At 47.2% G+C, this 115,343-nt stretch carries 93 protein-coding genes, 3 tRNA genes and 3 pseudogenes (1 of these 99 running past the window's edge); 39 read left to right on the forward strand and 60 right to left on the reverse strand.

Features of this window, described 5'->3' with window-relative positions; translation table 11 throughout:
• Nucleotides 1-107: 107 nt before the first annotated feature.
• Complete coding sequence (locus tag EYR25_RS14980) at nt 108-308, forward strand: CPXCG motif-containing cysteine-rich protein (RefSeq protein ID WP_133181113.1); 201 nt, start codon at nt 108-110, stop codon at nt 306-308.
• Between the two features lie 9 nt (nt 309-317).
• Here EYR25_RS14980 and EYR25_RS14985 read toward each other — a convergent pair whose 3' ends face one another.
• Nucleotides 318-938 (reverse strand): riboflavin synthase subunit alpha, encoded by a 621-nt coding sequence (locus EYR25_RS14985; protein ID WP_133181115.1) that lies wholly within the window; start codon nt 936-938, stop codon nt 318-320.
• A gap of 33 nt (nt 939-971) precedes the next feature.
• Between EYR25_RS14985 and EYR25_RS14990 the strand changes: the two genes are divergently transcribed.
• The 4 genes from EYR25_RS14990 to EYR25_RS15005 all read left to right on the forward strand — a co-directional run bounded on the left by EYR25_RS14990 (nt 972) and on the right by EYR25_RS15005 (nt 5,067).
• Entirely contained in the window at nt 972-2,351 is a 1,380-nt protein-coding gene (locus EYR25_RS14990) for an MATE family efflux transporter (protein WP_133181117.1), read from the forward strand.
• A gap of 251 nt (nt 2,352-2,602) precedes the next feature.
• Nucleotides 2,603-2,679: transfer RNA gene (locus EYR25_RS14995), tRNA-Val, on the forward strand.
• Between the two features lie 38 nt (nt 2,680-2,717).
• Nucleotides 2,718-2,794 (forward strand) — tRNA-Val (locus EYR25_RS15000).
• 641 nt (nt 2,795-3,435) lie between these two features.
• Nucleotides 3,436-5,067 carry a methyl-accepting chemotaxis protein gene (locus EYR25_RS15005; protein ID WP_133181119.1) on the forward strand — a complete coding sequence of 544 codons (1,632 nt, stop codon included), beginning with the start codon at nt 3,436-3,438 and terminating at the stop codon, nt 5,065-5,067.
• Between the two features lie 546 nt (nt 5,068-5,613).
• On the opposite strand, the pseudogene EYR25_RS15010 reads toward EYR25_RS15005, so the two are convergent.
• Both EYR25_RS15010 and trhO read right to left on the reverse strand, forming a co-directional pair.
• Nucleotides 5,614-6,087 (reverse strand): annotated as a pseudogene (locus tag EYR25_RS15010) (hypothetical protein).
• Nucleotides 6,088-6,288: 201 nt separating this feature from the next.
• Nucleotides 6,289-7,281, reverse strand: coding sequence for an oxygen-dependent tRNA uridine(34) hydroxylase TrhO (gene trhO / locus EYR25_RS15015; protein WP_133181121.1), 993 nt, complete (start codon nt 7,279-7,281; stop codon nt 6,289-6,291).
• A 268-nt stretch (nt 7,282-7,549) separates the two neighbouring features.
• Here trhO and EYR25_RS15020 point away from each other — a divergent pair.
• Nucleotides 7,550-8,221 (forward strand): annotated as a pseudogene (locus EYR25_RS15020) (glutathione S-transferase).
• A gap of 117 nt (nt 8,222-8,338) precedes the next feature.
• Complete coding sequence (locus EYR25_RS21395; protein WP_039977222.1) at nt 8,339-8,566, forward strand: hypothetical protein; 228 nt, start codon at nt 8,339-8,341, stop codon at nt 8,564-8,566.
• 58 nt (nt 8,567-8,624) lie between these two features.
• On the opposite strand, the gene EYR25_RS15030 is transcribed toward EYR25_RS21395, so the two are convergent.
• Entirely contained in the window at nt 8,625-10,382 is a 1,758-nt protein-coding gene (locus EYR25_RS15030; protein ID WP_039977220.1) for a SulP family inorganic anion transporter, read from the reverse strand.
• A 223-nt stretch (nt 10,383-10,605) separates the two neighbouring features.
• Nucleotides 10,606-11,232, reverse strand: a complete 627-nt coding sequence (locus EYR25_RS15035; RefSeq protein WP_133181123.1) for a LysE family translocator — start codon at nt 11,230-11,232, stop codon at nt 10,606-10,608.
• 92 nt (nt 11,233-11,324) lie between these two features.
• On the opposite strand from EYR25_RS15035, the gene EYR25_RS15040 reads away from it, so the two are divergent.
• Nucleotides 11,325-12,683, forward strand: coding sequence for an aminotransferase-like domain-containing protein (locus EYR25_RS15040; RefSeq protein ID WP_133181125.1), 1,359 nt, complete (start codon nt 11,325-11,327; stop codon nt 12,681-12,683).
• A gap of 133 nt (nt 12,684-12,816) precedes the next feature.
• On the opposite strand, the gene EYR25_RS15045 is transcribed toward EYR25_RS15040, so the two are convergent.
• Nucleotides 12,817-14,691: a choice-of-anchor I family protein gene (locus tag EYR25_RS15045; protein ID WP_133181127.1), complete on the reverse strand. Its 1,875-nt coding sequence runs from the start codon at nt 14,689-14,691 to the stop codon at nt 12,817-12,819.
• A gap of 480 nt (nt 14,692-15,171) precedes the next feature.
• On the opposite strand from EYR25_RS15045, the gene EYR25_RS15050 reads away from it, so the two are divergent.
• The 3 genes from EYR25_RS15050 (at nt 15,172) to ilvN (ending at nt 19,076) form a co-directional block, all read left to right on the forward strand.
• Complete coding sequence (locus tag EYR25_RS15050; RefSeq protein ID WP_133181129.1) at nt 15,172-16,395, forward strand: multidrug effflux MFS transporter; 1,224 nt, start codon at nt 15,172-15,174, stop codon at nt 16,393-16,395.
• Nucleotides 16,396-16,863: 468 nt separating this feature from the next.
• Nucleotides 16,864-18,582 carry an acetolactate synthase 3 large subunit gene (locus EYR25_RS15055; protein ID WP_133181132.1) on the forward strand — a complete coding sequence of 573 codons (1,719 nt, stop codon included), beginning with the start codon at nt 16,864-16,866 and terminating at the stop codon, nt 18,580-18,582.
• Complete coding sequence (ilvN, locus tag EYR25_RS15060; RefSeq protein ID WP_011622520.1) at nt 18,582-19,076, forward strand: acetolactate synthase small subunit; 495 nt, start codon at nt 18,582-18,584, stop codon at nt 19,074-19,076. The genes EYR25_RS15055 and ilvN overlap by 1 nt, the downstream gene beginning before the upstream one ends.
• A gap of 134 nt (nt 19,077-19,210) precedes the next feature.
• On the opposite strand, the gene EYR25_RS15065 is transcribed toward ilvN, so the two are convergent.
• From EYR25_RS15065 to trmJ, 19 genes and pseudogenes are all read right to left on the reverse strand, one after another.
• Nucleotides 19,211-19,654: an Hsp20 family protein gene (locus tag EYR25_RS15065; RefSeq protein WP_011622519.1), complete on the reverse strand. Its 444-nt coding sequence runs from the start codon at nt 19,652-19,654 to the stop codon at nt 19,211-19,213.
• Between the two features lie 297 nt (nt 19,655-19,951).
• A pseudogene (locus tag EYR25_RS15070) lies at nt 19,952-20,127 on the reverse strand (transposase); the annotation flags it as partial.
• 170 nt (nt 20,128-20,297) lie between these two features.
• A complete protein-coding gene (locus EYR25_RS15075) occupies nt 20,298-20,579 on the reverse strand; it encodes a YeaC family protein (RefSeq protein ID WP_011716957.1) in 282 nt (93 codons plus the stop codon).
• Nucleotides 20,576-20,893, reverse strand: a complete 318-nt coding sequence (locus tag EYR25_RS15080) for a hypothetical protein (protein ID WP_039977219.1) — start codon at nt 20,891-20,893, stop codon at nt 20,576-20,578. The genes EYR25_RS15075 and EYR25_RS15080 overlap by 4 nt, the downstream gene beginning before the upstream one ends.
• 8 nt (nt 20,894-20,901) lie before the next feature.
• Nucleotides 20,902-22,029 carry a M14 family metallopeptidase gene (locus EYR25_RS15085; protein ID WP_011716955.1) on the reverse strand — a complete coding sequence of 376 codons (1,128 nt, stop codon included), beginning with the start codon at nt 22,027-22,029 and terminating at the stop codon, nt 20,902-20,904.
• Nucleotides 22,030-22,208: 179 nt separating this feature from the next.
• Nucleotides 22,209-22,889: a response regulator transcription factor SsoR gene (locus tag EYR25_RS15090; protein ID WP_133181134.1), complete on the reverse strand. Its 681-nt coding sequence runs from the start codon at nt 22,887-22,889 to the stop codon at nt 22,209-22,211.
• A gap of 492 nt (nt 22,890-23,381) precedes the next feature.
• Nucleotides 23,382-23,813 carry a nucleoside-diphosphate kinase gene (gene ndk, locus EYR25_RS15095; protein ID WP_011072285.1) on the reverse strand — a complete coding sequence of 144 codons (432 nt, stop codon included), beginning with the start codon at nt 23,811-23,813 and terminating at the stop codon, nt 23,382-23,384.
• Nucleotides 23,814-24,037: 224 nt separating this feature from the next.
• Nucleotides 24,038-24,205 carry a hypothetical protein gene (locus EYR25_RS15100; RefSeq protein WP_039977210.1) on the reverse strand — a complete coding sequence of 56 codons (168 nt, stop codon included), beginning with the start codon at nt 24,203-24,205 and terminating at the stop codon, nt 24,038-24,040.
• A gap of 205 nt (nt 24,206-24,410) precedes the next feature.
• A complete protein-coding gene (gene iscX, locus EYR25_RS15105) occupies nt 24,411-24,608 on the reverse strand; it encodes a Fe-S cluster assembly protein IscX (protein WP_011622517.1) in 198 nt (65 codons plus the stop codon).
• A 67-nt stretch (nt 24,609-24,675) separates the two neighbouring features.
• Nucleotides 24,676-25,575 carry a 30S ribosomal protein S6--L-glutamate ligase gene (rimK, locus tag EYR25_RS15110; protein ID WP_011622516.1) on the reverse strand — a complete coding sequence of 300 codons (900 nt, stop codon included), beginning with the start codon at nt 25,573-25,575 and terminating at the stop codon, nt 24,676-24,678.
• A 155-nt stretch (nt 25,576-25,730) separates the two neighbouring features.
• Nucleotides 25,731-26,066: an ISC system 2Fe-2S type ferredoxin gene (fdx, locus tag EYR25_RS15115; RefSeq protein ID WP_011622515.1), complete on the reverse strand. Its 336-nt coding sequence runs from the start codon at nt 26,064-26,066 to the stop codon at nt 25,731-25,733.
• A gap of 8 nt (nt 26,067-26,074) precedes the next feature.
• Nucleotides 26,075-27,937, reverse strand: a complete 1,863-nt coding sequence (gene hscA / locus EYR25_RS15120) for a Fe-S protein assembly chaperone HscA (RefSeq protein WP_133181136.1) — start codon at nt 27,935-27,937, stop codon at nt 26,075-26,077.
• Between the two features lie 67 nt (nt 27,938-28,004).
• On the reverse strand, nt 28,005-28,529 hold the full coding sequence (gene hscB / locus EYR25_RS15125) for a co-chaperone HscB (RefSeq protein ID WP_023265642.1): 525 nt from the start codon (nt 28,527-28,529) through the stop codon (nt 28,005-28,007).
• Between the two features lie 15 nt (nt 28,530-28,544).
• Nucleotides 28,545-28,868, reverse strand: coding sequence for an iron-sulfur cluster assembly protein IscA (gene iscA, locus EYR25_RS15130; RefSeq protein ID WP_011072278.1), 324 nt, complete (start codon nt 28,866-28,868; stop codon nt 28,545-28,547).
• 14 nt (nt 28,869-28,882) lie between these two features.
• Nucleotides 28,883-29,266 carry a Fe-S cluster assembly scaffold IscU gene (gene iscU / locus EYR25_RS15135; RefSeq protein ID WP_011072277.1) on the reverse strand — a complete coding sequence of 128 codons (384 nt, stop codon included), beginning with the start codon at nt 29,264-29,266 and terminating at the stop codon, nt 28,883-28,885.
• Between the two features lie 37 nt (nt 29,267-29,303).
• The gene (locus EYR25_RS15140; RefSeq protein WP_133181138.1) at nt 29,304-30,518 is read right to left on the reverse strand and encodes an IscS subfamily cysteine desulfurase; all 1,215 of its coding nucleotides are present in this window, start codon (nt 30,516-30,518) and stop codon (nt 29,304-29,306) included.
• A gap of 78 nt (nt 30,519-30,596) precedes the next feature.
• The gene (iscR, locus tag EYR25_RS15145) at nt 30,597-31,058 is read right to left on the reverse strand and encodes a Fe-S cluster assembly transcriptional regulator IscR (RefSeq protein WP_006081858.1); all 462 of its coding nucleotides are present in this window, start codon (nt 31,056-31,058) and stop codon (nt 30,597-30,599) included.
• A gap of 351 nt (nt 31,059-31,409) precedes the next feature.
• Entirely contained in the window at nt 31,410-32,231 is an 822-nt protein-coding gene (gene cysE / locus EYR25_RS15150) for a serine O-acetyltransferase (protein ID WP_011626050.1), read from the reverse strand.
• Nucleotides 32,232-32,276: 45 nt separating this feature from the next.
• Entirely contained in the window at nt 32,277-33,002 is a 726-nt protein-coding gene (gene trmJ, locus EYR25_RS15155; protein ID WP_133181140.1) for a tRNA (cytosine(32)/uridine(32)-2'-O)-methyltransferase TrmJ, read from the reverse strand.
• A 154-nt stretch (nt 33,003-33,156) separates the two neighbouring features.
• On the opposite strand from trmJ, the gene suhB reads away from it, so the two are divergent.
• A complete protein-coding gene (gene suhB / locus EYR25_RS15160) occupies nt 33,157-33,960 on the forward strand; it encodes an inositol-1-monophosphatase (RefSeq protein WP_023265639.1) in 804 nt (267 codons plus the stop codon).
• Nucleotides 33,961-34,075: 115 nt separating this feature from the next.
• On the opposite strand, the gene lolE is transcribed toward suhB, so the two are convergent.
• From lolE to EYR25_RS15175, 3 genes are all read right to left on the reverse strand, one after another.
• On the reverse strand, nt 34,076-35,326 hold the full coding sequence (gene lolE, locus EYR25_RS15165) for a lipoprotein-releasing ABC transporter permease subunit LolE (protein WP_133181142.1): 1,251 nt from the start codon (nt 35,324-35,326) through the stop codon (nt 34,076-34,078).
• Nucleotides 35,323-36,018 (reverse strand): lipoprotein-releasing ABC transporter ATP-binding protein LolD, encoded by a 696-nt coding sequence (gene lolD, locus EYR25_RS15170; protein ID WP_133181144.1) that lies wholly within the window; start codon nt 36,016-36,018, stop codon nt 35,323-35,325. Before lolD ends, lolE begins: the two co-directional genes overlap by 4 nt.
• Nucleotides 36,019-36,114: 96 nt before the next feature.
• Nucleotides 36,115-37,347 carry a lipoprotein-releasing ABC transporter permease subunit gene (locus EYR25_RS15175; RefSeq protein ID WP_011622506.1) on the reverse strand — a complete coding sequence of 411 codons (1,233 nt, stop codon included), beginning with the start codon at nt 37,345-37,347 and terminating at the stop codon, nt 36,115-36,117.
• A 94-nt stretch (nt 37,348-37,441) separates the two neighbouring features.
• On the opposite strand from EYR25_RS15175, the gene EYR25_RS15180 reads away from it, so the two are divergent.
• From EYR25_RS15180 to EYR25_RS15190, 3 genes are all read left to right on the forward strand, one after another.
• Nucleotides 37,442-38,062, forward strand: coding sequence for a hypothetical protein (locus EYR25_RS15180; protein ID WP_023265516.1), 621 nt, complete (start codon nt 37,442-37,444; stop codon nt 38,060-38,062).
• An 86-nt stretch (nt 38,063-38,148) separates the two neighbouring features.
• Nucleotides 38,149-41,631 (forward strand): transcription-repair coupling factor, encoded by a 3,483-nt coding sequence (gene mfd, locus EYR25_RS15185; RefSeq protein ID WP_023265517.1) that lies wholly within the window; start codon nt 38,149-38,151, stop codon nt 41,629-41,631.
• Nucleotides 41,631-42,656 (forward strand): peptidoglycan binding protein CsiV, encoded by a 1,026-nt coding sequence (locus EYR25_RS15190; protein ID WP_133181146.1) that lies wholly within the window; start codon nt 41,631-41,633, stop codon nt 42,654-42,656. The genes mfd and EYR25_RS15190 overlap by 1 nt, the downstream gene beginning before the upstream one ends.
• Before the next feature lie 106 nt (nt 42,657-42,762).
• On the opposite strand, the gene EYR25_RS15195 is transcribed toward EYR25_RS15190, so the two are convergent.
• The 3 genes from EYR25_RS15195 to nagZ form a co-directional block, all read right to left on the reverse strand.
• A complete protein-coding gene (locus tag EYR25_RS15195; protein WP_133181152.1) occupies nt 42,763-43,035 on the reverse strand; it encodes an acylphosphatase in 273 nt (90 codons plus the stop codon).
• A 742-nt stretch (nt 43,036-43,777) separates the two neighbouring features.
• On the reverse strand, nt 43,778-44,317 hold the full coding sequence (gene ycfP, locus EYR25_RS15200) for an alpha/beta hydrolase YcfP (RefSeq protein ID WP_126513190.1): 540 nt from the start codon (nt 44,315-44,317) through the stop codon (nt 43,778-43,780).
• Between the two features lie 81 nt (nt 44,318-44,398).
• Nucleotides 44,399-45,427 (reverse strand): beta-N-acetylhexosaminidase, encoded by a 1,029-nt coding sequence (gene nagZ, locus EYR25_RS15205; protein ID WP_133181154.1) that lies wholly within the window; start codon nt 45,425-45,427, stop codon nt 44,399-44,401.
• A 383-nt stretch (nt 45,428-45,810) separates the two neighbouring features.
• Here nagZ and EYR25_RS15210 point away from each other — a divergent pair, with 383 nt between their 5' ends.
• Nucleotides 45,811-47,187 carry an L-serine ammonia-lyase gene (locus tag EYR25_RS15210; protein ID WP_133181156.1) on the forward strand — a complete coding sequence of 459 codons (1,377 nt, stop codon included), beginning with the start codon at nt 45,811-45,813 and terminating at the stop codon, nt 47,185-47,187.
• A 111-nt stretch (nt 47,188-47,298) separates the two neighbouring features.
• Here EYR25_RS15210 and EYR25_RS15215 read toward each other — a convergent pair whose 3' ends face one another.
• The 3 genes from EYR25_RS15215 to EYR25_RS15230 all read right to left on the reverse strand — a co-directional run bounded on the left by EYR25_RS15215 (nt 47,299) and on the right by EYR25_RS15230 (nt 50,758).
• Nucleotides 47,299-48,084: a S1 family peptidase gene (locus EYR25_RS15215; RefSeq protein ID WP_133181158.1), complete on the reverse strand. Its 786-nt coding sequence runs from the start codon at nt 48,082-48,084 to the stop codon at nt 47,299-47,301.
• Nucleotides 48,085-48,651: 567 nt separating this feature from the next.
• A complete protein-coding gene (fghA, locus tag EYR25_RS15225) occupies nt 48,652-49,491 on the reverse strand; it encodes an S-formylglutathione hydrolase (protein WP_133181160.1) in 840 nt (279 codons plus the stop codon).
• Nucleotides 49,492-49,618: 127 nt separating this feature from the next.
• On the reverse strand, nt 49,619-50,758 hold the full coding sequence (locus tag EYR25_RS15230) for an S-(hydroxymethyl)glutathione dehydrogenase/class III alcohol dehydrogenase (protein WP_133181163.1): 1,140 nt from the start codon (nt 50,756-50,758) through the stop codon (nt 49,619-49,621).
• Between the two features lie 196 nt (nt 50,759-50,954).
• On the opposite strand from EYR25_RS15230, the gene EYR25_RS15235 reads away from it, so the two are divergent.
• The gene (locus EYR25_RS15235) at nt 50,955-51,830 is read left to right on the forward strand and encodes a LysR substrate-binding domain-containing protein (protein ID WP_023265527.1); all 876 of its coding nucleotides are present in this window, start codon (nt 50,955-50,957) and stop codon (nt 51,828-51,830) included.
• A gap of 62 nt (nt 51,831-51,892) precedes the next feature.
• Here EYR25_RS15235 and EYR25_RS15240 read toward each other — a convergent pair whose 3' ends face one another.
• Nucleotides 51,893-53,182, reverse strand: a complete 1,290-nt coding sequence (locus EYR25_RS15240) for an NAD(P)/FAD-dependent oxidoreductase (RefSeq protein WP_133181165.1) — start codon at nt 53,180-53,182, stop codon at nt 51,893-51,895.
• A 270-nt stretch (nt 53,183-53,452) separates the two neighbouring features.
• Between EYR25_RS15240 and EYR25_RS15245 the strand changes: the two genes are divergently transcribed.
• On the forward strand, nt 53,453-54,094 hold the full coding sequence (locus EYR25_RS15245) for a DUF938 domain-containing protein (protein ID WP_133181167.1): 642 nt from the start codon (nt 53,453-53,455) through the stop codon (nt 54,092-54,094).
• Nucleotides 54,095-54,209: 115 nt separating this feature from the next.
• Here the strand turns inward: EYR25_RS15245 and EYR25_RS15250 are convergent, their stop codons facing one another.
• The 5 genes from EYR25_RS15250 to EYR25_RS15270 form a co-directional block, all read right to left on the reverse strand.
• Nucleotides 54,210-55,238 carry a GGDEF domain-containing protein gene (locus EYR25_RS15250; protein WP_023265530.1) on the reverse strand — a complete coding sequence of 343 codons (1,029 nt, stop codon included), beginning with the start codon at nt 55,236-55,238 and terminating at the stop codon, nt 54,210-54,212.
• A 160-nt stretch (nt 55,239-55,398) separates the two neighbouring features.
• Nucleotides 55,399-57,024, reverse strand: a complete 1,626-nt coding sequence (locus EYR25_RS15255) for a phosphoethanolamine transferase (protein ID WP_133181169.1) — start codon at nt 57,022-57,024, stop codon at nt 55,399-55,401.
• A 258-nt stretch (nt 57,025-57,282) separates the two neighbouring features.
• Nucleotides 57,283-59,379: a prolyl oligopeptidase family serine peptidase gene (locus tag EYR25_RS15260; protein ID WP_133181171.1), complete on the reverse strand. Its 2,097-nt coding sequence runs from the start codon at nt 59,377-59,379 to the stop codon at nt 57,283-57,285.
• A 220-nt stretch (nt 59,380-59,599) separates the two neighbouring features.
• Nucleotides 59,600-60,061, reverse strand: coding sequence for a MarR family winged helix-turn-helix transcriptional regulator (locus EYR25_RS15265; protein ID WP_109286119.1), 462 nt, complete (start codon nt 60,059-60,061; stop codon nt 59,600-59,602).
• A complete protein-coding gene (locus EYR25_RS15270) occupies nt 60,061-61,269 on the reverse strand; it encodes a cation diffusion facilitator family transporter (RefSeq protein WP_133181173.1) in 1,209 nt (402 codons plus the stop codon). The genes EYR25_RS15265 and EYR25_RS15270 overlap by 1 nt, the downstream gene beginning before the upstream one ends.
• 695 nt (nt 61,270-61,964) lie before the next feature.
• On the opposite strand from EYR25_RS15270, the gene gloA reads away from it, so the two are divergent.
• Nucleotides 61,965-62,375, forward strand: coding sequence for a lactoylglutathione lyase (gloA, locus tag EYR25_RS15275; RefSeq protein WP_011717181.1), 411 nt, complete (start codon nt 61,965-61,967; stop codon nt 62,373-62,375).
• A gap of 94 nt (nt 62,376-62,469) precedes the next feature.
• Here gloA and msrQ read toward each other — a convergent pair whose 3' ends face one another.
• Both msrQ and msrP read right to left on the reverse strand, forming a co-directional pair.
• On the reverse strand, nt 62,470-63,117 hold the full coding sequence (gene msrQ / locus EYR25_RS15280) for a protein-methionine-sulfoxide reductase heme-binding subunit MsrQ (protein WP_133181175.1): 648 nt from the start codon (nt 63,115-63,117) through the stop codon (nt 62,470-62,472).
• Between the two features lie 111 nt (nt 63,118-63,228).
• Nucleotides 63,229-64,263, reverse strand: a complete 1,035-nt coding sequence (msrP, locus tag EYR25_RS15285) for a protein-methionine-sulfoxide reductase catalytic subunit MsrP (RefSeq protein WP_133181177.1) — start codon at nt 64,261-64,263, stop codon at nt 63,229-63,231.
• A gap of 274 nt (nt 64,264-64,537) precedes the next feature.
• On the opposite strand from msrP, the gene rmuC reads away from it, so the two are divergent.
• The 13 genes from rmuC (at nt 64,538) to EYR25_RS15355 (ending at nt 86,450) form a co-directional block, all read left to right on the forward strand.
• Nucleotides 64,538-66,109, forward strand: coding sequence for a DNA recombination protein RmuC (gene rmuC, locus EYR25_RS15290; protein ID WP_133181179.1), 1,572 nt, complete (start codon nt 64,538-64,540; stop codon nt 66,107-66,109).
• A gap of 87 nt (nt 66,110-66,196) precedes the next feature.
• Entirely contained in the window at nt 66,197-68,122 is a 1,926-nt protein-coding gene (locus EYR25_RS15295) for a transglycosylase SLT domain-containing protein (RefSeq protein WP_133181181.1), read from the forward strand.
• A gap of 212 nt (nt 68,123-68,334) precedes the next feature.
• Nucleotides 68,335-69,033 (forward strand): EAL domain-containing protein, encoded by a 699-nt coding sequence (locus EYR25_RS15300; protein ID WP_133181183.1) that lies wholly within the window; start codon nt 68,335-68,337, stop codon nt 69,031-69,033.
• A gap of 844 nt (nt 69,034-69,877) precedes the next feature.
• Nucleotides 69,878-70,909: a DUF4062 domain-containing protein gene (locus EYR25_RS15305; protein ID WP_133181185.1), complete on the forward strand. Its 1,032-nt coding sequence runs from the start codon at nt 69,878-69,880 to the stop codon at nt 70,907-70,909.
• Between the two features lie 137 nt (nt 70,910-71,046).
• A complete protein-coding gene (locus EYR25_RS15315) occupies nt 71,047-71,574 on the forward strand; it encodes a hypothetical protein (protein WP_133181187.1) in 528 nt (175 codons plus the stop codon).
• Nucleotides 71,575-71,745: 171 nt separating this feature from the next.
• On the forward strand, nt 71,746-71,949 hold the full coding sequence (locus EYR25_RS15320; protein WP_133181189.1) for a hypothetical protein: 204 nt from the start codon (nt 71,746-71,748) through the stop codon (nt 71,947-71,949).
• Between the two features lie 110 nt (nt 71,950-72,059).
• A complete protein-coding gene (locus EYR25_RS15325; RefSeq protein WP_133181191.1) occupies nt 72,060-72,971 on the forward strand; it encodes an AAA family ATPase in 912 nt (303 codons plus the stop codon).
• Between the two features lie 50 nt (nt 72,972-73,021).
• A complete protein-coding gene (locus EYR25_RS15330) occupies nt 73,022-74,107 on the forward strand; it encodes a DUF58 domain-containing protein (RefSeq protein WP_133181193.1) in 1,086 nt (361 codons plus the stop codon).
• Nucleotides 74,104-76,248, forward strand: a complete 2,145-nt coding sequence (locus tag EYR25_RS15335; RefSeq protein WP_133181195.1) for a transglutaminase TgpA family protein — start codon at nt 74,104-74,106, stop codon at nt 76,246-76,248. The genes EYR25_RS15330 and EYR25_RS15335 overlap by 4 nt, the downstream gene beginning before the upstream one ends.
• A 129-nt stretch (nt 76,249-76,377) precedes the next feature.
• Nucleotides 76,378-80,094, forward strand: a complete 3,717-nt coding sequence (gene recC, locus EYR25_RS15340) for an exodeoxyribonuclease V subunit gamma (protein ID WP_133181197.1) — start codon at nt 76,378-76,380, stop codon at nt 80,092-80,094.
• Nucleotides 80,094-83,885, forward strand: coding sequence for an exodeoxyribonuclease V subunit beta (gene recB / locus EYR25_RS15345; RefSeq protein WP_133181199.1), 3,792 nt, complete (start codon nt 80,094-80,096; stop codon nt 83,883-83,885). Before recC ends, recB begins: the two co-directional genes overlap by 1 nt.
• Entirely contained in the window at nt 83,882-86,005 is a 2,124-nt protein-coding gene (gene recD, locus EYR25_RS15350) for an exodeoxyribonuclease V subunit alpha (RefSeq protein ID WP_133181201.1), read from the forward strand. The genes recB and recD overlap by 4 nt, the downstream gene beginning before the upstream one ends.
• A 64-nt stretch (nt 86,006-86,069) precedes the next feature.
• Nucleotides 86,070-86,450, forward strand: coding sequence for a hypothetical protein (locus EYR25_RS15355; RefSeq protein ID WP_133181203.1), 381 nt, complete (start codon nt 86,070-86,072; stop codon nt 86,448-86,450).
• 241 nt (nt 86,451-86,691) lie between these two features.
• Here the strand turns inward: EYR25_RS15355 and EYR25_RS15360 are convergent, their stop codons facing one another.
• Complete coding sequence (locus EYR25_RS15360; protein WP_133181205.1) at nt 86,692-87,618, reverse strand: sensor histidine kinase; 927 nt, start codon at nt 87,616-87,618, stop codon at nt 86,692-86,694.
• Entirely contained in the window at nt 87,611-88,156 is a 546-nt protein-coding gene (locus EYR25_RS15365) for a heme NO-binding domain-containing protein (RefSeq protein WP_023268050.1), read from the reverse strand. Before EYR25_RS15365 ends, EYR25_RS15360 begins: the two co-directional genes overlap by 8 nt.
• A 338-nt stretch (nt 88,157-88,494) precedes the next feature.
• On the opposite strand from EYR25_RS15365, the gene EYR25_RS15370 reads away from it, so the two are divergent.
• Nucleotides 88,495-89,133 carry a 3'-5' exonuclease gene (locus EYR25_RS15370; RefSeq protein ID WP_133181208.1) on the forward strand — a complete coding sequence of 213 codons (639 nt, stop codon included), beginning with the start codon at nt 88,495-88,497 and terminating at the stop codon, nt 89,131-89,133.
• Nucleotides 89,134-89,239: 106 nt separating this feature from the next.
• Here the strand turns inward: EYR25_RS15370 and EYR25_RS15375 are convergent, their stop codons facing one another.
• Nucleotides 89,240-90,280, reverse strand: coding sequence for a LacI family DNA-binding transcriptional regulator (locus EYR25_RS15375; RefSeq protein ID WP_133181210.1), 1,041 nt, complete (start codon nt 90,278-90,280; stop codon nt 89,240-89,242).
• A gap of 315 nt (nt 90,281-90,595) precedes the next feature.
• Complete coding sequence (locus EYR25_RS15380) at nt 90,596-91,324, reverse strand: DUF3334 family protein (RefSeq protein WP_023268046.1); 729 nt, start codon at nt 91,322-91,324, stop codon at nt 90,596-90,598.
• Between the two features lie 345 nt (nt 91,325-91,669).
• Here EYR25_RS15380 and EYR25_RS15385 point away from each other — a divergent pair, with 345 nt between their 5' ends.
• The 5 genes from EYR25_RS15385 (at nt 91,670) to crr (ending at nt 96,465) form a co-directional block, all read left to right on the forward strand.
• Nucleotides 91,670-93,307, forward strand: coding sequence for a methyl-accepting chemotaxis protein (locus EYR25_RS15385; protein ID WP_133181212.1), 1,638 nt, complete (start codon nt 91,670-91,672; stop codon nt 93,305-93,307).
• A 167-nt stretch (nt 93,308-93,474) separates the two neighbouring features.
• Nucleotides 93,475-93,870 carry an ACT domain-containing protein gene (locus EYR25_RS15390; protein ID WP_039978536.1) on the forward strand — a complete coding sequence of 132 codons (396 nt, stop codon included), beginning with the start codon at nt 93,475-93,477 and terminating at the stop codon, nt 93,868-93,870.
• Nucleotides 93,871-93,893: 23 nt separating this feature from the next.
• Complete coding sequence (locus tag EYR25_RS15395) at nt 93,894-94,151, forward strand: HPr family phosphocarrier protein (protein WP_023268043.1); 258 nt, start codon at nt 93,894-93,896, stop codon at nt 94,149-94,151.
• Nucleotides 94,152-94,180: 29 nt separating this feature from the next.
• Nucleotides 94,181-95,884 carry a phosphoenolpyruvate--protein phosphotransferase gene (gene ptsP, locus EYR25_RS15400; protein WP_133181214.1) on the forward strand — a complete coding sequence of 568 codons (1,704 nt, stop codon included), beginning with the start codon at nt 94,181-94,183 and terminating at the stop codon, nt 95,882-95,884.
• Nucleotides 95,885-95,955: 71 nt separating this feature from the next.
• Complete coding sequence (gene crr / locus EYR25_RS15405) at nt 95,956-96,465, forward strand: PTS glucose transporter subunit IIA (RefSeq protein ID WP_023268041.1); 510 nt, start codon at nt 95,956-95,958, stop codon at nt 96,463-96,465.
• A 112-nt stretch (nt 96,466-96,577) separates the two neighbouring features.
• Here crr and EYR25_RS15410 read toward each other — a convergent pair whose 3' ends face one another.
• From EYR25_RS15410 to EYR25_RS15460, 11 genes are all read right to left on the reverse strand, one after another.
• Entirely contained in the window at nt 96,578-96,889 is a 312-nt protein-coding gene (locus EYR25_RS15410; protein WP_243729899.1) for a hypothetical protein, read from the reverse strand.
• Between the two features lie 141 nt (nt 96,890-97,030).
• Nucleotides 97,031-97,618 carry a cytochrome c3 family protein gene (locus EYR25_RS15415; protein WP_023268039.1) on the reverse strand — a complete coding sequence of 196 codons (588 nt, stop codon included), beginning with the start codon at nt 97,616-97,618 and terminating at the stop codon, nt 97,031-97,033.
• 8 nt (nt 97,619-97,626) lie between these two features.
• Entirely contained in the window at nt 97,627-98,112 is a 486-nt protein-coding gene (locus tag EYR25_RS15420; protein WP_133181219.1) for a nitrate reductase cytochrome c-type subunit, read from the reverse strand.
• Nucleotides 98,113-98,122: 10 nt separating this feature from the next.
• Nucleotides 98,123-100,612: a nitrate reductase catalytic subunit NapA gene (napA, locus tag EYR25_RS15425; protein ID WP_037431222.1), complete on the reverse strand. Its 2,490-nt coding sequence runs from the start codon at nt 100,610-100,612 to the stop codon at nt 98,123-98,125.
• 2 nt (nt 100,613-100,614) lie between these two features.
• Entirely contained in the window at nt 100,615-100,872 is a 258-nt protein-coding gene (locus EYR25_RS15430) for a chaperone NapD (protein WP_133181221.1), read from the reverse strand.
• A 41-nt stretch (nt 100,873-100,913) separates the two neighbouring features.
• The gene (locus EYR25_RS15435) at nt 100,914-101,072 is read right to left on the reverse strand and encodes a periplasmic nitrate reductase, NapE protein (RefSeq protein ID WP_011716898.1); all 159 of its coding nucleotides are present in this window, start codon (nt 101,070-101,072) and stop codon (nt 100,914-100,916) included.
• A 740-nt stretch (nt 101,073-101,812) separates the two neighbouring features.
• Nucleotides 101,813-105,694: an ATP-dependent RNA helicase HrpA gene (gene hrpA / locus EYR25_RS15440; RefSeq protein ID WP_133181223.1), complete on the reverse strand. Its 3,882-nt coding sequence runs from the start codon at nt 105,692-105,694 to the stop codon at nt 101,813-101,815.
• A gap of 128 nt (nt 105,695-105,822) precedes the next feature.
• A complete protein-coding gene (locus tag EYR25_RS15445) occupies nt 105,823-106,239 on the reverse strand; it encodes a CBS domain-containing protein (protein ID WP_133181226.1) in 417 nt (138 codons plus the stop codon).
• Nucleotides 106,240-106,519: 280 nt separating this feature from the next.
• A tRNA-Ser gene (locus tag EYR25_RS15450) sits at nt 106,520-106,607 on the reverse strand.
• 202 nt (nt 106,608-106,809) lie between these two features.
• The gene (locus EYR25_RS15455) at nt 106,810-108,804 is read right to left on the reverse strand and encodes a methyl-accepting chemotaxis protein (protein WP_133181228.1); all 1,995 of its coding nucleotides are present in this window, start codon (nt 108,802-108,804) and stop codon (nt 106,810-106,812) included.
• 229 nt (nt 108,805-109,033) lie between these two features.
• Nucleotides 109,034-109,666 carry a YchE family NAAT transporter gene (locus EYR25_RS15460; protein WP_133181230.1) on the reverse strand — a complete coding sequence of 211 codons (633 nt, stop codon included), beginning with the start codon at nt 109,664-109,666 and terminating at the stop codon, nt 109,034-109,036.
• 317 nt (nt 109,667-109,983) lie between these two features.
• On the opposite strand from EYR25_RS15460, the gene adhE reads away from it, so the two are divergent.
• Nucleotides 109,984-112,584, forward strand: coding sequence for a bifunctional acetaldehyde-CoA/alcohol dehydrogenase (gene adhE, locus EYR25_RS15465; RefSeq protein WP_133181232.1), 2,601 nt, complete (start codon nt 109,984-109,986; stop codon nt 112,582-112,584).
• A 162-nt stretch (nt 112,585-112,746) separates the two neighbouring features.
• Here adhE and EYR25_RS15470 read toward each other — a convergent pair whose 3' ends face one another.
• The 3 genes from EYR25_RS15470 to EYR25_RS15480 all read right to left on the reverse strand — a co-directional run.
• Nucleotides 112,747-113,682 carry a M14 family metallopeptidase gene (locus tag EYR25_RS15470; RefSeq protein WP_133181234.1) on the reverse strand — a complete coding sequence of 312 codons (936 nt, stop codon included), beginning with the start codon at nt 113,680-113,682 and terminating at the stop codon, nt 112,747-112,749.
• Nucleotides 113,683-113,737: 55 nt separating this feature from the next.
• Nucleotides 113,738-114,196, reverse strand: a complete 459-nt coding sequence (locus tag EYR25_RS15475) for a GNAT family N-acetyltransferase (RefSeq protein WP_133181236.1) — start codon at nt 114,194-114,196, stop codon at nt 113,738-113,740.
• 136 nt (nt 114,197-114,332) lie between these two features.
• Nucleotides 114,333-115,343, reverse strand: the end of a protein-coding gene (locus EYR25_RS15480; protein ID WP_165953508.1) for a dipeptidyl-peptidase 5. It continues 1,041 nt past the right edge of the window; 1,011 of the gene's 2,052 nt are visible here — the last part of the coding sequence; the start codon falls outside the window, past its right edge; its stop codon occupies nt 114,333-114,335.

Below are 115,343 nucleotides of genomic sequence, written 5' to 3' on the forward strand. Positions count from 1 at the left end.
GACTTTATCTAAGTTGCCACGGCACATTCTTGTATACTCAACTAAAGCCAGTGTGAAGGCTTAGCGACAAGTGTAATCCCTAGCATTCGTTAGAGAGGAGTTGCGCCATGAGGATCATGAATAAAGTGATTGCGTGCCCCCACTGCGGACACCATCAACATATAAGTATTGATGCCAGCAGCGGCGATCAGGATTATTACGATGACTGCCGAATTTGTTGTAATCCCATCCACCTGCGTTTACATGTGGATGATGCCCGCCGAACCGTAGAGTTATATATTGACTCGGACGACGAGCAAATTTACTAGGCATGTAGCTTAAGATTGGCCGCTAAAACGTTTGGCCAGCACACGCTCGACGGTGTCGACGATGGCTTGGGTTTGGCTGTCAATTTCGATATTTAACTCATCTCCAACCTGACACAGGCCTAAATTGGTCAATTTGAGGGTTTCTGGGATCAAGTGCAGCATAAAACTGCTTTCGGTCACCTCGCCTACCGTTAAGCTGCAACCGTTTACCCCGACAAAGCCTTTATAAAGGATATAGTTCATCCATTTGGGCTCGACACTTAAGGTCAGGTCATAATGCTGCTCGGTGTGACTAATGTGGCTCACTTTCGCCTTGGTATGAATGTGTCCCGAGAGGAGATGGCCGCCGATTTCACTACCGAACGTCAAAGAACGCTCAATGTTCACCCGCTGACCAACGGTCAAATTGGCAAGGTTTGTCAACCTTAAGGTCTCTTCCACTACATCGAAAAATACCCTATCATCAACGACCTGAGTCACCGTCAGACATACCCCGTTATTTGCCACACTTGCGCCAATCGCAAGTCCCTCATGCAAATCAGGTTTAAACGCGACCTCAAGGGTATTGAGGCCATCTTTCTTATGTATTGCAACCACCTCACAGGTGGCTTGAACTATACCAGTAAACATTTTTTGCTCGCTTATTCGTTAAAGGCTGTATTTATGAATCATTCAGGCTTTCAGGCCAAACGCTTAATTCAACTCGCACTCCCAGTGTTGATCGCCCAAGTGACCCAAACCATGATGGGGTTTATCGATACTGTCATGGCGGGCCGCGTCAGTGCTGTCGATATGGCTGCCGTGGCCGTAGGAACCAGTCTTTGGTTACCCGCCATCTTATTCGTCCAAGGGCTGCTGATGGCGTTTACGCCGTTATTTGCCCATCATAATGGTGCAAATAATCAAAAAGCCATTCAACCGTTGGCGTTTCAAGGCGCTTATCTGGCCTTAATTGGTGGCCTTGGCGTGATGGTGTTTCTTGCATCCGCCCCACTCGTGCTCAGCCATATGAATTTAGAGCCCCAATTGTACAACTTAACCATAGGATATATCGACGGTATTTTATGGGGCGCGCCCGCATTTGTGCTCTATCAGGTATTACGTGGTTGCAGCGAAGGGATTTCTTACACTTTGCCGACCATGATCATCGGATTCATTGGGCTAGCGGTGAATATTCCGGCGAACTATATCTTTATCTATGGCCATTTCGGCGTGCCAGCCATGGGCGGCGCCGGTTGTGGTGTCGCGACAGCTCTAGTGTTTTGGGCCATGTTGATTGCTATGACGATTTATATGCAGCTACATAAAAAGTTTGCCGCATTGGCGCCCTTTAGCCAGTTCCATCGCCCTGATTTTGCCACCATGAAAAAGATGACTAAGCTTGGAATGCCGATTGCGATGGCGCTTTTCTTTGAGGTGAGCCTATTTGCAATTATCGCCCTGCTGTTGGCGCCATTAGGCGCGACTGTGGTGGCCAGCCATCAGATTGCGCTGAACTTTTCCGCCATAGTATTTATGTTGCCACTCTCGATTGGTATTGCCGTCTCGATTCGTATTGGCTACTACCTTGGCCGCGATCGCGCGGATATTTCTGCCGTGGTGGCAAAGGTTGGATTGTGGTTGGCGCTTTCATTGGCCTTGTCGACGGCAATCTTAACGGTGTTATTCCGCTTCCAAATCGCTGAGTTGTATAACAGCGATCCAGAAGTGGTGGTACTTGCGGGCAGTTTGATGTTGATGGCCGCGCTGTATCAATTATCTGACTCCGTCCAAGTGGTCGCTGCCGGCGCCTTGCGTGGATATAAAGATACCCGCAGTGCGTTTTATATTACGCTGTTTTCCTACTGGGGCATTGGCATGACATTAGGTTATACCTTGGCGTATACCGACTTTATCGTACCCGCCATGGGCGCCCATGGTTTTTGGACCGGATTAATTGCTGGTCTCACCTCGGCGGCGCTGCTGTTTTTCATCCGCCTTCGTTATATTCAAAAGCATGGTGTGCATTTAAGTTTGATTGAAGGCGACAGCGTGCATCATTAAGCAGATTGAAAGATAAAACGGCGAGCATTTGGCTCGCCGTTTTATTTCGTGCGGGGTGATGTTGGACTGTAGCACAGTCTAACTTGCCGTTTTATCAACAACTTTGCTGAAACACTGGACAAGTTGCACAGCAATTCACCATTTGACAATAAAATTCATTTTTTTGCTTGCCAGCCTTTCGCTATCCCCCTAATATAGCGCTCGTTCAAAAGCACAACGAAAGGTTGTGTTGAGGTAACGATTAAAACAATGCACCCGTAGCTCAGTTGGTTAGAGCACTACCTTGACATGGTAGGGGTCGGTGGTTCGAGTCCACTCGGGTGTACCACTCTCTTCACAGAGTCTAAAAAGTGAAATTCAAACAGTGCACCCGTAGCTCAGTTGGTTAGAGCACTACCTTGACATGGTAGGGGTCGGTGGTTCGAGTCCACTCGGGTGTACCATTTCTTGCTTTAACTCCCCGTAAAACCTCAATTTAATATAATCATCCATAAATATGGTTAATTCTTATTTGTGTCTAAGATAAAATCTTCAAGCCTGTTCTAGGTTTTTCTACAAACATTCAAACATGCCCCACCCTTCGGCTCTGCCTGATTTTGCCTCTATTGCTTGAGGCGCATTTACCGCGGTTCCCCCAAAATTCGACGTTTTTCTAAATTTGCGCCCATTTCGTACCAAATCTGTTGGCACAAGATGCTTTTGACGATTTTTTGTTGACTACTACTACCCTAGTTAGCATAGCAGGTTCGTTTGTTCTTAATCTATGCTCAAATTCAGGCAACCTAACAAAGAAATCGATAGGACCTTGATTGAGCGATAACCACAACACTGGCTGTGATAACTGTTATGGGTTTGCTTAAAGAATGGCTATAGGCATTAATATTTCAAAATGTAATTGGTCTACATTCATTTTTGTCCTGCATTATGGTGGCATGAGCAAACGAGCAAGTACCAGTGCAATTTAAATTTTCATTGCGTGAATAGCGAAAGTTCTATTGCTAGCTTATATATTTAGTGAGGGTATCAGCCAGATTGGGCCTCACTTAAGTTAGTTCGTGTCAATATCATCACTATTGGGGTTTAAATGCGTAATCTAAAGATAAATCATCTTTTACTTGGAGCTTTTGCAATTCCCATGATCGCGATTCTTGGGTTAACCATGCTAGCGATAGGTAAAATGCAAGTCATAAATGAGCAATCCACCGTCATTTCGAACGACTGGCTACCTTCTGTACGCGTTATAGAACGACTGAATGGCCAAACGGCAGATCTTAGGGTGTTAGAATCCCGTCATATTCTCTCATTGGACGATGCTCAAATGCGAGATACTGAACGCGAATTGGATAAAACCAAAGCGAAAATTGACGAATCTATACGTACCTACCAACAACTGATCAGCGAAAACGAAGAAAAAGTCATATTCAATGATTTTAATCGCTTATATAAGGAGTACCTAGGAATTCAGCAGAAGCTTCTCACTCTCTCAAGAGCAAACAAGAATGAAGACGCCAAACAACTGCTGTTAACCGAATCTCTAAATGCTTATAACGAATACTCGGATTTATTACTCAAATTATCTGATTTAAATAGCAAAGGAGCACAAACTGCGAGCAATTATGGTGATGAGATTTACGATGAATCGATTAAAATAATGCTATTTATCTTAGTCATTGTTTCGCTATTGGTATTAGCAACATCGATTATCATATCGAGATTTATTGTAACTTCGATTAAGACAGTTCAGGCTTTTATTTATAAATTAGCAAATGGCGATCTTACGGATCGTATTAACGATATTGGTAATAACGAATTAGGTCTATTGGCAAAAGGCTGTAATGATACTGCTGATAAAATTTCTGAAATGACCGAGCAGTTGATTAACGTTGCCGATAATACCGCGACTTCTGCGGAAGTATTAGCCTCCACTATGAATCAGGTTGAAAATAACTCTAAGCAAATGCTGGTTCAGGTAGAACAAATCGCGACTGCACTCAATGAAATGTCCAGTACAGCTCTAGAAGTCAGTAAAAATGCCACTGAGGCTGAAACCAGCGCAAGGGAGGCAATGGATAATGTCACTGTGGGTAATAAATCCCTCGGTGAATCTGATGTCATTTCTGAAAAAATCGGCGCTGCTATTCGTGATTCAGGAGCCATAGTGAATCAACTAAAAGATTATTCGATTGAAATTGGCTCTGTTATTGACGTTATTACCAGTATTTCCGAACAAACTAATTTACTGGCATTAAATGCAGCAATTGAAGCAGCACGGGCCGGAGAAGCAGGACGCGGCTTTGCAGTAGTGGCAGATGAAGTACGCTCACTGGCCGCTAAGACACAACAATCGACTATTGATATTCAAGGGATCATTTCCAAGCTACAGTCTCAAGCAGAAAAAGCAGATCATTACATGAAAGCAAATACAAGTTTGTTAGATGAATCTCAAATGGTTTCGGAAAAGGTACGTAACGCTTTTCATGGTATTTCCACGTCGGTCAATACAATATCTAATGTCAATACTGTCGTTGCAACGGCTTCTAGCGAACAATCAAGTGTGACTGAAGATATCTCCCAAAACATTTCCTCTACAGTTGAAATAGTCGACCAAAACGTAATGGGTGTTGGCAGTGCTAGCAAGGCCTGTCACGATGTATTGGCTGAAGCCGGTAAACAAAAACAACTACTTGCCTTTTTCAAAACAAAACGTCGATATTGAGTGAATAAGTCGACACAGTGGACAGAACAGATTGATTAAGCAAACCATCTTGAATCCGCTGTGTTGATTAAAGCAATGCCAAGCAATACTGTGTAGATATTGATAATTAGGGCGTGTTGACGTTTCGAGATTAAATTTTTTCGTTCTGGCGAGCACAAACTAGCCGGAACGAACCAAATGCAGTTTAGAAACAACGGACACTTAAATAAAGCTGAACTCAATTCACGATGATACTTAACAAGCACATTTGCCATACACTTGGAGAGTGCGTTTTTAAATCCGTGAATGCACCGAGGTTGTAAATGCATCACAGTATTTCTCGCAAAAAGAGTTCTTAAATCGACAATGCTAATCCTGTAATTAGCTTTTACATAAAGTTAAAAATCAGAGTCTCAAGTTATTGTTTTAACTATACTGTCTTTCAAAAAGACTACCTAAATTTAAAAAAAACACTTATGTTACCGCGATAAGATTAGTTAGCATGTTTCAGTATAATGATTCACTACGATTCATAACCCAATAAAAGAAGGGAAATGTGTAAACAGGTTAATCCCGCGTATGACGGACAGACTTTTGATCTAATGGCCGATTTTCTAGATGGGCAACCAAAAATACTAGAAATCGGAACAGCGACTTGATTTTAAGATCATAATTTCCATCCGGTTGAGCTAAGGCTAGTTTCTATAACGACTTGATTTTGGAGTATGCATTCTCCACCAGCTCGCAATTCTCTTTACCGACATATTTAGCAAACTCAGCAAATTCACCGATAAATTTCAATGTTACTGTACGCCGATTGAGACTACTCAATGATAAGCCTTCTTTAATTTTAGCCTCAAAGAGTGAACACTCAAGTCCTTGAATTATTGCCTGTTGGGGCAAACCACTGCTCAAGGCATCAGCAAGAAAACCTAAATTAGCCTTTAACTCGAAGCTGATTGCCTGCTTACCCGCCGACGATTGCTGCCAGCGGCTACGCTCTTTATCAAAAATGTCGTATAACTCTTTCCAAATACTCATACCCTGTCCCTGCCGCGAGATGTCTGGCACAGCTGACTTTGCCAAGACACTATTTTATTTAGGCAAATTTATCATAGGGTTAAACATGCTAACACTGTTACTGAGACATTTAGTTAAAAATGGCCCGAACATGTCGGGCCATAATGGTCATAGTCGAGAACGCACGCGCTCAAGAGAGAGGTAAAAACCTTATTTCTTACCTTATTGTTTAGCCTTGTTCTTTTCAGCGGATTGTTTCCGAAGCGCTTCTTTCTTTTGACGGCGGGCTTCAATCACTTGATTCACATCACTACCAATATGTGCTTCGTTACGTGATTTCGCTAAGTTTACTTGGCGCTCACGTTCAACGAAACGCTTACGTTGCTCGTCTGAAATCTTATCAATACAATGTGGGCAGCTAACGCCTTGCACATAGGCAGGGCTTAATTTTTCGGCTTCAGTGATCGGCATACGACATGCGTTACATTGATCGTATCGACCTTTTTTCAAATCATGGTCAACGGCCACGCGGTTATCGAAGACGAAACATTCGCCTTCCCACAGGCTTTCTTCCTGTTTCACTTCTTCGAGGTACTTAAGGATACCACCTTCAAGATGGTATACTTCTTCAAAACCTTGCTCTTTTAAATAAGCGGTCGATTTTTCACAGCGGATACCGCCAGTACAGAACATCGCGACTTTCTTATGCTTGGCAGGGTCGAGATTCTGCTTCACATACTCAGGGAATTCTCTGAAGGTTTCGGTCACTGGGTTAATGGCATTTTTAAAGGTGCCAATTTGCACTTCATAGTCGTTACGGGTATCTACCAAGATAACTTCAGGATCAGAAATCAGCGCATTCCAGTCCTGCGGTTTAACATAGGTGCCAACCACTTTAAGCGGATCAATACCTTCAACACCCATGGTGACGATTTCTTTTTTCAGCTTTACCTTAGTGCGGTAGAAAGGCATTTCATCGTCAAATGATAACTTGTAAACGATGTTTTCGAGGCCATTTTGGTTATTCAGCCAAGCCAGCAGTGCATCGATAGCGGCTTGAGAGCCAGCCACAGTGCCATTAATCCCTTCATTTGCCAGCAATAATGTGCCTTTAATCTCGGCCTGTTCCATCATGGACAGGAGTGGCTCACGCAGCGACTCAAAATGCGGTAATGAAACAAACTTATATAAAGCACAAACAACAACGTTAGACATAACACCCTCAACTGCTGGCTGGAACTTAATTTCCAGTGCATTAACTAATAACCAGCCTAAGCTGGGTCGCAAAAATCGGCCGAAATTCTACCTGAGTCACAGTCGGATAAACACAGACAAAAACCAAGGTCATTGTTTATTTACAAGCCAAACGGCGGAAAAATCAGTAATAAACGCAGTATTTCGGTTTTAAAGCCACTACTATTGCCGACTTTTAAGCCGCAGCAGTGGCGAAATCGCTTTTATGATTGCTTCAAGGAACACGACTATGCCCTTACCCATACTCTACAGTTTTCGCCGTTGTCCTTATGCCATGCGCGCTCGCCTTGGCCTATTGCTCGGACAATGCCAGGTAGAGGTACGGGAAATCACCCTTAAAGCAAAACCCACAGAAATGTTAACCATCTCCCCCAAGGGCACTGTGCCGGTATTACAGCTCCCTACGGGTGAAGTGATAGCCGAAAGCTTAGAGATTATGCGCTGGGCACTGACAAATACGCATTCACAAGCCGCACAGCAGTTACTCGGAGAAACCCCGTCAGCACAAAACTTGATTGCTGAGCTTATCGCGCAGAATGATGTTGAATTTAAACCTTGGCTGGATAAGTACTAATATGCCGACCGTTATCTTGAATACACCCAGGCGGATTATTTTGCCAAGGCCAGCACTTTTCTTGAGCGACTCGAAGCACAGCTTCAGCAACATCCCTATCTAATCGGCCCCGTGTTAAGCCTTGCAGATTACGCGATTGTGCCTTTTATCCGCCAATTTACGGCGGTGGATGCCAAACGGGATTTGAGTGTGGCGTTTCCACACCTTATTAACTGGTTAACGAGGCTAACCAGTAGCGAAATATTTCTGCATGCAATGGAAAAATATGTGATCTGGCAAGCTGGAAACACACCAATTTACTTGTTAGGAAAGTCTATAAGTAAATAAGAATTAACGTTTATTTTTGATATACCCAATGGCAATCGGTAAAATGTTCGAGTAAAGTAGCATGCACTTAGATAAAGTGAGTTAATTGTTTCTGACATTTAATGCCAAATCATCACGATGACAGACAGGGATCGAAACTTGGAAAATACGGATATTAAAATCATTGCGATGCTTATAGGATTACTCCTACTACATTGCCTTTTTGCGCGTAGAGTATTTAAGAGTCAAGCCAACCTCAGCACCAATAAGAAATGGCTCTGGTGTCTACTGAGTTTGTGTTTAGGACCTATTGGTTACTATGCTTACCACGGCTTTATCCCTCTAGACAAATTTCAAAAAGACTAAATGCAAGTCATGAAAGATGTTCACAGCGCGGGCTAGCCGCGCTTTTGGGTTACTTAACTCACAAATGACTATGTAGTAACACATCATCCTCAGGCGCTTTTTTGATTACTGGCGCTTGGCCTTCAGCTAACGCTTGTTTGTAGCTTTGGTTCATTTTCAATGCCAAATATAAATCGGGTCGGATTAATATACCGCCCTCACCCGACTGCATACCTGCTTGTTCAAACCAGCCGAGCATCTGTCGTTTACGCCCGGCTAACACTAAGCGTATACCGCGCTTCTTCAATAGTTGATGCAAATCCGCAAGCATGGCCATCACACTCAAATCTAAATGGGTAAAACACGGCACGGCATCAATGATAATGCAATCAACGGGCTCAGGCTCGCGGATAAACTTCTCCAGTAAGCGGCGTTTAAAGTAAGTGGCGTTAAAGTAGGTTAATGGTGAATTGAAACGGTAAATAAATACGCCGGGGACAGATTTAGCTTTACCCGAATCATCCACACTGCGAATAACGCCTTTATGATCTAGTCCAAGTACTTGATCGGTAGGACGCATCACAGTCGCTAAAAATTGGAATAAGCCCAACAATACCGCCAAAGTGATACCAGGGATCACCCCAATAAACAGCACCGAAAACAAGGTTGTACAGGCGAGTAAAAAGGCGGAGCGATCCCGTACGCGCAGGTTCCATAGCGCCTTTAAATCAATCAATGAAATTGAGGCAATCACCAACACGACCCCAAGCGCAGAACTGGGGATATATTGCAGTGGCGCGGTAAAAAATAGCGCGACTAATGCGATTAATACCGCCGCAATAATGGACACCAACTGGCTTTTGCCGCCGTTAGCATCGTTCACCGCGGTGCGCGAATCGGCGCCGCTGACGGCAAAACCTTGGGATAAGGCAGAGGCGATATTGGCAATCCCTAGGGCGCGAAACTCTTTATCCGCATCGATATCGTAGCCATTTTTTGCCGCAAAACTGCGCGCCGTCAGCATCATGCTCACAAAGCTCACCATAGCTAAGTTAAGTGCAGGCACCACCAGTTCACGGGCTATACCGAGATCAAAAACGGGAGCTTGGAATGATGGCAAGCCAGCGCTCACCTCACCCACCACATTGATTTCAAAGCTGGTTAAGTTAAAAGCCCACACTAAAAACGCTGCCATCGCCATCGCACACATAGAGGCTGGCCACTGTGGACGATAACGTTTCACTAAGGCATAGGTGGCTAAGGTCACCAGTCCCATCAGTAAGGTGGGCCAGTGGGTTTTAGTTAAATAGGAAGGCGCGCCCGATAAGCGCTCAATCAGATAACGTTCATCGAAGGTAAAACCAAAAATCTTTGAGAATTGGCCAACGATAATGGTGATTGCCACACCATTGAGTAGCCCCATCAGAATAGGTTTGGAGAGAAAGTCCGCTAATACTCCTAGGCGAAAACGGCTAGCGATTAAACACCAAAAGCCCGTCATGGCCGTCATCGTCATCACCAATTGCCAGTGCTTCATACTATCGCCAGCAGCGAGTGGCGTTACAACGGCGGCAATCACGGCGCAGGTGGCGGCATCGGGACCAACGATTAATTGTCTAGATGTGCCAAACAGTGCATACACCAACATGGGCAGCACACAGGAGTATAAACCGACGGCGGCATTGACCCCAGTCAATTGGGCGTAGGCAATGGCAACGGGTAAAGCAACCGCCGCCACGGATAATCCGGCCCGAACATCATCCCTGAGCCATTGCTTCTCATACTGCAGCATCTGCGCCAGACCAGGCATAAACGATACTAAACTGGGAAACCTCACGCACTAACCTCCATATACACCCAAGTCGATGATTAACTTGTTATGGTTAAATAACTCACTTTGCGCAGATCTACTATCTCGCAAACAGCACCTTTAGCTTATTTACCCCTAAAAGGCTGTTATCTAAAAAAAGCATCAATCTTATGTTGGTTATGGCATAAAGCCAATCATTAAGCGAGTCAGTATCCCAGAATATTTAAGCTTTTAGCGCAATTAGCCTCCTTTAGCGCAGGATCATAGGTAAGGACACCAACAATAAACTGCCCATAAACCAGTTAAAATGGCGTCGACGTTTATCCGTATTCAGCTTGTTGCTGATAGCTGCGCCCACAAATACCCAAGTGAAGGACGCGGGAAATCCCACCAGATTAAACACCAGCACGCCCAATACCCCACTGAGCCAAAAGCCGTCGCCCCCTAGGGTAAACGCGCTGCAAAGGGTAATGGTTGACATCCAAGATTTGGGATTAATCCACTGAAACAGAGCCGCCTCCATCAAACTCATTGGCTTACGCCCTTCATCCAAATGCGCCGCCTTAACGGGAGAGGTCACTAATCGATAGGTAAGGTGCAGTAAATACACTAATGCCGCGTACTTTAGCACTTGGTGCAACACCGGAAACGCCTCGAACAAAGCACCAAGACCGAGTAATACCGACAGATGCAAAGAAGTCGAGCCTAAGCGGATCCCCGCAATATGCGGAATAGTACGCATCACCCCGAAATGGGCTCCGGAGCTGGCGAGTAAAATATTATTCGGCCCGGGAGTCATGGTCATAGTTGCACAAAAGAGTGCAGCAGAGGCCATCAAGGTCCAGAGTTGTGGATCATTAACAAGTTGAATATCCATAAACACCCCAAATTGTACGCATACAATATTTGACAATAAACGATACAATAAATAATATAGGTAGATTAACTGAGATCAATGGATTTATTGTCATGGGTACAATTTGGACGCCGGATCTAGAGGCATTTACTGGTCCTAAATATCAACGTCTCGTCAGTGCCATTGAGCAAGGCATTTTGCGTAAAGTCCTACCCCATGGCACAAAACTCCCACCACAGCGGCGTTTAGCCGATGCGCTAGGGGTGACTATAGGCACTGTCACACGGGCCTATGCCCTTGCGGAGCAGCGCGGCTATGTGGAAGCGCGTATAGGTGATGGGACTTATGTCAACGCCTCTCCCGTGCCAGAACTCAGTAACTTGCAGCTCAATATGGCGACGTGTCAGCAGCCGCTGACGGATCAAATAAGTACGCTGAGTGATTGCCTAAGTCAACTGGCTAAGGATCCGGCTAAACTGAGTCAACTCCTTGGCTATCGCGCCAACCCCTTAGACCAGCATCAACAGGTATTTCACCACTGGCTTTTACAACGTGGGATTGAACAGCAACCCGAGCAATTGATTTTTACCCATGGTGGCCAACAGGCCATTTTTGCCTGCCTTAATGCCTTCCTCACCAAGGGCGAGATGCTACTACACGAGCAGTACAGCTATCCCGGTGTGCGTATTTGCGCTAAACAATTAGGTATCAATAGCATTGGCGTGCCGTTAACCTCTGACGGGGTCGATCTCGCAAGATTCGAAGCCTTAGTGCAAATCCACCAACCTAAGCTGGTGTATTTAACCCTTAACAATCAAAACCCAACCTGCATTCAATACAGTGAGCAACAGAGAGAAAAACTGTTGGCACTCGCGGAGCAGTACCACTTTTATATCATTGAAGATGATGTGAATTATTGCCTCCCAGAGGAATGGCACTCTCCGCTGTGGCAGTTAGCTCAGACGCTGAATGTGCCGAGGGTCATTTATATTTCGAGCCTTTCTAAGCAGTTTTCTGGGGGCTTAAGGCAAGGTTTTATTCTCGTGCCCGAGCCACTTATTGCCCCATTGCGCCTCGCCATTCATAGCCAATGTTGGATGGTGTCGCCGCTCAATGTGGAGCTCGCCTGTCAGCTAATCAAGCGCGGGCAAATCACCGCCAATCGCGATGCCATTATTCGCGAGCGTCAGCAGCAGTGCATGGCATTGGGCGACAGGCTAGGACTAACTCAACGCTGGCGTGGTTTAAATGGCTGGGTTCAATTACCCGAAGACATTAAAGCCCATCATCTCGTGACCGCCTTAGCGGCAAAAGGCGTGCTGATCCGTAATGGGGATGACTTTAACTGCCATGATAACTTTATCCGTTTAAGTTTAGGCGGCGCCGAAAACGATACCCAATTCCAGCTTGCGCTCGAATGTATCGAATCCACCTTCAATGCCCTCAAGCAAAACGCCTATTCGGTGGTTTAACATTGTATTTTTATCGCTAGAAAGAAGCCAAAAAGAAACGCCAGAGTAATGCTCTGGCGTTTTAAACTTGCTTAATCACAAGCATTTTAGGTGTCGAGATGTAACGTTATGGCACCTTGAACTCAAGCTATGGCTATTGCACCTTAATCTGATACACGCTGGTTGTGCCACTGACTTCATTACCAATAATCAGCAGAGGTCGACCATTAGGACTCTTCTCGGCACTTACAAACTTCATGCCTTCTGGCCCTAAATCTCCCGCCAAACTGGCATCGCCTTTCACTTCGCCAGTATTTGTATCTATGCTGAAATCCGCCTCAAAATCACGGTTTACCACGTAATCCACAAAATGCACGTCAAAGGGATTGGTCACGTCGTAAATCATAAAACCCGAGGTACGCTCAAGCCCGATAAAGGCATAGAGTTTTTGGCCAATTTTGCCTAGGGCTAAGGCTTCAGGCTCGGGTCCTTTATCATCACTGCGACTATCGCCTTTGTTTTCTTCATTGTTATTGTTGAAGTTATTGCCTAATAAGGCTGCGGTGATCCGCTCAAAATCGCTGCCACTGTCAAACACCTGTTGACCATCGGCCGTCCAGATTGAGAAGGAGCGCGCGCCAAAGCTCACGATTTTGTCATAATCGCCGTCGTTATCGTCATCCCCCATACTCTTAGTCACTTTCAAACGGGCTAATTGGGTCTTATCTTTCGCGGCGGCAAATTGTGGATGATTAGGATCTAAGGTTAAGTCTCCGGCACGGGCTTCCTCCGAAAACCCCGCATAGTCGCGGGAATCCCCTTCGTTTGCGGTAACAATAAAATCAGCATTATTCCAACGGTAACTCGCTACGGTATCAGGCTGATACATGCCATACACGCCCGTATAGGCCTGAAGGTTGATCATATCATCCTTATCACTTGCATCAATTTTATTCACATCAAGACCGTAATCCTTCAGTCCCAAAGGTAAAATCTTCGCTACTTTGGCATTGGCAATATCAATCACGGCGATGGCATTGTTCTCCTGCAGGCTCACAAAGGCACGGCTGTTATCGGGACTGACACTGATATACTCTGGCTCTAAGTCCTGCGCGACAGTGGCCATAGGGCCATTGATTTTAATGTCCTTGGTGATTTCATTATAGCGAGCATTACCCTGATTAAATTCGGTGAATGTCACTAGCGTCGCCGTTGCTGCGGGTTTGCCATCCGCAATGGCAATAATCGCTACACTGCCCTCAGGATCGACATTATAGTCTTGATTTGGTTCGCCTTCGTTGGCAACGAGTACCGTTTTGCCATCATGGCTAAAAACCACGTTATCCGGTAATGCACCGACTTCTACCGCGCTGAGATACTGCGGCGCGTCATTGCCATCAAGTTGATAGAAAGCCACATAACCATTGGCTTGAGTCTTATTGCCCGCCGCATCGCCGCGCTCAATGGCCGCCGCTAACAAGTTACCAGAAATACTGACGCTGTTAACGCTGCCCATAAAACTTAAGCCCACATCCTTGGCTACATCCAGCTCGCCAAGCTTATCAAGATTATTCAAGGCTAATGGAGCTGTTGCCGTGGCCACATTACCAAGTAAGTGAGCATCGATAATGTCGACCTTCCCGCTTCTCGCATTAACCACAAAAATACGCTGTGAAGCACTGTGATATTCGACAATCTCAGCAGCACTCAGGCCATAAACGCCCGTCTGATGACGGCCAATCAGCTCAGCTGTGACTCCCGCAGCTTGGGGTTGGCAAATAAATTGTGTTTGCGCCGTATCGATTTCAGTTTCTTCCAACTGGCCATTACGATTCGCATCAAGCCCGGTATCGATACGTTGACCACCGGCGGGACAGTTCGCATCACCGATGACGAGTGAGGTCACTTTAACTAATGAATTTAAGCCATTATCCCCCTGCTCACCATTGGTACCGTCATCACCATTACAGGCACCAAGGAGTAAACTTGCCAGTATCGCACCGGCCAGCGGCAGTCGTTTTGTGTTCATTGCATCATTCCTGAATGTGTTGTTATTAGTCGTAGGGTTAAGCTAAAGCCCATTAAACTAATCTGCATTCAAGACGGTTAGATGACATACAGATGACACTGGAGTGACAACCTCAGTCGAATGAATGACGCTCAGGCCTACATTGGTAAATTAATGCAATACAAGGACAGTAAAGCGATTTTGGTTACAATTTAAGTGTAAAGATATCGTCATCGAGATTGGCTTATTTGCCCGAGCATTTTACTATGTTATGGCTTAATATCCTTATACTCGATGACAAGACCTCTCATTCAGTTCAACTGTTGGCTAAGTCTTCGCTGGTCACTCATTTCTCCCCTATACTCTCCAATGCTCATGGCGAGATACGCTATGTCAATTGAGGCGAAATGAGCCACCAATAGGCAAAATTGTTACCCTACAATTTTGGTTTTCGAGTGACATAACACTTTATATCGCCTTCTTTCGCCACCCGAGGTAACTGTGGACCCACAACTGTCAACTAATCTGACTAAACCGAGCAACATTCCCCATTTGGCCCTGCTGATCCCTATGCTCGCCGCTATTGTTGCGATCACGCCACTCGCGATCGACATGTATTTGCCAGCCATGGCAACCCTCGCCCAAAGTTTTCATACTGATATCACCCTAGTGCAACAATCCTTGAGTGTTTACTTGGGCGGCTACGCCCTAGGTATGCTGTGCTTTGGCCCACTTGCGGACCGTATTGGTCGTCGCCCCATGGTAATAATGGGCCTCTCGGGCTTTATGTCAGTCAGCCTGTTATTAGGCTTAGCCGAGCAGATTGAAGTGTTTTTGGGGCTGCGCTTTTTACAAGCCTTTATCGGCGCGGCGGCCACTGTGGTCGTCCCAGGGTATATCAAAGAAGTCTATGGTGAAAACACGGCTAAGGGTATGTCTTATGTCAGTTTAATCATGATGTTAGCACCATTATTAGCACCAAGCATCGGTAGCCTTATCCTCGAGCTTGGTGAATGGCATTTGATCTTCTTTATCCAATCGGCCTATGCCATGTTGTTGCTGTTGTTAGTCATTACGTTGCTCAGAATGCCGAGCGATAGAGATCAGAGTAGCCGCAGTCAAAAATCCTTTTTAGGGGCTTACGCGACGGTGTTTTCACGTCCCGGCGTTAAATTGAATATTGCAAGCGGAGTACTCACCTCCTTTGCGTTTTTCTGTTATTTAACTGCATCGCCCTTTGTCTATATGGAGGTTTTTTCCTTAGATAAATCCTTATTTGCCCTACTCTTTAGTACCAATGTGGGCGCGCTGATGCTGGCAAATATTATCAATACCCGAATTGTGGGCCGTTATGGCTCGTTAAGAATGCTGCACGTATCGACCTTTTTCGGTGCGCTGGCGGCGGTAGGTTTACTGGGGGTGAATTTACTGGGACTCAGTTATCATTTCACCGTGTTGATGCTGATCCCACTGATGGGGAGCCTTGGCATCATGTCGGTCAACGCCGATGCTATTGTGCTGATGAAATTCAAACAGGAAACAGGCACAGCCACGGCGGTGATTGGCACCCTAAGATTTGGCTTTGGCGCCCTTGCAGGGCCATTACTCGCGCTGTTTTATAATGGCACCGCAGTGCCCTTCTCGGCATTAATGCTGACGGCGGTATTGTTGGTGGGATTCTGTCAATTTAACCGACCGACTCATCAAGCCAAGCCGAAGGAGTAATCTGCATCTTTATGCCACGTAAATGAAGCAATTATGCTATTCATCGCTTTTGTGGTTGATATGTAACAGATTAAGTGTTTTCTAAATAAATGGCACTCAGGTCATATATAGAACCTTGGGTGCCTTTTTTCATTATAAATCAGCTAACCCATTCTAATTAAAGTAATTAAATAGAATCTTCACAAACAAAAGCTCCCGTTTGATAAGCGTTTATCGCGTCTAAACATGAAATTGTTTCAAGTTGGTTATTTTTTACATAAAAGCCTTGAAATGTGCTCTTTTTTGAATATGATGAAATTCTGTTCATTGCAACAGTTGCTGCATCCAAAGGGATGAGCGCTTGAAATCGGTGGTTTCAAGCTCAGCAATCGGAGTCTGAATTACCCTTCAGGCTTATTTTTAGAGCGATTACCGTCGCTGTAACAAGATACTGTTTACCGTAACGGTACTATGCAATAGGAGTTTCACATGGAGAAGTTATCCGGCGCCAGCATGATTGTGCGATCCCTTATCGATGAAGGTGTAAAGCACATATTTGGTTATCCTGGCGGCTCAGTGTTAGATATCTACGACGCCCTACACCTTATCCCCGGTATTGAACATGTTCTTGTTCGCCACGAACAAGCCGCCGTGCATATGGCCGATGGTTATGCCCGTGCCACGGGTAAAGTCGGCGTGGTACTGGTGACCTCAGGCCCAGGTGCCACCAATGCCATTACCGGCATCGCCACCGCCTATATGGATTCGATTCCATTAGTAGTACTCTCGGGCCAAGTACCTAGCAGTCTTATCGGTAATGATGCCTTCCAAGAATGCGACATGATTGGGATTTCGCGCCCAGTTGTTAAACACAGCTTTTTAGTACAAGATCCTACTCAAATACCTGAGATCATTAAAAAAGCCTTTTATATTGCCTCCACGGGCCGCCCCGGCCCCGTCGTTGTCGACTTGCCAAAGGATTGCCTCAATCCTGCATTGCTGCACGACTATATTTATCCCGAGAGCATTAAAATGCGCTCCTATAATCCGACGACATCGGGCCATAAAGGCCAAATTCGCCGAGGATTACAGGCATTACTGGCGGCGAAAAAACCCGTGCTTTATGTGGGTGGCGGCGCCATTATCTCGAGCAGTGAAAAGCAGATCTTAACCCTAGCGGAAAAGTTAAATATCCCTGTTGTCAGCACCTTGATGGGCCTTGGCGCCTTCCCTGGCACCCATAAAAACAGTTTAGGCATGCTGGGGATGCACGGTCGCTATGAAGCCAACATGACCATGCATAACTGCGATCTTATCTTCGGGATTGGCGTGCGTTTCGATGACAGAACCACCAACAACATCGAGAAATACTGCCCTAATGCCACTATTTTGCATATCGACATCGACCCTTCATCGATTTCAAAAACCGTACGAGTGGATATCCCCATCGTTGGCTCGGCAGACATCGTACTGGACAGCATGTTAGCCCTGCTGGAGGAATCGAAGGAGAGCAACGATAGCGAGGCAATTAATCAATGGTGGCAAGAAATCACTGTGTGGCGTAACCGCAACTGCTTGGCATACGATAAGGAAAGCAATCGGATCAAACCACAGCAAGTGATTGAAACCCTTTACAAACTCACTAATGGTGAGGCCTATGTCGCCTCGGATGTGGGCCAGCATCAAATGTTTGCCGCGCTCTATTATCCCTTTGATAAACCTCGTCATTGGATTAACTCCGGCGGCCTTGGCACCATGGGCTTTGGTCTACCCGCTGCCATGGGAGTCAAAATGGCAATGCCTGACGAAACCGTTGTGTGCGTCACGGGCGATGGCTCGATCCAGATGAATATTCAAGAGCTTTCAACCGCTCTGCAATACGATACGCCGGTTAAAATTATCAACTTAAACAACCGCTTCCTTGGCATGGTGAAACAGTGGCAGGATATGATTTACTCGGGTCGCCATTCCCATTCCTATATGGATTCGGTACCCAACTTTGCCAAAATTGCCGAAGCCTATGGCCATGTTGGCATGACGATTAGCGATCCCGCTGAGCTCGAGTCTAAAATGGCCGAAGCCCTCGCCATGAAAGACAGACTGGTATTTATCGACATTATGGTGGATGAGACTGAGCACGTGTATCCCATGCTTATCCGCGGCGGCGCGATGAATGAAATGTGGTTAAGCAAAACGGAGAAATGCTAATGCGTCGAATTATATCTGTATTACTCGAAAACCAATCCGGCGCCCTATCCCGTGTTGTCGGCCTGTTTTCCCAACGCGGTTACAACATCGAAAGTTTAACTGTGGCACCAACCGATGATAACACCTTATCGCGCCTCAATATTACCGTGGTGGCCGACGAAAAGGTGCTAGAGCAAATCGAGAAACAACTGCACAAGTTAGTCGATGTGCTCAAGGTGTCGAATGTCACCGAATCGGCTTATATTGAGCGTGAATTGGCACTGGTAAAAGTCCGCGCCCAAGGGGAATTACGGGAAGAAATTAAGCGCACCGCCGATATCTTCCGTGGGCAGATTGTCGATGTCACCGCCAATCTCTACACCATTCAATTGGTGGGCACGACCGAAAAACTCGATGCCTTTATTCACTCCATGGGTGAAGTGACCAAAGTGGTAGAAGTGTCTCGCTCGGGCGTAGTGGGTCTTGCCCGCGGCGAAAAAGCGATGAGAGCATAATAGCGATGAAATACCCATCAACGCATGCGAGGTTGCAATCGCAATGTTTTGAAATAGCCAGCTTGGGATTTTAATTGGTGGGAGAACAATAAGGGGAGCATTAAGCTCCCCTTCTTTATCCGCGCTATACTGGATTAGGATTGACCATCTAATAGGCGCGAGGTGGTGATTTCAATCTTGCGTGGTTTTAACGCTTCAGGGATCTCACGCACTAAATCAATGTTCAATAAACCATTCTCTAAACTGGCACCTAATACGGTCACATAATCCGCCAGTTGGAAGGTGCGTTCAAACCCGCGCTCGGCAATACCTTGGTATAGGTATTTACGCTCGGTTTGGCTTTCGGCCTTATTGCCTTTCACCAGTAATTTCTCACCTTCGCTACTGATCTCAAGCTCTTCCATCGAGAACCCGGCCACGGCCATAGTAATGCGATAACGATTTTCGCCAAGGAGTTCAATGTTATATGGAGGATAACCTGAGTTGCCATTATTCGCAGCAGCATGTTCTGCCATTTGGGCTAAACGATCAAAACCAATAGCACTTCGGTAAAGAGGAGTTAAATCATAAGTACGCATATTCATATCCTTGTCTTAAGCAATATGGGAAATTGGCAAAAGTTTTTCAATTGAAAACGCATTTGTCTCGCCTAAATTAACTTCTGTCCTGATGGCACAGAATCGATTGGGATCCTCATTGAGCGATCCTGCAATAGATATAAGGATGGGAAATCGTATTTCAAGGAAGAAATTTAAAATTTTTTAAAAACAAATAAAAATAGTAAGTTACAAGCACAGCTAACACGATTCCAATGGTTAATCTAGCCATTAAGAATTCACCCGCATAGCAGATGGCTTTGAAACGACTTTCTAGACTATTTGCAGATTCATTTCTACCACCCTACATTTCTTCATATTGCATAAACATAAATACTTCGATAAAGCTCCTTACCCAAGTTTCCTTTAAGAATCTTGTATCTCTACTTCGGTGTCCTCACTAGGTGATAATGACAACGGTAAAATACGTGTGATGAAGGCTCATATCTGCTCATGCTATTTACTCCTTTATTTGCTGGTAACAAATAAAGGCTGTATTTAGCATGGCATTCTAAGGGCAAAGCCACACATGAACGATCACCACCTCCAGAGGAGGTGATTTTAGTATGCCAATAAAAAGCGCCCGAAGGCGCTTTCAGTTGAGCATTAAGGACCGACTCAGCAATTACAATTCGTCAGCTTTAAACTCGGCAATGGACTCGCCACGGAATTGTTTCTTCAACTCCGCCTTTGACAGCTCATTTAATTTTCCACCGGCAGCAATAGTGAAATGCTCAGTTTGGTCTAAGCGGCGCGCCTGATAGAGCATCACCACTTGAAGAGTCGATTCACGCTGGGCTTCGGTCAATACTGTGCCATCTTCCCATTTGCCTAATTCAGCGGCGCTACGCAGCCTTTCATAGACTTCTTCGGGCATTTGGTCGATTACTTGATTAATGTCGGTCATACACTCTTTCGCTTATGTAATACGATTCTAACGCGGGTAATTAAATAGCCCACAAAACCAAAGACAAAACAGATGGCGCCAATGGTTGCGCGCAAGCCCTCGGCAGGCTCTCCGCCCCAAAACCAAATCACCACACCCGCAATGAATAGCGTCATTGCGACAAAGCTTTGGTTCATTAAGCTGCTGGATTTTTGGATATGACTGATCCGTGCGAGCGAGCTATTGTCACCATTGGTTTTTGCCTCACAATGCGGGCAAGCTGGTGCTTTGCTCGACATCCGTTTACGGCAGATTGGACATTCGATTAATGCCATAGTCGCACCTATCTTAACTTATCAACCACGGCGAGCATGGCAATCAATGACGCTTCGCCTAAATAAATACTGCGCTCTGGTGACCAACCTACAAACGGATCCTGCAGGTTGTTGTTGTCTTTAAAAGGCATTTCTAAAGTGTTCGATAAGCAATCGAAGGTTTGCGCTACCCAATTAGAGGCCACGGTCAAGTTGGCTTGACCAGGCTCGTCCTTAGCGTAACCAAACTCGGTTTGGAAATCGGCACTGGCCAAGGTTAATGCCTGACTAAAATCAGCTTGCAACTGTGCCAATCGCTCATTGTAAGCAGGCACACCCTCACAACCCGCGAGGAATACATAGGGCAGGCCTTCATCGCCATGAACATCGTAAAATAAATCCACGCCCGTCTGCTGCATTTTATGCACTACATGGTAAACCTCTGGGCTTCTTTCTAAGCTCGGGGTTTGCCATTCACGGTTAAGGTTAACCCCAATCGCATTGGTACGCAGATGGCCTCTTACGCTGCCATCCGGGTTCATGTTTGGCACTATGTAGAAGTTCGCTTTATCGAGCAGCGCTTTTGCCGTTGGACAATCGTTATCCAGCAAACGATTTACTAAGCCTTCGACTAACCATTCCGCCATGGTTTCACCGGGATGTTGCCTTGCAGTGATCCAAATATTGCGTTTATCAGGATTACCATCGCCCACTTTCATCAGGGTGATATCGCGGCCATCTAAGGTCAGACCTAAATGCTCAAGATTAACATCGGGATGCAATTGTGCGTTGCTGAGAAGATCTAAGTGACGCTCATAGCTGTACGGCGCAAAGTAGGCGATTTGAATCGCATCACAATCAAGCGCTAACTGAATGCTCAGTTTGCCATCGATATATTGGGTTGGCACGCGGAACCAATGCTGGCGATCGTAACTGGCGACCGCATGGTAATCTTGCCAGCCCTTAGGATAGGAAGCGGTGCCAGCATTGATGATATTTAAGGTGTATTGATTACCCACCTCACCTTCAAATCGGAAGTTGAACCATTGATAAAATTCACCGCCCGCATCGGGACGGATTGCCAGTTGAATATCGTCTTTATTATCAAGATTAATGACTTGGATATTTCCGCCATCAAAATTGGCACTGATCCGCATAATGATTCCTACTTGGTTATTCATGTGAGGGTAATGATGCTGAATGCGCATCGACTATAATGCCCGTTAGAATAAACCAAATCCGTATCAGGGGAAAATGAAAGCGACTAAAATTGCCTAAGAAGCAAGCAGTCGCGCTGTAATCCATCAGTGCCTAGTTGTTAGCCTCTCACAACTCATCAAGCGGAAAAACTGTATCCTTGACCACGTACCGTATTGATTAATGTCCGCGGTAAACGGGTATTCGCCAGTTTGCGCCTTGTATTACTGATATGCATATCCAAGTTACGATCGAAACGGCCTAAGTCCTTCTGCAATACAGATTTTTGCAGCTCTTGCTTAGTGATCACTTGCCCCTTACGCTCGAACAAATATTTAAACAACCTAAACTCGGTTTGGGTGAGGTCCACGGCATTTTTGCCAATAGTGATCCTATAGGTCGTCTCGTCAAATTTGACGGGCAAAACTGTGGCCTGGTCAATTGCCATTTGTTCTTTCGAGCGTGGAACTAATCGGCGCTCCAATGCATTCAAACGTACCAATAACTCTTTAATACTAAAGGGTTTCGTTATAAAATCATCAGCACCAAGTTCGTAGCTTCTGATCCTGTCTTCTTCATTATCGCAGGCGGATAACATCATGGTAGGCGTCATACACTCCCTTGCCTCTAATACCGAAAAACCATCCATTTGAGGCATCACAAGGTCAAGCATAATAATGTCGGGTACAAAGCTACGGATACGTTTCAGTCCATCCACGCCATTTACAGCGCATTCAACTTCATGCCCCTGTGTTTTCAGTGCCTCAGTTAACCAAACTCTGAATAATGGATCATCATCGACTAACAGTATTTTACTCATCCCTAAACACCAAACGAGAATCAATATCATTTATGTTACCATAACTAAAAATATGTCTCTAGCATTAGAAGATGAATAAAAATCAGTTTTTACTTAATTGTGATCAAGTTGGCAGTACAGTGACAACGGTAAAATACGTGCGGTGAAGACTCGTATCTGTTGATGCTATTTATACCAATCGTATTAAATATCTGTTCATTCAGCGGGAGCCTTACAGGCATCTCACTCCCGTGTTACATTGACTTAAAAGGGAATCACCATTTCTTCGTCAATACGCCTTGGATTGAGATCCCTGTAAGGCTCTGAACTGATTAGATATTTAATGTGATTGGTATTACTTCTTCATTTTCTGGTAACAAACCAAGGCTGTATTTAGCATAGGCATTCTTCGGGCAAAGGCCACATGGACGGTCAATATCTGCATAGGAGGTGGTTTTCGAATGCCAATAAAAAAGGAGCCCTAAGGCTCCCTTCTAAAGTCTCACACTCAGATTAACGAGTACGTGGACACAGTTCTTCAGCACTGAAGAAGTAAGCAATTTCACGTTCTGCAGATGCTAAAGAATCAGAACCGTGAGCTGCGTTTTCGTCGATGCTTTGAGCGAAATCAGCACGGATAGTACCAGGAGCCGCTTGAGCTGGGTTAGTTGCACCTAAAATTTCACGGTGAGCTAAAACAGCGTTTTCGCCTTCTAATACTTGGACCATGATTGGGCCAGAAGTCATGAAAGCAACCAGAGCACCAAAGAAGCCACGCTCGCTATGCTCAGCATAGAAACCTTCAGCTTGTTCTTTAGTCAGGTGTAACATTTTAGCTGCAACGATCTTCAGACCAGCAGTTTCAAAACGGTTGTAGATTGCACCGATGTGGTTTTTAGCAACAGCATCAGGCTTAATGATAGAAAATGTGCGTTCGATCGCCATAACAAGCTTCCTTTGTCAGCAAGTTTGAAAAAATTCGCGCGGATTATACGAAATTTAAATAACAAATCCTATCTTTAAAGCTATTAAGTCAGAGATATTGCGCACATTGGCTGAAATTGTAACCAGATTGATCGCACAAAAAACGCCAGTCACCACTAAAGGCAACTGGCGTTAATCCAAAATAGATTGAGGCGATCTTTTGACCACAACCTCAAATTAGAAGTTTATTTCTTATTTTTTGCCCACATACCCGCCCACGCAATCAATGCAACTAAAATGATTGCAGGCGCTAAATCGAGTAAGTGGTGGAACAAACCGATACCGCCATGACCAGGATGAGCCCATGCCAACGCGGGTAACAGTGTAAATAACATAGCAAACAAAAGTTTCATGTGAACATCCTTGCGTTGCGAGAATAACATTAAGCGGTTAACAACTTAACCGATACGTTACAAGGTACGTTATTCAATAAAAATGAATTTGATACTGATCAAACTCCCACAAAAATCCCATTCCGAAGCAAAATAAACGAGACGCAAATCACATAAAACAGCTTTTACGTGGACAAGTTGACACAACAGAACCTTGCAACTTGAGCTATTTCTCTTCAATCCAGCATTGCTGAATGGCTTCCAATATCCGCTCATTGCAATGCTTAGGATCGTCATCAAAATCATCAAGAGCCAACACCCACTCGTATAACTGAGTAAAATGCAGCTTGTGGGGATCAACCTCGGAATGCTTTTCTAGCAATTCTAAGGCGATATCTAGTGAATCAATCCATTTTAACGACATCCTCTCCCCCTTGTGCCATTGTAGCTAAACGTTCCTTTCCTGAGTGTAGCCTAATCGCGGCTTAACTCTACGCTTGTGTGGGCTTTTTTGCCTTGAGGGCGTTCTTTTCAACAAACTCAATAATGGCACCGGCAACATCTTTTGCGGTTGCCCCTTCTATCCCTTCAAGGCCGGGCGAAGAGTTCACTTCCATCACCACCGGGCCATGATTTGAGCGCAGTAAATCCACACCTGCGACATTGAGTCCCATGGTTTTGGCCGCACGAATTGCGACAGAGCGCTCTTCTGGTGTGAGTTTGACTAAACTTGCAGTGCCGCCCCGATGTAAGTTTGAACGAAACTCCCCAGGCATGGCTTGGCGTTTCATCGCCGCAATCACTTTATCGCCCAGCACAAAGCAGCGAATGTCGGCGCCATTGGCTTCTTTAATGTATTCCTGCACCATGATATTGGCTTTTAATCCCATAAAAGCTTCAATCACGCTTTCTGCCGCCTTGCGGGTTTCGGCTAACACCACCCCAATGCCCTGCGTGCCCTCAAGCAATTTGATCACTAACGGCGCACCGCCCACCATGTCGATAAGATCAGGAATATCACTCGGCTTATTGGCAAAGCCAGTAATTGGCAAACCGATACCACGGCGTGACATCAACTGCATCGAACGTAGTTTATCGCGGGAGCGAGAAATGCCGACCGAATCATTGAGCGCATACACGCCCATCATTTCAAACTGGCGCAGAACCGCAGAGCCATAAAAAGTAATAGAAGCACCAATACGCGGAATAACCGCATCAAAAGGCGGTAACTCTTCCCCACCAATATGAATGCTCGACTGGCGCATATTGATGTTCATATAGCATTCGAGCGGGTTGATCACTTTGACTTCGTGACCACGTAATGTCGCAGCCTCAACGAGTCGCTTTGTGGAATATAGCTCAGGCCCTTGCGATAGGATCGCGATTCTCATTTTGGTCTCCGACAACCATTTCATTTTGAGCGCATCATACGCTCGGATTAGGATAAATCAATCATGGCAATTATTGCTTGCGCAAATGCTGGGCGCCAGAAGCCAAAAACCAGTCACATGGACTGGTTTTTGACGATATTATCGCATCGGGTTGATTAACCTTCGCTCACCATATTCACAGTGTACTTCGGAATTTCAATCACCAGATCGCTATCGACAACTTTGGCTTGACAAGACAAACGGCTCTCAGGCTCTAGTCCCCATGCCTTGTCGAGCATATCATCTTCAAGCTCATCGCTTGGCTCTAGCTCATCAAAGCCCTCACGCACGATGCAGTGGCATGTGGTGCAGGCACAGGATTTTTCACAGGCATGCTCGATATTGATGCCGTTACGCAGCGCCACATCGAGAATCGTTTCACCTACTTTGGCTTCCAACACTGCGCCATCGGGACATAACTCAGCATGGGGAAGAAAGACTAACTGGGGCATCACATCACCTATATGTTGTCAATTGACTGACCCTTAAAGGCCACTCGAATAGAATTGTCCATACGCTTCGCGGCGAAATCCTGAGTATGTTCATCAAGGACTTCAATCGCTTGCTTAATCGCATCGGCATCATCACCACGGGCAATTTCGGCAAGCTGCGCCATAACTGCATCAATCTGCTGACGCTCATCGCTTGTCAGCAAGTCGCCATCTTTTGCAAGCGCCGCATTTAACGACTCAAGTACCCTCGCCGCCTCGACTTGCTGCTCGGCCAGCATACGACGACTAATGTCTTCCTTCGCATGCTTCATCGAGTCCTTGAGCATAGTCGCGATTTCGGTATCCGATAAACCAAACGAAGGCTTGACCTGAATGCTCGATTGCACGCCAGTGGATTTCTCCATTGCGGTGACGCTGAGCAGACCATCGGCATCGACTTGGAAGGTCACACGAATATGAGCTGCGCCCGCCGCTAACGGCGGAATACCTTTAAGCGTAAAGCGTGCAAGTGAGCGACAATCATCGACTAACTCCCGCTCGCCCTGAACCACATGGAAGGCCATCGCCGTTTGACCATCCTTAAAGGTAGTAAACTCTTGGGCGCGGGCGACTGGGATCGTGGTGTTACGAGAAACAACTTTCTCCACTAAACCGCCCATGGTTTCAATCCCTAATGACAAAGGGATCACATCGAGCAGTAATAATTCAGACTCGGGTTTGTTCCCGACCAGAATATCGGCCTGAATCGCCGCACCAATGGCGACAACACGATCAGGATCGATAGAAGTTAATGGCGCCTTACCGAAAAAGGCTTCAACCTGTTCACGCACTAACGGCACGCGGGTGGAACCACCCACCATCACAGTTTCTAACACTTCATCAGCCGTTACGCCCGCATCACGTAGGGTGCGACGACAGCTGGCGATGGTTTTCTTCACTAATGCGCTGATTAAGCCATCAAATTCAGCTTTGGTCACCAATTGTTTGAGCACTGTGCCGTCGGCAAGTGTTAGGCACGCTTCGACTTCACTCGCATCGGTTAAGGCTTCTTTCACACGGCGCGCTTCAATCAATAACTGACGGCTGAGCTGCGAATCGATATTAGTTAATTGCCACACTTGCTGCATATGAGCCTGCAACAGATGGTCAAAGTCATCGCCACCCAGCGCAGAATCACCGCCTGTGGCCAGCACTTCAAAGACGCCACGATTTAAACGCAGAATAGAGATATCAAAGGTTCCGCCGCCGAGATCGTAAATAGCGATCACGCCTTCTTGCTTTGAGTCTAACCCATAGGCGATTGCCGCCGCGGTAGGCTCGTTGAGCAGGCGCAATACTTTCACACCAAGCAAAGACGCGGCATCTTTAGTCCCTTGACGCTGCGCATCATCGAAATACGCTGGCACTGTGATGACGACTCCCTGCAGCTCGCCACCGAGGGTTTTCTCGGCGCGTTCAACCAGAGGACGTAAAATTTCCGCTGACACTTGCACCGGATTCACTTGCCCTTGAGGCGTGACAAATAGCGGTAAACCGTTTTCACTGGCTTCAAACTGATATGGGAACGCTTGCTCACCAGATTGAATATCCGTGAGGCTGCGGCCCATAAAGCGCTTGACCGATACGATAGTGTTTTTCGGATCCTGCGCTGAACTTAACGCCGCGACTTGACCCACTTCAATGCCATCTTGGGTATAACGAACGATAGAAGGTAAAGAATGCTGGCCATTTTCATCGGGTAAGGTCGCCGTTACGCCGCTGCGGACGGCGGCCACGAGGGAATTAGTGGTACCTAAATCGATGCCAACGGCAAGTCTATGTTGGTGCGGCGCGGCGCTTTGTCCGGGCTCAGCAATCTGCAAAAGGGCCATATGTATCCAACTTAGTAGCGCCGACTCAGACCCGTCTGAATCGGCTAAATAACTGCAATAGGGAAAATTAATCGAGCAGCGCGTCTTCGATACGCGTCAGCTCATCGTGTAATTTTGCCATAAATTTAAGCTTGCGTACTTGATCTGCCGCTAACAAGGCATCTTCTTCGCTGCCACTGCTTAGCTGGGCGGTGAGCAATTTCGTCAGCTTTGTCCGGTAGGCCGCGAAAGAGTCGTATAACTCATCAATGCTTTCTTGAGGATCGGCGCTATCGCGAATGTCTTCTAACGCCTCACGCCATTCCATCTGCTGCATTAAAAATGCAGTGTCTTTCACTGTGGTGGTTTCGTGGCTTAAATCGATACCACGTAGCGACAGCATATGCTCGGCACGGCGGATAGGATCTTTTAGGGTTTGATAACCGTCATTTACTTGCGCAGTGCGTTGCACCGACAATAAGCGTTGTTGCTCGGTATCGTTGGCAAACTTATCGGGATGCACCGCCCGTTGCAGTTCGCGGTAGCGTTCTGCAAGCACAGCGGTATCAATATCGAAGGCAGGGGAAAACTTAAACAGCTCGAAATAATTCATGCGTCAATTCGGCAATTAAACAGTGAAACTCTCACCGCAACCGCACTCACCTTTTGCGTTAGGATTGTTAAATTGGAAACCTTCGTTCAGGCCTTCTTTAACAAAATCCAACTCAATGCCCTGTAGATAGATGAAGCTTTTCGCATCGATAATGATTTTAACACCATCAATATCATACACTTCATCGTCATCATTCAGCGCATCAACAAACTCAAGCACATAAGCCATACCGGAACAGCCAGAGGTCTTTAAGCCGAGGCGCAGGCCGATGCCCTTGCCTCGATTCGCTAAGAAAGATCTGACACGCTCAGTTGCCGCTGGGGTCATTGTAATCGCCATCTTAACTCCAGATGTTACTTAGCTTGTTTCGATTTGTACTCGTCAATCGCCGCTTTAATGGCATCTTCTGCCAAAATGGAACAGTGGATTTTCACCGGTGGCAAGGCTAATTCTTCTGCGATATCGGTGTTTTTGATTGCCGCCGCTTGCTCGATAGTCTTGCCTTTAACCCACTCGGTTACCAGTGAGCTAGACGCAATCGCGCTGCCACAACCGTAGGTTTTGAACTTAGCGTCTTCGATGATGCCGTCTGCGCCGATTTTCAGCTGTAACTTCATCACGTCACCACAGGCAGGTGCTCCCACCATACCGGTTACGACCGAAGGATCGTTCTTGTCGAAAGAACCAACGTTACGTGGGTTCTCATAATGATCTATCACTTTTTCACTGTAAGCCATGGTACTGCTCCAAAATTATCTATTGTAAATGGTCGAATTAATGATGAGCCCACTGGACCTGATTCAGGTCAATGCCATCTTTGAACATCTCCCACAGTGGAGACATTTCTCTTAATTTATCAATAGATTGAGTAATAACTTCGATAGCGTGGTCGATTTCTTCTTCGGTGGTAAAACGACCGATTGAGAAACGAATTGAGCTATGCGCCATTTCATCATTTAAACCGAGCGCACGTAACACGTAACTTGGCTCGAGACTGGCTGAAGTACAGGCAGAACCCGATGAAACCGCTAAATCTTTTAATGCCATCATCAGCGACTCACCTTCAACATAGTTGAAGCTGACGTTTAGGCTACCGCTCACACGGTGAGTCATGTCGCCGTTCACATAGGTTTCTTCAATGTGCTTGATGCCATTCCATAACTTATCACGCAGCTTAGCGATACGGGCGTTGTCTGTTGCCATTTCAGCTTTTGCGATTGCAGCCGCTTCACCTAAACCGACGATTTGGTGAGTTGGCAATGTGCCACTACGCATACCACGTTCATGGCCACCGCCGTGCATTTGCGCTTCCAAACGAATGCGAGGTTTACGGCGAACGTACAGAGCACCAATCCCTTTTGGACCATACATTTTGTGGCCAGAAATAGAGATCAGATCGACCTTAGTGGTTTGTACATCGATAGGTAATTTACCCGCGCTTTGTGCAGCATCCATATGGAAGATAATGCCTTTTGAACGGCATAACTCGCCGATAGCATCCACATCATGGATCACACCGATTTCGTTATTCACATGCATGATGCTGACAAGAATCGTGTCGTCGCGCATCGCCGCTTCTAAACGTTCCATCGGAATGATACCGTTAGCATCTGGCTCTAAGTAAGTGACTTCAAAGCCTTCACGCTCAAGCTGACGGCAGGTATCGAGTACCGCTTTATGTTCAGTCTTGCTGGTGATGATGTGCTTGCCTTTCTTATTGTAGAAGTGCGCTACGCCTTTGATCGCCAGATTGTTTGATTCGGTTGCACCTGAGGTAAACACGATTTCACGGTGATCAGCATTGATCAGATCAGCAACTTGGCTGCGCGCCACATCCACCGCTTCTTCCGCTTGCCAGCCATAACGGTGAGAACGTGATGCTGGGTTACCGAAGATGCCATCCATCGTCATGTATTGGAACATTTTTTCCACGACTCGCGGATCAACTGGCGTGGTGGCGGCATAATCTAAATAGATAGGAAGCTTCATAACACACTCCGTACTTAGCAGTCTCTGCCGAGGCTACATACAACGTACAAAAATAATTTTTATCGTATAACAAAAAGCCTATAAGCTGACTCTTTGCTCCTTTTGCATAGTGTCTTGCTTAAGCGAGATAAACTGCACATCTCGTTTCTGCATTAAGCCAGCAAGACTGATACCATCTAAAAAATCTGAAATTTGTTTGCTTAAATCGCCCCAGAGCGAGTGCGTTAAGCAGCGAGTTCCACTCTGGCAATTGCCTAATCCTTGACAACGAGTCGCATCGACAGACTCGTCCACGGCATGGACCACCATGCCAACAGAAATATCATTAGCTTCGAGGCCTAAGCGATAACCACCACCTGGACCACGGACACTGGCCACTAGGCCATGTTTGCGTAACTTTGCGAAGAGTTGTTCCAGATAGGAAAGCGAAATCCCTTGCCTTTCAGAGATATCCGCTAAGGGAACCGGTCCCGAAGCCGAGTGGATGGCCACATCGAGCATTGCGGTTACTGCATAACGACCTTTAGATGTAAGTTTCATAACTACCATAGCTCCCAAACAGGTATGGGGTTATTTCAACATACCTGAGTAAATCAGTCAAGTATAAAACCTAGTAAAACACTCAAGTATATAAGCGTGCAGCGAACCAATACCCTTTCATCTTGGTGGGGTATTTAACCTTTTTCTGCCCTAAGATTCAATGCTAAAGGGGCAATTAATCGTCCTAATCGCCCCCATATCGGGATCTAACGCACTCTCTTGGAATGAAAGCTAACCACCTAGGTCCACTCTGTTTAAAAACCGCGTAACCACAGAGAAAATTGAATGGCAATCATCGGTGGCAGAAGCATGTGGATTAACATCAACATGCCACTGCGCAAAACACCTTAATTAAATGCTGGGATCAAACTCGTCGAGCGCACTCTGGCGTTTATCGGCGGCGGCTTTTTCCGCGTCGTTAAACTCACCCACATTCAGCTCTGGCAATCTTTCGGTGCAGACATCACCACCTAAGCGCTGAATGGCTTGACACAATTCCTGCACTTTTGAATCCATTAAATGCATATGGTCCAGCATTTGCCCGATAGCGTTCGCGACAGGATCCGGATTGTCAGGAGACACAGCATACGCATCGAAACCATATTTCTTGGCCATGGCGCTGCGACGCTCAGACTTCTCTTTCGATTGTGGCGAAGGAGTGGCCACCACGCGCCCAGGGATCCCGACCACAGTCGTATCCTTAGGCACATCTTTCACCACCACAGAGTTAGAGCCGACACGCGCCCCATCATGCATAGTGATAGGACCTAAAATCTTAGCCCCTGCGCCCACGACCACGTTATTGCCCAGTGTGGGATGGCGTTTACCCGCCTGCCAGGTGGTGCCGCCAAGTGTCACGCCGTGATACAAAGTACAATCATCGCCAATCTCGGCGGTTTCGCCGATCACCACGCCCATACCATGGTCGATAAAGAAACGATCGCCAATGGTGGCACCCGGATGGATCTCCACTCCCGTCAGCCAGCGCGAAAAAGTCGATAAACAACGGGCCATTAAGCGCCAATCACGCTTCCATAATTTATGGCTTATCCGGTGCAGCCAAATGGCGTGCATGCCAGGATAGTTGACCAAGATCTCAAAGGCGCTGCGCGCCGCGGGATCACGGTGATATATAGATTCAATGTCTTCTTTTAGCCTAGCTATCACACCCATGCTTCAATCCTTCGCGATTAGCGTTATTTGCCAAATGTACTTTGGCTATTTTTGTTTGTTACCCACCACTTTATCGATCGAGGTTAAAATGCCTCGAAGAATGTTCATTTCTTGGCTTTCGATACGTGCACGGCTAAACAGACGACGTAGCTTAGTCATCACTTGGCCGGGATGGTTTTTAATAATAAAACCTGTCGATGATAAGGTACTTTCTAAGTGCACAAAGAAACGCTCAAGATCGGCAGAAAGCGGATATTCTTCCTCCGCTTGCGGCGCCGCTGTTTGCGCTAAGTGTGCCACACGCGTCTCATAACAAATGATCTGCACTGCTTGTGCTAAATTCAATGAGCTGTATTCAGGGTTAGCAGGAATAGCCACATGGTAAGTACATTGCTGTAATTCTTCATTGGTCAAACCATGATTTTCACGGCCAAAGACAATGGCGACAGGCCCTGTTAAGCTTTCTGTAACCAACTTTTGACCCGCTTCACGGGGTTCGAGCATTGGCCAATCTAAGGTACGACTGCGGGCACTGGTGGCAATCACTAAACTGCAATCGGCGATAGCTTCCTCTAAGGAATCCACTTTCACCAAATGCTTTAAGATGTCCGATGCACCGGCGGCTAAGGCGATGGATTGACCATCCACTTCACATCTTGGTTCGGCAAGATACAGGGTCGATAACCCCATGGTCTTCATCGCTCTGGCGGTCGAGCCAATATTGCCTGGGTGCGATGTCCCCACTAAAATCACACGAATATTACTTAGCATGAAACGACTTAATTTAATTCACAAAACACAGGGAGCGAATACTATCACAGGCGTGCGTGAATGCTTATATGAAAATCGGTATTTGATATAACATTCAAATCGAGTATAATGCCGCCCGCTATTTTTAACGTTCTTTAACATCCAGGGGATTGCAATGCATCCGATGCTGACGATTGCTGTTCGCGCTGCCCGCGCGGCTGGCCAAACTATTATGCGCGCCTACACTGAACTTGACCGAGTTGAAGTCAGTGCTAAAGGTATCAACGATTTTGTTACCAGTGTAGATAAGGAAGCAGAAGCTGCTATTACCTATCAAATTCGCAAATCTTACCCTGATCACACTATCGTGGGTGAAGAAAAAGGCGAAAATCGTGGTGAAAACAAAGACTATATTTGGATAGTCGATCCTCTGGATGGCACTAATAACTTCGTTAGAGGCATTCCCCACTTCGCAGTTTCTATCGCACTGCAACACAAAGGCAAAACTGAAGTTGCCGTTGTGTACGATCCTGTTCGTGAAGAATTATTTACCGCTATCCGTGGTAAAGGCGCCAAATTAAACGATTTCCGTATCCGCGTAACCAATGTGACTGAATTGGCTCCAACCATTATCGGTACAGGTTTCCCATTCAAAGCCCGTCAACACACCGAAAGCTACATGGCAATCTTTGGCGAAGTGTTCGGTCAGTGTTCTGACTTACGCCGCGCAGGTTCTGCCGCATTAGACTTAGCCTATGTGGCTGCTGGACGTTTAGACGGTTTCTTCGAAATCGGTTTAAAGCCATGGGATATCGCTGCTGGCGACTTAATCTGTCGCGAAGCGGGTGGTACAGTCACCGACTTCACTGGTGGTCATAACTACCTGATCTCTGGCAACATCGTTGCAGGTTCACCGAAAGTGACCACAGAGTTAGTGAAAACCATGCGTCCTTTGCTGAACGAAGGTTTAAAGCGTTAATCATACCCTTGCGGCAGTAACGCATATTAAAAAGGCCAGTGAATTCACTGGCCTTTTTGTTTTCTGCTTTCGTTTTTCTGCTTTGGATATTCGTACTTGTCGGCTTAAAGATTTTCTATCTACCCGCCAATGCCTGCGCAGGGCCAATCTGGCTCGCCTTCCACGCGGGATACAACGTTGCGATAAGACTCATCACAAACGCCGTAGCTATCACTAAACCAGCATCCGTCATATGTAGCTCTGATGGCAGAAAATCCACAAAATACACATCGGCCGACAGGAGTTGAATCCCGAGCAGCTGCTCAATGCCACGGGCGATACCACTGAGATTAATCGCGGTCGCAATCCCAATCACACCGCCAAGGGCACAACCCACAAGGCCATTTAACGCGCCTTGCACCATAAAAATCCCCATCACTGAGAGACGGCTTAAGCCCATGGTCATCAGAATGGCAATTTCACTGGCTTTATCCCGCACCGCCATCACGAGCGTTGAGACAATATTAAAACAGGCCACACCTATCACTAATACCAACACGAGATACATGATAGTGCGAACCAATTGAATATCTTGGTATAAATGCCCTTGGGTACGCGTCCAATCACTAATATAAACAGACTGGTTTAAGGCATAACCCAGCTCGCGAATTTTCGCTGGCGCATCAAACACCTGTGCCACACTGATGCGAACACCAGTCACACCTTGATGTAAATTCAGGATATTCGCCGCATAGCGCATCGGAATATACGCCGTGGTTAACTCAAGCTCGCCGCCTAAACGGTACACACCCGACACCACAAAGCGATGGCTCTTGGCTGCCCGTAAACTGCCAGCATGTTCAGGATCAAGATCTTGCACATACAAAGCGAGGGTATCGCCGACCTCAAGGCCTAACTTTTTCAGCAGACTCTCCCCGAGGACGATGTGATTGTCATCCTCGCTCAAGCCTTGCCAAGTCTCTTTCGACATAAATTGCGAGAGGGTCGAGACTTTTGCCTCTTGCTCAGGATCGATTCCCACAACGGCAAGCCCCTGAAAACCACCGGGCTTTTGTACTAATCCTTGCATCCTAATAAAAGGTGCCGCCGCCGTAATGCCTTCAATCTGCATGGCGGTTTGCTCAACGGCACGCCAATCGGCAATCGGCTCATTCACACCAACCACATCGGCTTGGGAGATAACGCCTAACAAGCGCTGCTCTAACTCGCGCTCGAAACCATTCATGGCGGAAAGCACCACAATCAGCACCGCAACCCCGAGCGCAATGCCCGCGGTCGATGCGAAGGAGATAAAGCTAATAAAACTATTGGATTGGCGCGCACGATAAAAACGCCAACCAATTGAGAGGGCTAATGGTCCTTTCATTGGGCGTGTTCCGCGACAGCTTGCAAATAACCATTCTTCATGGTGAGTTGTCTGTCCATCCGCGCCGCCAATTTGGGATCGTGGGTGACCACCACAAACGCCGTACCAAGTTGATTGGCTAATTCGCGGATCAGCTCATACACCGCCTCGCCACTCTTGGCATCGAGATTTCCCGTCGGTTCATCGGCCAGCACGAGTTTGGGTTTGTTGATCAGCGCCCGGGCAATTGCCACCCGTTGACGCTCGCCGCCCGAAAGCTCGGCGGGAATATGGCTCATTCTGTGCCCAAGCCCAACTCTCTCGAGCAACACTTTGGCATCGGTCTGAGCCTGAGCGCGATCTCTGCCTTGAATAAACGCTGGCATAGCCACGTTTTCCAGCGCGCTAAATTCGGGCAAAAGGTGATGGAACTGATAGATAAAGCCTAAGTCTTGGTTGCGGATCTGCGCCTGACGGGCACTGCTCACCTGATATAAATCCTCACCCGCTAACAAGACTTTGCCAGCAGAAGGTTTATCTAGAGTGCCCATAATATGCAGCAGCGTACTCTTGCCCGAGCCAGAGGTACCGACAATCGCCAGTTGCTCGCCCTTAAATACCTGTAAATCCACCTCAGTCAGCACCTGAGTAGTGACATCGCCATCGTGATAACTCTTACTCACCGCCTGCACTTGCAGTAACACGTCTTGCATTGAGATTCTCGCTATTGATTCTAAATGACATGGATAACCCCATGTCCAAACACGTCTCTCATCATGGGAGCGACGCTTTTATTCTTTATATGACCGTTATTCGTAACGCAGCGCCGTGGCAGGTTGCACCCGCGCCGCTCGCAATGCGGGGTAAAGTGTCGCCACTAAGGTCACGACTAAGGTGCCGACAATAATCATCGACAATTGCCCCAGTTCTAATTTAACCGGCAGCACTTGACCAGTGCCTAAAATGGAAATCCCCAAGGTTGCCATAATGCCATTCAAATTAAGGGTGAGCAGAATGCCGACCACCAGCCCCAGTACTAAACCTAAGACCGCATTCAACAAACCTTGCACCACGAAAATGCCCATCACCGCCGAGGTACGTAAGCCTTGGGTTTTGAGTACAGCTACATCGGTAGTTTTATCCACCACCATCATCACCAGCGCCGACACTATATTAAACGCCGCCACGGCCACAATGAGGCTCAGCATCAGCGACATCATGTTTTTTTCCATCTTCACGGCACTAAACAGATGACCATAGGTGTCGCGCCAATCACTGGTCGTCGCCTCAATCCCCTGCTGGGTAAGCACCTGCTTTACATCCTTAGCCAGTGCGGGCGCCATAAATGGGTCGCTCAGATACAGCCTTAACTGATTGATTTCATCGCTCGGTTGGCGCATTAAACGCTTGGCATCTTGGTAATGAATGTATGCGACGCCTGCATCCACCTGTGAGCCCATCTCAAACACGGCGGACACTAAAAACTTACGTTGGCTAGGGACTGGACCAAGCGGCGAATACACTACGCCATCGCCACTTAACAGGCGCACGGTATCACCCGGGCTGACCTTTAATTGGCGGGCAAGCTCGCTGCCTAAAATGACTTTATATTGGCCACTTGTTAGCTCGTTAAATGCACCCGAATAGGTATGCTGTGCAACCATAGAGAGTTTTTCGGCAAGCTCAGGAAACACCCCAAATACTTGCACGGCGCGGATATTCGCCGCCGACTGCACCATAGCTTGGGTCGACACGCTAGGCGTCACGCCCTGCACGCCCGGTAAGGCTTTGAGTTTGTCCGCAGGTATAGTCCAATCGCTTAAGGGCGCCTCAGTCACCACAGTCAATTGCGGTACAGCGCCTAAAATGCGCTGCTTTAATTGTCCTTCGAGGCCATTCATCACCGAGCTGACCACGATTAAGGCCGCCACCCCTAGAAAAATGCCCGAAACGGCAAATAAGGTAATAAAAGAAGCAAAGGCGTTTGCTTTTCTGGCCCGCCAATAACGGTAACCAACGTAGAGAGGAAATCGAAGATCCATTGAAAGAGGGCTGCGTCCTGTGTGCTGAACTTGCTAAATCATAAAGATGGGCACGATAATAGGGGTTTAGGTCCTATAAATAAAGAGGCAAGCCTTGTTCACTGACACCAATCCGTATTTTAGTGTGCCTCATCCCTTCACCGCTTACTTAAGCCTCTGGGACGAAAACCAGCCACTACCCAGTGAAATGGCTTTAAGATCAATGCAATCCCTAGGGATCCAGCTGCTGAGCGAAGTCAAAGCACTCGAGGCCAGTTGCCTGCTGCAACTGCGGCATTTAGACAACGAAGCCAAGGTGGTGGTGGACTTTCTCAAGCTCCAATCCCGCAAGGTCGATTTAGTCCTGCAGCATGTGCTCGAAAAAGAAGTGCAAGAGGGCGATAAATTTAGCGGTTGTCAGTTCGGTGGCAGCGGCATTCGCCTAATGAGCAATGAGGCCCTCCCCCTTGGCCGCCAATATAAGGTGACCTTATTTATCCACGAAGAATTGGTCGCCATTTTATGTTTTGCCAAGGTCACAGCCTGCTTAGTTTCGCAGGAAGGCCAATCCGATGGGCAGCAAGTACATAGCCCCAATGCCGCATTGCCCTATCTCGTTGACCTCGAGTTTAGTCAAATACTGGATGCAGATGTGGAGCAACTGGTTAAAGCCAGCCTCAATGTGCAACAAAAACAACTTAAACTGCGTAAACAGGCCCGTGACGAGCGTCAATAAAGGCTAGCGTTTTTGCTGGCACCCTAGCGCCCAAGTCACTACAATGAACGCAACTTATTGTGAATGAATCAGTTTATCCCACGCCAATGACACAAATTTCAGCCCTAACACCGCCCGTTGTCAAAAATGGAACTCAAATGCAAACCCTGTCGTGTCTCGCCGGGGTTGGTCAAGCCGTTACCCTCGCCAGCCTAGTTCGCCAACACAAGGGCACAACACTGATTGTAACCAGTGATACGCCGACGGCATTGAGTATCGAGTTAGAGCTCAACTACTTGTTGGCTAAAAGCGCTATTAAGGTGCGACTGTTCCCTGACCGTGAAACCCTGCCCTACGACAGTTTTTCGCCCCATCAGGATTTGATTTCCCAGCGTTTAGAAACCCTGTCGCAAATCACCCAAGCCGAACACAGCGTAGTGATAGTGCCGGTGACAACGCTGATGATGCGCTTGCCACCAAAATCCTATTTAAGCTCCAATGTGTTTGTGCTGAAAAAGGGCGATAAATATCAGCTCCATGATGTGCGCCAGCAGTTAACCGACACGGGTTATCACTTGGTTGAACAGGTGTACGAACATGGCGAGTTTGCCATTCGTGGCTCGATTCTCGATATCTTCCCCACCGGCGTGAATATGCCGCTGCGTATCGAACTGTTCGATGATGAAGTCGAGACCATTCGCCATTTCGATCCTGAAACCCAGCGCTCATCCACTCCAGTCGATGCGGTGCGCCTATTACCTGCTAAGGAATTCCCTACCGACAGCGGCGCCATTGAAGGTTTTAGGCAACGTTATCGCCGCCGCTTTGAGGTGATCGTTAAAGAACCAGAATCGGTTTATCAATTGGTGAGCCGCAATTTGATGCCCGCCGGCATTGAGAACTATTTGCCTCTGTTTTTCGATGAGATCGCGACACTGTTCGATTACCTGCCGAAGGACACTCAGTTAGTCACCTTAGGCGATATCGAAAAGTCCGCCCGTGCACATTTGCAAGAGGTGGAAACCCGCTATGAAGACAGACGGGTCGACCCATTGCGGCCGCTGTTGGCACCTAAAGAGCTGTATTTACTGATTGAAGAATTATTTGCCGCCTTTAAGCCGCTGCCTCGCTATCAGTTTACTGCGCCGCAACCCGATGCCGTCGCAGGCGCAGTGCAGATTGATGCCTGTGTGTTGCCCGAGGTGAGCGCTAATCACAAGTTAAAGCAACCGCTGATTGCGCTGCAAGAGTACGCCGAGCATGCGCCGCGGATGTTATTTAGTGCCGAATCGGAAGGTCGCCGCGAAGCCTTGCTCGAGCTCTTAGCTAAAATCCAGTTAAAACCAGCGTTATTCGGCCATTTTGATGAGTTTATTCAAAGCGATGCCAAACTTGGCTTAATCGTATCTCCCCTCTCCCGTGGTTGTTTACTCGGGCTAGGAAAGCAAACCGCCGTCAGCATCATCTGCGAAACCGAACTCTTTGGTCATCGCATCTCCCAGCAGCGCCGCCGCGAAAAACAACGCCAGATCAGTAACGATACCCTGATCAAAAACTTAGCCGAGCTTAAAGTCGGCCAGCCAATTGTGCACTTAGAGCACGGCGTGGCGCTGTATCAAGGCTTAGTCACCTTAGATACCGGCGGATTAGTGGCCGAATACCTACAGCTGGAATACTCGGGCGGCGATAAACTCTATGTGCCAGTGTCTAACCTGCATTTGATCAGCCGCTATAGTGTCGGCGCCGATGGCGAGGCTCACCTTAATAAACTCGGTAACGACACTTGGGCCAAAGCAAAAAACAAAGCGATCGAGAAAATCCGCGATGTGGCCGCCGAGCTGCTTGATGTCTACGCCCGTCGCCAAGCACGTCCCGGTGAAAGCTGCGACATTAACGACGAAGAGTATGCGCAATTCGCCCAGGGTTTCCCCTTCGAAGAAACCGTCGACCAAGAAAGCGCCATTCATGCCGTGCTCGCCGATATGCAATCCCCCGTAGCTATGGATCGCCTCGTCTGCGGTGATGTGGGCTTTGGTAAGACCGAAGTCGCGATGCGCGCCGCCTTTGTGGCCGTCAATGCGGGTAAACAGGTGGTGGTACTAGTGCCCACCACACTACTCGCCCAGCAGCACTACGAAAATTTTAAGGACAGATTTGCCGACTGGCCCGTGGTGATTGAGGTGATGTCACGCTTTAGAACCGCCAAAGAGCAGACTCAAGTGCTAAAACTGCTCGAAGAAGGCAAAGTCGATATTGTCATTGGCACCCATAAACTGCTGCAATCCGAGGCAAAGTTTGAAAACTTAGGCCTGCTAATCATCGATGAAGAACACAGATTCGGTGTCCGTCAGAAGGAAAAAATAAAAGCGCTGCGTGCCAACGTGGATATTTTAACCCTCACCGCCACGCCTATTCCCCGCACCTTAAATATGGCGATGTCGGGGATGCGCGACTTATCGATTATTGCCACGCCTCCCGCTAAGCGTTTGGCGGTGAAGACCTTTGTGCGCGAATCCGATCCCGCCACCGTGCGAGAGGCCATACTGCGTGAAATCCTTCGTGGTGGCCAAGTGTATTATTTGCACAACAATGTCGAAACCATAGAGAAATGCGCCCAAGATATCAGCACACTGCTACCTGAAGCGCGGGTCGTGGTGGCCCATGGCCAGATGCGTGAGCGGGATCTTGAACGGGTGATGTCGGACTTTTATCATCAAAGATTCAACGTGTTAGTCTGTACCACTATTATCGAAACTGGTATCGACGTCCCGAGTGCAAATACGATTATTATCGAACGCGCCGACACCTTCGGCTTAGCCCAATTACATCAGCTGCGTGGCCGCGTCGGTCGCTCACACCATCAAGCCTATGCGTATTTAATGACGCCGCACCCTAAACGCATGACCAGTGATGCTCGCAAACGTCTCGAAGCCATCGATGCCCTCGAAGATTTGGGCGCAGGCTTTATGCTCGCTACCCAAGACTTAGAGATCCGCGGCGCGGGTGAACTCTTAGGCGATGAACAGAGCGGCCATATTTCTAAAATCGGCTTTAGCCTCTACATGGAAATGCTGGAGGCGGCGGTCAAGGCCCTCAAACAGGGTAAAGAGCCATCGCTAGCGCAAATGCTCAATCAGCAATGTGAAATGGAGCTAAGGATCCCAGCGCTGTTGCCGGAAGACTATGTCGGTGATGTGAATATTCGCCTGTCACTCTATAAGCGCATCGCCAGTTGTGACAGTGAAGAAGCCTTAGATGAACTTAAAGTTGAGCTTATCGACCGCTTCGGTCTGCTGCCCGATGCCACCAAAAACCTGATGGAAATGACTCTGTATAAACATCAGGCAACTCGGCTGGGGGCGACTAAAATTGAGGTACATGCCAAAGGCGGCAGCATCGAATTTAGTGATGATCATGTGATTGATCCCGGCTTTATCATTGGATTACTGCAAAGTCAGCCACAAATCTATCGAATGGATGGGCCGAATAAGTTAAAGTTCATCCTCAATGCCGAAACGGCAAAAGATAGACTCGCTTTGGTCAAACTCTTGCTCGAACAACTATCGCAACATCGTCTTGGAGATAAATAGTGTTACGTCAACTCGCGGTCTCTATCGCTACACTTATTGTACTTTCACACAGTCCACTTGCCCGTGCTGAAGCTTGGTTCGAGGTTGAAGTCTATATTTTTGAACGCCAAAGCCAATCGACCGAGCAATGGCCGATGGCGCCAATTGAGACCAAAACCAACCGCGCAATCGATCTGATTTCACCGGTTGTGGGTCAGGCTGTGATCTCCATGGGTAATGAATCCGCGCCCTGCACCTTAGTATATGACGCCGATGCCAATAGCCATTGCGCTGAAAGCACGACCACAGGTACGAATGCGGACGCTACAACCGAGTTGACTAACGGCAGCGCCTTTGCCATTTCTGGCCCAAGCACTGCAAACTCAAATGCGGTGACCAGTTATCGCTATCCAACTGTGATCCCATCGGAAATCAGCAGCGCGAGTCAGGCCTATGCAACGCTCGGCGCAGGCCCAGTGTTACTCGCCAGCAGCCAAGGCCAATTTGCAAGTATTATCAACAGCCTATCGAGAGAGCGTGGTAACCGCAGCTTACTGCATATGACATGGCAACAACCTATGATGGGCAAGAGTGGCTCAGTGCCCATTCGCCTGTTTGCGGGTAAGGATTATTCCGCCAGTTATCACTTCGATGGTCGTCAAATTGTGCAGCAAGCCATGGCAAGCGCTATGCAAGGCACTAACGGCACGACAGGCATGATGACAGAAACATCAGCGCCATTATCGCCCTCTCCCGTATGGCAACTCGATGGCACACTCAATATTTATCTTAGCCATTATCTGTACATCGAAACCGCGCTTAATTTGCGTAAAGAAGGCCGCAAATTAATGCCTGTGGCAGCCGATGAGGCGAGCATGAACGCAACAAATACTGCTGCGGCCCCAGCAAAAGTGATGACGCCTTATTTAATGTCTATTCCGTTGGAGCAAAATCGCCGAGTGAAAAGTGATGAGATCCATTATCTCGATCATCCCGAAATGGGCATGGTGATCCAAATCCGTAAGATGGCGCAACCTAACGCCTAAAACCAATGGGCTTAGAGCGAGTAAAAAAGCGGTTATGCCATGCATACCGCTTTTTTATTGTCTCAATGGAGTAAATAAGTACTCATGCTCACCAAAGCAAAGAGCATCAGCGCACTATCGAAAAATCCAAGTAAATATCATCACCTTGGTCTTCTTCCACTGTTACCGTCAACCCGTCGGTACAAGGCACGCCCACCTCGCACCAAGCGATAAGACTATCCACCGCCGGATTACTACCTTGGGCAAGAACTTCAACGCTGCCATCGGCGCAATTGGTCACATAGCCTGTGACGCCAAGCGTACGAGCTTTGGTAAGGGTCGCATGTCTACAACCTACGCCCTGCACTTTTCCCATCAATCGGATCAGCACCCGTTTCATTTTCGTCTCCTGAACAAGGTGAGTTTGTTATTGTTATGCGAGATTAAGCATAGCCGAGTTTTCAACTTGGTTGGGCTTAAGCATGAGTAAATGATGGATTTTTAAGTGAAACACAACAAAGTAGGCATAAAAAAACAGCTAACGAGACCGCTGTTAGCTGTGTCGGGCGACATACGCAAAAGGTTGTCCATAAATGGACTAATTGGCATAAAAGTTTGTAGCATTTTGTAACAAACTATTAAGAGCGGCTACTTTACACAATTCATTATTAATTTCAACAAAATGATAGATACCGCCATAAAAATAGGGGAAGTTTAATGCTTTTTGCTGAAATAATCAGCCAAACTAACAATATATACCGTCAACCATTCCAAATATTGGCATAAATTGTTGGCTGAATTTATCCGTTGGAGGCAACAATTTGCAAATCTAGTAGACAGATAAATGTGATGGTTAGGACGTATTGACGTTTCAGGGTTATTTTTGACGGATTCGTCTGGCAAGCCCTTGCCCTTACTTTCTGTTATAAGAGGCGCTCGTCATTTGAGTAGAATAACAACACATCATTCCTCATTGCGCGAGCACATGCATGCCAGAACGAACATAATCTAATCTCAAAACCTCAACACGCCCTAAAACGCGGGATAGAAAAAGCGCGAATATTAAAGCCCTTACCGCCAAGATGAGCGGCGATAAGCACTTTTATTCACAAGAAATAATCACAGGACAAACAAGTCAAACATTAGCCTAATTTAAAGGCTTTTATCTTAGGAAGATGTGCAGCTAACTGCGGAAATTTATGGGGCTGCGTCTCGTCCCATTCTATGGGGTAATAAGGCTTAAGCGCCGCGGCGCTAGCCTCACTGTCGAGCACTTCATCCATGCGAGACAAAATACACATGGCTTTATGGGTATTCTTCAACCTGAACTCAGAGACACACTTATTGGCAATATCAGCATACTCTTCGGGGCGGTCAATTTTCCCTTGCATCGTCTCTTCAGGATGAAGATTGGGATTGATTAACACCGACTTTAACCCGTTTAAAAAGCCAATTCGCTCTGCCCAATACGCCCCTAAGCCAACTCCCACCATTAATGGCGCGGGATCGTCGCTATACTGCATTTGCTTGGCGACCTCTTTCAATAAATGCTGCATATCATGCTTGGGATGCAACGTGCTGTAGCTGATAAGCCGTACATCAGGGTCAATAAACTGCAACTGACGCATTTTTTCGTGATTACCAGGGCTAGTTGCATCGAATCCATGAAGATAAAAAATCATATTGAGACCTTTTAACAATCTGCCAAACACGGCGCATGCCACTAACCCTAGCAAATATTCATTGCAGAACCTTGCGCTACATCAAACTTTTGCCTGTTGTGCGAGCTGGATTTGCTCAGCCAGCTGCTTAGCATTTTCCCAACGGCTAGCGTTTTCTAATGCGATAGCAGTTTGCGCCGCATTGGGTTTAAGTAAACTCGCTGGATGTTGTGGCGCCGCGGCGGGCCACACAAAGCCATTTAACAGTGACATGACGCCCGGATTATCGTTACAGACCAAAATCATATCGCAGCCCGCATCCAACGCAGCTTGGGCGCGGCCTAAATAATCCCCCGCAAAGGAAGCGCCCTTCATGCCTAGATCGTCGGAGAAAATCACCCCGTTAAAGCCTAACTCTTGGCGCAAAATCTGCTTTAACCAGTAGCTTGAAAAGCCCGCAGGATTGGGGTCAACTTTAGGGTAAATCACATGGGCTGGCATAATGCCCGATAATTTACCTTTAGCAATCAACTCTTTAAACGGCAAAATATCTTGATTAAAAATCGCCTCAGCTTCACGTTCATCGATAGGTTGCGCGATATGGGAATCTGCCGCCACGCTGCCATGACCGGGGAAATGTTTACCCACAGCGCCCATGCCCGCCTCGGCCATACCCTCTATAAAACTCTGCGCTAACGCAATCACTTCACCGGGCTTTGCACTAAAACTACGTTTGCCGATCACTTGGCTAATGCCGTTAAGATCGAGCACGGGCGCAAAGCTTAAGTCGATGTCACAGGCAAGTAATTCGATAGCCATTAAAAAGCCTAATTCACAGGCCCAACGTTTAGCGAGAACCATATCACCCTTGGCCGCCGGCAAAATATCCCCCATGGCCGGAATAAGCGTAAAACCTTCGCGAAAACGCTGTACTCGTCCGCCCTCATGGTCAACGGCAATCAAAATCTCAGGACGAATTTGGCGGATCTGCTGCACTAAGGTGATTAATTGCTCACGGCTGGCAAAATTGCGGGAAAATAGGATCAAACCGCCCACTTGCGGATGGCGCAGCATCTCAGCTTCAGCCTCACTGACCTCTAAAGACAGCAGATCCAGCATTAGATAACTCATATTTCTCCCTAAAAATTCTTATTCATACTCAAAAAATAACCATAGCGATACTGGCCACTGGGTTCACAAAAATCCCCGAAAAGCGAGCCATTCGCCATCATACTTTGCTCAAAATCGATTATTTTGCCGATAAAATCGACATTCACTCGCCACTCATTAAGCTCAGCTTATCCGAAGTCTTTCTAATCAAAAAAACTAATGTGAATCTTGATACTAATCTGTGGGATACTGGGCCATAAGCGTATCACACAAGCACACTTAGTGCGGTTGATGTCTGCAGTTTGCCAGAGTTTATGGCATAAAAACCAGCGAATTGGCGTTATGACGGCAAAGATCATCCGCACACACTAAAATAAAAATCGAGACACAACAGGACTTCAATCATGATTAGCGTATTCGATATGTTCAAGATCGGCATTGGCCCTTCGAGTTCACACACTGTTGGCCCCATGAAAGCGGGCAAAATTTTTATGCAGCACCTTGCTGATTCGGGCAAAATTTCTCAAATTGATGAATTAAGAGCCGAACTCTTTGGTTCCCTCGGCCAAACGGGCAAAGGCCACGGCACGGGTAAAGCGGTCATTCTAGGATTAATGGGCGAAGATCCTGAAACCGTCGACACCGACAGCATCGATGGCATTCTTGAGCAAGTGTCTAAAAATGAGACCCTCACCCTCAGCTGCGGCAAAGTAGTCAAGTTTACCCGTGAAGACGGCATTACCTACCACAGACGTAAAACCCTTCCCGCCCATGCCAACGCCATGACACTGTATGCCTACAGCAAAGGCGAATGTATTTTTGAGCGCACTTACTACTCTGTCGGTGGCGGATTTATCTTAGACGAAGATGAAATCCATCAACGCAATGCCTCTCCAGCATCACAAATTGAATCAGCACCTTACGATTTTAATAGCAGCGCCCAATTACTGGATTTATGTACTGAGCATGGCCTGAGCATTTCTTCCCTGATGATGGCCAACGAGCTTAGCCTTGCCAGTGAAGAAGAAGTCAAAGCCAAGCTGTGGAATATCTGGCAAACCATGAAAACCTGTATCGAACGTGGTTACCAAAAAGAAGGTATTTTGCCAGGCGGTTTAAAACTTCGTCGCCGTGCGCCAGCACTCTATCGTCGCCTCAAAGCCGAAGGCCGTAACAACGTCGATCCATTAACCGCAATGGATTGGGTCGATTTATTCGCCCTCTCGGTCAACGAGCAAAACGCTGCTGGCGATCGCGTTGTGACTGCGCCAACAAACGGCGCCGCAGGCATTATCCCTGCCGTGCTGTGTTACTACGATACCTTCGTGCAAGAAGTCGATATCGATGTTTGCGCCCGTTACCTGTTAACCGCCGCTGCGATTGGTATTCTTTACAAGAAAAATGCCTCGATTTCGGGCGCTGAAGTTGGCTGTCAAGGTGAAGTCGGTGTAGCCTGCTCAATGGCAGCAGGCGCATTAACCGAGATCATGGGCGGCACAGTCGAACATGTTGAAAACGCAGCCGAAATTGGTATGGAACATAACCTAGGTTTAACCTGCGATCCCGTAGGCGGCCTAGTACAAGTGCCCTGTATTGAACGTAATGCAATGGGTGCTATCAAGGCGATTAACGCCTCACGTATGGCGCTACGCGGCGACGGTAACCACAAGGTGTCACTGGATAAAGTGATCAAAACCATGATGGACACCGGTAAAGATATGCGCAGCAAATACAAAGAAACCGCCAAAGGCGGCCTTGCGGTGAACATTGTCGAGTGTTAATCCACTCAAGCTGTTAATTAACTTAAGTCTTTAATACTGTCATGCCGCGCTTAACCGTCCAAACCTAAACGATTAAGCGCGGCATTTGTTTATCCCGTACAATCTAATACCTTAACTATCGGGACATATTTCTGGCGATATTCCGGATGTCTGCAAAAGCGTTTTCTCGATCCAATCCCTGAAATAGGCAATGCGTGAGTAATGCTCAATCACACCGTACTTACCCTCTTCCCAATTGGTTGACTCGGCATTTTGCCATGAGCTGACACCGATAAGGCAGACTAAATTTGTCGAGACGAGATATGCGGGGCCACCCGAATCTCCAGGGCCACTGATCCCCTCCAATGGTAGGGCATTCGCGTCGCGGTCAAAGACAAATTGCAACCATTGCTCCTGCACTCCGACCACGGCATTGTGTGCCGCGCGTAATTGTTTGTCGGCCCCCACAACGCCCACCAGCCCATTACCATAATCGCCACGTCCGACGAAGGTAGCAATTTTACCCGTTTCGGTTGAGGCATGATTCAATTTAGCGAGTGTAGCGTCTTCAATGGGGGAAGCCAATTGAACCAATGCAATGTCATTGGGAAAGTGCCTTTCTTTCCAAAATGGATGTTTAATCACCTCTTTAATCGAGTAAAAATCCGTTTTAAATTGCACTTTATTGCCAGTCGTTAGCTCATTAGCCACATGCGCCGCTGTCAGAATCCATTGCTTATCGATAAGGCTGCCAGTGCCAAGCACGATTTCATCACCTTTATAAAGCCCTAAAAAGGTGACCGTCGAATTATCGCGTTGCGCCACCGCTTGATATTTCGCGTCTTCCACATCATGCCTGATAATCATGGCATTGGCGGTACTCGTTATCGCCAGTAACAGCACGAACATCCATTTCATATTGAACTCCTATCCTTATATATTTATTCGTCAATAGTGTATTGAGAATATAGCGAATAAATCATCTTTAATTTCGAGAACTTAACAGCTTTTTCTCATTTGAGATATAGCTGCGGCGTTCAAATCATTCAGCCGCGATGGGTCAACAAGACATGCTGAATGACATCGCGATTTATCTATAGAAAATAAAATCGCGGTAAACTTGAGTTCACCGCGATTTTTAATATTTAACCCTAGGGCGTGTTGACGTTTCGAGATTAGATTTTGTTCGTTCAGGCAAGCGCGTGCTCGCGAAACGAGGAATGATGTGTCGTTATTCTACTCAAATGACGAGCGGCTCTTATGACAGAAAGTAAGAGCAAGGGCTTGCCTGAACGAACCCTTCGGGCAGCATTTGGCTGACGTTTCTGCCGCGTTATCGTCCGTTTATGTAGAATGACTACACTGCACGGACGTTGCCTTGCATAAAAGCCAGCCAAATTGCTGCAAAAACACCCCTGAAACGTCAACACGCCCTCGGCATTAACTATGGAGTTTAATACTGAAAAGGGTTAACAATTGGCAGGGCTATTTAAAATACAAGCTATGGAATTTAAGGTGCTCTTCAATAAAGCTCGCAATAAAATAATAGCTATGATCGTACCCCGCCTGCATACGCAAATCTAAGGGATAACCTTTGACTTTGGCGATATCACTCAATGTTTGTGGCATTAACTGTGTTTCTAAAAAGCTGTCGGCATCGCCTTGGTCGACTAAAATAGGCACTTCGCTGATCGCCAATTTGAGCAACTCACAGGCATCGTATTGGCGCCAGTGCTCGCGATTTTCCCCTAAATACTCGGTAAAAGCTTTAATCCCCCAAGGCGCATTGCTTGGATTACTGATAGGACTAAAAGCCGAAATGGAGCTGTATCTGTGGGGATGGGTTAACCCTATCACTAACGCGCCGTGCCCGCCCATGGAGTGGCCAGAGATAGCGCGCTGCTCCGTCACGGGGAAATTGGCTTCAATCAGCGCTGGCAGCTCATGCACAATATAGTCGTACATTTTATAGTGACGATTCCAAGGCGCTCTGGTCGCGTTTAAATAAAACCCCGCGCCTAAGCCTAAGTCATAGGCTTTATCCGGTGCATCGGCGACATCATCGCCACGTGGGCTGGTATCCGGGGCGACGATAGCCATTCCCAACTGAGCCGCAATACGCTGCGCGCCCGCCTTCTGCATAAAGTTTTCGTCGGTACAGGTGAGACCCGATAGCCAATACAGCACAGGCACTGATTTGTTGGCCGCCTCGGGTGGCAGGTAAATCGCAAAGCGCATCTCGCAATTCAGCGCCTGAGATTGATGGCGATACTGTTTGTGCCAACCACCAAAACTCTTGTTACAACTGATATTTTCTATGGTCATTTCAATCCCTTTCCTGTTCACTTTCAGCGTTTCGCTTGCCGTTCAAGGCCCTATTGCAAGCTTAAAACGCACAAGCAGCAGATAAGCCGTTTGCGGTTATCTGCTGCTGTGATGGCAAACCGAGCGCTTATTTATCGAAATGGATCACGCTGCGAATGCTCTTGCCTTCATGCATCAAGTCGAAGGCTTCGTTGACTTGCTCAAGTCCCATAGTGTGGGTGATAAAGTCATCGAGCTTAAACTCACCCGCGAGGTATTGTTCAACGATTTTAGGTAATTGTGAGCGTCCTTTCACGCCACCGAAGGCAGAACCGCGCCATACGCGGCCCGTCACCAGTTGGAATGGACGGGTAGAAATCTCCTGCCCTGCGCCCGCAACCCCAATGATCACAGACTCACCCCAGCCCTTGTGGCAACACTCGAGCGCGCTGCGCATCACATTGACATTACCGATACATTCGAAGGAGTAATCCACACCGCCATCGGTCATCTCGACAATCACTTCTTGAATAGGTTTGTCGACATTTTTCGGGTTAATACAATCGGTTGCCCCTAATTTACGAGCAAGTTCGAATTTTGATTCATTAATATCGATGGCAATGATCCGGCTGGCTTTAGCCATGGTCGCACCAATAATGGCCGAAAGACCGATACCGCCAAGGCCGAAAATCGCCACGGTCGCGCCTTCTTCCACTTTAGCGGTGTTCATCACGGCGCCCATACCTGTTGTTACACCACAACCCAGCAGACAGATCTCTTCTAATGGCGCGGTTTTATTGACCTTAGCCAATGAAATCTCAGGTAATACAGTGTATTCGGAGAAGGTTGAACAGCCCATATAATGGAAAATGGGCAGGCCATCTTTATAGAAACGGGTGGTGCCGTCTGGCATTAAACCTTTGCCTTGGGTCGCACGGATCTTCTGGCACAGGTTTGTTTTACCCGATAAACAGAATTTACATTCGCCGCATTCTGGCGTGTAAAGTGGGATCACATGGTCGCCCACCTGCACGCTGGTCACGCCTTCGCCAACTTGCTCAACAATACCACCGCCCTCATGACCGAGGATCGCAGGGAACACGCCTTCCGGGTCATCACCGCTTAAGGTAAACGCATCGGTATGGCACACCCCAGTCGCCACGATGCGAACTAACACTTCGCCAGCTTTAGGTAACATCACATCGACTTCTTCAATCTTGAGCGGCTGTCCCGGCCCCCAGGCCACGGCGGCCTTTGACTTGATAAACTGTGGTTTTTCGTTCGACATGCTTGCCTTTCCTTCTCTTAATCAATGGGCTTATCGATTTATGGCTTACCTCATGCCAGACTCGCTTGTAAGCATAGATTGAGTCGGACGGATAAGCTTAAAAATAGTGTTCGGTAATGCAGTCACTCGATTGTATTTATTTCATGAGGATTGATAATCTAGCATTTTAGTAATTCATTTTTACTAAGGAGTAATAATGTACCTTTGGGATGGCATATCAGAATTTGTGGCAGTGGCCGAAGCCGAGAACTTTACCCTAGCGGCGCAGCGCCTCAATGTGTCCACCGCCCACGTGAGTCGGCAAATCGGCGCGCTGGAAAATCGCCTCGGCACTAAGCTGTTTTACCGTACGACTCGCAAGGTATCGCTCACCGAAGAAGGCACGATTTATTATCGCCATTGCCGCCAATTACAGACAGGACTCGAGGAGGCCGAACGTGCCATTACCGATCTAAAGGGCTCGCCCCAAGGATTGGTGAAACTCACCGCCCCCGTGGCCTACGGCGAAAAATTTATCATGCCATTACTCAATGATTTTATGGTTCAGTATCCCAGTGTGGAATTTAATGTCGACTTGACCAACAGAACCTTAGATTTGATTGAAGGCGGCTATGATTTGGCTATTCGCCTTGGCAAACTCGCCGACTCTAGCCTGATGGCCAAACCCTTGAGTAGCCGCACCCATTATGTGGCCGCCTCACCCAGTTACGTTGAAAAATACGGTGAGCCCCATACGCTTTCGGAGTTAAATCAACATAATTGCCTGATCGGGAATCACAATTACTGGCGCTTTATTGAAAATGGCCGCGAGCGCAATATTAAGGTACGTGGCAACCTTATCTGCAACAGCGGTTACGCCCTGCGTGATGCGGCGCTAAAGGGCATAGGGATAGTGCAACTCCCTGATTATTATATTGAGGAGGACATTCATGCAGGTAAACTTATCTCCTTCCTCGACGCCCACCGCGAAGCTAAAGAAGGCATTTGGGCACTCTACCCCCAGAATCGTCACCTGAGCGCTAAAGTGCGGGTTTTAGTGGATTATTTAGCTGAAAAACTGGCGAGCAGTTAACTCACAACAATAAATCCAATATGAGTGACAATCACCTCGCGGTCGTCAGACGCCCCACCTGTTTAGCGCCAGTTTTCCCTTAGGGTGTAATACAACATCCCTAGCGCAAGGGCCTGATTACCAAACCATTCATTCAGTGGGATCCGGATATGGCGCATCGCGGCGAAGAGATCAAACTCTCGCATTTGACCATCGATCGCCTGCCCCATGATCTCTGCCATAATATGGGAAGTCGCGACGCCATGACCCGAATATCCCTGACAATAGAAGATATTAGGAGCAATTTTGCCCAGCTGGGGAATACGGTTAATCACAATTCCCGCCATGCCAGCCCAAGCAAATTCAATATCGACACCTTTTAACTGGGGGAAAGTGCGTTCAATCGCCGGACGCAGCTCGGCAGCAACGTTTTTAGGATCGCGGCCGCTGTAATTGGTGCCACCGCCAAACATCAAACGGTTATCGGCGGTTAAGCGGTAATAATCCAGCACGAAACGGCAATCATACACAGCTAAATCCTGCGGATTAAGTTGCTTAGCCAGCTCTGGCGGCAATTGCGCCGTCGCACAATTACCAAGGGAGGCGGGAAATAACATGCCCCTCAGCTGAGGTCGGCCCAATTTGTGGTAGGCATTGCCCGCGATAAGCACGTTATTTGCCTTAACCGTTCCTTTTGGCGTGACAACAGTTGCCAGCTCTCCTTGCTGAATATCCAGCACCTGCGAGTGTTCAAAAATTTTAGCGCCTAAGGAGGCTGCGGCTCGCGCCTCACCAAGACATAAATTCACCGAATGCAGATGCATATTGCGTCGATTAACTAAACCGCCGTAATACAAGGGCGAAGCTAAATAGGCGGGCATATCCTGTTCTGGCACTAAGGTCATAAACTCACCCATGCCACGGCGATTGGCTTCATCAAACATTTGCTGTAACTCTGCCAGATGTGAGGGGCGATACGCCGTCTGGATATGGCCAAATTTTAAATCACAATCAATGCGATACTTCGCCACTCTGTTTTTGATGATATCGTGGCCGCGCCAGCGAAGGTTCCACACATAATCCTCGGCCTCCTGACCAAGCTGACGCCGCAATTGCTTGGTCATGGCGGCATCGCCAGATAGGCTTCCGGTCACTTGGCCACCATTGCGGCCTGTCGCGCCCCAGGCAATTTTATTTGCCTCTAACAATGCGACCTTGTAGCCCTTTTCAGACAATTCAACCGCTGTTGCCACACCGGTAAATCCACCGCCGATAATGGCTACGTCGACCCGAACATCGCCTTCGAGTTCTGGATAATCAGACTCTTGCTTGATGGTAGCATTGTAATAAGAGGCGCAGCGTTTGGCTGACATAGGCTTTCCTTGGGCAGATTTAGGTTTTGTATGTTTTATATTTTTTACAATCGTTCAGAATTTTTTAGTATAGCGAAGTCAATAACTTGGTCAACAGAAGAATGAGGCAACTTGATAAGAATAAACGAGTTATTCGGTTCTGAATGGAAGTAGCCGCCATATTCACTTAAGCTAGAGGCCATTAGCATCTCGCAGCATTTTGGGGCACAGTTTCTTTAGATGGAAAAACCGACTTCGTTGCCCTCTGATTGGACAATTTTAGGACAAACCATGTCACAGGATACTTTTATACCGCCTGGCACACTGCCTTTTTCTCAGGCCTGTGAAAATAACAAAGCACCGATCCTCACCGTGCTACAAACCGCCTTTGCCAGTGCCAAACAGGTGCTTGAAATTGGTAGCGGCACAGGCCAACACGCGGTCTACTTTGCTGAAAATCTGCCTCATCTTTTTTGGCAAACCAGCGATCAAGTCGCTTATCTTGAGGACATTAGTGCAAGATGCCACCAGCAAGGGCATCAAAAAGGTATTCACAATCTAGGCTTACCCTTTGCACTCGATGTCACCCAACCTTGGCCCGAAGATGGTACTGGTATTGACGCCGTTTTCAGCGCCAATACCTTGCATATTATGAGCAAATCCATGGTCGAGATGTTTTTTAATGGCTTAGGTAAATATTTGCCACAACTAAATACCTTATGTATATACGGCCCTTTTAACTACCAAGGTCAGTTTACTAGCGATAGCAATCGACAATTTGATTACTTTTTAAAACAAAGAGATAGTCAGAGTGGTATTAGAGATATTGAATGGATAACTCAACTAGCACAGGCTCAAAATCTAACCTTGGTTGAAGATATCGCCATGCCCGCTAACAATCGTTTACTGCATTTTAAGCATTTATTGACCTAAAGCGTGTTATCCAGACACCAAGATTTCATCTTTAACGTCAGAGTGACAAGATACGACTAAATCTTTAAAACCTTTGTACTTGTCACCCTCAACAACGCTGAGGATGGACATTAATCTAGCCCCGCACGCAATTACGGCCATCGGATTTAGCTTCATACAGGGCTTTATCTGCTCTGCTGAACAGGGTTTCCGCATCATCCCCTTTTTGCAACGAGGCTAAACCGATAGACACTGTAATCGCCCCCAAGGAGAGTTTTTTATCTTTGCCTATGGCTAGGCGCCGCTCAGAAATACGTTCCCTCAAGGTTTCGGCCACTTGCAGCGCATCGTGAAAATGGGTATTCGGCAGTAACACCACAAACTCCTCGCCACCATAACGGGCGACAAAGTCATCGCCACGCACGCATTGTTTGAGGGCAAGCGCGACATATGCCAACACTTTATCGCCAACCTGATGGCCATAGGTGTCGTTGAACAATTTAAATCGGTCAATATCGATCAATAAAAGGCTACAGCGTGTTTGCTGTTCTTCAGCGCGGTGAATATGGTCCTGAATCGCAATTTCGTAGGCGCGGCGGTTGTGCAAGGAAGTCAATTGGTCAGTCATGGCCGCCAGACTCAAATTTTCCATTTCGGTTTTTAAGTTTTGTACCTCTTGCCCCATGGCACTTAGACTCTGCTCCATAGTTTGGTTATTCAGTAATAAATGCTGCATTTCATCAATCACCCCATCCACTAACTGATTCAATGTACTCACATCCGGTGATGATTGGAGCTGTAATCCGAAATCCGCTAAGGTGCTTGAAAATGATTCTGTCCCTTGATTTAACTGGGTAATTTTACTGATCAGTGAATTGATTAATATCTGAGTTTCAATTTGTACGTTTTCGATGACTTCAGGGGATTTCTCTTGAATAAAATTCTTGTACAGACTGGTGTTGACCTCCTTAGTAAACACGACATTGTTTGCAAGAAAGCCATCAATAGCACGATTTAAGTCGAGGTTTGATTGGGCAAAATACTCATACCAAACGGTGTAGTTTTCAGGGGTGACCGGAATATCTAGCGCGGACATTTGTGGTACTGCTAAACGTAAAATTTGTGCCGCACAATCAAGCTCTTTATTTGCTGCAGGGGAGGACATGGATCACGCACCAAGAGTTGTTATATTTTTGTATAACTTAAGTTAACTCAGTTGCTTCAATTTGGATACTGGGTACAAAAATTATTATGATGTGCCGCAAAAAACAAAGGAGGATGTTGTTAACATCCTCCTTTGAGTCATGCTCACAAACATGGACATTTTAGCCGCGGCAGCGAGCAAAGATATCTAACTTAGGTTGATACACTTGGGTCTGCACGTTCATTAATCCCAACAGACTGTCGAACAAATTGTCGTGGGAGAAGCCGCCCTTCTCGGCCTCTTTGGCTAAACACGCCATATTCAAATGGTTGTCTCGGCTAAAATCCTCCGACACCCAGGCCAGCATAGGAATACTGGTTTGTTCAATCGGCGCTATGCTGTAGGGGGCACCGTGCAGATACATGCCTTTCTCACCGAGGGACTCACCGTGATCCGACACATATAACATAGCGGTATCAAACTTAGCCTGTTGCTGTTTAAGCTTATTCACCACTTCACTGATAATGTAATCTGTATACAAAATCGTGTTGTCATAGGTGTTTATCAGCTCTTCGGCGCTGCAGTTTTGAATGTCGCTACGTGGGCAATCCGGCGTAAATTTACGGTGCTCTGGCGGATAGCGCAGGAAGTACGTCGGCCCGTGGCTGCCAATTACATGCAGGGCAATCACAGTGTCTTTCTGCTCGGCTTTAGCAAGTGCCTCGTCAAGTTTGTTGAGCAGCACTTGGTCGAAACAATATTGGCCTGAGCAAAGTTCAGGATCGCTATTCAAGTCAATAGTGATGTTTTCAACCTGATCGCACACCCCTTTACAGCCCGAGTCATTATCAAACCACTGCACTTTAATCCCGCCATGATTTAACACATCGATGGCCGTGTCTTGGGCATAGGCGCGGCGAGAATCATAATCCTCACGTCCCATACGCGAAAACATACAAGGCAACGAAACCGCGGTAGCCGTGCCACAGGAATGGGTGTCTTTAAAGGCGATCAAGCCTTGTCCCTCTGTGTGGGAGTTAGTTGGCCTATCATAACCATAGTATTGATAATTCATCGAACGGGCGGTTTCACCCACAACAAGCACTAACAAATTAGGTTTACCATTGGGATTGCGACTAACATTCTTTGCATCTAGACCTAACTGCTCATATTGGATTGGCGTTTGTAAATAGTGCACATTGATGTACTTAGCGGCCGCACCAATAAAATAGGTTGGCACGATATAACGCTTGATCTCATCATTATTACGGCCAAAGGCGGCGTAGTCTTGGAAATAGAAGAAGGCGATAATCCCGAGCCCTACTAACATCGCTAGCATAAACAACACTTTATGTAGCAACTCTTTGAAAAATGGCTTGTATTGGATATCGGCTTTGTAAATCAGATACGCGGGTAAAATCCCCGTAAGCAGCATATTGAGGATGGAAGCAAAGTTCACATACATCAGCGCTTCGGCGCTGTTGGTTTGAAAAGTGTTTTCAATCATGCCGTAGTCGAACACGACATTGTATTTGAGCGCCGCAAAAAACACGCTCGATGACAACAGCGTAAGAATGATAAAAAAGGGTTTTACTAGGTATTTCACCGTAAACAGCGAAAACACAAAACTCAGAGCAAAAACTAAAAACAATGGCATGGATGCGATAAAGATCGGATCGACATCGGGCTGTTTTTCAATGCCTTTCTTGATGACTTCAAAGAGTGGGATATTAAAAACGCAAACGTAAAATAATGCGGTGATAAAGGTGAAGCGGTTCACGGTTAGAGTTTTAAATCTCGTCAGCACTGGCAATGCTCTCTTAAATAAATAGTGGGCCGAAACTAGCTTAGTTTTCTTAAGGTAATCTTATGCCTATAAATGAATGCCATCTTAGCAACTGATTTTAACCTACTCAATAAAATAATTAATATTATTAACAAGTTAAGATACGGATTAAAAAAACGGCCGAACCTCAATGAATTCGACCGTTTTTTGCTCCCCAACCTATAGGGACTTGCTCGGTATTAACCGCGAATTGTTAAAACTGGCTATCACGCATCACGATTATTTTAACTGCTGTAATAAGTAGGCAAACGCCATCGAATTTAGTTCCGCAGCTTGATTATTATCTGCAGCGCCAGCGTGTCCACCCTCGATATTTTCATAGTAGAGCACATCTATGCCCATGTCCTTCATCTTAGCCACCATCTTACGTGCATGGCCCGGGTGTACCCTGTCATCACGGGTTGAGGTAGTGAAGAACACCTTAGGATAGTGGGTGTCCTTATGCAGATTATGGTATGGCGAATAGGTTTTAATGTAGGCCCATTCTTCAGGAACATCAGGATTACCGTATTCCCCCATCCAACTTGCGCCAGCCAGTAACTTATTAAAACGGTACATGTCCAGTAATGGCACTTGGCACACTACGGCATTATAAAGATCAGGCCGACGGGTAAAGGCTGCGCCCATCAGCAAGCCACCGTTACTGCCACCTTGAATGCCTAAATGCTTGCTCGAGGTAATCTTACGGGCAATGAGATCCTCGGCGATAGCTTCAAAGTCCTCATAAGCCTTATGACGATTTTGCTTAAGTGCCGCTTGATGCCACGCAGGGCCGTACTCGCCACCACCACGGATATTGGCCAGCACATACACGCCGCCCTGCTCTAACCAGTTTTTACCAATGGTTGCAGAATAGGCTGGACGCAGTGACACTTCAAAGCCGCCATAACCATAGAGCAGTGTAGGATTGCTGCCATCGAGCTTAAGATCCTTTGCCATCACCACAAAATACGGCACTTTGGTGCCATCTTTTGATGTTGCAAAATACTGCTCAGTTTTAAATTTATCCGCCGCAAATTGCTGAGGCATACCTTTGATTTTTTGCGGTTTTAGCGCCTTAGCATTGACGGTATACAGGGTCGATGGCTCAAGAAAGCTCGTGTAATTAACAAAGAAATCATCACTGTCGCGCTCCATATCCATCACGGTTAGCGCGCCATTGGCCTCAAAAGGTACAGGTGTACTTTGCCATGCGCCCTTCTCGTCTTGCTCGTAGCGAACCAGCTTGCTCTTCACGTTATCGAGCCAATTAACAAAAATCGCGCTCTTACTGAAACTTAACTGGGCGATTGATGCGGTAGGCGTAGGGCTAACAAATTCAGTAAATGATGCTTTTTGGGCAATCAAATCCGCCACATTGGCGTACACCACCGCGCCTTGGCTGAATTTCCCAGCAGGGGTTGCTAAGTCACTCTTGAGCTCAATAAACAACTTGCCTTGGAAATAGCCTTTGATCTCGGCATCTTGCGGGAGCGGCAACTTAATCAATTTGCCATCTTGGTAAACATATTGAGTAGCGGTATAAAAGGTATGCGCCTCAGTAACTAGGCTCAGCGGGGTTTTGTCGTCAAACATCACCCAACCCGACACCGCAACCGAGGTTTTGTCACCACTGAAAATGGTTTTCGCTTGCTCAAGCGGCGTACCACGTTGCCATAACTTCACCACGCGAGGATAACCAGAGTCCGTCATGCTTTGGCCATCGCCAAAGTCAGTACCGACAAATGCCTGATCGGTATCAATCCAACTTAGGCTAGATTTCGCTTCTTTTAAGAAGAAAGGTTTGTCTTTCGCAGGCACAAAGTCTTTAGTGGTTAAATCAAATTCACGCACTTCGACCGCATCGGCGCCGCCACGGGATAAGGACACAAAACAGCGCTGATTCTGTGGATACTGGCAATCAATCCCTTTGAATACCCAGTTAACCGCTTCGGTTTTGCCTAAGGCATCGACATCGAGCACGGTTTCCCATTTTGGATCCGCCTTGGCGTATTCTTCCATCGTGGTGCGACGGTAAATCCCCCGCACATGGGTATCATCCTTCCAAAAGTTATACAGCTTATCGCCTATATGGGTGGCGTAAGGAATACGCTCTTTATCATTGAGGATAGCAAGGCTGTTGGCAACTAAGGTATCGAAGCCCTTAAAGGCTTTAATTTCGGCGGCAGAAGTGGCATTTTGAGCCTTAACCCACTCCATCGGCTTTGCGCCTTCAACCTCTTCAAGCCAAAGGTATTTGTCTTCTTCTGCGTGGAGTTGACCACTCATTGTGAGTACCCCTGCGATGCACCAAGGCAGTAATTTATTTCGATTCATTTTATTCCTTTTAAACAGAGTCCATCTTGATTTCTGTTCTACATTACCCTAATTGCCCCCCAGTTCAACCTTTAATACAACAAGAATGTAACAAAAGGTAAGATATTGTAATCACGGATGATTAATCGAGAATGAATCGAAAATATTCGAGATGTTATGCCATAAAAAAGCGCCCATCGGGGCGCTTTAGTAAATACTGAATGGCGAGTTGACGCTGCCATTAAAACTCTTGGTTCATTCGCGTCAGCAGACTCAGCAGTAAGCTTCGCTCCTCTGCACTCATCTTAGCGGTGAGATCGGTCGTTAATTGCAAATGCAGCGCATCATGCTCAAGGAACAGCGCCTGACCTTTCTCGGTGAGCTCAACCAGAATCGAGCGTCTATCACTCTCATGTGGACGGCGCATCACCCACTGGGAATCGACCATTTTATCGATTTGTACTGTGAGCGTGCCTGTGGTCACGCCGATTTTGTCGGCCAGCTCTTTCATTCGCATCGCGCCGTGTACACCCAATAACTCTATCGTGTGTACTTGCGATAAGCTAAATCCCTTATCGCGCACAATAGCATGCTCCCATGATGATAATTTTTCATAAAACTCAATAATCACATGGTTCAGGGCCTGATCCGTAGAATGGGCGGACGCGGCTGATAAAGCATCATGCGGGTGTGCAACTGTCATTAGGCTTCCTTAGCCACACACTCACGTTGACGGCAAGTATGCAGCTCAATGGTAATATGGGATAACTCAGGGAACTTAGTCAGTAACTGATTAAAATAACTGGCTTCTTTCGGTGAGTGAGACACTATGGACACCATAATAGCATGGTGATCGGCACTCACGCGCCAAATATGTAAATCGGCCACTTGATGATCCGGTACCGCCTCTATGGTCTCACGCACTTTACGTTGTAGCGAGGCCTTTACCCCACCGTCCAACAGAATTGGACTGGTCTGTTGGATAAGCCCCCATGACCAGCGGCTGATAATAATCGCGCCAACAATCCCCATAATCGGGTCGAGCCAAGTTAAGCCCATATATTTACCGAACAATAGTGCTGCAATCGCCAGCACTGAGGTTAACGCATCGGCTAAAACGTGGAAATAAGCTGCCCTTAGATTGTGATCATGGCCCGAGTGCTCGTGTGAATGCCCATGGGAATGACCCTGTGCGTGTGTGTTTGAATGGCCGTCATGGTCATGGTCATGGTCATGGTCATGGTCATGGTCATGGTCAGCAGCATGATGATCGTGTCCATGGCGGCAATGATTATCTTGATGATCCTTATGGTCATCATCTTCATCGTCGTGATCATGGTCGTGTGAGTGACTGTGCGAATGTCCATGCGAGTGGCCATGTGAATGTCCATGTGAATGTCCATGGTCGTGGGAATGATGATCTTTCAACAGGAACACACTCAGTACGTTCACGCTTAAGCCAATCAGGGCGACAAAAATCGCTTCATTAAAGTGAATATCCTCAGGGTTAATCAAGCGCATACCCGATTCAACTAACATCACTAAGGCCACTAAGCCCAAGGCGATGGCGCTGGTGTAACCGCCAAGCACACTGACTTTGCCAGTCCCAAAGGCAAAGGCCGGATCATTGGCATGCTTACGGGCATAGGAATAGGCAAATAAGGTGATCATAAAGGCGGCGGCGTGGGTGCCCATATGCCAACCATCGGCCAGCAATGCCATAGAGCCATAAATGGTTCCGGCCACAATCTCGGCCACCATGGTAATCACGGTGAGATACAACACATAACGGGTGTTTTTTTCACCTGCGGTATTTTGACTAGAAAATCCATGGGAATGTTGCCACTGCGCGACAGAATGCCCAAGCCCAGTACTCTGCATCGGCTTCTCGGTTGAAGATGTTGTTTTCATTATTTTTTCCTAAGCGCTTTACCCTAGTTTGCATAAATTAATGAGCGTAAATTTATGCAACAAGAGCAAACCCGCTGTGGTGATTGATGACTTCTGCCGTCAGTTTAGTTTGAAAATCAAAATATATAAATATCAAAATAATCATTTTTCAAACTATTTGCATAAGTGTTGCAACGAATCACAAAATTTAAACGCAGCAAAGTACCAACCACATTCACAAGGGCCGTATAGACAAGGCATAAACTCAAAACGGGGAAGCGAACTAAACGATAAGGCAAATAACACAAAGGCGCTTAAATCGTCTGACTTAAGCGCCTCTGCACAGGATTTGATTTGAATGTTAAATCAGAACATGGATACAAAGAATGCACTGAAAAATAAAGCAATTACAACTGTAGTACCTAGAGCCATTTTAAGTTCGGTGTTCATATTCACTCTCCTAGTTGGTATGACACCATTATTATCAAGCCCGACAAAAATGCCTATATTGAGATAGTTATTTTGTGAGCAAGAGCTAAATTATCGTGCACTTTTCACACCGCGCAGACAAACAAGGTGACGTAGATCACAAAGCAAGAACTTACCTAGCGCACACAATGGTCAAAATCAAGACTGGGCGATTCAGTTATTCGATTGCATGACTTACGGCAAATTTTGATATACTGCTGACGTAATTCATTGACCGAGATAATCCTATGTCACAACTGTTACACACCATGCTTCGCGTCGGTAACTTAGAACGCAGTATCGCTTTTTACACTCAAGTGCTGGGCATGAAGCTGCTCCGCACCTCAGAAAACCCAGAGTACAAATATTCCCTTGCCTTCGTTGGTTTCGGTGAAGAATCAACGGGTCAGGCTGTCATCGAGTTGACCTACAACTGGGGAACTGAAAAATACGATCTCGGCACGGCCTTTGGCCATATCGCCATCGGTGATGAAGATATTTATGCCCGCTGCGAAGCCATTGCCGCCGCGGGTGGTAAAGTGACTCGCGCTCCCGGCCCTGTTGCTGGCGGCACCACTGAAATCGCGTTTGTGGAAGATCCAGACGGTTATAAGATTGAATTTATTCAAATGAAATCAGCGACCCAAGGTTTAGGTTAAGCCTATTACCTTCCCGCCTGATACAAAAACGGCGTTTGCAAGCTCTGCAAACGCCGTTTTCTTTGCTCATTTAAAAATATCAAAACTACTTTTATTACCTCCTGCCCTCGGCGGCCATGGCGACACGGCTGCTGCGCTTCTTCTGCCAAATGGGTAAACGCCACGCGAGCAACAAAGCAAAGCCGAGGATATACAGACTCGGTTCGATGATTTCAGATTTTACCGACCAATAAAAATGAATCGGCGCCAGTATCGCCACCACATACACCCCATAGTGCAGCGTTTGCCAGCGGCGGCCCATTTTACGCATCAAGGCTTTAAACGACGTCAGAGCTAGCGCGGTGACTATCACATAGGCCAGTGCGCCGACTAAAATATAAGGCCGTTTCGCCACCTCGCTGAAGAATAACTCCCAGGCAAACAGCAGATCTAAACTAAAAAACGCCACAATATGCAGTGTGGCATAGGCAAACACATACAAACCAACTAAGCGGCGTGTCTGCATCAACCAGCCTAATTTTAATCCCTTAGCAAGGGGCGAAATCAGCAGCGTAGCCGCCAACGCATTTAAAGCGCCAATGCCCGTAAAGTGGATAATATGTTGCACGGGATCACCGCCCGCCCGGCCCGACAGCACAGTAAAACCCAACCAAGCAATCGGGATAAGCCCAATCAAATGAAAGACCAGCTTTATCCACAAAAGCTGTTTTGGCGTGACTCTTAACGCCGTGATATTGAACATAGGACTCCTACTCTTTTGACTCTTTCAAGGCACTAGCCAGTATGCCGCTAGATAATGCCATTTGTTCACTAGACGCAATCGCTTGCGCCTAGCCGACGCCCGCCGAATGAGTTAATAAAACTGCCTCAGATCCATCCCCTCATATAACGAGGCGACAAATTCGCCATAACCATTAAAGGGCAGCGTATCGATGCGTTTTGCCGAGAACAACCCACCCTCGCCGATGCGCCGCTCGCTCGCCTGTGACCAACGGGGATGATCCACCGCAGGATTAACATTGGCATAAAAACCATACTCATGGGGCGCGAGTTGATTCCAACTGGTGGGCGGCTGCTTGTCCATCACCCGTATGCGGACGATGGATTTAATGCTCTTAAAACCGTATTTCCAAGGCACCACTAAGCGGATCGGCGCGCCGTTTTGCGGTGGCAGGGTTTTACCGTAGAGTCCGACCGACATCAGCGTCAGCTCATTCATCGCCTCGGCAATGGTTAAGCCTTCCACATAGGGATAATGAATGCCGCCGCCCATTAAACGGCTCTTTTGCCCCGGCATTTGCTCAGGATCGAAGGCAGTTTCAAAGGCAACATACTTGCCTTTACTGGTCACGCCGACTTTCTTCAATAAAGCGGCGAGCGGAAAGCCCACCCAAGGGATCACCATGGACCAAGCTTCGACGCAGCGCAGACGGTAAATACGTTCTTCTAGGGGAAACAGCTTAGTCAGATCTTGATAATCGAGGGTCATCGGGCGCTCCACTTCGCCTTCAATGCGTAATTGCCAAGGGTCGACCTTAAACTGCTGGGCGTTATCAGACGGATCCTGTTTGCTGGTGCCAAACTCGTAAAAGTTATTGTGGGTGGTGACCTTATCGACCGGGGTCAGCACTTCGTCCTTGCCAAAGCTCGCATTGGCCTCGAAGGTTAATGGCGTGGTGATAAAGCTGGTTTTGGGCTGCTCGCCAAACAGATCGAATAATCCCGCCTGCACATAACCAGGAATGCTAGCCCCAATCGCACCAAGGCCCATGGCTTTGACTATGTGACGGCGCGCTTTAAACACCGACTCGGGTGTCACTTGATTATCTTGGATATGCCAGCGCGCTTTTTTTAAAATTCCCGGTGTAAAACGTGATTGATTAGCCAATTGACACCTCTGCAAAAATAAATGTTATGTACCGGCGCTGACTCACACTCTGCGCTCGCCCAAAAAGCCTCAGGTACATTTACCTGTGTTGATAAGCTGTAGGGATATAGACACAGATAACAGCAAAAAAATTTCATCACTCACAGTATCTCAACTTAAGCGACTAAGTCTTGCTCATTTGAGTCATCACCTAAACAGATTGTTTATTAAAGCACTTGAAGCCTTTTTTGGGGCATGCGACCCTAGGCGCAACAGCTAAAGGAGTGCTAGTAAGATGCCATTTTCTCAATCTTTTTCCCTCGCTCAGATCATCGGTCTGCTCGCCGTGGCCTTTTTGGGACTGTTAATCGGAGCCCTACTCAATCAACGTCTCACCCGCTCACGCTGGCAACAGTTTAAAGACGAATTAGAACAAGAAATGCGCCAAGTAAACGAGGACGCCGAGCTCTCCCTCGCCCAGCAGCAAATTTTAGTTGACGACAAAGACAGCCAACTGCGCCAGTGCCAACAGCGTTTGGAGCAAAAAATCGAACAACTGGGTAAAGCCGAAGCCATGGCCGAGCGTCTGCCGAGTATTGAGCAGCAACTTGCCGACAGCCATCGCCGCCAGCTTGAGCTACAACTGGCTTTATCCAAATCCCATGCGATGCAGCAGACTATTCAAGCTAAGGCCGATGCCCAGCAATCCGCCATGCAGGAAAAAATCGCCACCCTAGAAAGTGCCGAAGTGCGCCTACAAACCCAATTTGAAAACCTTGCCAATCGTATCTTCGAAGAGCGCAGCGAAAGCTTTAAGCACCAAAACGCCAACCAGTTAGAAGGCGTGCTCGGGCCATTAAAGCAACAGTTAGAAGGCTTTAGGCAGCAAATTCGCGAATCCTATAATCATGAACAGTCGGAACGCAGCGCCCTTAAACATCAATTAGAACACCTGCGCGAGCTCAACTTAAAAATGAGCCAGGATGCCATTAACCTGACCAAAGCCTTAAAGGGCGATAACAAGCAGCAAGGCAACTGGGGAGAAGTGATTTTAGACCGCGTGCTGCAAGAAAGCGGCCTGCGCGAAGGTCACGAATACCACACCCAACAGGATCTTAAAGACGACAGCGGCAAACACTTTAAGCCAGACGTGATCGTGCATTTGCCTGAAAATAAAGACGTCGTTATCGATGCCAAGATGTCGCTTGTCAGCTACGAACGTTATTTTAATAGTGAAGATCCGCTGGTGCGTGAACAGGCCATCAATGAACATGTTTTATCGATCCGCAATCATATTAAGGGATTAAGTCAAAAGGATTATCAGCGTTTACATGGGCTAAAAAGCTTAGATTACGTGTTGATGTTTATTCCGATTGAACCCGCGTTCTTACTGGCCCTAGAGCACGACCCAAGCCTTGTTAACTTTGCCCTTGAGCAAAATATTATGCTGGTCAGTCCAACCAACCTCTTGGTTGCCCTGCGAACAATCAATAATATCTGGCGTTACGAGTATCAGAACCAGCACGCCCAAACCATTGCCAAACAGGCGGGTCGGATCTACGACAAACTCTGTGGCTACCTAGACGATATGGAAAAACTCGGCCGGGCTCTGGATAACGCCGAAAAAACCTATCACAGTGCTATGAACAAATTGTCATCGGGCAAAGGCAACTTAGTGCGTCAAGCGCATTTAATGCAGCAACTGGGTGTTGATACCAGCAAGCAACTCGATAAGATGTTACTTGAGAAGGCGCTAAACGAAGCCTTAGACGAGAGTGATACGACCGACAGCAGTGATAATGAAACCAATCCTGATACGCTATTGACCCATAATGAGGATGCCAACGTACTCGAACAACCCCAATAAACACGCAGTATAAAAGCCAATAACTCATAATCCTGAATCGATAGGGAAAAGTCGATTGTAACCTTGATGCCCGGAGGCAAGTTCTGCATGTGCAACCCATTGACAAAGATGGTGTTATCCAGCGCAATTATCATTGCAGGGGCATTGAATGCCTCTGCGGCTTTCGCGTTAACTTCTACCCAGAAGACCTTTCTCGAGGCTGAAAAAGCCTTAAAGAAACAAGACTATGCCACCTACAAGCCACTGCGAGCTAAGTTAGGCGATTATCCGCTGGCGATTTATCTCGACCATGATATCGACATTGGCAAGCTCAACGATTTACGCGGTAACGACGCTAAGGCCATGATAGATAAGTATCAAACCACGCCTATGTATCAGCGCCTGCGTTCAAAATATTTATTAAATGCCGGCGGCCAAAAGCGTTGGAACGACTTTTTGAGCCTTGCTCAAGACGCGCCGAGCGATGTCAGGCTGCAGTGTTATTTTTATGAGGCCAAACTCGCTAAGGGCGAAACCCAAACCGCTTACACGGCGGCGCAGTCACTTTGGGTCTATGGAGATTCCCGTCCCAAGGAATGCGATCCCCTCTTCAATGCTTGGACCAAGGCCGGCAAACGCACTCAGGATGTGATTTGGGCGCGGATGTTACTGAGTTTCGATGAGGGCCAAACCAGCCTGCTGAGTTACTTGTCGCAAAAAATCACCGTGCACAGCGCCGAGGCAAAACGCTTAGTGGCGGTGTTTAAAGATCCCAATAGCCTGCGCCATACCGAAAAATTTAAGGACAAAAATCCTATCGTTGGCGATATCGTCGCCGCGGGCTTAAAACGCCTTGCCCGTAAGGATCTCGACCAAGCCATTAATTTATATACTCGGTATCAAAAAGCGAAACGCTTTACCCCAGCGCAGGATCAACAGCTGCAAAAGTACTTGGTACGCCGCGTGTTGATTGAGCAGGATGATGATTTTAGAGACTGGGCCGATAATCTGCTGCCCGAGATGAAAAGCGATGATATGTTCGAGCGCCGCTTACGCTGGGCGATCCGCGAACAGGACCACACCCATATCGCGCGCTACTTAGATCTATTATCGCCCGAGACCTTAGCGAAGGAGCGCTGGCAATATTGGTTGTATCGCACTAACGCGAAACACGCCCCCGAAAGCGCCACCAAGGCGTTAGCGGCGGTCAGTAACGAGCGCAATTTTTACGGTTTTGCCGCATCGCAGTTATTGAATAAGCCCGTATCCCTAAATCAAAGCCCAGAGCCTGTGGTGGATGGGACCAGTCAAAAACTCGAAGACGATTTAGGCTTTGTGCGCGTACAGGAGTTGATGGCGCTGGATCGTTACTTCGATGCCCGTTATGAATGGGTCGCCCTACTAAAGCGCAGCAATAATGAGATGCGCGCCCGCTATGGTCGTTATGCCCACGATCAAGGCTGGTATGACTTTGGCGTGGAGGCCAGTATTCAAGGCAAGCTCTGGGATGATATTCCCCTGCGCTTCCCGATGGCGCATCAGTCAGGCTTCGAACACGCCAGTAAAAAGCACAAGGTCAATATTGATGAAATCCGCGCTATTAGCCGCCGCGAAAGTGCGTTTTTCCTCTATGCGACCTCAGGTGTCGGCGCCCGAGGTTTAATGCAGATTATGCCCGCGACCGCCAAGGCGACGGCGAAGAAACACGGTGCTAAATACAGCGATCCTAAGGATCTGTACAGCGCCGAGCTGAACTTAAACTTAGGCAGTGCCTATTACGCGCAATTGTTGAAGGATTTCAATCAAAACCGCGTATTAGCAACCGCCGCCTATAACGCGGGCCCCTCGCGAGTTCGCCGCTGGTTAGCGGAGTCGAATGGAAAGCTCGATGCCATGAGTTTTATCGAGTCCATTCCCTTCACCGAAACCAGAGAATATGTGCAAGCCGTGTTAAGTTACCGCTTGATTTACGAGGCGCAAAAACAAAAGCCACAGCCTTTGTTTAATGAGGCTGAGCTCAAGTTCCATTACTAAACCGCGTTGCGGTAATGGGATAGTAATCGAACAGTAATCAAGGTGGCGTTGGCCACCTTGATTGCTTTTGCAACATTAAAATCATCTTTAAACTCAACAGTTAACCGTATGAGTATTAAATCGGCAAACGCGCTCAAACGAGGTAAACTTGTTTGCACTCTTAGCCACTAAATGCGAATAATTAACGATTAGCCATTTTACACACCATTTCAATGCTCAATCTCAACGGTTTATCCTTAAGTTGCGAATATCAGCCCTTTGTCTGTCCCCATACTCAACGCATTCATGGCTATGAAGCCCTCGCCCGTTTTTACCTAGAGCAGGGCCAAGCCGTCGCCCCGAATCTAATCTTTGAGCAATTACACCAAGCCAGCGAACAACTGGCGGCGGTCGAGTTTCAGGCAAAAGCCTTTCAGCTCAAACACGCACCACAGGCGCAGCGGTTATTTGTGAATCTGGACCCACACGCAGTAGATGGGGCGCATACCCAAAAATTACTCGACCTGCTATCACAGCATCCGCAATTGACGGTGGAAATTATTGAAAACACTTGCGTGAGTGATGCCGAGCTCGCGAATCGCTTGTTCCATCAATTTAAAGCGGCCAATATTCAAGTGGCGCTCGATGATATCGGCGCGCCCCACTCCATGCTCTCCATCGATTTGATGAATGTGGATTACCTCAAATTTGACCGCTACTGGCTTAAATTAATCGACGCGCCCCATGGCATCGCCCTGCTCGGCGCCCTGATTGAATTTGGCAAACGCACGGGCAAACAATGCATCCTCGAAGGCATAGAAACCGAAGCACAGCTTCAGCTAGCCCGCGAGCTAAATATCGATCTAGTACAGGGATTTCTATTCAAACCTTGGTTTATCCGCCCAGAGCAAAGCGAAAAGTTAATTTGTTAGGAAGGATACAGCCACATACTGGTATGGAAGAATTCATCATGTTCGTGGCCATTGGTAAGTCTGAGATTCTTCAAATTTAATGTCACCTAGCGCAGATATTGATTGTCATAGTTTCTCCAGTTACACAAGCTGAATCGAATATTGCATTAATACATTTCCACTGTTTCCCCAGTGACACGCCGCCTATTTATTTAACAAGAAGTGTCCCTATAGGCTCGACGGCGGCATCTGCAACACATGGAAGTGTAAATGCCGCGTTCACATGGCCTATGATGTTCCCTACATCATAGTGGCATTTCCCATATCCCTACGGGTCAGATGTGAAAGAGCGACCATGCCGCCAACGGTCACTGTTGCAACAGTGACAATCTTTTCGACCATGAACTGTTCATCTGGCTAAAAAGCTAATGCCCCAAAGTGTGTTTCGGCTCGTTATCTCAATCGAAAATACCTACTCTTGTTGCCATACAAATTCTCATCTAGTTACCTATGTTTGGCCTTACCAGAAATCGGCTAATAATGTATGGCTATACAGTCATATTTAAATTTAGATACTTTGGAGTGATTTTAAGACAATATCAGTGCGCACTAATTCCATCCGCAATAAATAAAGCTCTATAAAATCAGGTGAATATAGTAACTGAATTTTAGTTAATAGGTTTGGAAAACGCGCATGCGCGTTTTTCCAGATGGTGTATTTGGCAGAAAGCTGATAAGTTCTTTGCATACAGATAGTTAACCGTGCGCGTTTTCACTGGTCCAACGAGATAAACACGCATGCACACTAATCAAATGTTAGCTTTCTTCACATTTTGCATGCTTACTACCATAAGGGATAATTTATATGGAAAAAAAGTTTCAAATCTTTGTCAGTTCAACTTATGAAGATCTTAAAGGTGAGCGAGACCAAGTTATTAAGGCTATTTTAGAAATGGGGCATATTCCCGTTGGAATGGAAATGTTCAGTGCAGCAGATGAGGAGCAATGGAAAATAATTCAACGTCAAATTGATGAGTCTGATTATTACGTTGTAATTGCTGCACATAAATATGGATCAATTGCTGATGATGGTATTAGCTATACAGAAAAAGAGTATGACTATGCTGTTAAAAAAGCAGTACCAGCGTTAGGTTTTGTTTTAGCTGATGGGGCTAACTGGCCAGCAAATCAAATGGAAAGTTCTTCTGAAAAAAGAGATGCTTTGGAGCGATTTAAGTCAAAAATAAAAAGTAGAATAGTAAACTTTTGGACAACAAAAGATGAGTTACATGCAAAGGTTTCAATTTCTTTAATGAAAAGTATGCAAACTAGTCCAAGAATAGGGTGGGTTCGTGCGGATACAGTAAACGCATCACCTGAACTGGTTGCAGAATTGACTAGATTAAGCAAAGAAAATGCGACTTTAAGAGCGGAACTAGAAGAGGCTTCTAGTTTAGCTGAGCAAAATTTGGATAAAGAAAAGGTAAGCACTAAATCCTTTGAAATCCTAAGGAAAAATAGTGTGAAAATATATATTGCTAAACAGGGTGATACAGAATGGGGAGAGCCTCGGGATGGAACGCTGCTTGAGGTGTTTAAAGCTCTCGCACCAAACTTAATGGTTGAAAATACATTTAAAAAAATAGGTGCTGATATTGCTGTATTTTATGGAGAAACACGTTACCGTGAATTAGCCCCCGTTCCAACCAACCTCCTTAGTCATTGGTTAGCAGATTTAGCAGCACTAAACCTTATAAAACCTAGCTCCCGTAAGCACGCTGTAAGTGATAAGAATGAATATTGGACGTTATCAGAAGAAGGCTATGAACTTCTCAAAGACATTAGAAGAATACAACTTGAAAAAGGCTTGGTAGAGCAAGAAGCCCCAGAAAGCTAACAATCAATTAAACCGCGACTCACAACGCGTGGCACTTTTGGTTTGCAGGTAGTTTAGAGTTTACGGAGCAGTGCAGAAGCTTTTGTGTAGCGTTGCTCGCACAGTTAATTGGGCGTTAGCCATCATCGGGAGTAATGATGAAATATTCGAGTCTATTTTTTTTATTGGGTCTTATAAGTTGTAACTCACTTGCTTGTTCATTTAATGGTGCGAGTGTTTTTGAGCCAACTTTACAACGCTGGGAACAGCATCCGGGTCCAGCACAAAAAGACCCAAAGTCATCTGGGGAATACTGGGAGAGTGTTCCAACACCTATTGTCACAGTTTCAAATATATCTCGAGCATCGTATAAAAGTGGAAGTTCTTGCAATGATGCTGGTTTAATCGAACTTGAAGTTGAGTTGCCACCTACGTCAACATACGATTTAAGTGAATTTGGTATTTACTTTAGAGTACTGAGCGGTAAAGAACCGGATATGATTTTTCCAGATGTACCAGTTAGAGGGGAGATCAGAGGGAAAAAGATAGTTTTTTTATTTCCTTGGTTAGACATGGTTCCGTCTAAACAATACCCGCTTGATTTAGTAGTAGATGCAACTTTAATAACCAACGGACTTAATATAGGTAAATCTGTAACCTTCAAAATTCAACAAAATAATGGCTAACAAGCAAAGGCATCTGACGCGTGCCGCGCAGCTGCTTTGGGCGTTATCTCCATAGAAATTTTAATCCGAAACTCAATAATTAGAGTTGGGAATCTAACATTCTTTTGTCCCAATACGCGTTGTTTATTTCTTTAAAATTTACAGGCGACACCGATGCTAAATAGGTGAGCCATGGCGATTAGCGAGACGACCGTCCGCCCCATGGCCGCTCTTTGGCATCCATGCCATCGCGGTATTCGTGAATCCATTCACATCAGACGGGCGGTCGAGCATCCACGGATGGACTTACTGCGCGTCGGCGAGCAAATGCCATGGCTCACCTATATACCTAAGCTTCAAGCTCAAAGCAGTAAGATCCTGCATAAGATTACTTAGCAACGACTCACTAAGCCGATTGATTTCACAGTAAAAGCGACTGGCTAAGCGCGACATATTCCGCCATAGTGGTAGAGCGAATGACCTTATCCATGCACAAGGAGTCTCCCGTGGCACATTCTGGTTTAAGCCAACTATTACAACAACTTGAACAAGTATTATTAGGCAAGCCACGGCAAATTCGCTTAGCCCTCGCCTGTATTCTCGCCCGTGGCCACCTATTAATTGAAGATTTGCCCGGTATGGGCAAAACCAGCCTGTCCCATGCCCTCGCCCAGAGTCTCGGCCTTAGCTATCAACGTATTCAATTTACCAGTGATATGCTGCCCGCCGATATTCTCGGGGTATCGATTTTTGATAAACACCAAGCGCAATTTGTGTTTCATCCCGGTCCTATTTTTAAACAGATGGTGCTGGCCGATGAGATTAACCGCGCCAGCCCTAAGACTCAGAGCGCACTGCTCGAGGCAATGGCTGAGCAGCAAATTTCTGTCGATGGCGTCACCCACAGATTACCCAATCCGTTTTTTGTGATTGCCACACAAAACCCCACGGAACAGTCGGGCACTTTTCCACTGCCCGAATCCCAACTCGACCGCTTTATGATGCGGATTTCCATCGGTTATCCCAGCCATGATGCGGAGCTGGCGATGCTGAAAAGCGATCAAACACCGCAAACCCTCGATAATTTACCCCAATGTTTAACCCCGCTGGCATTAACCCAGTTGCAGGAACAATGCGACAAGGTCGCGGCGTCCGATGCACTGCTCAATTATGTCTTGGCCTTAGTGCATGACTCGCGCAATCAAACCGATGCCGTCGGCCTATCGCCCCGCGCGACCAAAGCCCTATTGCTGGCAGCTAAAGCATGGGCATTTCTTGAGGGAAGACATTATTTAGTGCCGGAAGATGTGCAAGCGGTGTTTTGCAGCGTGGCCGAACATCGACTGCGCACTAGCAGCCAATTGCAGGGGGAAGCGCTCTCGGAGCGGATCCTCGCCAGCGTCAATCCCATCATGTAATGCCTTGCTAATCATATCGAAAAGGATGCTCAGACTATGATGAGGACAGGATGAAACGAGTTTTTACGGCTTTCTGGCAACGCTGGTTGGCAAGGCGCATGCCGCCCAGTTCCGAGTTTGTCCTCAGCCATCGCAGTATCTTTATTCTGCCCAGTGGCTTTGGTTTAGTGTGGATTGGACTGGTACTGCTGCTGTATCTGTTTGGCACTAACTATCAAAACAATCTAGTGATTGGCCTGAGTATTTTGTTACTCAGTCTATTTAATACCTGCATCCTCTATAGCTATAAAAATCTCGCGGGTTTGCGCCTTCGTGCGCTCACGGCACCAGAGGTGTATGCGGGCGAAACCATCACCTTTCCAGTCCTGCTCACCTCAAATCACAGCAGCCACAATATCAGCCTAAATTATCCCAATAATTTAGCTTACTTACTCAAACAAGTCGGTGCCGATGAGGTGCAAGCCCTAGTCTCGTTTGCCCATGATCGCCGCGGCCTAATATCGCCAGGCCGACTTAAGATTGAATCCTTTTATCCCTTAGGGCTTTGCCGAGCTTGGTCACATATTGATCTCGATAATGCGCACATCGTCTACGCCCACCCGATTGAAAGCCCTTTACAGCTAAAAGCAGCCACCGAATCCGGTGAAGACGAACGGTTAGAAAGAGCCGGAAAATACATTGCAGGCATCGATGAATACAAAGGGCTTAAGCCCCATGTGCTCGGTGAATCCCTCAAACAAGTGGCATGGAAACAATGGGCTCAAGGGCGCGGCATGCTAACAAAAGAGTTCGAGCAGCCTCAAGGCGATCCCGTGTGGTTAACCTTAGTTCCCGAGCCAGCGCAGCTTGAACAGCAATTAGGTCAGCTCAGTTGGCAAGTCAACCATTTAAGTCAGCAGGAGCAATATTTTGGTCTGTGGCTGCAACGTCTAGGGGCGGAAGATCTGATCCTCACACCCGATACGGGCAATGCCCATCGTATCGCCTGCCAAAGGGCACTGGCACTTTACGGGCAAAATTTAAGTACGCTGGAGAAAACCGATAAATTGACGAATAACCAAGGCGTTAGCCATAAGCACCCGCTTCCTCCTCATGGGCAAGGCGTTCATGCTGCAAAAATGGAGCCGCGGCGATGACAACACAAGCCTCAACACATCACAAAGCTAATCCTCACAAGCTGACGACCTACCATGCCAATGGGCCGCAGACGGGGGACAATATCAGTCGCCAAACACTGTTTTGGCTGCTACTCACCAATCTAGCAGTACTCAGCCCATTATTTGATAAAACGACACCCTGGACCCTTGGGATTTGTGCGATTTGCCTTCTATGGCGGATTGGTATTTATGTCGGCAAAGTCGCAAAACCACCGCGCTATTTAGTCACCAGCCTTGCCGTTGGCGCGGCAATTACGCTCGCATTAGTATCGGGTGAGATTGGGCTGTTAAATGCTTTAGTCAACCTACTGATTTTAGGTTATGCCTTAAAATACATTGAGATGCGAAGTGTCCGAGATGTGCGGGCCGTGGTAATTGTGGGCTACTTTTTAATTGCGCTAACCTTTATCGACCACCAATCCATGCTCAATACCGTGCATTTAATGGGTGTGACCATTATCAATAGCTGCGTGCTGGTGACCCTGTATCAAAGCAAACACAACTGGCAGCATACCGCATGGATTAGTGCCAAACTGCTACTGCAAAGCCTCCCTTTAGCGTTACTACTATTTTTGGTTTTACCCCGCTTTGCCCCGCTCTGGCTGGTCCCGAATATGAAGGAGGCCCAAACCGGGCTCTCAGAAACCCTTGCCGTTGGCGATATCAGCAAACTCACCCGCTCATCAGCACTGGCCTTTAGGGTAAGTTTTACCGATGCGAGTCCCATCCAAGCCGAACTCTATTGGCGCGCGCTGGTGCTCGAAGATTACGACGGTCAAACCTGGCGCCAAGATGTCGGTATCAAACAAATTCAAAAGGATGCGTTTTTCTTTCCGCCTTCTAGGCCGACTCCCGCGCGGCAGTTCACCCCGTTAACACAACAGGAGACCAATAATCCTCAACCCGTTTATCACTACCAAGTGATTGCCGAACCTAGCCATCAATCTTGGTTATATGGCCTTGATGTGGCCTATAGTCAGGATGATAAAGTAGTTAATCTACCGGATTATCGACTCTATGCGCTGCGTAATGTCGACCAGCGAATGGGTTACAATGCCAGTTCTTGGCCTAAAGCAAAGATGGATCTCACCTTAAGCGCCAAACAACGGCAAATTAACTTAAAGCTACCAGCAGACAGCAATCCCCGCACACTGAAGCTCGCCACCGAGTTTAAAGCGAAATACCCAGAACCCAAGCAACGTCTGTGGGCCATGATGGGTTATTTTAATCATGAACCGTTTTTCTACACCCTCACCCCGCCGCCAATTGGCCGGCAACAAATAGATGATTTTCTGTTTGAAAATAAAGCCGGATTTTGCGCCCATTACGCCTCCGCCTTTATCTTTCTGGCGCGCGCGACGGGTTTACCCGCACGAATGGTCACGGGCTATCAAGGGGGCGAATACAACCCACAGGCCGATTACCTGAGTGTGTATCAATACATGGCCCACGCTTGGGCAGAAGTCTGGCTCGAGAATGAAGGTTGGGTACGGTTTGATCCAACAGCCATGGTCGCGCCCAATCGTATTGAGCAAGGCTTCGATGCCGAGTTTTCCCCAGAACAAAGCTACCTGCAAGAAAGCCCTTTTAGCAGCTTACGCTTTAAAACCATGCCTTGGCTCAACGAGTTAAGGCAGCGGTTTGCCAGCCTGGATTATTACTGGAGTCTCTGGGTGCTCGGTTTTAATCAAGAACGGCAAAACAAAGTGCTAAGTGGCATTTTAGGGGATGTCACAAAAACCAAGGTGGCGGTGTTTATGAGTGTGTGTATTAGCCTTATCGGCCTCTATATCGCCTACAGTGTGGGGCTGTTTCGCTTTAAACGGGAGCAGGATCCCATCAGCGCTAAGTACCAACGCATTTGTCAGCGCCTCAGTAAATTTGGCATCACCCGCCCTGCTCACTTAGGCCCGAATGCCTTTGCCGAGCAGCTTATTGACACGCACCAGCAGCAATCCCCGCAGTTTTGCCGTGAGTTTGATACTCTGACCCAAAGCTATGTCGCGCTGAAATACCAACAGCTTGCGGACGGTGACTATCAAGCGGCGCTCAAGCGCTTTAATGCTGCCGCTAAAGCCCTAAACTGGCGACTATTTGGCCCGAGTAAACAGTTAAAATAGGCGGGATAAACCTTAGGCGGACAAGATTGTTGAATCTTATAAATCAGTCACATAGAATTGCCAAGCCCGTTTGCTATGCATAAAAGCAATTGGCTATGCATAACAGCAATCCCCAATCGTGAGTCGAATATGCTGAAGTTAATCCAATCCAATCAAATGGAAGTGCTCTGTGCCCATCTTGCCGCGTATTTGCGCCAGCCGCTACCCGGCGCGGCATTATTGCAAAATGAGCATATTTTGGTACAAAGCCCTGGGATGTCGACTTGGTTACGCCTTGAAATTGCAAAACAAAATGGTATTGCCGCCGCGCTGGAGTTCCCGTTACCTTCCAGCTTTATTTGGCAACTCTGCCACGATTTACTCCCCAATGTCCCCAAGGAAAACGCCTTCACTAAGGCGGCAATGACCTGGAAGCTAATGCAGCTACTGCCGCGGCTACTGGATGAACCTTCCTTTGGGCCACTGCGCCACTATTTGGGCCATAGCTTAGACAAGGTGGAATCGAGCACTGCAGGCCCCCAAAGCAACCATCAGCTTGACGCCGTAAGCGCCGATGATATTAAGCTTTACCAACTTTGTGGTCGCATCGCCGATATCTTCGACCAATATTTGGTTTATCGCCCCGACTGGATTGCCGCGTGGGAAGCCAATGAACCGCTCGAATCGCTCAAATTGAACGAGGAGCAGAGCTGGCAACCTATCCTCTGGCGCGCGCTGATTGCCTACAACCGTGATGAGCTGCACCAAAGCCACTACCACAGGGCCAATCTGCATCAGGATTTAATAACCGCATTGGGCGATAGCGCCAATTCACTCGCAAAATTGCCGCAGCGTTTATTTGTGTTTGGGATCTCATCTATGGCGCCCCAAACTATCGATGTACTCCACCAGCTCGCGAGCCGCATCGATGTGATTATTTTAAGCCTTAGCCCCTGTCAGCATTATTGGGGCGACATTATCGACCCACGCCATCGGGCGCGTATGGCATTGCAATATGCCGGGAAACGCCAATTAGCCGAGCAATGGGAAGATAAACTCGAAGTCGGCAATCCCCTACTCGCCAACAATGGCAAGATGGGCCGTGAATTACTCGATATGCTGCTCGAACTGCCCCCAGAACACTGTGACTTCGGGGACGATGTGTACTGCGAGCCCTGCGGCGATCCTAACGATCCCCACGCTCGCGCCAGTATGTTGGCCGGGGTGCAATACGATATCTTAGAAATGCAGACACTCGATCGCGTACTCGGGCCAGATGCTGAGCTATATCAAGAGGTCGCAAATCGCCGGGTATTAACAGCCGACGATGATTCGATTCAAATCAAGAGTTGCCACAGCCCGCTTAGGGAAGTCGAAACCCTGCACGATCATTTACTCGACCTACTGGATAACGACAACCAACTCACGCCCAAAGACATAGTGGTGATGATGCCGGATGTCGCCGCCTACGCGCCCTATATCGATGCGGTGTTTGCGGCCAAACAGGGGCTGGAATATATCCCCTACGCCATTGCCGACCGCGGCGCGGCGCAGGAATCGCCACTCATTAATAGCTTTTTGAATTTACTTAATATTAATCAAAGCCGCTTCGGACTGACCGATATTTTAAGCATTCTCGAAGTGCCTGCCATTTTGCGACGTTTTCAGCTCGAAGAAGACGAGCTACCACTCATTCGCCGTTGGTTAGATGAAGCCGGCGTGCGTTGGGGCCGCGATGAACAGAGCCGTCTTAAACAGGGCGTGCCCGCCTTCGAGCAAAACTCCTGGGCCTTTGGCATAAAACGCTTAATCTTAGGCTATGCCTTACGGGACGATGCGCCGCTATATCAATCATCCCCACAGGGAATGCACTATTTAACGGTTGCAGGGGTGGAGGGCCAATCGGCACAGGCCCTTGGCAAGCTGTTGAACTTTATTGAAGTCCTCGATGAAACCACCCAAGTATTAGCCAAGGCGCAAGCGCCCTCATTGCGATTACTCGAACTCACCGAACTGTTAAATGCCTTTTATGCCCCCGATGAGGACGAGCGTGAGCAGTTGCAGGAAATTCGCGATGCGATTGCCACCTTAGAGCAAGAGTTGCTTGCCGCAAGCCCTGCCGAAATGGGAGCACAGGCCAACGACTTAGATTTAAGCATCGAAGTGCTGGCGCTCTGGTTTAATCAACGCTTAACCGAGTCACGTGTCGGCCAACGATACCTCGCGGGCAGCGTGAATTTTTGTACCTTAATGCCGATGCGCTCGATTCCCTTCAAGGTCGTTTGCCTACTGGGTATGAATGATGGTGTCTATCCTAGGGTGCAACATCCTGTGGGCTTTGATCTGATGGCCCATTTTGGTGCGCGCAAAGGCGATCGCTCCCGCAGATTAGATGATAGATACCTGTTTTTAGAGGCGTTACTCTCGGCTCGGGAGCAGCTGTATATCAGCTATATTGGCCGTAGCGAGCGGGATAACTCGGAGCGTATTCCATCTATGCTGGTTTCCGAGCTAATAGAATATTGTCAGTTGTGTTACCTGCCTGAATCCCTTGCAGCAGAAGCAGCTAATGTCAGTAACGAAGATGCTCAGCAAGCACTACTGGATGCTATAGTGAGCCATCAGCCGCTGCAACCTTTTGATCCTAAACTGTATCAAGCAGCACTGGCGCAAACGCCCGCCTCCCATGGGATAAAACAGAGTTATAGTCAGCAGTGGTGTCCGCCCGATAGCAATAGCCAGTTGCAGTATGGTCGATTTATTGAGCCAGATACCCAGATAGTGCTCGAAGATGAGGCAATTGGTGACAGTGTTCAGGATATTGAGGCCCTTGGCGAAGCAGAGCATGTCGATATCTCGGCCTTTATTCGCTTCTTTCGCAATCCCGCGCAGTATTTCTTTAATCGAACCCTGAAAGTCGATTTAAACCTGAATATTCAAGCGGATGATAATGATGAGCCCTTTAGCCTTAATGCGTTAGAGCGTTATTTATTACAGGCTCAGCTCCTTGGCGATGCGCTCGAGCAGGGGCAAAACGAGCCCAGCACGGAACTGTTACAACGCCTTAAGGCCAGCGGTAATTTGCCGATGCAGCCCTTTGATGATCTGCTGCTGCGCCAATACAGCCATGATATCGCACCGCTGATCGGCAGAACCCTGTTTATGCGCGGTGATGTCGCTCCCCGCCATGCCGATATTCGGCTCAGCTTTGAGTTACCCCACACTCAGAACGCAGGGACTCAGGTAAAAATCAAGCGGGTGATCCTCGAAGGCCGTATCGATGATATCAGCCCTAAGGGATTGGTGACTTGCCGCCCAGGCAGTGCCCATGGGCGGGATATTTTAGCCCTGTATTTGCGTCATTTATGTTTGATGGCCGCGGGAGTGGCTCAACCTAGCTACCTACAACCTAGCTATATGCTGGATATGGGGCATTTTCATGCCCTCGCGCCCATTACGCCAGAGCTTGCCCATGCGCAGCTCGCCAACTTACTACAGTATTTTTATCAGGGCCAAATTCACCCCCTGTGTTTTATGCCAAGAACCTCCCTCGCCTATGCCAGCGCTGAGGCGCATGAAGCGCATGAAGCGCAAGACTCGCACACAAACACAGACCCACACAAAGCCCGGCTCGAAGCGGCGCAGAGCGAATGGCTGGACGAACAAGGTGAACTTGGCGAAGGCACAGATCCCCATTATCAGCGGCTGTTTCATTTTCCCGACGACTTTACCGAGGCGCATTTTGGCAAACTCGCCGATGACATCTATCGGCCAATGCTTAGCCTCTACCATAAAGATACCCTCGCCCAACTCGAGGAATTTGCTCTGAATGAAGCCCCAACCGCCAGTTCAGAGGGAGCACTCTGATGACTAAGATATCACCCGCTTTGCCGTTAGATCCGCTCACCCTGCCATTTGGTGGCAGTCGCTTAATCGAGGCCAGTGCGGGCACGGGTAAAACGTACACCATTTCAGGTCTGTATCTGCGATTACTGCTTGGGGATGGCTTAAGCAAACCGCTCAATTGTGAACAAATTCTGGTCGTGACCTTTACCAATGCCGCCACCGAGGAGCTGAGGGACAGGATTCGCCGCCGCATTCAAGTGGCCTTTAAGTGCTTCTTAGGGCTTGAGATTAACGATCCTTTTGTGCAGGCGCTGTACGATAAGACCCCTGAAGCCGAGCGCGCTATCGCCCTGAGACGCTTCGACTTGGCGCTCAAATCCCTCGACGAAGCGGCAATTTTTACCATTCACGGTTTTTGCCAGCGAATTTTGGCCGATCTCGCCTTCGAATCATCATTGTTGTTCGAGTCGGATTTCACCTTAGACGACAGCGAGTTTTTGCACCATGCGGTGCGGGACTTTTGGCGTGAGGCCTGCTATCCGCTGCCAGAGTATTTAGCCCAGATCATTGCCAGCGAATTTGGCGATCCCGACGGATTAGTCAAGCAGCTGAGAGCCTTGCTCGGTGCCAGTGAGGCCAAACCGCTTAAACCTGTGCTGCCCTTTGCTCGTTTGGCAGAGTCCTTAAGCCAGAGTGTGCAGCGCTTTAAACTCGCCTGGCCGCGTGGGCGCGACGCGCTGTTAGAGCTTTTGCATAGCCTGCCACTTAACGGCCAACGTTTTGGTAAGGCGAGCGACAATTACCCTAAACTGGCGGAAATGTTCGACCAGCTGGATAACTTCTTAGCCTTTGGTCACGGCTTACCGCCGATCAAAGTGCTCGAATCCCTATCGTTATCCGAGCTTAAGCTGAATAAGGGCGGCGTGCTCCCAAGTGCGAGCGAGGCGCCACTGCTTGACCATATGGAGCAGTTAGCCGCGCTGATTAACGCGATAAAACCCGCATTTCTCTATAGCGCCAAACAAGGGATCAGCGAGCGTTTTGCCAAGCAAAAACAGCAAAAAAATGTGCTGACACCAGATGATCTGCTCACCACCTTGGCAGCGGCGATGCAGGCCAATCCCGACACTTTGCCAAAGGCGGTGGCGAGTCGCTTCCCCGTGGCCTTAATCGATGAGTTCCAAGATACGGATCCTCTGCAATTTGCTATTTTCTCAGGGATTTATCAAACCCGTTTGGGGCTTGATACTCAAAATTCGGCGGCTGAACCTAAGGACCGAACGGATAGCAAATTGAGCCTGCTGATGATTGGTGACCCTAAACAAGCGATTTATGCCTTCCGCGGCGCCGATATTTACACTTATATCGAGGCGCGCAGACAAACCCAGGCGCACTATTTCCTCGATACTAACTATCGCTCGAGTCGCAATCTGGTTATGGGGGTAAATCATTTATTCGCCCAGCATTCGGACCCTTTTATTAGCCAATCGATTCCCTTCGATCCAGTCAAAACGCCTGCCAGTGCGGCGGCAAAACAACTCGTTGAGCAAGCGCCCAATAGTGCCGCGCTGCGGTTAAAACTCTTGAGTGAAGGCGAAACAGGGCTTAATAAGGCCAGTGCGCGGCAAACCTTGGCCGAAGACACTGCCGCCGAAATCACCCATTTACTGACGCAGGCCGCTAATGGTCAATGCCGCACGCCCAAAGGGCCATTAATTGCTAAAGATATCGCCATCTTAGTGCGCGATAGAAACGAAGCGGCCGTGATGAAAACCGCGCTGAGCAAGCGCCAGATTGGCGCCGTCTTTTTAAGTCGCGACAGCGTATTTGAAACCGTCGAAGCGCGGGAAATGGCACTCGTTCTGCGCGCCTTGGCCAGCCCCAAGGACGAGCGAGCCCTGCGTAGCGCCCTTGCGACCGCCCTGCTTGGTTATCGCGCCGAGCAAATCCATGCCTTTAACCAAGATGAAGAGCAGCGCCAAAAACTGCTAGAGCAGTTTTTTGAGCTGCACCAGATCTGGCAAAAACGCGGCATTATGCCGGCGCTGCTCAGCCTCGCCAATGCCACCCAGATGGTTGCGCGGCTGCTGCATTCTCCCGCTTCGACAAGCATTGACCAAGCGGAGCAAGATGCTGCCGCTCATCTTGAGGCGAGCAATGGCGAACGTCGGCTCACGGATTTTCGCCACTTAGCCGAGCTGTTGCAGCAAAAGGCGACTGAAATCGATGGGATCAGTGCCCTGCTCAACTGGTATGAGCAACAACTGATTGATAACACAGGAACTGATGAGCAGCAGCTACGCCTTGAAAGCGAGCAAAACTTAGTGCAAATCGTCACTATCCATAAGAGTAAGGGGCTGGAATACCCAGTGTGCTTTGTGCCCTTTGTCAGCCTCGCGCGGGACAATCGCCGCCGCCCGACGCCCATGCTCTACCACAGAACCAATGCCGATGGCGCGCAGGAACTGGTGTGGGATTTAGAAGGCACGGACGAAGGTTGGGAACAGGCAAAGCAGGAAACCTTAGCCGAGGATCTGCGTCTGCTCTATGTAGCGCTCACCCGCCCCGTGTACCTGTGTTATTTGTATATCGCTAACCATAGTCGCATGTTAAAGGCTGGGCTTAAGAGCCAGCTGCATGAAACCGCCATAGGTTATCTGCTTGGGATCACTGACACAGATTGTGATTTTTCCCGTCTGCAACATGCCGCCAAAGCGCTGGTCACGGGTCTCGAGGCGAGTCAACCTTCGATCAGCATTGAGGTAGTGGCCGACGACATTGCGGCTAACAAGCTGCATACGGGGGGAAGTGATTCTCATACCTTGAGTGCCCGTAAGGTCAGCCGTCAGTATCGTACTCCATGGCGCGTTGGCAGTTATTCCGGCTTAGTTAAAAATGCGCCCCACGCTAAAGCCACCCCCGGTGCCGATGATGAAGTGAATGCCGTATTGGGGACCGATACCGCAAATAGCGCAATTAATCCATTATGGCCAGATTCTTTGTGGCAAGAAGCAGATCCACAGCAAGCACAACCTCTGCTCAGTCGCTTTAGTTTTGAGCGCGGCGCCAACGCGGGTAGCTTTATGCACTTAGTGCTTGAGTTAATTGATTTTACCCAAGCTCAAATCGACTTACCCCGAGAGCTGCCTAAGGCCATGTTGCAATACGGCATTGCCCCCGAATGGCAGCCCGTATTAGAGGATTGGTATCTTGAGGTATTGCAAGCTCCGCTGGCATTAATGGCGCAGGATAATCAGCTTATTAATCCCGAGCTGTGTTTAGCCGCACTCGCGCCGCAGCACACCTTAGTTGAGATGGAGTTTTACCTGCCCCTGAATCGCTTAAAGGATACAGAGCTTAATCAACTCCTTGGGCAATTTGGCTACGATACCGAGCTACAGTTTGACGAATTACAGGGCATGCTCAAGGGCTTTATCGACTTAACCTTTGAATATCAAGGCAAGTTTTACATTGCCGACTATAAGTCGAACCATCTGGGGGATAATATTCAAGCCTATCATCATAGCGCGCTGAAACAGGCGATTAGCGACCATAGGTATGATTTGCAATATATTCTCTACTCACTTGCGCTGCACCGCTATTTAGCGATGCGCTTGCCTAATTATGATTACGATACCCATATCGGCGGCTGTTATTATTTGTTTTTACGGGGAATGTCGGTGCAATATCCAGGCTTTGGTATTTATTACGATAAACCGCCCAAGGCGCTGATTTTGGCCTTAGATGCGCTGTTTCAGTGCAGCCTAGAAACAAGCACAGTGAATCAACAGGATACGGGAGCAATGGCATGAACCACAGCACCGAACTGACGCCCCCAAAAGTATCACCCCAATGGGTTGACGCTGGCGCTCTCAGACTCAAGGCGCCGCTCGCAGAGCTACTCAAATACTGGGAAAAGGAGCGGCTGATCACCCCGCTCGACCGCCATTTTGCTCTCGAGATGGCCAGGCTTCATCCTAATGATGCCCAAGAGCCGCTGTTTATGCTGCTGTGCGCCCTGTTAAGTCAACAGCTCTCGGCCCAACATACCTGCCTAGTGCTCGAACATATAGTGCCAACGAATCCGATGGCGGAGCCGGTTAATCACTGCCAAATCCGTTTGAGCCTGCCAGAGCTGATTGCAAGGCTACAAAATTTTGAGGCCGTTGGTGAACCTCATAGCAATAAGCCACTGATTTTTGATGGCGGCCGACTCTATCTTGAGCGTTATCATCATTTCGAGACCGAGGTTGCCAGCGCCCTAACAAGGCTATCTTCGAGTCAGCCCGTCAACAGCAATGACAAAGATTCAGATGCGCCGCTACGCAGGCAGCTCGATTACTTATTTCCAAACGCTGCATCTTCCCATGCAAACTCAGCCCTTGAGCAAAATATCGACTGGCAAAAAGTCGCGACGGCAACGGCGCTCGGCAAAAAGCTGGCGGTGATCACCGGCGGCCCGGGTACGGGCAAAACCACCACAGTAACTAAGTTACTGTTGTTACAGCAATTAGACTCACCAAAACAGATAAGACTCGTCGCCCCGACGGGTAAGGCCGCCGCCCGTTTAAGTGAATCGATAAAGGCCTCGAAAGCAAGACTCGAGCAAGAGCTAAAACAGGCTCAAGCGACAAACGAGCAAGTACACAGTCACGAAACCCAAGCGCTGTTAGCCGCGCTCAAGCAAGTGCCGGAAGAGGCATCAACCTTACATCGTCTGCTGGGTGTAATTCCCAATTCGGCGCAGTTTCGTCACCATCAGGGCAATCCCCTGCGGCTAGATCTCTTGATTATCGATGAAGCCTCAATGGTCGATTTGCCTATGATGTATAAGCTGCTCACGGCCCTCCCCGAAAAGGCGGGTTTGATACTGCTGGGGGATCAGGACCAACTCGCCTCGGTTGAAGCAGGCGCCGTGCTAGCTGATATTTGCGCAGGGTTAAAGTACGAGTCGGAGCAACAATCTCAATGGCGAATGCGTTATAGCCAAGCCCAGGCCGAACAATTGAGCAAGCTCACCGGCTTTGATCTGCGCGCCTATATTCATCGCGAGCCAAAGATTGGCGACAGTTTGTGTATGTTGACCCACAGCCACAGATTTAAGGGCGATGCCGGCATTGGCCTGTTAGCCAGCGCGGTAAATCGCTCCGATCTGGCGGGGATTTTGGCCGTATGGCAACGGGGACTGGCCGAGCTTACTTGGCTAGAACACAGTATGGATCTGAGCCAAACCCAAGCCAAAATCAGCGAGCCTGCAAACAACAGCGGCCTTCATGCCCTGCTAACACAGGCCTGTGAGCAATACGCCGAGTATTTACGTCCGCTGCAAGTTTCAGATCCAAGCAGTGTGCCAAGCGCCATCGAAGCCATTGCCCGCTTTAACCAATATCGCATCCTGTGCGCCATGCGCAGTGGCGATTATGGTGTCGAAGGTATCAATCAAGCCGTGACTAAGGCGCTGTCTCAGGCCAAGCTGATCCATCCGCAGCAAGAGTTTTACCTTGGCAGACCGATTATTATCCAAAGTAACGACTATAACTTGGGCTTGTTTAACGGTGATATTGGCTTGATTTTGCAGGATGAAGACAGACCAGAGCGCCTGATGGCTCACTTTATTAAAGCCGATGGCAAACTGCTTAAAGTGCTCCCCGCAAGACTGCCTAGCCATGAAACCTGCTACGCCATGACGGTACATAAAAGTCAGGGCAGTGAATTTAATCGAGTAGCCCTCGTACTTCCGCCCAATCCGAGCCTAGTACAGTGGCAATTGCTCACCAAGGAGCTTGTCTACACTGCGATTACCCGTGCAAAACAACACTTTAGCTGTTTAGGCACACAACAAGTCTTCGAGCGTGCAAGCCAGCAAGCTACCCAGCGGGCCTCTGGTTTAGCCGATAGGCTCTGGCGCAATAAATCCATGACTAATGAATAGTTAACTTATTGAGTAACATTAAGAATCAACAAGTAAAAGGATCTTAAGATTGACGGAACAAGCTATGATCAAACTGCACCAGCTGCAAGATGTCATCAATTTATTTGATGGCATTAAAGCTGAGGCACGATTACCCGCACAATGCTACGAATGCTCACGTTATATTCGTTGGTCTGAATTTGAGGCAATGCAAGTATACGAGCTTGATTTTGAACCTTATTTAACCGTTGCAGCAAACTGTGATATGCGTTTTTTTACCCTGTATCAGAGTCAGCACCGCTTATACCTTGCCCATTGCAACTATGCTGGTCACGCGCCGCGATGGGAAGCTCGCCCCATCACCTTATCGCAGCTAACGGATACCGCATTAATGACCAAGTTGATGCAAAACCACGCCTATCAATTAGGGCTCAATATCAACCTCGATTTGGATTATCCAATTTAAATTATCTAACTAACCTGAGCTCGGGATAATTAGAACCGCTGAATCGACATCTTTTCGTGCCTCTCTGCTCGGGCCTCTCTGCGTTGCTCTGCCTAACCATAGCTCGCTATGGCGTCCTTGATATGCGCAAAAATCTGCACATTCAGTCAGATAAAAGATTCTTCTTTCAAAATAATCAGTTGTGGCATTGATTTAGGGTGTTAAATTTAGATTTTTCGACACTCGTTACCCCGAGGTCAGGTTAACTAGATATCAAATTGATAGCCAGGGGATCAACAGGGAAGAAAATCATCACCTCAGTCCCCTTATTCAATTCTGATTTTACGTCGATTGTGCAACCGTGCTGGTGAAGAATTTGAAGTACAATCGACATTCCAACCCCTGTCCCTGTTCCGACAGGCTTTGTGGTGTAAAAAGCATCAAACATACGACCGAGCGTATACTCGTCCATGCCGCAACCATTGTCAGTGACAGTTAAGCAAATACTTGCATCGGCTTGAGTGAGACAAACACCTATTTCAGAAGAACGTTCACTGACAGCATCGCAGGCCTGACATGCGTTAACGATGATATTCATCAGTACTTGATTAAGTTCACCTGCGTTAAACAAAATCATGGGTACAGGAGAAATCTCTCTTTTTATGACAATATTGCCAAACATTGGCCTAAGTATTTTTAGCGTAAATTCAAGGGCATCAGCTAACTGAACCGCGGACTTACCTGCCGAATCCGTTCGTGCAAAAAACAGCAAATGGTTAACGATATCTTTAATACGCATGAGCCCTTGGCAAGTATCACTGGACAGTTCTGAGAGATCCTCCTTAATAAATTGCAACTTCACCTGGTCAATGGGCTGATTATCCGCAGCATCAATCATCACCAATAAATCTTCGGCATAACAGGTTAAACTCCTCACATTAGAAAGAATATACGCCAGCGGATTATTCACTTCATGGGCAACACCTGCGGCGACAGTTCCAAGAGAAGCTAATTTCTCCTGTTGGATTAACGATTGTTGCTGTTGCCTAATGAGATCGATCTGTTGCTGTAACAACACATTTTTCTCATAGAGTTGGCGGGTACTGTCTTCAAGTAACAACTCCACTTCAAACCGAGCCATTTTTTCCCGCTGATAAGCGACATAATAGGGATTTTCACTGTCAGTCATTTTGTAGCTCGATGATTAACAAACAATGATCGGCACCTGTATGCATGCAAGTGTCATGGCTAATCTGGATTTTTTGCTTAAAATGCTGTGCGGCACCAAACAACAGCCCTTCAGCGCAGAAACAGAGTCTACGGGGTGATGAATAGCGCAAAGCAATTTGATTGTTCCCCACTAACCGCCCGGTGATATGAGGTAACGAGGGTTCGTGGTACAGCTTATTGACCTCTAAATGGATCACATCATGGATCCCCATGACCAAGGAGGTAAAATCACTAAACTTGTTAACCACATCGGTATGGCGTGAAGCAAGCCCATTAAACAGAAACTGTCCAAACGCTTTAACGACTTCTTGCAGAGGCATATTAAGTCGCTGCGCAACATCTTGAACAATGCTCAATAACTCGGATTCTGCATAGCTTTTCGCTGAAACATACACGCGATCCTTAGGAGCATGTTTAGCTAATAGCTCATTCCACACTGACATACCGCACTGGGTTACGACCATATCTTCTAGCACATTAAAAATAATGCCTTTCATACGGACCTCATCGAATGAACACGCTTAAGCAACAATATTCGTCTAAGACTGTGTCACATTTGTCCTATACATTACCTATAAAGTATTAGCAGTAATCTTTATGTTTGGCAGAATTTTTGTATAACCCCGAAAAAGAAACCAAAATTTACAATCAAGCTCATGTATTACTGGAGCATTGTTTTTGTTCATCCTTTCTTTAATGCGCTAAAGAAGATATTCCATTACAATCAGCAGGTCTTTATGAGCGATACAACAGACTGGACTAAAAGCTTAAAAACAGGCTAAGCGATAAACAATCTGACGCACTTAACACGCCCTAAGCAAAAGCAGTTGATTCTATGACCAAAACCCTCGCCCACTCACCAGCTAATACCCTTGTTGTATTGGATTTTGAAACCTCAGGACTATCCCCCAGCCAAGGCGCCCGTGCCATTGAGATTGGCGCGGTATTGATTGAGCAAGGACAAATTACCGCTCGCTTTTCGGAGTTAATGAATCCTGGTTTTCGAATAAGCAGCTTTATTGAAGATTACACAGGCATTAGCAATCAAATGCTTGCCCATGCGTCACCCTGTGCCGAGGTGATGGCTCGCTTTGCCGAATTTATTGGTAAACACCATCTTGTTGCCCATAATGCAGCATTCGATCAACGTTTTCTGGAAGCTGAATTTAGCCACATTGGTCACCAGTATCCCGGTCAGTTTGGCTGCTCGTTACTGTTATCAAGACGCCTTTATCCCGAAGCGATTAACCATCAATTGGCGACCTTAGTTCGTCATAAGCAGTTACCGACCAATGGAACCTTTCATCGCGCCCTAGCGGACGCTGAAATGACTGGGCATTTATGGTTACGTATGTTGGCAGATCTTAAGCAAGGCTACGCCATTGCAGAGCCGCCCTTTAGCTTGATGCAGAAAATCATGACTAAGACAAAAGCCGATGTGCCTAATTTTTTGCGACAGTATGCTAGAGGTTAACCGCTTTCAGGCTCTGCTACCCATCTGGCGAATTTAGCTCGGTCCAATAAATAAGCCGAGTGCTTGATTACACTCGGCTTAATGATTAAATCAAATTGGAGGCAACTTAAGCGATTGGCGTATGGTCAATGCCACAAGAGCTACGCACGACTAAAGTCGTTGGGATTAATTGCGGACTCACTGCCTGACCACGGATTAGCTTGAGCAGACTCTCCACCAAAATTTCTCCCGCTAATTGGGTATTTTGCTTGATGGTGGTTAAGGGAGGATTCGCAAAGCTAGCGACAGGAATATCATCATAGCCGACAACCGCGACTTGCTCCGGTACTAAATAGCCTTTCTCTTTGAGGGCGCGAATGGCGCCAACAGCAATTAAATCACTGGCAGCAAATATCGCATCAAAATTTAACCCTTTGTCTATCAAGGCTAAAGCTGCATGATAACCTGCGCTCTCAGTGCTAATGGCCGAAATTTGTCTCTCTTGTACAACGGGTAATCCTGCACATCGTAAAGCTTTAACATGCCCAAGATACCTATCTCTAAATTCAGGACTATGGCTCGAAGCATCACCTAAAAAGGCAAATGCCCTGCGTCCAAGGGAGATCAAATGCTCTGTTGCAATCAAACCACCTTGATGATTGTCGCAACCAATCGATAACACCGACTTATTATTATGCTCAGCCCCCCAAATCACAAAATGAGTATTCTGTGCCAGCAACTTTTCAAGCTTTTGCTCGTAATCCATATAGTCGCCATAACCGAGCAAAATAATACCATCGGCTTTATTACTGTCTTCATAATCGGCATGCCAGTCACTGGAAAGCTGCTGAAACGAAACCAGTAAATCATAGCCCTGCTGCGCAGTTGCTCGTGTTATCGACCCTAACATTGACAGAAAAAAGGGGTTAATCAATGAATCATCATTGGTGGGATCTTCACACAATAATAAAGCTAAGGTATGGCTGTTTTGGGTACGCAGATTACTGGCATTTTTATCAACTTTGTAGTTGAGCTCTTTCGCAATGGCTTGGATACGTTGTCGAGTTTCCAAATTGACTAACGGACTATTTCTCAGAGCTCGAGAAACCGTCGACTGGGATACACCAGCACGATAAGCAATATCAATAGAGGTCGCTTTCGATGCCATAGCAAGGTCACCATAATAATTATTTTTGGGGATACTAAAACAGTTCTAACGACTTGTATAGCCGAAGGATTTACAACTGTCTAACAAGTTAACAGTTTTAGTCCAATTTAAGATATTGAACGGTTGAGGTCCATTGAATATAAGGCCAGCTTAGTGAGGGTTAACCCAAATAATCGAGTTATCCCATCATAAATGAGTCGAATCTTTGAAAACGCAGAGCGAGCAAATATTCTAATGACTAAGGGGTTAAAGCCATCAAGCATCAGCAATAGTCGATACAAACCATAAGGTGTTTGTATCGACCGAAGGGATGAGTTAGATACCTAATTCATCAAGCAAATCATCCGCATCCATATTGGAATGCTGTTGGCTGATAGCGGGTTTATCCGCCATACGACTCCAGGGTGTAATGCTCTCAACATTAGAGGCTTGAGCACCACTCATACCATGCTGCTCGAGTAGGCTATCGGGATCAAATTCCTCATCATATTCAAACTCATCGAGCTTAATAAATTCAGTTTTATCCATTGCAAATTCGAGGTAGAAAATATGATTATTTTCCGTTTTGAAGGAGACACGCCTCGCCACGGCATCATCTAAGTTAGCATCGATTGAAATGGTCAACTCTTTGTTTATCGTTAACATTTTTGGCTGACTTTGGCTGATTGAGGTTTGTAATTCCTTGGAAATTTTATTGATAAAATCCCCTAAAATCTGGTTCATCAACTCCCCCATCACATTACCGACTTCATCGGAAGTATGGGAAAAAGCTAATTCTTCTTCAGGCATGCCCATATTAAGCATGTAACGACGGTAAATTTCGATCGCCGCAGGGGCAGAAAAGTTAATGACAACCAGCCCTGAAAATCCGCCGTCAAAAATAGAAAAACAGCCCAAGTCAGGTTTTAAACGGGTTCGAGCAATACTTTGCACCATACCCGCATGGCTAACATGGCTTGCACTGGTGCTAGAAAGCACATGGGCAACCGAGTGGCATAACTTCAACAAAATATCGTCTGAAGTCACAATGGTATTTGTAGTCATAATCGATTCTCAAACATAACAGTTGATTAATCTTGCGCGTAAAAGTGTAAAAAATCAAAGTTAAAACAACTAATTAGAGCTATTTAACACAATATTATTCGTTAACAAGATGTAAGTTATTGAATTTAATAAATACTTCACTGTACAGATTTAGGCTAGCCAAAAGTCCGCAAAAATGAGCGATAAAATCATCAATCAGTTTAAGTGCAAGCTAAGATCCTGCTTAAGATCAAAGAAACCCTACATTCCCTACGACTTTACATGAAATTTAATACGCTTATATTCTATAAAAAATCATTCGCAGGTATATTGAAGCCCACTCGTTAAGCGCCTTAAGGACTCCAAATGATCACGTTTTTACGCCAATTCACCATTTTGAAACGTCTTATGATGATGTTAGTGATGGCGGCGATTGGTACTGTCTGCTTTGCTAGTTTTTCAATCAAGGAACAATACAGTAATTTGATTGAACAAAAATGGCTACAAATCGATGGCCAGCTTGGCAGTGTTCTCAGTGTTATTGACGTTTATCGACAGTATGCAGTCAGTGGCAAACTCACTGAACCGGAAGCCAAACAGGCTGCAGCAAGCCTTATTGACCAGACACGTTATGCTGGTGTGGGTTATTTTATTGTTATTGACGATAGCAACCAAATCCTTGCCCATGGTGAAAACCCCAGTCTTATAGGCACCTCAGCGCAAAACTTTAAGCTTCCCAATGGTACTAACCCACTGATAACGATGTTGTCTCAAGCTAGGCAAAATGGAAAGGCGATGCTGGAGTATCCCATTGCAAACCCAGTGTCTAAAAAGGTTGAGGATAAACTCGCTGAAGCCCGCTATTACCCACAATGGGGCTGGACTGTCATTACTGGCGCATACTTAAGCGATGTCAAAGAGAGTCTTGATAATGTGATGATCGATTATCTGATTATCATGTTTTTGATTTCTGTGCCCATTTTTGGCTTCTTCCTTGTGCTGAATCATTCAATCACCTCACCGCTGAATGATGCGATTGATGCGCTTGAAGATATCGCTCAAGGCGAAGGCGATTTGAGTCAACGCCTTAATACCAAAGGTAAAGATGAAGTAGCCCATCTCGCTAGCGCCTTTAATCTATTTGCCCAAAAAATTGGTGATATGGTGGGCCATTTACAACCCTTAGGACAAACCTTAGACAACGATGCCAAACTTTTGATGCTTGCCGTTGAAGAGTCCAACCAAAGTGCCGAGCATATTCACCGTGAAACAGGCAGCGTGGCTACCGCGGTTAATCAGATGCTTTCCACCACCCATGAAATGGCGAGTAACACTCAACAAGCTGCAGATGCAGCAACCAGCGTGAAAAACCAAGCTCAACAAAGCAAAGGTGTGATTGATAACACCGTCCGTGACACCGAGAAGTTAGTGTTAGAACTTAAGGCTGCTGAAGCCATCACTCAAAAACTGGGGCACGCATCTGGTCAAATTGGCAGTATTTTAGATGTGATCCGTGCGATTGCTGAACAAACAAATTTACTCGCTCTCAACGCGGCCATTGAGGCTGCGCGTGCGGGAGCCCATGGACGTGGTTTTGCGGTAGTCGCCGATGAAGTTAGAGCACTCGCCAACCGTACTCAAGACTCCACCAATGAGATCCAAAAAATCATCTCTGAAATACAAACTGGTGTGGGTTCGGTGATGCAAAGCAACAGCCAAACACAACGTCAGTCGGAAGAATTGCAAGCGAAAGTGCAAGAAGCCGGTCATGCGATGGCGACAATTCTTGAACTGATTGCCCATATCAGTGATATGAACACGCAACTGGCAAGTGCGACTGAGGAGCAATCCTTAGTAACAGAAGAGATTAATCGCAATATCTGCAATATTTCGGAGTTAACGGAAGTCTCAGTCAAAGCTAATGACAGTAACAGCCAAGCAGCGCAATCTTTGCAGGATATTAGCCAAGATATGTCTCGCACCTTAGGCCAATTTAAAATCTAATCTAACGAAACCTTGCATCAGATGCCAAAAGAGGACGTATTAATACGTCCTCTTTTCGTTTAAAATTCGCCGAAAGTTAAAAAGCATTATTCATGTCTTTTATGCTGTATTTCATGCTATAAGGTAAATTTATAACTTGCACAAATATGTCGATTGAGGAAACGTTTATGCGTATGACCTTAGCCGTACACCCGCGGCAGTACAGCATCCACAGCTTTAGCCCTAATGCGCAAATTCCAAGTCACGTTTTTACCGAAAAGGTCTACTTTATCGGTAAAACTGAAGAAGGTCTCACTCTGGTTGTACCGAGTGAACTCGAACTCGACAGTTTAGAGCAAGAAATGGGGTGGAGTTGTTTAGAAGTGCTCGGGCCACTGGGTTTTTCAATGACGGGCATTTTATCAAAAATAGCAAGTACACTCGCCGATGCGCAAATTAGTATTTTCGCCCTATCCACCTTCGATACCGACTATATTCTCGTCAAGAAAACTTGTCTTCAAAATGCCATTACTGCATTAAGAAAGGCGAGTTATAAAATTATTGAGTCAAACGAAGCGCCGTAATCACGTTAAAGAGTTAAGCCACTATGTACGAAAAATCTGTCACTATCACGGCCAAACATGGTATTCATACCCGTCCTGCTGCACTGTTGGTGAAAGAAGCAAAAACCTTCGATTGTGACGTTTTAGTTGAATGTAACGGCAAGCAAGCCAGCGCCAAAAGCTTATTTAAACTGCAAACATTAGGTTTGTACCACGGCGTAACTGTCAGAGTTTTCGCCGAGGGAGATCAGGCACAGGAAGCCGTCGAAAAAGTCTCGACCTTATTGATTACCCTAAGTTAACAAATCGCCCAATAATATTAGGAATAACTATGTCGATAACGGGGATTATAGTGTCATCGGGTATAGCCTTCGGTAAGGCTTTGCACCTAAGCCATAGCGAAAACCACCTCGATTATCGCCCTATTCCGCTTTCTAGGATCCCCCAGCAGCAAAGTAAATTTCTTAAAGCATTACAGGCACTCAAGCAGCAGCTCAGTCTGAGTTTGGCAAAGCTCGAACCCGAAAGTGAAAACTATCAACTGATTGAAGCCGATCTATTACTGCTCGAAGATGACGAGCTGATAGCACAAGTTAAAGAAGCTATCCGCACCCTACAACTTTCTGCCAGTGTCGCTGTTGAGCGGATATTCGCACATCAAGCAAATGAACTCGAATCCTTAGACGATCCTTACCTTGCAAATCGCGCCCAAGATGTTCGCTGCCTCGGACAACGCATAGTAACGGCGATTAATGGACGTCTAGAGCAGGGATTAGCCCATCTGTCGGAGCCAACTATACTCTTGGCTCAGGATCTGACTCCGGCAGAGTTTGCTTTACTCCCTAAAGCGCAGATCAGCGGCATAGTGCTTAAAACGGGTGGCCTCACCAGTCATACCGCCATTTTGGCTAGAGCAGCAGGTATTCCAGCCATTCTTAGCTGCCAGTTTGATGCCGAGTTAATCCCAAATGGCACTCCCCTAGTGCTCGATGCCCTCAGTGGTGAACTCTTTGTCAATCCACAGCCTGAACAACAGGCAAGATTAACGGTTACTCTGCACCATGAACAGGCACGACGTTTAGCCCTTCAGGCATATCGTGATGTTCCGGCAAAAACACGCGATGGTCATCAAATCGGTCTGATGGCAAACGTCGGTAATTTAAATGAGATAACCCACGTTCAAGATGAAGGGGCTGATGGGATAGGATTGTTCCGCACCGAGTTTATGTTAATGCATACCAGCACCCTGCCGGATGAAAAGGCCCAGTACAATCTTTACTGTGAAGCTTTACATGCGCTTGGAGGAAAAACCTTTACGATTAGAACATTAGATATTGGCGCAGATAAAGAAATGCCCTGCTTATGTCAAGAAGTAGAGGATAATCCGGCGTTAGGTATGCGTGGAGTGAGATACACCTTAGCGCACCCAGAACTCTTCAAGACCCAGCTCCGAGCCATCTTGCGAGCAGCCAACCATGGCCCTATTCGTTTAATGTTTCCAATGGTAAATCAAGTTGAAGAGCTCGACCGTATTTTTGCGTTAATAGCTGAATGCCAAGATGCCCTTGAGGATGAAGAAAAGGGTTATGGAGAACTGAGTTACGGTATTGTGGTCGAGACGCCCGCCGCGGTGATGAACTTAGCTTCTATGCTACCCATGCTGGATTTTGTCAGCATAGGTACCAATGACCTAACCCAATACGCTATGGCGGCGGATCGCACCAATCCGCAACTCACACGGGATTACCCGTCACTTTCACCTGCAATATTAGCGCTGATCAAGATGACTATCATGCAGGCAAAATCCGCTGGGGTAACAGTCTCACTCTGTGGTGAATTAGCCAGCTCACCACAATTGGTCCCCCTGCTTATAGGCATGGGATTGGATGAACTGAGTGTTAATTTAAACTCATTGCTTGAGGTGAAAGCGGCGATTTGCCAAGGGGAATTGGCGAAATTTTCTGCGTTAGCGCACAGTGCAACACAACAGAATAGAATTTCAGATCTTCAGCAGTGTATAACAAACTATAAATAAAACATTTTATTGGTTATGCTGCTTTGCAGACCAAAAGATAACAACAAAAACAAGCGAAGGGGCATCGGATTATGGGATTTTTAAGCCGCATAAGGCGATTGGTATCGGGACAGCCACAACTTGCTGGTGGCATTATGGTTTATGCTCCTGTCAATGGGGAAATTGTCGCGATTGAAAAGGTTCCCGATGTGGTGTTTGCAGAGAAAATTGTGGGTGACGGTATTGCTATCGCCCCAAAAGGAGACACCATTGTCGCACCAATAGACGGCACTATCGGTAAAATTTTTGAAACAAATCACGCTTTTAGCATTGAGTCACCACAAGGGTTAGAACTGTTTGTGCACTTTGGTGTAGGAACAGTAGAACTTAGAGGACGTGGTTTTAGTCGTTTGGCAGAAGAAGGACAAGTGGTAAAAGTGGGCGATCCTATTTTATCTTTCGATATTGAATACTTAAAAGATCAAGTCGATAGCCTACTAACCCCTGTAGTACTTGCCAATATGGAAGATGTTAAATATCTCGATAAAGCTCAGGGCTGCGTGACCGCAGGGAAAGATCCTATTTTTACGGTACAGCTTTAGTCTCCCCAGCTTAAAGCATCCCTCATCCAACTCCCCTCACTTGTTGATATTACCGCTGGCAGTCTAATTAGACTGTCGGTGGTTAAATTTAGCCTAGGACGCTATTTTCCCTCTATAACGAATAGCCATAAAGAGTTAAAAACTCAGGATCTTCCGCAAGTGATAATTGCCCTACCCCTGATAGTTGCGCTTTGATCTCGGCAAACAACTCCCCGGATATCGTTGTCGCTGAAGGCGGTAAATGTGTTTTCACAATCCGAATACCTGCAATAGATTTATAGGCAATAACACGCCTGACAAATATGCAGTCCTTAGCCCCAATATGGGAAATCGCCTGATTTGATACTTCATGGTCTAATGGAAAATCAGTTTCTCCAACCAATCGCATTTGTAAATAAACACTGTGAGAGGCGAGAATGTTCATACATTCACGCCATTTGGTATTGTTCATCAGCACCTGAGTCAACTTATCTAATAGTTTATATTTTTCAAACAGATAATAACATAAAAAGACCAAGTGTGGAGAGCACTTGGCCTTTGGCTGGAGATGGAATGTGAGTCGAGTTTAGAAGCCTTCAACCCCCGCCATATCGGGAAGATGATGGGCAATCCCTTTATGGCAATCGATACAGGTTTTCTCACCACTGGCTAAGGATGTTGAGTGCATCTGGGCAGCGCGTGGCGACTGTCTAGTAAAGTCCATGTAGGTAAAGTTATGGCAGTTACGGCACTCAAGCGAGTCGTTCGCCTTTAGTCTCGCCCACTCATGTTCGGCCAGTTCGCGACGCTTGTTCTCAAACTTTTCGCGGGTATTGATGGTACCAAACACTTTACCCCACACTTCTTTCGATGCCTGCATCTTACGGGCAATCTTATCGGTCCAGTTGTGCGGCACATGGCAGTCAGGACAAGTCGCACGCACACCACTGCGGTTCGTGAAATGGATAGTCGACTGTAACTCTTGATAGACGTTATTTTCCATTTCATGGCAACCGATACAGAAGGCTTCTTTGTTGGTGGCTTCAAGCGCCGTGTTAAAGCCCCCCCAGAAGATCACCCCCGCCACAAAGCCACCTAAGGTTAAAAACCCTAAACTGTAGTGCACACTCGGACGATTGAGAACTTGCCAGATCTTTTTGAGTTTATCTAACATGCTGACTCCTAGTGTTTTTTCTGCTCAGTGTTCGATTTAATCAGATGATCCATATCCACAAAGTCGTTCTCGACTAGTAATTTGGCATCCAGTTGCGGCACATGGCACTGAGTGCAGAAGTAACGTCTTGGCGAAAGCTCAGCTAAGAAGTTGTTATCCCTATCCATATAGTGAGTCACGCTGACCATAGGCGCTTGGGAGTCCCCAGTGCGGTGTCTGGCATGGCAGGACATGCACTTGTTAACCTTAAGATCGAGCTGATAGCCGTCGATCTTGTGCGGGATCACCGGAGGTTGCATCGGGTAGTTACGCATCTCTTTGATATCTTTGTTCAGCACCGCCTGCATGGCGGGCGGGTTTGGCTCAACGTTAATTGGCGCCTGACGCAAAGTATCGATTCTGTCCTCAGGAATGCTCGCCGCAGTCACGCTGGTCATCATCAGGGTGGAGAAGGCAAGCACACTGAATGCTGAGACTAATTTGAATGTTTTCATCCTGTACTCCTTATACCTTGACGATTTTCACGGCACATTTCTTAAAGTCGGTTTGTTTTGACAGTGGATCTGTCGCATCCAAGGTGACTTTGTTAATGAGCTGACTGGCATCAAACCAAGGTACAAACACGAGTCCCACAGGTGGTTTATTACGGCCACGGGTTTCGACACGGGTTTTGATTTCACCGCGGCGAGACACCACGCGCACTTCATCCCCACGGCGTAAACCGCGTTTTTTCGCATCTTCTGGGTGCATAAAACACACTGCATCGGGGAAGGCACGATAAAGCTCTGGCACGCGTTGCGTCATCGAACCTGAGTGCCAATGCTCGAGCACCCGTCCGGTGGATAACCACATATCGTATTCAGTGTCTGGCGACTCTGCTGGCGGCTCGAAAGGCAAGGCGTAAATCACTGCGCGGCCATCGGGTTTACCGTAGAACTCAAAGCCTGAGCCCGGTTTAACATAAGGATCGCTGCCCTCACGGAAACGCCATTTGGTTTCTTTACCATTAACAACGGGCCAGCGAATACCATGGGCTTCGTGGTAGGCATCGAAAGGTGCTAAATCGTGACCATGGCCACGGCCAAAGGTGGCGTATTCTTCAAACAGGCCTTTTTGGACATAGAAGCCAAAATGTTTAGCTTCATTGTTCAAATACTTAGGATCGGTATCGGCCAGCGGGAACTTATCGACGTTGCCGTTTTTGTACAGCACTTCGAATAAGGTTTTGCCCTTAAATTGTGGGTTAGCGGCTAAGACTTCCTTCGACCAGACTTCATCGGTCGTAAAGCGCTTAGAGAACTCCATCAACTGCCACAGATCCGAGTGGGATTCGCCCGGCGCCTGCACCATTTGATGCCAGAATTGAGTACGACGCTCGGCATTACCATAGGCGCCCTCTTTCTCAACCCACATTGCGGTTGGCAGAATTAAGTCCGCAGCCTGAGTCGTGACAGTGGGATAGGCATCGGACACCACAATAAAGTTGGCCGGATTGCGATAGCCAGGTAAGCCTTCCTCATTGATATTCGGCCCCGCCTGCATATTGTTGTTCACTTGCACCCAATAGCAGTTCAAGTCGCCATCTTTTAAGCGGCGGTTTTGCTCGACGGCGTGATAACCGGGTTTTGGCGGAATAATGCCACTGGGGATCTTCCAAATTTCTTCGGCGTGTTTTCTATGCTCAGGGTTAGTCACCACCATGTCGGCGGGTAAACGGTGGGAGAAGGTTCCCACTTCACGGGCCGTACCACAGGCAGAAGGTTGACCGGTTAACGAGAATGGGCTATTACCGGGAGTTGAAATCTTACCTGTCAGTAAGTGGATGTTATAAATCAGGTTGTTACACCACACACCGCGGGTATGTTGGTTAAAGCCCATGGTCCAGAAGGAAGTGACCTTGGTCTCGGGATCAGCATAGAGTTTGGCCAACTCGATAAGTTTAGCCTCAGGCACGCCCGACATCTTGCTGACCTTCTCCACCGTATATTCGGCGACAAAGGCCTTAAAGGTATCGAAATCAATCGGAGTCGAATCCCCTGCCGTTTTCACGTTTTTGGCTTTCTGCTCCAGCGGATGGGTTGGACGTAAACCGTAGCCGATATCCGTGGTACCTTGGCGGAAGTTCACGTGCTTCTTCACAAAGTCCCAGTTTACTTTATCGTTTTGGATGATGTAGTTGGCGATAAAGTTTAGGATGGCCAAGTCGGTTTGCGGCGTAAATACAATCGGTAAATCTGCCAAGTCGAAGGAGCGATGCTCAAACGTCGATAAAACTGCAACCTTCACATGGGATGCGCTTAAACGGCGGTCAGTCACTCGAGTCCATAGGATGGGGTGCATTTCGGCCATGTTAGAGCCCCACAGCACAAAGGCATCGGCCGCTTCCATATCGTCGTAACAACCCATAGGCTCATCGATACCGAAGGTACGCATAAAGCCGACAACGGCGGACGCCATACAGTGGCGCGCGTTCGGGTCGATATTGTTAGAGCCAAAGCCCGCCTTCATCAGTTTAACCGCGGCATAGCCTTCCCAAACGGTCCACTGCCCCGAGCCAAACATCCCAACTGCGGTCGGGCCTTTAGCTTTAAGGGTTTCTTTCCATTTTTGCGCCATGATATCAAAAGCGCTATCCCAACTAATGGGAGTAAATTCACCGTGCTTGTCGTATTTGCCGTCGGTCATTCTGAGCATTGGCGTGGTTAAACGATCGCTGCCGTACATAATTTTCGACAGGAAGTAACCTTTAATACAGTTAAGGCCGCGGTTCACTTCGCTGTTTGCATCGCCGTGGGTGGCAACCACTTTGCCATCACGGGTCGCAACAATCACAGAGCAACCCGTTCCACAGAAACGGCAAGGCGCTTTATTCCACTCTAATTTGGTTTGTTCTGAGCTGGTGATTAAATTGCTCGCCGATGCCGGCAGCGCTAAGCCTGCGGCGCCCGCTGCTGCAATCACCGCATTGGCTTTGATAAAGTCACGTCTATTCATGTTCATTCTTCACCCTCTTCGAGCTCTTCACTCTGGTGGTAAACCATAGTGGCGGACAAGACGCCAGGAATGGCATTAATCTGTTCGATACCGTCCATCAAGGCATGTTGGGAGTCACCTTCAAGTACGACGACGAGTTTCACTTCGTTATTGACAGAGAGTTCGGCGTTTTCAATCGCCATAATGTGTTGTCTAACATCCGCCATCTTATTTGGCATGACTTGCACCACGAGACTCGTGATATGCAGCTCTTTGCTCATCCGACACTCCGCTTATTCATGTTGTTATTGTTCTTTGGACCTCAACCGGCACCCGGTGGGCCGGTGAAGATTTGGCTAAACCATATGGCAAATCCCAATCCACTCACCAACAACACGGATAAGAGGGGGGCGAGAAATACGGTTAAAAAGATAAAAATTTTCAGTTCTAAGGATTTTTCTGCTGCGCTGTTAGCACTCATGCGTCCTCCAAGAGGTTCGTTCCTGTGATGGATTGCTCTGACCAATGCAGGATTTATAGGTATCTCAATTACATCTTTAATCCACGAAATGATCATAGCGTTAAGGTGTTAACAAACTGTATACCTCCAAATCGGTAAACCCTTTGATGCTTGATCCAGATCATCAATTTGGTGATAGATTTAGTTAGATCATGGTTTTTGAGCGTTTTTTTAGATTGTAAACAGATTGATTGGTTATGTTTTCTTATTAACCAATTGCTAAAGCATGGGAAAGAGATAGGCGTAAGGCGACTAAATCGTACAAGTTTTAAACAAAATATACCTTAAGGAGTATTAGGGGATGGTAAAGGAAGGCGCAAATTACCAATTATCCACGGCGAAATTGTCTTAACATCTTCGTCAAAGCCTTAACTCACTCAAGATACTGCTAAATCCCCTACCTTATTGGCTAATTGACCCATCAATTTTTAGATCTTTTAAAAGTCATTCGGCCAATTTATTCGCCATCGGCTTTGCTCTTTAGGGTTAGTGGCCTGCGATAGCCCGTAGTGAAAGCCCATAACGATAGCCCATAGCAAAAATCTACGCCGTCAGTGGCATGTTTGTCGCGGCTAGTGGTAGTTAGGTGAAAATGAGCCATAAAAAAGCCGAATACTAAGGTTCGGCTTTTAATGTTATAGATGATGCATTGCGCTCAACTAACTGAATTTACAGATTAAATCAGTAATGTATCAGCATCATTAACTTAGCAGGATATGGTTTAAGATACGCTTTTCCGAGATGGGATAAGCCGTTCCCAGCGCCTGTGCAAAGCAAGATACGCGGTATTCTTCAATCATCCAACGGGCTTCAATCAGTGCCGCAGGCACGGGCTGTGAGCGTGGCACCTTAGCAAGCTGCGCCGCTAAGGCCTCCTGCACTTTAGTGATACTCTGCATATGCAAACGGTCACGGGTCGGATCGACGGGCAGTTTATCGATACGGGTTTCAATCGCCTTTAAGTAACGCGCCACATCCGCTAAGCGATTCCAACCACAGGCTTCGACAAATCCCTTGAACACTAATTGGTCTAATTGGCTTTGAATATCACTCATCGCAAAAGCGATATCTAAGCTAATTTTTCCCTTTGTCCGTTTTTTAATGCCTTGATAGAGCGTCAAAATCTGCTCCACTTTTAAGGCGATTTGCTCGGCGGTAGGATTTAGCTCTTGGCGCACCCAATCCTTGGCCTGTTCGAACTGAGCAGCATCGCGCACATCCAACGCCTTTTCATCGAGCAATTGCTGCACGGCTGCGGCAATGATGTCATCAATCAGAATTTGTACTTGGCCAAATGGATTGAAATACATCGCCAGTTTTGCCTTGTTTGGCAGTGCCTGTTGAAGGTGTTTTACTGGCGATGGAATATTGAGTAACAGCAGACGACGAAGACCCTGACGATGCGCCGCCTGTGCCTCAAATTCATCATCAAATAATTTGATAGCAACTGAGTCTTTATTGTCAATCAGTGCAGGGAAAGCCCGTACTTGATAGTTGCCCTTACGCTGCTCAAATTGCTTAGGTAAGTCGCCAAAGGACCACTCGGTGAGCGCTTCCTTTTCAATCCCCTTATCCGCCACTTGACGAATCGCCTTAGCGACCACGCCCTGTAACTCGGCCTTTAAGGTATCGAGTTCACGCCCCTGTGCCACTAACTTGCCCTTATCATCCTCAATCTTAAAGTTCATCAGCAAATGCGCGGGCATTTGGGTGACATCAAAATCTTCGGGATTGACGCGCGTGCCACTCATACGCAGCAGCTGTTTGCACATGGCGTCGAGTAAACTGGCGCTAAAGGGCTGCATCGCCTGTACGCAGGCGCGGGCATAATCGGGCGCAGGCACAAAATTACGTCTCAGCCCCTTAGGTAAAGACTTAATCAGCGCAACGCATTTCTCCTCTCGCATCCCAGCCACCAGCCAATCGAAATCCGTATCATCGATTTGATTGAGTAGCGCCACCGGAATATGCACAGAGACGCCATCATCACTCGCCGCGGGGTCGAAGTGATAACTCAATTGCAAACGGATATTGCCCTTGTGCCAAGTGTCGGGGAAATCGAGCGCCGAGATATGATCGGCACTGCGCTGCATCAGCAGTGACTTATTAAAATCGAGTAAATCGGGCTGAGTACGGCGTGCTTCCTTCCACCAGCTAAAGAACTTAGGCGCGTTATAGATGCCCTCGGGAATGCGCGGCTCGTAAAAGTCCATTAACACTTGCTCATCGACTAAAATATCCCGGCGACGGGACTTGTGCTCGAGCGCTTCGACATCCTCCAATAACTTTTGGTTAGCGATAAAGAAGGCTTCTTTGGTCTGTAACTGCCCTTCGGCGAGCGCGCTACGGATAAAGATCTCCCGCGCTTCAACAGGATTGATCGGCCCGTATTGTACGCGGCGGCGATGCACCACGGTCAAACCGTAGAGTACTTGGTTTTCAAAGGCAATCACACTGCCCTGTTTCGCCTCAAAATGCGGCTCTAAGTGATTCTTTTTAATCAGATGCGCCGCTAACGGCTCGAGCCACTCTGGCTCAATTTTGGCGCAGCAGCGAGCAAACAACTTAGAGGTTTCGGTGAGCTCCGCCGCCATGATCCATTTCGGGCCTTTTTTTGCCAGCGGTGAGCCTGGGAACACAAAAAACTTACGATTGCGCGCACCTAAATATTCGTTGTTATTGTCCTTAAAACCGATATGGCTAAGCAGACCCGATAACAGCGCACGATGCAGCGCATCGTAGTTGGCTGGAGTGTCATTTAAGCGCCACTTTAAATCGTGAACCGCTTGTTTTAGCTGAGTATATAAATCCTGCCATTCACGCACTCGCAGGTAAGCTAAGTACTCGTCGCGGCATTTTTTACGGAACTGGCTGGCGGATAATTCCTTTTGCTGCTCTTTTAAGTGCTGCCATAGATTCACCCAGCTGACAAAATCAGAATGGGGATCGGCAAAACGGCGATGAGCCTCATCGGACGCCTGCTTTTTATCCATGGGGCGCTCACGGGGATCTTGAATCGACAGACCCGCCGCAATCACTAGCACTTCCTGCAAACAGCCCAGCTGATGACTTTCCACCACCATACGAGCCAGACGCGGATCCACCGGGATCTGCGATAACTGACGCCCAAGCGGCGTTAACACAATATTGCCCTTCTGCTGTTTAACTGCCTGTAATTCCTCAAGCAGTAAGAAGCCATCGCGAATATGGCGCGGATCGGGCGGCTCAATAAAGGGGAACGCGGCAATATCGCCAAGACCGATGGCGAGCATCTGCAAAATCACCGAGGCTAAGTTTGTGCGCAGGATTTCGGGATCGGTAAACGCGGGACGACTGTTAAAATCCGCCTCATCGTATAAACGAATACAAATACCCGGGCCAACACGGCCGCAGCGGCCTTGGCGCTGATTGGCACTGGCCTGTGAAATAGGCTCGATGGGCAAGCGCTGCACCTTAGTGCGATAACTGTAACGGCTGATCCGCGCAGTCCCAGGGTCAATCACATAACGAATACCTGGCACTGTCAGCGAGGTTTCCGCAACGTTAGTCGCAAGCACGATGCGACGGCCAGTATGGCTGCTGAATACCTTAGACTGCTCGCCGTAGGAGAGGCGTGCATACAGCGGCAAAATCTCGGTATCGCGGTAATTGCGACGATTTAGCTGCTCGGCAGTATCACGAATTTCGCGCTCGCCGTTCATAAAGATCAGAATATCGCCCAAGCCTTCGGCGACTAATTCGTCAACGGCGGCAAAAATCCCTTCGATTTGGTCGAGATCCGCTTCAGTATCTTGCACCAGCGGGCGATAACGGGTTTCCACCGGATAGGTCCGGCCAGAGACTTCGATAATAGGTGCATTATTGAAATGCTTAGAGAAACGTTCAACATCAATAGTCGCCGAGGTGATGATGATCTTAAGATCGGGGCGTTTTTTCAAGATTTGCTTGAGGTAACCCAAGATAAAATCGATGTTGAGGCTACGTTCATGCGCCTCGTCGATAATGATAGTATCGTATTGATCTAAATAGCGATCCGAGGTTAGCTCCGCCAGTAAAATCCCATCAGTCATCAGCTTAATATAGGATTCACTCTTTAAGGCATCGGCAAAACGCACCTTAAAGCCGACGACTTCGCCGAGCGGACTTTGTAATTCCTCGGCAACACGTGTCGCCACGCTGCGCGCCGCTAAACGGCGCGGCTGGGTATGACCAATAAAACCGCGGCTGCCAAGGCCCAGTTCTAAACAGATTTTAGGCAGTTGCGTGGTTTTACCCGAACCGGTTTCACCCGCAATGATCACCACTTGGTTTTCACTGATGGCTTTAGCGATCTCTTCGCGCATGCCGCTAACGGGCAGATTATCTGGGTATTGGATTTTCGGGCGCGCCTTAAGACGCTGCTCGACCTTTTCGAACGCTGCTTGCGCCTGCTCGGCCAGTTTGGCTAACTCTTGGGTTTTCTTGTCAGAATCGGCTTCTTTATTGAGCTTAAATAAACGGCGGCGGATCCGCGAGGCATCACTTTGAAAGCACTGCTTGAGAAAGTCGCTCGATAGCGGATGTTTGTCAGAGTTCAAAACCAAATTCCATTGCTAGCATCGAAAACAGCGATCCTAGCAAGGAACGTGACGTATTGGTACGACTAATTTGGCCTCAAAAGGATGAAAAATAGGCAAATTAATCCCGTTTTGAAGAGCTTAGCGCTTAGAGCTTAGGCGGGGGCTAAGTAACATTGTTGCATATAAACATTCACGGCACGCAGCACATTGGTGCGGTTTATTGTACCAACGACTTTGCCCTGCTCAACCACTGGATAAATCTTAGGTTTAGGGCCAAGCATCTGTTCTGCTAATTGCAAAATGCTGTCATCGGGACCGACATACAAGACTTCGGTGCGCATACAGTCTTTTACCACTGCCGTCATATCGCAGTGATAACTACTTTTAAGCATGACAGCTAAGCAATCTTGCTGGGATAAAAATCCCACTAAATCGCCGTTATCATCCACGACAGCGGCACCCATCTTGTTATTGTCTAACAGTTTTTCAACCGCAGTAGCCAGCGACATATTGGCGCGTAGTAACACGGGCTGGCGGTCCATATGGTCGCGCACTTTTATTGAATCCATGATGTTCCCCTTTCTATATCCTTAACAAACACAGTTAAAGCCTCCTTTTGTAGTCTAGTCAAGATCTCGCGAGTGTTAAGCGATTAATACCGATTGAACTTATCTGAAGGTTAAATAACCCTGATGCAGAATGAGATTCTTTGGATAATTAATGAATAACGCTATTGAGCACACAGAAAGATAAGAGATTTAATACAGACATGAGCGGACAGAAATACGCAGATTTGGCCCAGAAGCAACAAGGGGAACCAGTAACATACTGATTCCCCTTGCATAAATTTGGCGGTGAGAGAGGGAGTCGAACCCTCGATACGTTTCCGTATACACACTTTCCAGGCGTGCTCCTTCGGCCACTCGGACATCTCACCAGATTGTTTGGATATATTTTTATGTGTTTATCATTCACATTGATCACAACACGCTTAACTAACTCATTTAGCATTCGCTGTTAACGGAGCGGTACTGTACGCAAAAGCATAAGGACGGTCAAGTAAAAAAGAGAGGATTTCAGGCGGTTGCACAATTGCTAAGCAAACCGCCTGATGTCTGAGGGTAAAATGTGCGCTAAGGCTATTTTACTGTAAATTTATGGACTTCCTTAGACATAAGATCGGCATCGTAGGTCAATGCCTTAGTTAACTCCCTCAATTCATCGGAGATACGTTGAGTATTCAAATATATTTCACTTATCTTCAATGCGTTACGATTCACATCCTCAGAAACAGCAGATTGCTCGTGTGTCGCGGTAGCAATTTGTTCATTCATGCGGTTGATGATATCGACTTGTTCAACAATACGTTTAAGTTCAAGCCCTGCTTGTTCCGCTTCTTGAACGCTAGTATTTGCCTGCGATAGCCCACGTTCCATGGCTTTTACAGCCATACTCGCGCCGGATTTTAATCTATCTGTCATGTTTTTTATGTCAGAAGTCGAGGCTTGGGAACGTTGGGCTAAGCTTCTAACCTCATCGGCAACCACAGCAAAACCTCTGCCCATTTCGCCCGCTCTGGCCGCTTCAATCGCTGCGTTGAGTGCCAGCAAATTCGTTTGCTCAGCGATGCCGCTGATCACATCTAATACGACTACAATACCGTGGATCTCGCGGTCGAGTTCATTGATCGCTTGTGATGCACCATTAATATCATCGGCAAGCGCTTTAATCGCTTTGCTGGTTCTACCCACTTCAAGATTACCAGTTTTGGCCTCTTGATTTGCCGAATGTGAAGCTTCAGAAGCATGTACAGCATTACTCGCGATTTCGGCAACTGTCGCACTCATTTCGGTCATGGCGGATGCCACTTGCTCTGCCTCACTGTGACCAGCCATGACATCTTGTTCCATTGCATGGGTACAAACATCCATTTGTTCAACCGCTTGTTGTAACTTGCTGGCACTGGCGCGAACTTGCAATATGACATTTTCAAAATCACTCATCATGTCATTGAAAGCTAAGGCAAGTTCGCCAAACTCATCTTGGCTGCTGTGACTTAAGCGGACGCTGAGATCGTAGTGTTTCCTTGCTTGGGTAACGGTAGAGTAAAGGTGATGCACGCTGGAGTGTAGATAGCGAATCACAGATAAGCTCAGTAACAGCACAATTATCAGAATTAAGGCTAAGGTCGCTAACACAAAGAACATTTGTTGATTAGCCGATGCAAGACGTTCATGGGTAACCTTCAAAAGATCTGTTGAAACCTGCTGTTCAAAATCCCGTAAACTGTCTATCCGAGCGGTTGATTTTGCAAACCAGTCCTCTGGGTTTTGTTGCTGAATTTTTTGATTATCTTGGTCAAATGCAATTTGTCTCAGAGCTTCAACCTCTTTGACTTCATTAGAGTTTTGTAACCTGTTGATCGCATCAATAAGATAAGATGAGGCTAATGCGTTAAAGCGCTCTAAATAACTGTTTTGCTCTGAAACTAGGGTGATAAACTTTGCATAAACCTTTGGTTTAAATCCTGATTGACCAAAGGTCGAACTTAATACTGCTCGTTCTATCCCTGCTCTTTCCTTCATTTGTAAAAAAGCACTAAATGCCGCAGCTTTAATCGCAATCTCTTGATTCGCGCCAGTTTTGGCGGTCTCATCGACTATTGCGAGTAATTCTCTATTTAGCTCCGTATAGTAGCTAACTTCATCTGCGACACTGATTGATAAACTATCAACCTGCGAACGAATCGAGGTTAATCGACCGAGTTGGGTATTCAATTCACGTAATTTAGGCGCAAAAACTAAGGGTAAACTGTGGTTTTCGATAAAAGATTGGAAATGTTTAAGCTGGGTATCGGTTAATTGCCTTTGCGTAGGGATCTTTGCAGCGAAGGCTTTGCCTGATGAACCAATAAAGCCCGCACTCATGCCCCGTTCTTTTTGTAATTCATGTACAAAGTTACTGTTAGTCACCGCCAATTCACTCAACTGCACCACAAGTTTAAGCTCTTGACGATATTCATACTTTTCAATGAGAAACAAAGCTCCATACAAAAAGCACGCTAAGAGAGGTGGCAATACAACCATGAGTAATTTTTGCTTTAAGCTGAGGTTGCCAATCCATTGCCATTTCATAAAAAATCCTTAGTCAATTTACGGTTATCTATCTGACCTACTATGTATAGCACAGGATAGTAATGATAACGACAAAGAATCACTAATTTAGTGATTCTTAATCATCATAAAAACATAGACTTAAATATTTGGATCTTTGCCAGCTGAATGTAAGTATTCAATGACGCAAGTAAACGAAAGGAGATCTAGGGAGAAGATGCGGGCGAAATTTTCAACCCGCATTCACTGGTTAGCTAAAAAGTTGTGGAAATAAACCTTTAATACCAGCCGCAATGACTTCAATACCGATGGAAAGCATTAATAACCCCATCAGACGGGTGATTACGTTAATACCCGTTTTGCCAAGAATCTTGTAAATAATTGATGCCATTCTAAATAGTGCAAAACTCACCAAGCCAAAAATAATCACTGTCATAAACATCGCAATAAAATTTGACAATGAATTATGCTCTGCGGCAAACACGATGACCGAGCTGATAGCACCTGGGCCTGCCATTAACGGCAAGGCTAACGGCACCACAGCCACTGACTCCATGGCCGAAGATTCGCGATCTTCCTCTTGGTTGCGTTTCACTTCGCCCAATTTACCCTGCAACATCGACATCGCAATAATCGCGATCAAGGTGCCGCCAGCGATCCTAAAAGCCGAAAGTGAAATGCTAAACATATTCAAAATATGTTGCCCCGCCACTATGGTCACCAGCAGGATCACCACCACCGCAAAGTTAGCCACTTTCCCCGTATGGTTACGTTCGGCTTCGGTTTGATGACTGGTTAAGCTCACAAACACTGGCAACAAACCAATGGGGTTGATAATGGCAACTAAGCCAAGAAAAAATTTAACGTAAAGTGTTAACTCCAAGTTGCAGTCCTTATTGTGCGTGTCACGCCAATTTCATCAAACTAACCGTAAGGGCAAGTATAGTAGCTTAAGCACAGATGACTGAAAAATGAGATTTTTGAGGTTAAATCACAAGTTTGAGTAATAGCTGCTTTAGATACTCGACTCATTTTAGGTCAAAGAGGTTAAAACAGATCATAGTTACTGTATTTTTATTACATAAAAGCGCTAAATTGATTGTGCCGTCACACTTTCACTTAGGCTTTAGGTGTAATTTTTCATCATAAAGAAGATTTAGCGAATCGCACATTCCCTAAATCTTTTTAGGAGTTTTAATCATGACAGTAACCAATGCCCAAGAACTGGATCTCATGGTCGAGCGCGTGGCCAAAGCGCAAGCCGAATATGCCAGTTTTAGCCAAGCCCAAGTCGATGCGATTTTCCGCGCCGCCGCATTGGCCGCCGCCGATGCACGTATATCGCTCGCGAAAATGGCCGCCGCCGAAACCCGAATGGGGGTGATTGAAGACAAAGTCATTAAAAACCACTTTGCCTCCGAGTACATTTACAACAAGTATAAAGATGAAAAGACCTGCGGAATTTTGTCCGAGGACCCCACCTTCGGCACCATCACTATCGCCGAGCCCGCGGGCATTATCTGTGGGATTGTCCCCACCACCAATCCCACCTCCACCGCCATTTTCAAAGCGTTGATCAGCCTTAAAACCCGTAATGCGATTATTTTCTCCCCTCACCCGCGGGCAAAAGTCTCGACCACCACTGCGGCTAAACTGGTGTTAGATGCCGCCATAGCCGCCGGTGCGCCCAAGGACATTATCGGTTGGATTGATGAGCCCAGTGTGGCACTTTCAAATCAATTGATGACACACCCCAAAGTGAACCTTATCCTCGCCACTGGTGGCCCAGGCATGGTGAAAGCGGCCTACTCTTCTGGCAAACCCGCCATTGGCGTGGGTGCGGGTAACACGCCGATTGTGATTGATGAAACCGCCGATATAAAACGCGCGGTCAGCTCGATTTTGATGTCTAAAACCTTCGATAACGGTGTGGTGTGTGCCTCAGAGCAAGCGGTGATTGTGGTCGATAGCATCTACGAGCAAGTCAAAGAGCGCTTCGCCACCCATGGTGGTTATCTCTTAAATGCTGCGCAAACCGCTGCAATGCAACAAGTCATCCTTAAAAATGGCGGTTTAAATGCCGATATCGTTGGCCAAAGCGCCGCAACCATAGCGCAAATGGCAGGAATTGATGTCCCCCACACCACCAAGGTATTAATTGGTGAGGTCACCGATATCACAGAGGCAGAAGCCTTTGCCCACGAAAAACTCTCACCATTACTTGGCATGTACCGCGCCACCGATTTCAACGACGCCGTCGATAAAGCCGAAGCCTTAGTTGCCCTAGGCGGCATTGGCCACACATCCGGCTTATATACCGACCAAGACACCCAAACCGAGCGGGTCAAAACCTTTGGTTTTAGAATGAAAACCGCGCGAATTCTAATCAACACCCCAGCATCACAAGGCGGAATTGGCGATCTGTACAACTTTAAACTCGCTCCCTCACTCACCTTAGGTTGCGGCTCTTGGGGCGGAAACTCAATTTCAGAAAACGTCGGCCCAAGCCATTTAATCAATAAAAAAACCGTCGCTAAGAGGGCTGAAAACATGCTGTGGCACAAACTTCCTTCATCTATCTACTTCCGCCGCGGCAGCTTACCTATTGCCCTTGAAGAATTGAGCGATAAAAAACGTGCCCTCGTAGTGACCGACAGATTCCTGTTTAACCAAGGTTATTGCGACGAAACCTTAAAAATTTTAAAAGCCCAAGGTCTTGAAACCGAAGTGTTTTACGAGGTAGAAGCCGATCCTACACTGGCCACAGTGCGCCAAGGTGCCAAAGTCGCCAATAGCTTTAAACCCGATGTGATTATCGCCTTAGGCGGTGGCTCGCCCATGGATGCGGCCAAGATTATTTGGGTGATGTACGAGCATCCCGATGTCGACTTTGCCGATTTAGCCCTGCGTTTTATGGATATCCGTAAACGTATCTATAAATTCCCTAAAATGGGCGTCAAAGCGACTATGGTGGCGATCCCGACCACTTCCGGCACTGGCTCTGAGGTCACACCTTTTGCCGTGGTGACCGATGAACAAACCGGTAAAAAATACCCCATCGCCGACTATCAACTCACCCCAAACATGGCGATTGTTGACCCAAATCTGGTGATGGATATGCCGAAATCCTTAACCGCTTTCGGCGGAATCGATGCGATCACCCACGCTCTCGAAGCCTATGTCAGTGTAATGGCGAATGAATACAGCGATGGTCAAGCTCTGCAAGCACTTGACCTACTGTGCAAATATTTACCCGATGCTTATGAACTTGGCGCCGCATCCCCTATCGCCCGTGAAAAAGTGCACAATGGTGCGACCATAGCCGGTATCGCCTTTGCCAACGCCTTCCTTGGGATCTGCCACTCTATGGCCCACAAGCTGGGCGCCGAGTTTCACCTAGCCCACGGGCTGGCGAACGCGCTGCTGATCAGTAACGTTATCCGCTTTAATGCGACTGACTTACCAACTAAGCAAGCCGCATTCAGCCAATACGACAGGCCAAAAGCCCTATGTCGCTACGCGGCCATTGCCGATCATTTAGCCTTAGGTGGAAACTCAGATGCGGAAAAAGTCGAGAAATTGCTGGAAAAAATCGAGCAACTCAAGAAGACGCTGGGCATTCCAGCATCTATCCAAGAAGCGGGAGTCAACGAAGCCGACTTCCTCGCCAAAGTAGATATGATTGCCGAGGATGCCTTCGATGACCAATGTACTGGCGCGAACCCTCGTTATCCGCTAATTAGCGAGCTAAAACAGCTACTACTCGACAGCTACTATGGTCGCTCCTTCACCGAGCAATAGTGCTTAGTGGATATAGCGTTTAGGGAACAAAAAAAACGTTAAATGCAAAAGCCCTCGTTTGAGGGCTTTTATCATTTTAACTTAAGCAAAATCAATTGATTGCACAGTAAAAAACGTTACGATTGACTTGCGAGCTTGATATCAAATAAGTAACAAACTCAATTAATTCAGTGCTAATACATAGTCGATAGCACTGGTAATCGCCGCGACTTGGGCTAAATTGCACTCTGCGGGCGTGGCCGATGGACTGTCGGGATACACTTCTGTGGTGGTGTTATAAATACAGCCCGTCACACTGCTGCATAAACCTAGCGCTTTTAATGGGTAGTTGATCACTCCGTGTTGCACCACTGTCGAGCCAATAATCTCACCCTTGCCATCTGCGGGCGCGATGTGAGTCACTTTGCTCACCCCATCAATAATCGCCTTCTGGAAGGCATCCTGCGGATTTTCGGTATCGCCTACGGCATAAAAACCATCTGGAATGGTGCCAGGGATAAAGTCTTTGCCATCACGCGCGGCCAAGGCTGGACGAAATTCATCCTCATCCGAGTCGGTGGTTTCATGTAAATCCACATGCACATCAAAACCTTGTGGAACGCTTGCTACCAGTGCCATCAGTGCTGCCGACTCTTCAGCGGGACTATTGGCGTAAAAGGAGCGGTTTGGATCGATAGCTTTCGGGTTCCAACGATTGATGGTCTCATAACCCCAAGGGCTCACGCATACAGCGACCACAAGATTTACCCGCTCAACATAGTGAGCCGCGTTGTTAGCCAAAAAAGCCAAGGCGCCATGCACACCACTGGTTTCGTAGCCGTGTACGCCGCCTGTGACTAACACAGTTATCTTGTTTGGATCGAAGCTTGCAGATTTGACCGCAAATAAGGGATAACGCGCAGGAGCAATCGATAGCGCCCCATACTGCACGATATTCAGCCCCAATGTTGCCAGTTGTGATTCCATCGCTTTTAGTGGTGTGACAACATTGTCTTGGTAAGAACGTTTAATTTGCGTGCTAGCAAACCATGCAGCCTTTTCGGCATCGCCCCATTTTTCACCGACTGTCCCGATTGGGTAAAAACTCACATTCGCCATAGGTTCTCTTCTTCTGATTTTATGTTTTGGTCTTATGGTTAAAGATTGTTATAGCTCAAAGCACGAGTTGCATCGGAATATCGCGGATCCCACCGCGCTCTCGAATATCACTTTGTGCAATAAAGCCAAAGCGCTGATAGACAGGCAGCGCATTCACCGCAGAGTTAACGGTAAAGGTGCCGGGATTCCCCTTGGCGAGACACTCAGTTTTAGCATGTTCCCACAGCCGACGCGACAGGCCTTGCCCCTTGGCAATATCCGCCACAAATAGATGATAAAGATGACTGTTATCCTTCATCCCCACCACACCGACGAGTTCGCCAGTCTCATTGATTGCAACATGATATTGATAACCTGAGGCAAAATAATGCGCCACCGACTCAACCGACATGGCTTTGACTAAGGTTTGTGCGCCATCATCTGTGCACGTGGGAGCGATATAAACGTGTGTAAGCTGCGTGATTAATGCGCTTATTGCCTCAATATCTGTTGTACTCGCCGCTCTGATCAGCATCTTCACTCCTTGGATAAGTCCAGTGTGTAACTGGCTACGATTAACAATCCTAGTATTAAAAAGCCAGAACAGAGTTCTGGCTTAGGCAACAAGATAAAGGGACCAAATACACGAGTATTTAGTCCATCATCCTCGATTACTTTTTCGTCCAGCTATCCATCCATCGGAACACGTTCGCGTACCATTGTTCTAGGTTTTCTGGCTTTAAGATCCAATGGTTTTCATCAGGGAAAATTAACAGCTCTGATGGAATCCCCTTGCGTTGCATATAGCTGAATGAAGCTAAACCTTGGCCATAAGGCACGCGGAAGTCCTTCTCGCCATGGATAACCAGCATTGGCGTCTTCCAGTTTTCCACATAATTTACTGGGTTGAACTTCTCATATAAGGCTTTGTTATCTGAGTAAGTGCCGCCAAACTCATGCTCTGGGAACCATACTTCTTCGGTCACATAGTACATGGAGCGCATATCGAACAGACCCGCGTGGTTAACGAGGCACTTAAAGCCATCGTTCCAGTTGCCTTGGATCCAGTTCATCATGTAGCCGCCGTAAGAGCCACCCAAGGCACAGGCATTTTGTGGATCGAGCCATTTTTGTTGCTGGCTCACCGCAGCCAGACCTTTTTGTAAGTCTTCTAATGGCTTACCGCCCCAATCTTGGCTGATAGAATCGGTAAAGGCTTGGCCATAACCGGTTGAACCGTGGAAATCCACCATCACAACGCCATAACCCGCGCCTGCCCATAACTGGGCATTCCAACGACCACTGAAGGCGTTACCAAATGAACCTTGTGGACCACCGTGGACTAAGTATGCAATAGGATACTTTTTGCCTTCTTGGTAGTTAGCAGGTTTGATCCAGTAACCGTAAACATCTTCGTTATTCCAACCCTTAAAGCTAAATTGTTGGAATTCACCGAATTTGATTTCGGCCAGCTTGTCTTTGTTGACTTCAGTCAGACGTTTCAGGCCTTGGCCGTCAGTGTTAATGCGATACAGATCGCCCGGCTCAACTAAGGTTTTACTGTCGAAGATCAGTTGATCGTCGGCGATCGCAATCAGACTGTTGCTGCCGTCACTGTAAACAGACTGCACATCACCAAACTGAGTATTCACTTTGAAAATAGACACTTGGCCAATGTCCTG

This window comes from Shewanella decolorationis (assembly GCF_004354305.1).
In the GTDB taxonomy this organism is placed as follows: domain Bacteria; phylum Pseudomonadota; class Gammaproteobacteria; order Enterobacterales; family Shewanellaceae; genus Shewanella; species Shewanella decolorationis.

Coding starts and splice junctions, on each gene's coding strand:
- lolD (WP_133181144.1), bottom strand. CDS start 36,018: ATGCAAGACGTGTTACTGCAAGTGCAGGCGGTGAGTAAGAGTTATCAC.
- EYR25_RS15320 (WP_133181189.1), top strand. CDS start 71,746: ATGGCGATTAGCGAGACGACCGTCCGCCCCATGGCCGCTCTTTGGCAT.
- napA (WP_037431222.1), bottom strand. CDS start 100,612: ATGAATAGACGTGACTTTATCAAAGCCAATGCGGTGATTGCAGCAGCG.
- EYR25_RS15085 (WP_011716955.1), bottom strand. CDS start 22,029: ATGCGGATCAGTGCCAATTTTGATGGCGGAAATATCCAAGTCATTAAT.
- recB (WP_133181199.1), top strand. CDS start 80,094: ATGACTAAGATATCACCCGCTTTGCCGTTAGATCCGCTCACCCTGCCA.
- EYR25_RS15175 (WP_011622506.1), bottom strand. CDS start 37,347: ATGGATCTTCGATTTCCTCTCTACGTTGGTTACCGTTATTGGCGGGCC.
- EYR25_RS15380 (WP_023268046.1), bottom strand. CDS start 91,324: ATGACTACAAATACCATTGTGACTTCAGACGATATTTTGTTGAAGTTA.
- EYR25_RS14980 (WP_133181113.1), top strand. CDS start 108: ATGAGGATCATGAATAAAGTGATTGCGTGCCCCCACTGCGGACACCAT.
- EYR25_RS15100 (WP_039977210.1), bottom strand. CDS start 24,205: ATGAAACTTTTGTTTGCTATGTTATTTACACTGTTACCCGCGTTGGCA.
- EYR25_RS15040 (WP_133181125.1), top strand. CDS start 11,325: ATGGGTACAATTTGGACGCCGGATCTAGAGGCATTTACTGGTCCTAAA.
- EYR25_RS15335 (WP_133181195.1), top strand. CDS start 74,104: ATGACAACACAAGCCTCAACACATCACAAAGCTAATCCTCACAAGCTG.
- nagZ (WP_133181154.1), bottom strand. CDS start 45,427: ATGAGTTATCTAATGCTGGATCTGCTGTCTTTAGAGGTCAGTGAGGCT.
- ptsP (WP_133181214.1), top strand. CDS start 94,181: ATGTCGATAACGGGGATTATAGTGTCATCGGGTATAGCCTTCGGTAAG.
- iscA (WP_011072278.1), bottom strand. CDS start 28,868: ATGGCGATTACAATGACCCCAGCGGCAACTGAGCGTGTCAGATCTTTC.
- EYR25_RS15295 (WP_133181181.1), top strand. CDS start 66,197: ATGTGCAACCCATTGACAAAGATGGTGTTATCCAGCGCAATTATCATT.
- ndk (WP_011072285.1), bottom strand. CDS start 23,813: ATGGCGATCGAACGCACATTTTCTATCATTAAGCCTGATGCTGTTGCT.
- EYR25_RS15390 (WP_039978536.1), top strand. CDS start 93,475: ATGCGTATGACCTTAGCCGTACACCCGCGGCAGTACAGCATCCACAGC.
- EYR25_RS15435 (WP_011716898.1), bottom strand. CDS start 101,072: ATGAGTGCTAACAGCGCAGCAGAAAAATCCTTAGAACTGAAAATTTTT.
- msrQ (WP_133181175.1), bottom strand. CDS start 63,117: ATGTTCAATATCACGGCGTTAAGAGTCACGCCAAAACAGCTTTTGTGG.
- ilvN (WP_011622520.1), top strand. CDS start 18,582: ATGCGTCGAATTATATCTGTATTACTCGAAAACCAATCCGGCGCCCTA.
- hscB (WP_023265642.1), bottom strand. CDS start 28,529: ATGAATTATTTCGAGCTGTTTAAGTTTTCCCCTGCCTTCGATATTGAT.
- EYR25_RS15360 (WP_133181205.1), bottom strand. CDS start 87,618: ATGACTGACAGTGAAAATCCCTATTATGTCGCTTATCAGCGGGAAAAA.
- cysE (WP_011626050.1), bottom strand. CDS start 32,231: ATGGGTGTGATAGCTAGGCTAAAAGAAGACATTGAATCTATATATCAC.
- fghA (WP_133181160.1), bottom strand. CDS start 49,491: ATGACCATAGAAAATATCAGTTGTAACAAGAGTTTTGGTGGTTGGCAC.
- EYR25_RS15445 (WP_133181226.1), bottom strand. CDS start 106,239: ATGGATTCAATAAAAGTGCGCGACCATATGGACCGCCAGCCCGTGTTA.
- EYR25_RS15420 (WP_133181219.1), bottom strand. CDS start 98,112: ATGAAAACATTCAAATTAGTCTCAGCATTCAGTGTGCTTGCCTTCTCC.
- EYR25_RS15045 (WP_133181127.1), bottom strand. CDS start 14,691: ATGAACACAAAACGACTGCCGCTGGCCGGTGCGATACTGGCAAGTTTA.
- adhE (WP_133181232.1), top strand. CDS start 109,984: ATGACAGTAACCAATGCCCAAGAACTGGATCTCATGGTCGAGCGCGTG.
- fdx (WP_011622515.1), bottom strand. CDS start 26,066: ATGCCCCAGTTAGTCTTTCTTCCCCATGCTGAGTTATGTCCCGATGGC.
- EYR25_RS15395 (WP_023268043.1), top strand. CDS start 93,894: ATGTACGAAAAATCTGTCACTATCACGGCCAAACATGGTATTCATACC.
- recC (WP_133181197.1), top strand. CDS start 76,378: ATGCTGAAGTTAATCCAATCCAATCAAATGGAAGTGCTCTGTGCCCAT.
- EYR25_RS15315 (WP_133181187.1), top strand. CDS start 71,047: ATGAAATATTCGAGTCTATTTTTTTTATTGGGTCTTATAAGTTGTAAC.
- EYR25_RS15415 (WP_023268039.1), bottom strand. CDS start 97,618: ATGTTAGATAAACTCAAAAAGATCTGGCAAGTTCTCAATCGTCCGAGT.
- mfd (WP_023265517.1), top strand. CDS start 38,149: ATGACACAAATTTCAGCCCTAACACCGCCCGTTGTCAAAAATGGAACT.
- recD (WP_133181201.1), top strand. CDS start 83,882: ATGAACCACAGCACCGAACTGACGCCCCCAAAAGTATCACCCCAATGG.
- EYR25_RS14985 (WP_133181115.1), bottom strand. CDS start 938: ATGTTTACTGGTATAGTTCAAGCCACCTGTGAGGTGGTTGCAATACAT.
- gloA (WP_011717181.1), top strand. CDS start 61,965: ATGTCACAACTGTTACACACCATGCTTCGCGTCGGTAACTTAGAACGC.
- EYR25_RS15245 (WP_133181167.1), top strand. CDS start 53,453: ATGTCACAGGATACTTTTATACCGCCTGGCACACTGCCTTTTTCTCAG.
- EYR25_RS15430 (WP_133181221.1), bottom strand. CDS start 100,872: ATGAGCAAAGAGCTGCATATCACGAGTCTCGTGGTGCAAGTCATGCCA.
- EYR25_RS15035 (WP_133181123.1), bottom strand. CDS start 11,232: ATGGATATTCAACTTGTTAATGATCCACAACTCTGGACCTTGATGGCC.
- hscA (WP_133181136.1), bottom strand. CDS start 27,937: ATGGCCCTTTTGCAGATTGCTGAGCCCGGACAAAGCGCCGCGCCGCAC.
- EYR25_RS15140 (WP_133181138.1), bottom strand. CDS start 30,518: ATGAAGCTTCCTATCTATTTAGATTATGCCGCCACCACGCCAGTTGAT.
- suhB (WP_023265639.1), top strand. CDS start 33,157: ATGCATCCGATGCTGACGATTGCTGTTCGCGCTGCCCGCGCGGCTGGC.
- EYR25_RS15090 (WP_133181134.1), bottom strand. CDS start 22,889: ATGAGTAAAATACTGTTAGTCGATGATGATCCATTATTCAGAGTTTGG.
- EYR25_RS15270 (WP_133181173.1), bottom strand. CDS start 61,269: ATGAAAACAACATCTTCAACCGAGAAGCCGATGCAGAGTACTGGGCTT.
- EYR25_RS15375 (WP_133181210.1), bottom strand. CDS start 90,280: ATGGCATCGAAAGCGACCTCTATTGATATTGCTTATCGTGCTGGTGTA.
- iscX (WP_011622517.1), bottom strand. CDS start 24,608: ATGTCGTTAAAATGGATTGATTCACTAGATATCGCCTTAGAATTGCTA.
- EYR25_RS15215 (WP_133181158.1), bottom strand. CDS start 48,084: ATGAAATGGATGTTCGTGCTGTTACTGGCGATAACGAGTACCGCCAAT.
- EYR25_RS15260 (WP_133181171.1), bottom strand. CDS start 59,379: ATGAATCGAAATAAATTACTGCCTTGGTGCATCGCAGGGGTACTCACA.
- EYR25_RS15055 (WP_133181132.1), top strand. CDS start 16,864: ATGGAGAAGTTATCCGGCGCCAGCATGATTGTGCGATCCCTTATCGAT.
- EYR25_RS15470 (WP_133181234.1), bottom strand. CDS start 113,682: ATGGCGAATGTGAGTTTTTACCCAATCGGGACAGTCGGTGAAAAATGG.
- EYR25_RS15410 (WP_243729899.1), bottom strand. CDS start 96,889: ATGAACATTCTCGCCTCTCACAGTGTTTATTTACAAATGCGATTGGTT.
- EYR25_RS15365 (WP_023268050.1), bottom strand. CDS start 88,156: ATGAAAGGCATTATTTTTAATGTGCTAGAAGATATGGTCGTAACCCAG.
- EYR25_RS15250 (WP_023265530.1), bottom strand. CDS start 55,238: ATGTCCTCCCCTGCAGCAAATAAAGAGCTTGATTGTGCGGCACAAATT.
- EYR25_RS21395 (WP_039977222.1), top strand. CDS start 8,339: ATGACAGACAGGGATCGAAACTTGGAAAATACGGATATTAAAATCATT.
- EYR25_RS15230 (WP_133181163.1), bottom strand. CDS start 50,758: ATGTCGAACGAAAAACCACAGTTTATCAAGTCAAAGGCCGCCGTGGCC.
- EYR25_RS15210 (WP_133181156.1), top strand. CDS start 45,811: ATGATTAGCGTATTCGATATGTTCAAGATCGGCATTGGCCCTTCGAGT.
- rimK (WP_011622516.1), bottom strand. CDS start 25,575: ATGAGAATCGCGATCCTATCGCAAGGGCCTGAGCTATATTCCACAAAG.
- EYR25_RS15235 (WP_023265527.1), top strand. CDS start 50,955: ATGTACCTTTGGGATGGCATATCAGAATTTGTGGCAGTGGCCGAAGCC.
- EYR25_RS15195 (WP_133181152.1), bottom strand. CDS start 43,035: ATGAAACGGGTGCTGATCCGATTGATGGGAAAAGTGCAGGGCGTAGGT.
- EYR25_RS15265 (WP_109286119.1), bottom strand. CDS start 60,061: ATGACAGTTGCACACCCGCATGATGCTTTATCAGCCGCGTCCGCCCAT.
- EYR25_RS15080 (WP_039977219.1), bottom strand. CDS start 20,893: ATGGCATTAATCGAATGTCCAATCTGCCGTAAACGGATGTCGAGCAAA.
- EYR25_RS15385 (WP_133181212.1), top strand. CDS start 91,670: ATGATCACGTTTTTACGCCAATTCACCATTTTGAAACGTCTTATGATG.
- rmuC (WP_133181179.1), top strand. CDS start 64,538: ATGCCATTTTCTCAATCTTTTTCCCTCGCTCAGATCATCGGTCTGCTC.
- lolE (WP_133181142.1), bottom strand. CDS start 35,326: ATGAAAGGACCATTAGCCCTCTCAATTGGTTGGCGTTTTTATCGTGCG.
- EYR25_RS15455 (WP_133181228.1), bottom strand. CDS start 108,804: ATGAAATGGCAATGGATTGGCAACCTCAGCTTAAAGCAAAAATTACTC.
- crr (WP_023268041.1), top strand. CDS start 95,956: ATGGGATTTTTAAGCCGCATAAGGCGATTGGTATCGGGACAGCCACAA.
- ycfP (WP_126513190.1), bottom strand. CDS start 44,317: ATGATTTTTTATCTTCATGGATTCGATGCAACTAGCCCTGGTAATCAC.
- iscR (WP_006081858.1), bottom strand. CDS start 31,058: ATGAAACTTACATCTAAAGGTCGTTATGCAGTAACCGCAATGCTCGAT.
- EYR25_RS15330 (WP_133181193.1), top strand. CDS start 73,022: ATGAAACGAGTTTTTACGGCTTTCTGGCAACGCTGGTTGGCAAGGCGC.
- EYR25_RS15065 (WP_011622519.1), bottom strand. CDS start 19,654: ATGCGTACTTATGATTTAACTCCTCTTTACCGAAGTGCTATTGGTTTT.
- iscU (WP_011072277.1), bottom strand. CDS start 29,266: ATGGCTTACAGTGAAAAAGTGATAGATCATTATGAGAACCCACGTAAC.
- trhO (WP_133181121.1), bottom strand. CDS start 7,281: ATGTCTAACGTTGTTGTTTGTGCTTTATATAAGTTTGTTTCATTACCG.
- EYR25_RS15370 (WP_133181208.1), top strand. CDS start 88,495: ATGACCAAAACCCTCGCCCACTCACCAGCTAATACCCTTGTTGTATTG.
- EYR25_RS15475 (WP_133181236.1), bottom strand. CDS start 114,196: ATGCTGATCAGAGCGGCGAGTACAACAGATATTGAGGCAATAAGCGCA.
- EYR25_RS14990 (WP_133181117.1), top strand. CDS start 972: ATGAATCATTCAGGCTTTCAGGCCAAACGCTTAATTCAACTCGCACTC.
- EYR25_RS15355 (WP_133181203.1), top strand. CDS start 86,070: ATGATCAAACTGCACCAGCTGCAAGATGTCATCAATTTATTTGATGGC.
- EYR25_RS15005 (WP_133181119.1), top strand. CDS start 3,436: ATGCGTAATCTAAAGATAAATCATCTTTTACTTGGAGCTTTTGCAATT.
- EYR25_RS15240 (WP_133181165.1), bottom strand. CDS start 53,182: ATGTCAGCCAAACGCTGCGCCTCTTATTACAATGCTACCATCAAGCAA.
- EYR25_RS15075 (WP_011716957.1), bottom strand. CDS start 20,579: ATGACCGACATTAATCAAGTAATCGACCAAATGCCCGAAGAAGTCTAT.
- EYR25_RS15300 (WP_133181183.1), top strand. CDS start 68,335: ATGCTCAATCTCAACGGTTTATCCTTAAGTTGCGAATATCAGCCCTTT.
- EYR25_RS15305 (WP_133181185.1), top strand. CDS start 69,878: ATGGAAAAAAAGTTTCAAATCTTTGTCAGTTCAACTTATGAAGATCTT.
- trmJ (WP_133181140.1), bottom strand. CDS start 33,002: ATGCTAAGTAATATTCGTGTGATTTTAGTGGGGACATCGCACCCAGGC.